The organism is Neptunomonas antarctica, from assembly GCF_001305295.1.
Taxonomy (GTDB): domain Bacteria; phylum Pseudomonadota; class Gammaproteobacteria; order Pseudomonadales; family Balneatricaceae; genus Neptunomonas; species Neptunomonas antarctica.
In genome coordinates this window covers 1-115,343 of record NZ_LJSI01000037.1, presented here as the reverse complement: position 1 = coordinate 115,343, position 115,343 = coordinate 1, and the positions used below count along the sequence as shown (strand labels likewise).

Annotated in this window: 111 protein-coding genes; 65 read left to right on the top strand and 46 right to left on the bottom strand. The window is 45.4% G+C overall.

The window, feature by feature from the left end; translation table 11 throughout:
• Positions 1–168: 168 nt before the first annotated feature.
• The 7 genes from Nant_RS09770 to Nant_RS09740 all read right to left on the bottom strand — a co-directional run bounded on the left by Nant_RS09770 (position 169) and on the right by Nant_RS09740 (position 5,364).
• Positions 169–789: a methyltransferase domain-containing protein gene (locus tag Nant_RS09770; protein WP_054341458.1), complete on the bottom strand. Its 621-nt coding sequence runs from the start codon at positions 787–789 to the stop codon at positions 169–171.
• A gap of 101 nt (positions 790–890) precedes the next feature.
• Positions 891–1,940, bottom strand: coding sequence for a DMT family transporter (locus Nant_RS09765; RefSeq protein WP_054341457.1), 1,050 nt, complete (start codon positions 1,938–1,940; stop codon positions 891–893).
• A gap of 237 nt (positions 1,941–2,177) precedes the next feature.
• Positions 2,178–2,747 carry a hypothetical protein gene (locus Nant_RS09760; RefSeq protein ID WP_054341456.1) on the bottom strand — a complete coding sequence of 190 codons (570 nt, stop codon included), beginning with the start codon at positions 2,745–2,747 and terminating at the stop codon, positions 2,178–2,180.
• 9 nt (positions 2,748–2,756) lie between these two features.
• Positions 2,757–3,455 carry a HupE/UreJ family protein gene (locus tag Nant_RS09755; protein WP_054341455.1) on the bottom strand — a complete coding sequence of 233 codons (699 nt, stop codon included), beginning with the start codon at positions 3,453–3,455 and terminating at the stop codon, positions 2,757–2,759.
• 55 nt (positions 3,456–3,510) lie between these two features.
• Positions 3,511–3,867 (bottom strand): DUF6488 family protein, encoded by a 357-nt coding sequence (locus tag Nant_RS09750; protein WP_054341454.1) that lies wholly within the window; start codon positions 3,865–3,867, stop codon positions 3,511–3,513.
• A gap of 148 nt (positions 3,868–4,015) precedes the next feature.
• Complete coding sequence (locus Nant_RS09745) at positions 4,016–4,693, bottom strand: M56 family metallopeptidase (RefSeq protein WP_162224931.1); 678 nt, start codon at positions 4,691–4,693, stop codon at positions 4,016–4,018.
• A 287-nt stretch (positions 4,694–4,980) separates the two neighbouring features.
• The gene (locus tag Nant_RS09740) at positions 4,981–5,364 is read right to left on the bottom strand and encodes a BlaI/MecI/CopY family transcriptional regulator (protein WP_054341452.1); all 384 of its coding nucleotides are present in this window, start codon (positions 5,362–5,364) and stop codon (positions 4,981–4,983) included.
• Positions 5,365–5,852: 488 nt separating this feature from the next.
• Between Nant_RS09740 and Nant_RS09735 the strand changes: the two genes are divergently transcribed.
• The 3 genes from Nant_RS09735 to Nant_RS09725 all read left to right on the top strand — a co-directional run bounded on the left by Nant_RS09735 (position 5,853) and on the right by Nant_RS09725 (position 8,626).
• Entirely contained in the window at positions 5,853–6,467 is a 615-nt protein-coding gene (locus Nant_RS09735; protein ID WP_054341451.1) for a hypothetical protein, read from the top strand.
• 714 nt (positions 6,468–7,181) lie between these two features.
• Positions 7,182–7,625, top strand: a complete 444-nt coding sequence (locus tag Nant_RS09730; protein WP_054341450.1) for a hypothetical protein — start codon at positions 7,182–7,184, stop codon at positions 7,623–7,625.
• A gap of 86 nt (positions 7,626–7,711) precedes the next feature.
• Entirely contained in the window at positions 7,712–8,626 is a 915-nt protein-coding gene (locus Nant_RS09725; RefSeq protein WP_054341478.1) for a DMT family transporter, read from the top strand.
• Between the two features lie 122 nt (positions 8,627–8,748).
• Here the strand turns inward: Nant_RS09725 and Nant_RS09720 are convergent, their stop codons facing one another.
• The gene (locus tag Nant_RS09720; protein ID WP_054341449.1) at positions 8,749–9,147 is read right to left on the bottom strand and encodes a hypothetical protein; all 399 of its coding nucleotides are present in this window, start codon (positions 9,145–9,147) and stop codon (positions 8,749–8,751) included.
• 153 nt (positions 9,148–9,300) lie between these two features.
• Between Nant_RS09720 and Nant_RS09715 the strand changes: the two genes are divergently transcribed.
• Complete coding sequence (locus tag Nant_RS09715) at positions 9,301–10,614, top strand: DUF945 family protein (protein ID WP_054341448.1); 1,314 nt, start codon at positions 9,301–9,303, stop codon at positions 10,612–10,614.
• Between the two features lie 179 nt (positions 10,615–10,793).
• Complete coding sequence (locus Nant_RS09710) at positions 10,794–11,921, top strand: GGDEF domain-containing protein (RefSeq protein WP_054341447.1); 1,128 nt, start codon at positions 10,794–10,796, stop codon at positions 11,919–11,921.
• A 253-nt stretch (positions 11,922–12,174) separates the two neighbouring features.
• Here the strand turns inward: Nant_RS09710 and Nant_RS09705 are convergent, their stop codons facing one another.
• The 9 genes from Nant_RS09705 to Nant_RS09665 form a co-directional block, all read right to left on the bottom strand.
• Positions 12,175–12,456, bottom strand: coding sequence for a hypothetical protein (locus Nant_RS09705; RefSeq protein ID WP_054341446.1), 282 nt, complete (start codon positions 12,454–12,456; stop codon positions 12,175–12,177).
• Positions 12,453–13,292 carry a putative RNA methyltransferase gene (locus tag Nant_RS09700; RefSeq protein WP_054341445.1) on the bottom strand — a complete coding sequence of 280 codons (840 nt, stop codon included), beginning with the start codon at positions 13,290–13,292 and terminating at the stop codon, positions 12,453–12,455. The genes Nant_RS09705 and Nant_RS09700 overlap by 4 nt, the downstream gene beginning before the upstream one ends.
• Before the next feature lie 12 nt (positions 13,293–13,304).
• The gene (gene dapE / locus Nant_RS09695) at positions 13,305–14,450 is read right to left on the bottom strand and encodes a succinyl-diaminopimelate desuccinylase (protein ID WP_143773604.1); all 1,146 of its coding nucleotides are present in this window, start codon (positions 14,448–14,450) and stop codon (positions 13,305–13,307) included.
• Between the two features lie 82 nt (positions 14,451–14,532).
• Positions 14,533–15,564, bottom strand: a complete 1,032-nt coding sequence (gene dapD / locus Nant_RS09690) for a 2,3,4,5-tetrahydropyridine-2,6-dicarboxylate N-succinyltransferase (RefSeq protein ID WP_054341444.1) — start codon at positions 15,562–15,564, stop codon at positions 14,533–14,535.
• Between the two features lie 12 nt (positions 15,565–15,576).
• Positions 15,577–15,951: an ArsC family reductase gene (locus Nant_RS09685; RefSeq protein WP_054341443.1), complete on the bottom strand. Its 375-nt coding sequence runs from the start codon at positions 15,949–15,951 to the stop codon at positions 15,577–15,579.
• A gap of 12 nt (positions 15,952–15,963) precedes the next feature.
• Positions 15,964–17,160 (bottom strand): succinyldiaminopimelate transaminase, encoded by a 1,197-nt coding sequence (gene dapC, locus Nant_RS09680; RefSeq protein WP_054341442.1) that lies wholly within the window; start codon positions 17,158–17,160, stop codon positions 15,964–15,966.
• 164 nt (positions 17,161–17,324) lie between these two features.
• Entirely contained in the window at positions 17,325–17,555 is a 231-nt protein-coding gene (locus Nant_RS09675) for an EF-hand domain-containing protein (protein ID WP_054341441.1), read from the bottom strand.
• Positions 17,556–17,847: 292 nt separating this feature from the next.
• Positions 17,848–21,117 (bottom strand): efflux RND transporter permease subunit, encoded by a 3,270-nt coding sequence (locus Nant_RS09670; RefSeq protein WP_082400167.1) that lies wholly within the window; start codon positions 21,115–21,117, stop codon positions 17,848–17,850.
• 3 nt (positions 21,118–21,120) lie between these two features.
• Entirely contained in the window at positions 21,121–22,371 is a 1,251-nt protein-coding gene (locus Nant_RS09665) for an efflux RND transporter periplasmic adaptor subunit (RefSeq protein WP_054341440.1), read from the bottom strand.
• A gap of 249 nt (positions 22,372–22,620) precedes the next feature.
• Between Nant_RS09665 and Nant_RS09660 the strand changes: the two genes are divergently transcribed.
• The 3 genes from Nant_RS09660 (at position 22,621) to Nant_RS09650 (ending at position 25,199) form a co-directional block, all read left to right on the top strand.
• Positions 22,621–23,460, top strand: coding sequence for an alpha/beta fold hydrolase (locus tag Nant_RS09660; protein WP_054341439.1), 840 nt, complete (start codon positions 22,621–22,623; stop codon positions 23,458–23,460).
• An 18-nt stretch (positions 23,461–23,478) separates the two neighbouring features.
• Positions 23,479–24,483: a hypothetical protein gene (locus Nant_RS09655; protein WP_054341438.1), complete on the top strand. Its 1,005-nt coding sequence runs from the start codon at positions 23,479–23,481 to the stop codon at positions 24,481–24,483.
• 74 nt (positions 24,484–24,557) lie between these two features.
• Positions 24,558–25,199 carry a DUF2959 domain-containing protein gene (locus tag Nant_RS09650; RefSeq protein WP_238377108.1) on the top strand — a complete coding sequence of 214 codons (642 nt, stop codon included), beginning with the start codon at positions 24,558–24,560 and terminating at the stop codon, positions 25,197–25,199.
• Between the two features lie 20 nt (positions 25,200–25,219).
• Here the strand turns inward: Nant_RS09650 and Nant_RS09645 are convergent, their stop codons facing one another.
• From Nant_RS09645 to Nant_RS09630, 4 genes are read right to left on the bottom strand one after another with little or no spacing between them, the layout of a single operon-like run.
• The gene (locus tag Nant_RS09645; protein ID WP_054341436.1) at positions 25,220–25,921 is read right to left on the bottom strand and encodes a hypothetical protein; all 702 of its coding nucleotides are present in this window, start codon (positions 25,919–25,921) and stop codon (positions 25,220–25,222) included.
• Between the two features lie 13 nt (positions 25,922–25,934).
• Complete coding sequence (locus tag Nant_RS09640; protein ID WP_054341435.1) at positions 25,935–28,553, bottom strand: PqiB family protein; 2,619 nt, start codon at positions 28,551–28,553, stop codon at positions 25,935–25,937.
• 58 nt (positions 28,554–28,611) lie between these two features.
• Entirely contained in the window at positions 28,612–29,250 is a 639-nt protein-coding gene (locus Nant_RS09635; protein ID WP_054341434.1) for a paraquat-inducible protein A, read from the bottom strand.
• Complete coding sequence (locus Nant_RS09630; RefSeq protein ID WP_054341433.1) at positions 29,250–29,888, bottom strand: paraquat-inducible protein A; 639 nt, start codon at positions 29,886–29,888, stop codon at positions 29,250–29,252. The genes Nant_RS09635 and Nant_RS09630 overlap by 1 nt, the downstream gene beginning before the upstream one ends.
• Before the next feature lie 140 nt (positions 29,889–30,028).
• Between Nant_RS09630 and pdxH the strand changes: the two genes are divergently transcribed.
• The 3 genes from pdxH to Nant_RS09615 are packed head-to-tail and all read left to right on the top strand — an operon-like array spanning position 30,029 to position 31,832.
• A complete protein-coding gene (gene pdxH / locus Nant_RS09625; protein ID WP_054341432.1) occupies positions 30,029–30,679 on the top strand; it encodes a pyridoxamine 5'-phosphate oxidase in 651 nt (216 codons plus the stop codon).
• Positions 30,676–31,350, top strand: coding sequence for an alpha/beta hydrolase (locus tag Nant_RS09620; RefSeq protein WP_238377107.1), 675 nt, complete (start codon positions 30,676–30,678; stop codon positions 31,348–31,350). Before pdxH ends, Nant_RS09620 begins: the two co-directional genes overlap by 4 nt.
• Before the next feature lie 11 nt (positions 31,351–31,361).
• Positions 31,362–31,832, top strand: coding sequence for an FKBP-type peptidyl-prolyl cis-trans isomerase (locus Nant_RS09615; protein ID WP_054341431.1), 471 nt, complete (start codon positions 31,362–31,364; stop codon positions 31,830–31,832).
• Positions 31,833–31,869: 37 nt separating this feature from the next.
• Here Nant_RS09615 and Nant_RS09610 read toward each other — a convergent pair whose 3' ends face one another.
• Positions 31,870–32,127, bottom strand: coding sequence for a hypothetical protein (locus tag Nant_RS09610; protein WP_054341430.1), 258 nt, complete (start codon positions 32,125–32,127; stop codon positions 31,870–31,872).
• 710 nt (positions 32,128–32,837) lie between these two features.
• Here Nant_RS09610 and Nant_RS21820 point away from each other — a divergent pair.
• Together Nant_RS21820 and Nant_RS09605 are read left to right on the top strand one after the other, a co-directional pair.
• Positions 32,838–32,972 carry a hypothetical protein gene (locus tag Nant_RS21820; RefSeq protein ID WP_274378328.1) on the top strand — a complete coding sequence of 45 codons (135 nt, stop codon included), beginning with the start codon at positions 32,838–32,840 and terminating at the stop codon, positions 32,970–32,972.
• Positions 32,973–33,168: 196 nt separating this feature from the next.
• Positions 33,169–33,600 carry a GNAT family N-acetyltransferase gene (locus tag Nant_RS09605; protein ID WP_054341429.1) on the top strand — a complete coding sequence of 144 codons (432 nt, stop codon included), beginning with the start codon at positions 33,169–33,171 and terminating at the stop codon, positions 33,598–33,600.
• Between the two features lie 87 nt (positions 33,601–33,687).
• Here the strand turns inward: Nant_RS09605 and Nant_RS09600 are convergent, their stop codons facing one another.
• Complete coding sequence (locus Nant_RS09600; protein ID WP_054341428.1) at positions 33,688–36,792, bottom strand: efflux RND transporter permease subunit; 3,105 nt, start codon at positions 36,790–36,792, stop codon at positions 33,688–33,690.
• Positions 36,789–37,907 carry an efflux RND transporter periplasmic adaptor subunit gene (locus Nant_RS09595; protein WP_054341427.1) on the bottom strand — a complete coding sequence of 373 codons (1,119 nt, stop codon included), beginning with the start codon at positions 37,905–37,907 and terminating at the stop codon, positions 36,789–36,791. The genes Nant_RS09600 and Nant_RS09595 overlap by 4 nt, the downstream gene beginning before the upstream one ends.
• A 317-nt stretch (positions 37,908–38,224) precedes the next feature.
• Here Nant_RS09595 and Nant_RS09590 point away from each other — a divergent pair, with 317 nt between their 5' ends.
• Positions 38,225–38,638: a hypothetical protein gene (locus Nant_RS09590; RefSeq protein ID WP_076496122.1), complete on the top strand. Its 414-nt coding sequence runs from the start codon at positions 38,225–38,227 to the stop codon at positions 38,636–38,638.
• An 80-nt stretch (positions 38,639–38,718) separates the two neighbouring features.
• Here Nant_RS09590 and Nant_RS09585 read toward each other — a convergent pair whose 3' ends face one another.
• A complete protein-coding gene (locus Nant_RS09585; RefSeq protein WP_054341426.1) occupies positions 38,719–39,279 on the bottom strand; it encodes a cysteine hydrolase family protein in 561 nt (186 codons plus the stop codon).
• 124 nt (positions 39,280–39,403) lie between these two features.
• Here Nant_RS09585 and Nant_RS09580 point away from each other — a divergent pair, with 124 nt between their 5' ends.
• Positions 39,404–40,318 carry a GlxA family transcriptional regulator gene (locus Nant_RS09580; RefSeq protein ID WP_054341425.1) on the top strand — a complete coding sequence of 305 codons (915 nt, stop codon included), beginning with the start codon at positions 39,404–39,406 and terminating at the stop codon, positions 40,316–40,318.
• 58 nt (positions 40,319–40,376) lie between these two features.
• Here Nant_RS09580 and Nant_RS09575 read toward each other — a convergent pair whose 3' ends face one another.
• A complete protein-coding gene (locus Nant_RS09575) occupies positions 40,377–40,916 on the bottom strand; it encodes a carboxymuconolactone decarboxylase family protein (RefSeq protein WP_054341424.1) in 540 nt (179 codons plus the stop codon).
• A gap of 100 nt (positions 40,917–41,016) precedes the next feature.
• Here Nant_RS09575 and Nant_RS09570 point away from each other — a divergent pair, with 100 nt between their 5' ends.
• The gene (locus tag Nant_RS09570; RefSeq protein ID WP_202904988.1) at positions 41,017–41,607 is read left to right on the top strand and encodes a TetR/AcrR family transcriptional regulator; all 591 of its coding nucleotides are present in this window, start codon (positions 41,017–41,019) and stop codon (positions 41,605–41,607) included.
• Between the two features lie 36 nt (positions 41,608–41,643).
• Here the strand turns inward: Nant_RS09570 and Nant_RS09565 are convergent, their stop codons facing one another.
• Complete coding sequence (locus Nant_RS09565) at positions 41,644–43,359, bottom strand: sensor domain-containing diguanylate cyclase (RefSeq protein ID WP_054341422.1); 1,716 nt, start codon at positions 43,357–43,359, stop codon at positions 41,644–41,646.
• 692 nt (positions 43,360–44,051) lie between these two features.
• Here Nant_RS09565 and Nant_RS09555 point away from each other — a divergent pair.
• From Nant_RS09555 to Nant_RS09530, 5 genes are all read left to right on the top strand, one after another.
• Positions 44,052–44,777: a hypothetical protein gene (locus tag Nant_RS09555; RefSeq protein ID WP_054341420.1), complete on the top strand. Its 726-nt coding sequence runs from the start codon at positions 44,052–44,054 to the stop codon at positions 44,775–44,777.
• Positions 44,778–45,025: 248 nt separating this feature from the next.
• A complete protein-coding gene (locus Nant_RS09545; RefSeq protein WP_054341418.1) occupies positions 45,026–45,220 on the top strand; it encodes a hypothetical protein in 195 nt (64 codons plus the stop codon).
• A 190-nt stretch (positions 45,221–45,410) separates the two neighbouring features.
• Positions 45,411–47,171, top strand: coding sequence for a DUF262 domain-containing protein (locus Nant_RS09540; protein ID WP_054341417.1), 1,761 nt, complete (start codon positions 45,411–45,413; stop codon positions 47,169–47,171).
• Complete coding sequence (locus Nant_RS09535) at positions 47,168–48,265, top strand: DUF3696 domain-containing protein (protein ID WP_054341416.1); 1,098 nt, start codon at positions 47,168–47,170, stop codon at positions 48,263–48,265. The genes Nant_RS09540 and Nant_RS09535 overlap by 4 nt, the downstream gene beginning before the upstream one ends.
• Before the next feature lie 11 nt (positions 48,266–48,276).
• Positions 48,277–49,233: a hypothetical protein gene (locus tag Nant_RS09530; protein ID WP_054341415.1), complete on the top strand. Its 957-nt coding sequence runs from the start codon at positions 48,277–48,279 to the stop codon at positions 49,231–49,233.
• Between the two features lie 3 nt (positions 49,234–49,236).
• Here Nant_RS09530 and Nant_RS09525 read toward each other — a convergent pair whose 3' ends face one another.
• From Nant_RS09525 to Nant_RS09510, 4 genes are all read right to left on the bottom strand, one after another.
• The gene (locus tag Nant_RS09525; RefSeq protein WP_054341414.1) at positions 49,237–50,229 is read right to left on the bottom strand and encodes a DNA cytosine methyltransferase; all 993 of its coding nucleotides are present in this window, start codon (positions 50,227–50,229) and stop codon (positions 49,237–49,239) included.
• 122 nt (positions 50,230–50,351) lie between these two features.
• Positions 50,352–53,222: a valine--tRNA ligase gene (locus Nant_RS09520; protein WP_054341413.1), complete on the bottom strand. Its 2,871-nt coding sequence runs from the start codon at positions 53,220–53,222 to the stop codon at positions 50,352–50,354.
• Positions 53,223–53,367: 145 nt separating this feature from the next.
• Positions 53,368–53,823: a DNA polymerase III subunit chi gene (locus Nant_RS09515; RefSeq protein WP_054341412.1), complete on the bottom strand. Its 456-nt coding sequence runs from the start codon at positions 53,821–53,823 to the stop codon at positions 53,368–53,370.
• Positions 53,823–55,343 carry a leucyl aminopeptidase gene (locus tag Nant_RS09510; RefSeq protein ID WP_054341473.1) on the bottom strand — a complete coding sequence of 507 codons (1,521 nt, stop codon included), beginning with the start codon at positions 55,341–55,343 and terminating at the stop codon, positions 53,823–53,825. Before Nant_RS09510 ends, Nant_RS09515 begins: the two co-directional genes overlap by 1 nt.
• A 136-nt stretch (positions 55,344–55,479) precedes the next feature.
• Between Nant_RS09510 and lptF the strand changes: the two genes are divergently transcribed.
• Complete coding sequence (gene lptF, locus Nant_RS09505) at positions 55,480–56,592, top strand: LPS export ABC transporter permease LptF (RefSeq protein WP_054341411.1); 1,113 nt, start codon at positions 55,480–55,482, stop codon at positions 56,590–56,592.
• The gene (gene lptG, locus Nant_RS09500; protein WP_054341410.1) at positions 56,592–57,653 is read left to right on the top strand and encodes an LPS export ABC transporter permease LptG; all 1,062 of its coding nucleotides are present in this window, start codon (positions 56,592–56,594) and stop codon (positions 57,651–57,653) included. Before lptF ends, lptG begins: the two co-directional genes overlap by 1 nt.
• Here lptG and Nant_RS09495 read toward each other — a convergent pair.
• The 4 genes from Nant_RS09495 to gloA form a co-directional block, all read right to left on the bottom strand.
• Complete coding sequence (locus Nant_RS09495; protein ID WP_054341409.1) at positions 57,650–58,108, bottom strand: RDD family protein; 459 nt, start codon at positions 58,106–58,108, stop codon at positions 57,650–57,652. The two genes, lptG and Nant_RS09495, sit on opposite strands and share 4 nt — an antisense overlap.
• Before the next feature lie 11 nt (positions 58,109–58,119).
• Complete coding sequence (locus Nant_RS09490) at positions 58,120–59,382, bottom strand: YeeE/YedE family protein (RefSeq protein ID WP_054341408.1); 1,263 nt, start codon at positions 59,380–59,382, stop codon at positions 58,120–58,122.
• Positions 59,383–59,540: 158 nt separating this feature from the next.
• Positions 59,541–60,350, bottom strand: a complete 810-nt coding sequence (locus tag Nant_RS09485) for a tetratricopeptide repeat protein (protein WP_054341407.1) — start codon at positions 60,348–60,350, stop codon at positions 59,541–59,543.
• Between the two features lie 224 nt (positions 60,351–60,574).
• Positions 60,575–60,973 carry a lactoylglutathione lyase gene (gloA, locus tag Nant_RS09480; protein WP_054341406.1) on the bottom strand — a complete coding sequence of 133 codons (399 nt, stop codon included), beginning with the start codon at positions 60,971–60,973 and terminating at the stop codon, positions 60,575–60,577.
• A gap of 126 nt (positions 60,974–61,099) precedes the next feature.
• Here gloA and Nant_RS09475 point away from each other — a divergent pair, with 126 nt between their 5' ends.
• The 3 genes from Nant_RS09475 (at position 61,100) to Nant_RS09465 (ending at position 62,615) form a co-directional block, all read left to right on the top strand.
• Complete coding sequence (locus tag Nant_RS09475) at positions 61,100–61,426, top strand: phasin family protein (RefSeq protein ID WP_054341405.1); 327 nt, start codon at positions 61,100–61,102, stop codon at positions 61,424–61,426.
• Between the two features lie 121 nt (positions 61,427–61,547).
• Positions 61,548–62,063, top strand: coding sequence for a flavodoxin (locus Nant_RS09470; protein WP_054341404.1), 516 nt, complete (start codon positions 61,548–61,550; stop codon positions 62,061–62,063).
• Positions 62,064–62,162: 99 nt separating this feature from the next.
• Entirely contained in the window at positions 62,163–62,615 is a 453-nt protein-coding gene (locus tag Nant_RS09465; protein WP_054341403.1) for a c-type cytochrome, read from the top strand.
• Between the two features lie 77 nt (positions 62,616–62,692).
• Here the strand turns inward: Nant_RS09465 and Nant_RS09460 are convergent, their stop codons facing one another.
• Together Nant_RS09460 and nhaD are read right to left on the bottom strand one after the other, a co-directional pair.
• Positions 62,693–63,370, bottom strand: a complete 678-nt coding sequence (locus Nant_RS09460; RefSeq protein ID WP_054341402.1) for a cytochrome b/b6 domain-containing protein — start codon at positions 63,368–63,370, stop codon at positions 62,693–62,695.
• A gap of 2 nt (positions 63,371–63,372) precedes the next feature.
• Positions 63,373–64,863, bottom strand: a complete 1,491-nt coding sequence (nhaD, locus tag Nant_RS09455) for a sodium:proton antiporter NhaD (RefSeq protein ID WP_202904987.1) — start codon at positions 64,861–64,863, stop codon at positions 63,373–63,375.
• Positions 64,864–65,013: 150 nt separating this feature from the next.
• Between nhaD and prfB the strand changes: the two genes are divergently transcribed.
• Positions 65,014–66,108, top strand: a complete 1,095-nt coding sequence (gene prfB / locus Nant_RS09450; protein ID WP_054341401.1) for a peptide chain release factor 2 — start codon at positions 65,014–65,016, stop codon at positions 66,106–66,108.
• 30 nt (positions 66,109–66,138) lie between these two features.
• A complete protein-coding gene (gene lysS / locus Nant_RS09445; protein ID WP_054341400.1) occupies positions 66,139–67,653 on the top strand; it encodes a lysine--tRNA ligase in 1,515 nt (504 codons plus the stop codon).
• A gap of 136 nt (positions 67,654–67,789) precedes the next feature.
• On the opposite strand, the gene Nant_RS09440 is transcribed toward lysS, so the two are convergent.
• Positions 67,790–69,592: an MFS transporter gene (locus tag Nant_RS09440; protein WP_054341399.1), complete on the bottom strand. Its 1,803-nt coding sequence runs from the start codon at positions 69,590–69,592 to the stop codon at positions 67,790–67,792.
• A 154-nt stretch (positions 69,593–69,746) separates the two neighbouring features.
• Here Nant_RS09440 and ung point away from each other — a divergent pair, with 154 nt between their 5' ends.
• The gene (gene ung, locus Nant_RS09435) at positions 69,747–70,427 is read left to right on the top strand and encodes a uracil-DNA glycosylase (RefSeq protein WP_054341398.1); all 681 of its coding nucleotides are present in this window, start codon (positions 69,747–69,749) and stop codon (positions 70,425–70,427) included.
• Positions 70,428–70,502: 75 nt separating this feature from the next.
• Here ung and ygfZ read toward each other — a convergent pair whose 3' ends face one another.
• From ygfZ to rsgA, 5 genes are all read right to left on the bottom strand, one after another.
• A complete protein-coding gene (gene ygfZ / locus Nant_RS09430) occupies positions 70,503–71,555 on the bottom strand; it encodes a CAF17-like 4Fe-4S cluster assembly/insertion protein YgfZ (RefSeq protein WP_054341397.1) in 1,053 nt (350 codons plus the stop codon).
• A 27-nt stretch (positions 71,556–71,582) separates the two neighbouring features.
• Positions 71,583–72,452, bottom strand: coding sequence for an archaetidylserine decarboxylase (gene asd, locus Nant_RS09425; protein ID WP_054341396.1), 870 nt, complete (start codon positions 72,450–72,452; stop codon positions 71,583–71,585).
• A 137-nt stretch (positions 72,453–72,589) separates the two neighbouring features.
• Positions 72,590–73,402, bottom strand: coding sequence for a sulfurtransferase (locus Nant_RS09420; RefSeq protein WP_054341395.1), 813 nt, complete (start codon positions 73,400–73,402; stop codon positions 72,590–72,592).
• Positions 73,403–73,471: 69 nt separating this feature from the next.
• Positions 73,472–75,130: an HDOD domain-containing protein gene (locus tag Nant_RS09415; protein WP_054341394.1), complete on the bottom strand. Its 1,659-nt coding sequence runs from the start codon at positions 75,128–75,130 to the stop codon at positions 73,472–73,474.
• A gap of 65 nt (positions 75,131–75,195) precedes the next feature.
• The gene (gene rsgA / locus Nant_RS09410) at positions 75,196–76,221 is read right to left on the bottom strand and encodes a small ribosomal subunit biogenesis GTPase RsgA (protein ID WP_054341393.1); all 1,026 of its coding nucleotides are present in this window, start codon (positions 76,219–76,221) and stop codon (positions 75,196–75,198) included.
• Positions 76,222–76,326: 105 nt separating this feature from the next.
• Between rsgA and orn the strand changes: the two genes are divergently transcribed.
• Genes orn through Nant_RS09395 form a run of 3 tightly spaced genes read left to right on the top strand, consistent with a single transcriptional unit; the run spans position 76,327 to position 77,737 of the window.
• Positions 76,327–76,869, top strand: a complete 543-nt coding sequence (gene orn, locus Nant_RS09405) for an oligoribonuclease (RefSeq protein ID WP_054341392.1) — start codon at positions 76,327–76,329, stop codon at positions 76,867–76,869.
• Positions 76,870–76,916: 47 nt separating this feature from the next.
• On the top strand, positions 76,917–77,498 hold the full coding sequence (locus Nant_RS09400; protein WP_202904986.1) for a cytochrome c oxidase subunit 3: 582 nt from the start codon (positions 76,917–76,919) through the stop codon (positions 77,496–77,498).
• Positions 77,498–77,737, top strand: a complete 240-nt coding sequence (locus tag Nant_RS09395; RefSeq protein WP_054341391.1) for a cytochrome C oxidase subunit IV family protein — start codon at positions 77,498–77,500, stop codon at positions 77,735–77,737. Before Nant_RS09400 ends, Nant_RS09395 begins: the two co-directional genes overlap by 1 nt.
• Here the strand turns inward: Nant_RS09395 and Nant_RS09390 are convergent.
• Positions 77,723–79,489, bottom strand: coding sequence for a sensor domain-containing diguanylate cyclase (locus Nant_RS09390; RefSeq protein WP_054341390.1), 1,767 nt, complete (start codon positions 79,487–79,489; stop codon positions 77,723–77,725). The two genes, Nant_RS09395 and Nant_RS09390, sit on opposite strands and share 15 nt — an antisense overlap.
• A gap of 341 nt (positions 79,490–79,830) precedes the next feature.
• Between Nant_RS09390 and Nant_RS09385 the strand changes: the two genes are divergently transcribed.
• The 4 genes from Nant_RS09385 (at position 79,831) to Nant_RS09370 (ending at position 84,562) form a co-directional block, all read left to right on the top strand.
• Positions 79,831–80,265, top strand: coding sequence for a c-type cytochrome (locus Nant_RS09385; RefSeq protein WP_054341389.1), 435 nt, complete (start codon positions 79,831–79,833; stop codon positions 80,263–80,265).
• Positions 80,266–80,282: 17 nt separating this feature from the next.
• Positions 80,283–81,722: a cbb3-type cytochrome c oxidase subunit I gene (locus Nant_RS09380; protein WP_054341388.1), complete on the top strand. Its 1,440-nt coding sequence runs from the start codon at positions 80,283–80,285 to the stop codon at positions 81,720–81,722.
• 80 nt (positions 81,723–81,802) lie between these two features.
• On the top strand, positions 81,803–82,615 hold the full coding sequence (locus tag Nant_RS09375; RefSeq protein ID WP_054341387.1) for a CbbQ/NirQ/NorQ/GpvN family protein: 813 nt from the start codon (positions 81,803–81,805) through the stop codon (positions 82,613–82,615).
• 105 nt (positions 82,616–82,720) lie between these two features.
• Positions 82,721–84,562: a nitric oxide reductase activation protein NorD gene (locus tag Nant_RS09370; RefSeq protein ID WP_054341386.1), complete on the top strand. Its 1,842-nt coding sequence runs from the start codon at positions 82,721–82,723 to the stop codon at positions 84,560–84,562.
• Positions 84,563–84,622: 60 nt separating this feature from the next.
• Here the strand turns inward: Nant_RS09370 and queG are convergent, their stop codons facing one another.
• Positions 84,623–85,768, bottom strand: a complete 1,146-nt coding sequence (gene queG, locus Nant_RS09365; RefSeq protein ID WP_238377106.1) for a tRNA epoxyqueuosine(34) reductase QueG — start codon at positions 85,766–85,768, stop codon at positions 84,623–84,625.
• Between the two features lie 77 nt (positions 85,769–85,845).
• Here queG and Nant_RS09360 point away from each other — a divergent pair, with 77 nt between their 5' ends.
• The 12 genes from Nant_RS09360 to Nant_RS09305 all read left to right on the top strand — a co-directional run bounded on the left by Nant_RS09360 (position 85,846) and on the right by Nant_RS09305 (position 98,713).
• Positions 85,846–87,351, top strand: a complete 1,506-nt coding sequence (locus tag Nant_RS09360) for a bifunctional ADP-dependent NAD(P)H-hydrate dehydratase/NAD(P)H-hydrate epimerase (RefSeq protein WP_054341385.1) — start codon at positions 85,846–85,848, stop codon at positions 87,349–87,351.
• 5 nt (positions 87,352–87,356) lie between these two features.
• Positions 87,357–87,836 (top strand): tRNA (adenosine(37)-N6)-threonylcarbamoyltransferase complex ATPase subunit type 1 TsaE, encoded by a 480-nt coding sequence (tsaE, locus tag Nant_RS09355; protein WP_054341384.1) that lies wholly within the window; start codon positions 87,357–87,359, stop codon positions 87,834–87,836.
• 30 nt (positions 87,837–87,866) lie between these two features.
• The gene (locus Nant_RS09350; RefSeq protein WP_082400163.1) at positions 87,867–89,213 is read left to right on the top strand and encodes an N-acetylmuramoyl-L-alanine amidase; all 1,347 of its coding nucleotides are present in this window, start codon (positions 87,867–87,869) and stop codon (positions 89,211–89,213) included.
• 92 nt (positions 89,214–89,305) lie between these two features.
• Positions 89,306–91,141, top strand: coding sequence for a DNA mismatch repair endonuclease MutL (mutL, locus tag Nant_RS09345; RefSeq protein ID WP_054341383.1), 1,836 nt, complete (start codon positions 89,306–89,308; stop codon positions 91,139–91,141).
• Complete coding sequence (gene miaA, locus Nant_RS09340; protein WP_054341382.1) at positions 91,142–92,083, top strand: tRNA (adenosine(37)-N6)-dimethylallyltransferase MiaA; 942 nt, start codon at positions 91,142–91,144, stop codon at positions 92,081–92,083.
• Positions 92,084–92,189: 106 nt separating this feature from the next.
• Positions 92,190–92,435, top strand: a complete 246-nt coding sequence (gene hfq / locus Nant_RS09335) for an RNA chaperone Hfq (RefSeq protein ID WP_054341381.1) — start codon at positions 92,190–92,192, stop codon at positions 92,433–92,435.
• Positions 92,436–92,440: 5 nt separating this feature from the next.
• On the top strand, positions 92,441–93,739 hold the full coding sequence (gene hflX / locus Nant_RS09330; RefSeq protein WP_054341380.1) for a ribosome rescue GTPase HflX: 1,299 nt from the start codon (positions 92,441–92,443) through the stop codon (positions 93,737–93,739).
• 50 nt (positions 93,740–93,789) lie between these two features.
• Positions 93,790–94,986, top strand: coding sequence for an FtsH protease activity modulator HflK (gene hflK, locus Nant_RS09325; RefSeq protein WP_054341379.1), 1,197 nt, complete (start codon positions 93,790–93,792; stop codon positions 94,984–94,986).
• Positions 94,986–95,864, top strand: a complete 879-nt coding sequence (gene hflC, locus Nant_RS09320; RefSeq protein ID WP_054341378.1) for a protease modulator HflC — start codon at positions 94,986–94,988, stop codon at positions 95,862–95,864. Before hflK ends, hflC begins: the two co-directional genes overlap by 1 nt.
• 113 nt (positions 95,865–95,977) lie before the next feature.
• Positions 95,978–96,175 carry a DUF2065 domain-containing protein gene (locus tag Nant_RS09315; RefSeq protein WP_054341377.1) on the top strand — a complete coding sequence of 66 codons (198 nt, stop codon included), beginning with the start codon at positions 95,978–95,980 and terminating at the stop codon, positions 96,173–96,175.
• Positions 96,176–96,196: 21 nt separating this feature from the next.
• Entirely contained in the window at positions 96,197–97,381 is a 1,185-nt protein-coding gene (locus Nant_RS09310) for an ATP phosphoribosyltransferase regulatory subunit (RefSeq protein ID WP_054341376.1), read from the top strand.
• Between the two features lie 36 nt (positions 97,382–97,417).
• The gene (locus Nant_RS09305) at positions 97,418–98,713 is read left to right on the top strand and encodes an adenylosuccinate synthase (RefSeq protein WP_054341375.1); all 1,296 of its coding nucleotides are present in this window, start codon (positions 97,418–97,420) and stop codon (positions 98,711–98,713) included.
• 54 nt (positions 98,714–98,767) lie between these two features.
• Here Nant_RS09305 and Nant_RS09300 read toward each other — a convergent pair whose 3' ends face one another.
• Positions 98,768–99,565, bottom strand: a complete 798-nt coding sequence (locus tag Nant_RS09300; protein WP_082400169.1) for an inositol monophosphatase family protein — start codon at positions 99,563–99,565, stop codon at positions 98,768–98,770.
• Between the two features lie 125 nt (positions 99,566–99,690).
• Between Nant_RS09300 and Nant_RS09295 the strand changes: the two genes are divergently transcribed.
• The 17 genes from Nant_RS09295 (at position 99,691) to der (ending at position 114,272) form a co-directional block, all read left to right on the top strand.
• Positions 99,691–100,443 carry an RNA methyltransferase gene (locus Nant_RS09295; RefSeq protein ID WP_054341373.1) on the top strand — a complete coding sequence of 251 codons (753 nt, stop codon included), beginning with the start codon at positions 99,691–99,693 and terminating at the stop codon, positions 100,441–100,443.
• 162 nt (positions 100,444–100,605) lie between these two features.
• Complete coding sequence (iscR, locus tag Nant_RS09290; RefSeq protein ID WP_054341372.1) at positions 100,606–101,103, top strand: Fe-S cluster assembly transcriptional regulator IscR; 498 nt, start codon at positions 100,606–100,608, stop codon at positions 101,101–101,103.
• A gap of 19 nt (positions 101,104–101,122) precedes the next feature.
• The gene (locus Nant_RS09285) at positions 101,123–102,337 is read left to right on the top strand and encodes an IscS subfamily cysteine desulfurase (RefSeq protein WP_054341371.1); all 1,215 of its coding nucleotides are present in this window, start codon (positions 101,123–101,125) and stop codon (positions 102,335–102,337) included.
• Between the two features lie 29 nt (positions 102,338–102,366).
• Positions 102,367–102,750 (top strand): Fe-S cluster assembly scaffold IscU, encoded by a 384-nt coding sequence (iscU, locus tag Nant_RS09280; protein ID WP_054341370.1) that lies wholly within the window; start codon positions 102,367–102,369, stop codon positions 102,748–102,750.
• A gap of 55 nt (positions 102,751–102,805) precedes the next feature.
• A complete protein-coding gene (gene iscA, locus Nant_RS09275) occupies positions 102,806–103,132 on the top strand; it encodes an iron-sulfur cluster assembly protein IscA (RefSeq protein ID WP_054341468.1) in 327 nt (108 codons plus the stop codon).
• 19 nt (positions 103,133–103,151) lie between these two features.
• On the top strand, positions 103,152–103,685 hold the full coding sequence (gene hscB, locus Nant_RS09270; RefSeq protein WP_054341369.1) for a Fe-S protein assembly co-chaperone HscB: 534 nt from the start codon (positions 103,152–103,154) through the stop codon (positions 103,683–103,685).
• Between the two features lie 18 nt (positions 103,686–103,703).
• The gene (gene hscA, locus Nant_RS09265; RefSeq protein WP_054341368.1) at positions 103,704–105,584 is read left to right on the top strand and encodes a Fe-S protein assembly chaperone HscA; all 1,881 of its coding nucleotides are present in this window, start codon (positions 103,704–103,706) and stop codon (positions 105,582–105,584) included.
• Complete coding sequence (gene fdx / locus Nant_RS09260; RefSeq protein WP_054341367.1) at positions 105,585–105,923, top strand: ISC system 2Fe-2S type ferredoxin; 339 nt, start codon at positions 105,585–105,587, stop codon at positions 105,921–105,923. It abuts the gene before it with no gap.
• A 46-nt stretch (positions 105,924–105,969) separates the two neighbouring features.
• Positions 105,970–106,170, top strand: coding sequence for a Fe-S cluster assembly protein IscX (gene iscX, locus Nant_RS09255; RefSeq protein ID WP_054341366.1), 201 nt, complete (start codon positions 105,970–105,972; stop codon positions 106,168–106,170).
• A 118-nt stretch (positions 106,171–106,288) separates the two neighbouring features.
• Entirely contained in the window at positions 106,289–106,696 is a 408-nt protein-coding gene (gene ndk / locus Nant_RS09250; RefSeq protein WP_054341365.1) for a nucleoside-diphosphate kinase, read from the top strand.
• Positions 106,697–106,758: 62 nt separating this feature from the next.
• Positions 106,759–107,874: a dual-specificity RNA methyltransferase RlmN gene (gene rlmN, locus Nant_RS09245; protein ID WP_054341364.1), complete on the top strand. Its 1,116-nt coding sequence runs from the start codon at positions 106,759–106,761 to the stop codon at positions 107,872–107,874.
• Between the two features lie 58 nt (positions 107,875–107,932).
• Positions 107,933–108,718 (top strand): type IV pilus biogenesis/stability protein PilW, encoded by a 786-nt coding sequence (gene pilW / locus Nant_RS09240; protein WP_238377105.1) that lies wholly within the window; start codon positions 107,933–107,935, stop codon positions 108,716–108,718.
• A 5-nt stretch (positions 108,719–108,723) separates the two neighbouring features.
• Positions 108,724–109,656, top strand: coding sequence for a RodZ domain-containing protein (locus tag Nant_RS09235; RefSeq protein WP_238377109.1), 933 nt, complete (start codon positions 108,724–108,726; stop codon positions 109,654–109,656).
• Positions 109,657–109,707: 51 nt separating this feature from the next.
• Positions 109,708–110,958 (top strand): histidine--tRNA ligase, encoded by a 1,251-nt coding sequence (gene hisS, locus Nant_RS09230; RefSeq protein ID WP_218640609.1) that lies wholly within the window; start codon positions 109,708–109,710, stop codon positions 110,956–110,958.
• Positions 110,959–110,998: 40 nt separating this feature from the next.
• Positions 110,999–111,649: a YfgM family protein gene (locus Nant_RS09225; protein ID WP_054341466.1), complete on the top strand. Its 651-nt coding sequence runs from the start codon at positions 110,999–111,001 to the stop codon at positions 111,647–111,649.
• Positions 111,650–111,652: 3 nt separating this feature from the next.
• On the top strand, positions 111,653–112,792 hold the full coding sequence (gene bamB, locus Nant_RS09220; protein WP_054341361.1) for an outer membrane protein assembly factor BamB: 1,140 nt from the start codon (positions 111,653–111,655) through the stop codon (positions 112,790–112,792).
• A gap of 70 nt (positions 112,793–112,862) precedes the next feature.
• Positions 112,863–114,272: a ribosome biogenesis GTPase Der gene (gene der / locus Nant_RS09215; RefSeq protein ID WP_054341360.1), complete on the top strand. Its 1,410-nt coding sequence runs from the start codon at positions 112,863–112,865 to the stop codon at positions 114,270–114,272.
• Positions 114,273–115,343 lie beyond the last annotated feature (1,071 nt).

Below are 115,343 nucleotides of genomic sequence, written 5' to 3'. Positions count from 1 at the left end.
GTTTTCTGAAGCGTTTAAAACTGACTATTGTTTGCACCATCAGTTTGCATAAAGTTACTTCCGACAAAGGCTTAATTGTAGTTTTGTGATTTCAGTGGATAAACGACCTAGATGGCTCAGAGTCGAGGACGTGTTTTGGCAGGTCTGTGCCAAAAGCGGTCATTAGTTTTACGTTGTCCGTTTGTATAATCCATAAATGTATGGTCTGGGATCCCCATTGGGATTGATGTATGTATGATTGAACGATGTTATTAACTTAAATGATGAACTCAATCTTTCTGATAGTTCCTCAATACTATACCGATGCACTGTTAACCCAGCACATTTGGGCGCACCTGTTTTAGAAAATTCAGCAAATATGGCGTAGCTGCCGACTTTTAATTTTGATTCAAGGTTATTGAAATATCCTTTTATATCTTCTTCACGTGTAAGAAAATGTAAAACAGCTCTATCAATCCAAATATCTACATTTGGTATAGCATCTGTAATGGGTTTGGATATATCTTGGCAGAGCCAATAAATTTTATCGCTATCAACTTGTAGCCTTCCCTTGACCTTATTTAAAGCCTCTATACTAATATCATTGAGGACTAATTTTGCACCTTTAGCAATAAGCTGTTCTATCAAAATTGAAGTTCCCGCACCTGGTAAGAATACAGTGAGATCTTTCAAGTTTGGAACTTGATTTAGCAATTCAAATGTTTTTTCCGCATCCTTTTCATACCACCCTAGTTTCGAATCTTCTGCGCCTGAAAAAATTAAATTCCAATGTTTACTGCTTGATTTCATAGCTTCTCAGTTTTAATTATTATGATATGACAGTATGTTTAGGGGGCATTAATAGCTACTTCAGAAACCGTTAATGGCGCTTCCATTTAGCCTGCTGATGGCTATTTATCATCGTCCTTATGAGAGTGGCGGTGATGAAGATCAGGCCAGTGGGGATGTTTGTGCTCTAAATCTGAATGTTCATGGTGGTGTGTATGTCGAACTGAAGAAGGCATATCTGGGTGATAGTGATTATGGTGGCCATCATCATGCCGGTGCGCGTGGTTATGACTCAATTCTTCATGTACATGAGTATGCGAGTGGGTATCGCGCAATAGGAGAGTAATAGCGACAATAAATATTACTGCGGCTAGCAGATGAGTTCCTGATATCGATTCACCTAAATACAAAACTGACAATGCGACACCGAAGAATGGCGCACTCGAAAAAATCACTTGTGCACGTGTCGCGCCCATTCCCTGTGCTGATCGTATATATAATACAATGCTGGCACCATATGACAGGGCTCCAACCAGCAAGGCACCCACGATTGTTTTTGTATCAAGACTAAGCGGATCTAGTGCAATACCTATCGATAGATTGACACTGCCTGCGATTAAACCTTTCCAAAAAGTACTTTGGCTGGGGGTTATTCCATCAATCAGTGCGGTAAGGTGATTGTCCAGTCCCCAGCAAATGCAGGCAAGAAGAACCAAGGCTCCAGCAGCAATACTCGCGCTGCCCTGTGACCAAGAGAGGAGCGATGCTGCCAGCATCGCTGCCAACACACCCATCCACCCGTTAATACTCAAATGATCACGAAAGAAAAGCACCCCGATGACCGCTGTTGCTGCAAGCTCAAGGTTGAGCCATAGAGAAACTGATCCTGCTTCTGCAAGGTTTAATCCAAACAACAATAGAACCGGACCCAAAATCCCGCCAAAAACCACTGCGCCTAGCAACCTTAATCGATTAGGTTTGTCGCTAATTGAAGGAAGGGATAACGTTCCTTTGATGAAAAAGGCAGGGGCAACGGCGAGTGCAGCCCCTAGATATAAAAAACCAGCCAATTGGAATGGCGTTAATCCAGCCAAAAGCCATTTACTGGCTGGAGTTGCGGCTCCAAATAGAGCCGCTGACAGTAGCGCTAGTATAATTGTGTGTTTTTGCATTCGACAAACTATCTAAATATTGATAATAGGGCTTAGATAGCCCATTAGTTTTGACTATGGCTATGACCATGGTCTTTCTTTTCTTCAGTACTATCTTCGTGCCCGTGGTCTCCACAAGCGACCAGTAGCCCTAAAAAGCTAGTGAGGACTAATACTTTCCCTACATTAATAAGATAATACATATAATATTCCGTGATTCATAAATGTATGCATTAGCTGCTTCAGCAAGTAATGGGTCTACTTGATACCTATAATTTCATAGTTCCCTTCGATTTTCAGTGATACCGTAATAGGTGAACTTCCTTTGTTCTCCCAATACCAGCCGTGTGACCCATCAAAGGAGGCGGTGAATGAACCTCTCGCAGTATCGGATGTACTGACCGTATAGCTTTCAAAATAACCCGTTGTATCGCCTTTGGGTTCACCGTGAAAATCAAAAAACAGCTCTTCACCTGCTGAATTCCAAGAATAACGAATGGCTTCACCTTTCAACATATTGAGCTTATATTCCACCCCCGCACCTGCTGGGACAGTAACTTCCGTACTGTGCTCTTTAAACTCGCCAGTTTGTCCCACTACTGTCTGCTTAGTCGGTTCAAGAGAGGCTGCATTCGCCAATGCGGTTAACCCTAGAGAGCCCCCTATGCCTGTAGGGTCAATATCATATTCGGCAGGTAATATCGCCACTGTTAATATAAAGGCCCCAAAAATACCGGCAAAGGCACTGGCTTTGACTAACGTTTTCGTTGATTGCACCGAATGCTCTAGCTCATGCTGAGCACGACCGGTTTGTTCTAATTGAGTCATGTTGTCACCTTAAACCGTTGTAAAAAAACCAGTGAGTTGGAAGCCAACCAGCATCACTCCGCTACTCATCAGAAGCGCATTCGTTGCCGTTGAAAAGCGTAAAAAGCTAGGGTGTCGTCGCCAAAAGCTCAGTGCTATTAGCACTAAAATTAAGGCAGAAAACTGTCCTAATTCAACGCCTACATTAAAGGCGATAAGGTTTTCAAATAAGCCCTCCTTCGGAATCTCGAATTCCTGTATTTTGGTCGCTAGACCGAAACCATGGAATAAGCCAAAAATCATCACAGCTGCTTTGGTATTCGGCTGGAAGCCGAATAGCCGCTTAAAGCCTCCCAGATTATCGAACCCTTTATAGATGATAGAAAATCCAATAATCGCATCGATTAAATAAGGATTCATCGCAATGTCATACAGGACACCGAACATCAGCGTTAAACTATGGCCGATGGTAAAGAGTGTCACATACACCATGACGTCTTTTGACCTATAAAGGAAAAAGATAACCCCTACAAGAAAGAGTAAATGATCGTAACCGGTCACCATGTGCTTAGCGCCAATATACATATAAGGGATGATTGAAACGCCTTGATTCGCCAGCAAAAATTGCTTCGTACTGTCATCAACCCCGTGGGCAAAAAGCGTGGCCGAAAAGCCGAAAGCGCAGATCAGTATAAAAAATCGAGTTAATGATAGTGATTTAGACCGCATAACGGATAGTTTCCTTGTTATGTTTGACGATAATGTCTAAAGGACAAATTCGATGCTAAAACTCTTCAAACGTCCCGTTAAAGTTCGCACCTAGGTACGTACCTTGGCTATTCAGAAGTATATAAAGTGTTTCTTTGTCTTGTGCATGTTCAAAGGAAACAATGTAGTGCCTAAGAGATTTGTTATGCACTTTTTTGTTAGTGACCTCTTTCCAGCTTTTATCTAATGTTTTCCCTTCAACGAGTTCAGACTTATCCACGATGATGACTAGTTCCTGAAACGCTTTTGATACTATCTGTTCATTGGTAGGTTGAACTGAAGGACCATGACTGTGGCCTGCGCCGCTGTAGGCCATAGTAGAGGTAAGCATGGTGAAGGCGAGTACAGCGGTTGTAATAATAGTTTTAAGCATGGCGTTAGTTTCCTCGTTAGTCTTAACGGTTGCATAAACATCAACACACCTGTGTTGATGTTTGGATTAAGCGAGGGAAGTATGCCTTTATTAAAACCGACTGTCGATAGGTTTTATATTGCGAAACATGTAAAAGGTGGGTGATACGCTATCGTGTGATTAAAGCTTCAATGGTGTTATGGAGAGGTAAAGAGCCACAAATAGAGAGGATAAGAAAGCAAATAGTGCTCAGGAGCAAGGTGTGCCTAGGTAACGAACTGCCAGGAACTTGCGCTAATAAATAATGAACGCGTTGCTCCAGCTCAGAACCCAAAAATTGGCATAGCGGCCCTTCATTCTTGATAGGGCTCATAAGCCGTTGTAGTTTGATAATAGCTTCGGCGACCGCAACATTACATTCAGTGCTAAGTGCTACTTGCTGATCGGCTCGCAGCTCCAATGAGAGAGCGTGCTCTTTTAAGACGGCCCGCTTGACGTTGGGGTAATGAAACGTACACATAAACCGCAAAATCCACTTATAGAGTCCGTCTCTATATTGTGCATGCACCTCTTCATGAGTGCACACTATATGCAATTGCTGGGATGATAGGTTATTGACGAGCCCAGTCGAAAGCACGGCATTGGGTCTGAATATTCCTAAAGAAAAGGCAAGAGGCAGTTCAGTTTCAATTAGTTGAACATTCGATGTCAGCATGGAGCCTGAAGTTACATCGAGACGCTCAAGTAGTTTGTAAGAACGCCGCCATTGCATAAAGGCGATTAGAGATGCCCAGCAGAAAAGACATAATGCCGTACCAATGACGGCTAACTCGCTTATGGTTACCATATGAGCAGCAGGAGATCCAATGCAATTACTAGAAACATGGCAATGATCTATTGGTAATGTCGAGCTATGATTAAGGGCTGGTATCGAAATCATTACCCCTATCACTAATGCACCGACTAGAGGTGTTGAGCCAAACGACCGAAGTAGAATTAGCCTAGATTGAGGGTTGAATTTTGTTACCCACTTAATGAAAAAAGGGTTAATCAGCCAACATAACCCACCTAATATAAGTACGGTAATTGAAATAATATAAAGTAAATGCAACATTAAACTGAGGCCTTCACCTATCATTTGTCCTTACCCATATTGTTTTTTCTAGTAGCGATTAAATCTTCGAGTCGTTGCAAGCTTTTTTCATCTAGCTGAGTTGAGATGTCTATAAAGGCTTCTAATATGGCATCAGAATCATTTTTTGCCAGCTCTTGAGTTATATCCGTAATCAGTGAGCCTAAAAGTTCTTTTCGTTCGACAGCGGGGGAATATGAGTATGCATATCCACACTTTGTTCGGCTTAAAAGCCCTTTTTTATACAGTCTGTCCAGAGTCGATTGAATCGTGTTGAGACTACCTCCTCGGGTTTGTTCAAAATGACTATGCACCTGCTTGGCGTCAGCGAGCTTTTCCTTCCATAGGTAATTAAGGAGTAACTTTTCTAATTCACCTAAGCGCATTTAGTGCGTACCTTTTAACAGACATTCTGATTTTTATGATGTGCTCATCATAAACATGTTTTTAGAGTCAATGATCGTATAATACTGATAAGTGATGGTTTTTACGAATATCCGTGAAATTAGGGTCAAATTAATGATTATTTTCAAGTGAATCGGCCATATATGGCAACTCTAAAGATAGGCAAGTATCGACCTTTCCATACATTTAGATAGTTTTTTCTCGGTCACTGATTAACTGTCAAATTTGACCCAAATAACGAGCAACTTTGCCCTGAATAAGGAAATAAAGTGCTAAGTGATTGATCTTTATAACTAATGAACTATGGTTCTAGTATAGGGATTGAATGTATTGAGGAGAGGAGTGGCTATTTGCAAAAATCATGTCTATAAAAATGCATTTATCCCTTTGTATTATAATAGATTAAGGCTTATGGCTTTTTACTAAAAACCCAATTAGCGCGCAGCTGTCATGCTCAAAAGGAGCTGTTGTGAGTAACGATGATCCATTTGGGAAGTTAGTAACTATTGTTAATGATCAGCTTGAATCAGGCAAGAGTCATGATGAGATAGTTGGTATGTTAATGCAGTCAGGACTAGACATGAGCAAGGCTAATCATGTCATAAATACTATTGAAAATTCTCGTAATTCCTTCTGGACCAGAATGGCAATATTTTTTTCTTCCTTAGTGCTGAGTGTGCCAATTTTATTTTACTTTAGCTTCTACTATTTCGGTGCCGAAGAATTAACAGGGTATGCAAAATCAATATTTTTAAGCTTTATTGCTTTCTCTATTTTGTTTACTGTATTCGCTAGCTTTAGTGGAAAAGTCGTCGGCATATTCAGGTTCTTTATTACGTCACTATGGTTCTTTTCATCTTTATTTTTGGCTTGTGTAATGTTTATTTATCCAGAATGGTCATCGTCATTTATACATACTGGCGGTGGCTGGCGAGCACAAATTCTTGGAGTCGCTACTAATTTACTTTATACCTTAGGCCCAAAGGGTGTTGCATATATTTTACTTGGTATTTCCAGCGTTATCTTAATGCTAACATGGGCTGAATATTACAAGCTAAAAATTAGTGAATATGGGAAAATTTAAGCATAATCGGATAGCAGAGGGTATCTAACCCTCTACCCCCACAACACCTGCACCCTCTTCGGATATGCAAGCACACCGGATCCGCACAGGGCGTTTCATTGAGAATAATGAAGCTTGATCCAACCATCACGCAATGCATAAAGCCTCTGAGACTTTAAATAAGCATTGGATAATGCTTGATTAAGCGCCGGATTTTTTGAACTGCACCATGGGGCTTCGCCTAAAAGATCCTACTGTTGGTACTAGTAATTCCGTACCCAACCGTTGTCTGACAACGAATGCCCAGTCTCATCAGGCTTGTTACTTTAGTGTGTAGCTTTCGCTACTGTTACCAGTAAGCCATCCGAATTTTACGCCTATGTTTTTTGCTATCATTTCATGTCGGGATAGGTTTAATAATTGACATGTTTTGGTCTTCGTTTGTCCGGTTAGGGTCGATACCTGCCATACTCCTCCGTTCGCTTTCAGGAATGTAGATGGCTGGGTATAGCTCTACATAGCACTGCCACCCTCTTCGTAGTCTCACTACAAAAATAGTGCTTATGCAGGCTTTTTGGGCAAATTATGCAAACTTATATGGATTTTATGCAGACTTATGCTGGAAACGACACTGACGTTATGTAAAAAGCATAAAGGATTTCAATCATGTGCCGATACACAACCTAGTTGCTGATGAGCATTCGACACAGGCATTCACAAAGAACGATACAAAACATGCAGACTGAAAAGATACAGGCGCGGATAGAGACGTATACATCGTCATTGCCCCAGGCAGTGCAGGCTCCGCATGGGGCCGACTTTGCTATGCTGCTGAGCCTTATCTCAACTAATCAGTCGAATAGCTATTCATACGTGCCACAGGTAGCTCAACGTGAAGGCGGTGAAGGCTTTAAGCTTCCGGAAGAGACTTTTCCAACCATAGACGAGTTACATACTCCTTATCTTGTGGGTCGTTTAAATCATTCGGTTAATTATGATGTGCCCAGTGATTTTGCTTATATTAACAGCCACCTTTCTGCACGGGCTGATATGCCCCGGCCGCACCGTGCTTATGCTGATGAATTTGCCAAAATGGCGCTGGTGTCATCCGGGCGTCTGTTGCTCGACCAAATTAGCCAGTCACTGACCTCTGTGCCCTCTATCTCTGCCGTAGCGTAAGCTGATAATCTAGATTTCATTTCATGATTTTTGATTTTAAGTCGCGCTCGACTAAACTGTGCTGCTTATTCTTTGGTGCTGGTATCATGGACGAAAAAAATCAATCAAAAGCGATGCTTTGCGGGTTGGGTGCGGTGTTGCTGTGGTCAACCGTGGCGACGGCATTTAAGCTGGCGTTGCAACATCTGACGCCTCTACAGTTGTTATCTATCGCCAGTGTGACGTCACTACTGGTGTTGTTAATAGCGGTATTTAGAAAGCATCGGTGGAGTGATGTTTGCCGTTATTGGAAAAAAGCCCCCTGGCGCTTCGTTTTGTTAGGGATGCTGAACCCTTTTTTATATTATGTCATCTTGTTTCAAGCCTACGATCTGCTGCCTGCACAACAGGCGCAACCGTTGAATTATACCTGGGCATTAGTGCTATCTTTATTGGCCGTGCCGTTACTCGGGCAAGCGTTGCAGCGTTCTGATATTGTCGCACTTATCCTGGGGTACTGCGGTGTGTTGGTTATTTCAACACGTGGCGACCTATTCGGTTTAGCCTTTGATAGTGGTTTGGGCGTAGCGCTGGCGCTGGCTAGTACGGTACTTTGGGCGCTTTATTGGATACTAAACGCCAAAAATGAAACACCCTCTGAAATATCATTATTGCTCTGTTTTTTAAATGGAACGCCGCTGGTGTTGTTGGCTACCTGGTGGTTCGATGGCATTCCAGACAGTACAGAAGGACTGTTAAGCGCTGTGTATGTGGGGGTTTTCGAGATGGGTATTACCTTTCTGCTGTGGATGAATGCGCTCAAATTGGCAACACATGTAAGCAGAGTCAGTAATCTGATTTTTTTATCGCCGTTTTTATCTTTGATTCTGATTCATACGATTCTGGGAGAGGAGATTGTTAGTGCGACTTATATTGGTTTAGTGCTGATTGTGTTCGCTGTCGCTTTTCAGCAATATGCTGCTCATAAAACGCAGCGCGCAGCGCGCAACACTCGTAACTGACAGATGCTTATTTATAAGAGACCGAGTTTTTTAAACATAAACTGATCTCTTACACATAAAAAAGACCGTAAAAACGGTCCCTCTTTTAACTGACTCATTAGCTTAGTTATTCAGTCAGTTGATCAGGCAGAAGTCCAGGTAATCAGTTCTTCTACCTTATCTTCAACTTTCCACCATTCATCAGGGTCATCACCCGTTGTCCAGCCAGTGGCAATACAGCGAACCTGAGCCTGTAGCGCTAAGGATGCAACGCGTGCGCAATCAAGATCTTTTTCCCAAGGGGTTTTATCCGATTGGAACCACACGCTGGTCCAGGCTTTACCGGCTGCTTTTTCGTGAACAAAAACAGGAATAGATTCGCCGTCAATGGTGAGCGTATATTCATGCGTTTTATTGCCTGAAGGCTCTGACGACACGCTGGAAACACACGCTTCCCCTAGTGTCGATAACCAGTTTTCTATTCCGGCAAGTGGGCGGGTTTTTATATAGATTTCAATATCGGGGTGGCGCTGATTGTTCATTGCAATACATCAATACAGTCGGTTTTGTTTGGCGGCCAGTATGCGTTGCTTGGCGAGGATGATCAAGAGGCTCAGGTGTTGAGAAGAGATATTCCTTTTAAGGTTAGATCATGTATCCTTGGTCCTTTGTATTTTTTAAAAACAGGATTGGGAATGAATAAGAAAATAGTCATAGGATTGACGTCGGTGTTGGGCTTTTCAGTAGTGTATCTGTCAGGGGTTTATTATTCAGGTCAAGAGGCTGATAAGTTTATAGCGCATGCGGTTGAACAGGCAAAAAACCAGACACAGGGTCAGGCTTTTATCCAGGTTAACGCTGACACTGGTTTTTATTCATCCCATTACCAGATGGTTTACACCCCGGCAGAACTCCCCAAAGGTGCTGAAGAATGGATGGGTGGACGGGATATTCCCTTTAATCTTGAAGTTAAACATGGCTTTTTGGGTGCGGCATCACGAATTACACTTGCCGATAGCGGCTTGTTAGCAAAGCTGAAGTCCATCCAGACAAATACAGAGCTTGAGCCGGTTACCTTAGAAGTTAATCAACGCTTTAATCCACTATCGCAGACGCTGTCGATGACGGGTTCGATGCAGTCAGGTCAATTTGTTGTCGTGTCTGCAAAGCAGGAAAAAGCTACGCTGGGCGCTATTCAATTGGAGTTTGAGCAAAAAGACCGCGATTTCATGTTGGACTTCGCGATGCAGGATAGCGGTGTTGAGGCTAACAATGCCACACTTTCCATTCAAGGTATTACGGGGCATGAAACCGGCCACTTAGATCACGATGATCCGTTACAGGCCGTGATGGTTGAGGCGTTGGATGGTGTGTTTAACATTGAACGTGTGGTTGTCGAGAACGATAAATTTAGTGCACAGGTAGAAGGCTTGAATCTGGAGATTCAGCAAAGGCTGGAAGCCGGTCGATTGCTCACGGATATTAATTACGCAGCAGATTCTTTTAGCGCTTCACAAGCCGGTAAGGCCGCGCAGACGATCGAGGCGCCTAATCTGCAGTTGGCATTTGATCTGGATTATTTAACTACACGCGAGCTGGCTATTATGTTGCAGCAGGTCGACCGCTCGTCTGAGGCTATGCTTCAGCAGATGGAGGGTTTGATGGTCGTGGCAGATGGAGTTACACGGCAAGGAATTGGCATGGATGTTAACGATCTGTCCGTTAGCTGGGAAGGGCATAAAGCACAAGGCAGTGCAGAGCTAGACCTGGCACCTTTTGCTGTCTCAGAAATAATGTCTCAGCCCGATAAAATCAGACAGTATGTAACATTAAATGCACAGTTCACCGTGCCTGCCGCTATGCTGGAAGCCATGCCGGATTACAACCCGCGTCAGATAAACGGTTTGGTGCAGATGGGTTTTGTTCAGAAAAAAGGTGACGAGTACCAGGTAGAACTCAAGGTTAAAGGCGGCGTAGCAACGTTAAATGGCCAGGTAATGCCGATGTAATTGGGCCGCGCACTTAACGGTGCGCGTTTTAGGCTTGAGGCTTAAGTTTCAGGACTGTATTCCCGAATAAAGTTAAAGAGTCACTAAACAGCATTGTTCTTTATCCGGGTTTCGCAATGAAACCCAGAATTCTACTTCGTAAGTACCCCTAAATTCGAGAAGTAGACTATATTAGTGGTATGAACGAATACTCCAAACAATTACAAAAGCAGGGCTTGATTGACCTTACTATCAGGGGAAAGGCCGGTATCGCAGCATATCCGGTTATCTGGCTACTAATTACTCTGCCTTATCTGCCTCATACTCAGTTTCCGGCATTCTTTTACATCAACACAGCCATCTTGGCGTGCATTTTATTGTCAAGAATCTGGCACCTTAGTGTGTTTAATCGCGACCCTGAAGCCAGTGCTTCGAAAATGTATCGCTGGCTTGTTGGCAGTATCTTGCTGGCCGGCATTCACTGGGGCGTCATGTTTGCCATTATTGTTTACCATTGGGATGACTCCAGCATGCCTTACGTCTGGACTATGGCGACTATGGCATTTGCAATTGGCGCCTCTGTAGTGCTCAGCATATCGAATGTTATTCGTGCTTTTTACCCACTTGCAATGGTCGTACCTGGTGTATGCATCTTTATTATCTACGGAGGAAGCGATCAATGGGTGTTCGCTGCGACTGCCCTCATTACTCTGGCATACATACATGTTACGACCAAAGTTACTCATGCCGATTATTGGGGTGGACTTAAAAACAGGTTTCTGGCTGAGGAACGAGCGGAAAAAATGGAGCGATTAAGCCATACTGATCAGCTTACCCAGTTGAATAATCGGATGTTTTTTGATCGAAGGTTTTGTGAAGAGTGGAAGCGAAGCTCGAGATCGAAATCGCCACTGAGCATACTTATGCTGGATCTGGACTATTTTAAAGTGGTCAACGATTCTTATGGGCATGTATTTGGTGATGAATGTTTAAAGCGGGTCGCCGAAACATTGCAAGCAACAGTACATCGCGAAACCGATAGTGTCGCACGCTACGGCGGCGAGGAATTTGTGGTATTGCTGCCTTATACGAATCAACAGGACAGCGAGGCTATTGCAACCAGGCTGTTATCGGCTATCCATGAAATAGATATGAGTGTCGGCAGTCAAAAAGTCTCACTAACCTGCTCGATCGGAATCGCGACAGGTTATGCCAAGCCAGGCCAAAACAGAGAAATGCTTTTGAAAAGTGCCGACGACGCGCTTTATCAGGCAAAAGACAAAGGCCGTAATAGAGTTCAGGTCGGCACGTCTATTAACGCTTCTTGAGTATCATCACAAGAGCGCACGTTTTTATATTGAGAACGGTTGAGGCTCGATATGTTAGCGGCCATCGCCCGAAAGGACTATGAAGACCGGTAACGGCAAGGAAGAGAAAAAAAGCAGCCGAAATGCCGCTATAAAGGAAGGCCAGACAGCACAAAATCCCACGAAAATATCCACTCGCTCCTGATCAAAAACGTATCTTATAACGAGGTAGTGGCAGCTTTGGGATGAACCCGGAACAAAATTTTTCCGGATATTATTTCTTCTTCTTTTCATCCGTCACCAAGACTCGAAAAATCCGTAGCAGGCTAAGGCTTAGATAGCCTGCGATGGCGAGTAGGCCGCCTATCGCTATCAGAGCGATACCGGCCAATGCGACGAGTTCCTGCTGCAGCGATTGGCCGAACAGATATTCAGCCATAGTGACTAACAACAAGCCCAGCAGGCAGAATCCTAATCCGCTGATTAATAAGATCAGATTTTGTTGAACATTATCGGCTTGTTTTACTAAGCGACGTTTTAATGCCAGCCAATTCATAAGCGCCGGAAGAATCCCAGGTTCACATGAAAGGTCAGCGATAAGGGTGCAGAGGCTAATAGTGTCTCTTTGGTATCTGCCGCTATGCGTTGGCTATGGGGTGTCATATCCAGCAATGCTTGTATGTCCTGGGAGGATTGCAGTGTGAACTCGAAACGCTGCGTGTCTACTTTTTCGCAGCTAAACAGCGTGGCCAGTTCTGCCGTCGGGTTGTATTCGGAAATTTTGATCTCTTTATAAATGCTCTGACGCAATTCCAGCAGATGATCTTTGGCTGGCCATGCCAGTATCAAAAGCCCTTCAGGCTTTAGCACTTTGGCAAAGGCGGCGGGCATCAGGCGGCTGAACATCACCAGCAGCAGATCCTGGCTTTGTTCGGGCACCGGCATTTGCGCACCTGAGGCGACCATCCAATGTATCGATTTACTGCGGCGACAGGCTGCTTTAATGGCATGTTTGGAGATGTCGAGGCCGATCATCTCCACATTCATTCCGCTTAGTGCCTTTTCTACCTGAGCGGTGTAGTAGCCTTCACCACATCCCATATCGAGCAGACGTGAATCAGTTTTCGTATGCAGTTCTTGTGTAATGCCCGCACAGACATTATCAGCCAGTGGCTGATAATAGTCCTGATCGAGAAAATGCGTCCGGGCCGCTACCATTACCGGGTTGTCGCCCGGGTCTTTGGAACGTTTGCGCTGTACCAGCAACAGGTTCCAGTAGCCCTGTTTCGCCTGGTCATAACTATGATGCTGTTCACAGGACAAGGTGCGTCCTGCGTGCGTTAACGCAAGAGAGCAGACGGGGCAGATCAGGTGGCCGTTATTCACATTCATTATTCAGGTCATTTATTTAAGTGAGGTCAGTAAACGTGCCAGAATGTTTTCGTAAAGATCACTGAGAATATCCAGGTCTTTGACTTTTACACGCTCATCAACTTGATGAATTGTGGCGTTAACCGGCCCTAGTTCAAGTACCTGAGCGCCGGTAGGCGCAATAAAGCGTCCATCAGAGGTACCACCTGCTGTCGATAATACGGTGTCCATGCCAGTTACCGCTTTGATCGCTTGCTGCGCGGCTTCAACCAGGTCACCTTCTGCGGTGAGGAAAGGATTACCGGATAGCACCCAGTCGATATCCCATTCCAGCTTATGTCGATCCAGGGTATTTCGAACGCTCTCTTTGAGTTCTTCAGCCGTCACTTCGGTAGAAAAGCGAAAGTTAAAATCAACTTCAAGCTCTCCGGGAACCACATTGTTGGCACCGGTGCCGGCATTAATGTTAGAGATCTGAAAGCTGGTCGGTGGGAAAAAATCATTGCCAGTATCCCAGACGGTGGCGGCTAGTTCCGTTAATGCGGGAACGGCTTCATGAATGGGGTTACGCACCAGATGAGGATAAGCCACATGGCCTTGTATACCGGTCACTTTAAGCTTTGCGCTGAGCGAGCCGCGACGACCATTTTTTATCACATCGCCGGTTTTATCGGTACTTGAAGGTTCACCCACGATGCACCAGTCGATTTTTTCATTACGCGCTTCTAAATGATCAATGACACGTGTGGTGCCGTTGATAAAAGGGCCTTCTTCGTCACTGGTGATCAATAATGCTATGGAGCCGTTGTGATCCGGATGGTGTTCAATGAAGCGCTCCAGTGCGGTAATAAAGGCGGCAATGCTGCCTTTCATATCGGCGGTGCCGCGGCCATAGAGATAGCCTTCAAGAATAGTCGGTTCAAACGGAGGGTGCGTCCAGTTTTTTTCCGGGCCCGTCGGTACTACGTCGGTATGTCCGGCAAAACAAAACAGCGGGCTTTGCGTACCGCGACGAGCCCAGAAATTACTCACATCTTCAAATTGAAGGCGCTCGATAGTAAACCCAAGTGCTTCGAGCTTTTCAATCAGCAGCTCCTGGCAGCCAGCATCTTCTGGTGTGACTGAGGGGCGCGAAATTAACGCTTTAGTGAGTTCTACTGTCGGTGACAGGATGGACATATCTGGGCTCCAAAATTCAGGATAGAAAAGCAAACGCGCTATGCTTGTCAGGCGACAGGCATAGCGCGTCTGTTAATGCATATTAGTTATGCTTGTGAAGTTCTGCATTCAGCTCGATAGCTGATTTGTTAGTTTTCACTTCAATACGGCCGTTCTGCGAGTTGCGACGGAACAATAGGTCAGATTGGCCGGCGAGTTCGCCTGCCTTGATGGTCTTCACTTCGTTGTTCTGGTCATCCAGCAGCGTCACTTTAGAGCCGCCCGTCACATACAGGCCTGCTTCAATCGTGCAACGGTCGCCCAGAGGTAAACCCAAACCGGCATTCGCGCCTAACAGACAATTTTCACCGACAGAGATGCGTACGTTGTTACCGCCAGACAAGGTGCCCATGGTAGAGCAACCACCGCCAAGATCCGAACCGTTACCAACAACCACACCTGCTGAGATGCGGCCTTCAACCATGCTGACACCCAGTGTGCCGGCATTGAAGTTGATAAAGCCTTCATGCATTACGGTAGTGCCTTCGCCAACATAAGCGCCCAGACGAACACGTGAAGTCGCCGCAATACGTATGCCTGCAGGTACCACGTAGTTAGTCATTTTAGGGAATTTGTCGACAGAATGAACATCCAGCAAACGTCCCTGAGCACGTGCAGCCAGTTGGCGGCGCGGTAGTTCGGCCAGAGCAATAGCGCCTTCGCTGGTCCAGGCCACGTTTGGCAGCAGGCCAAACATACCAGACAGGTCAATACCGTGTGGTTTAACCAGGCGATGCGACAGCAGTGCTAACTTTAAATACACTTCGGGTGTGGTTGCCGGAGAGCTATCCGTTTCCAGAATGGTGATAACCATGGATTGCTGTGTGCCTTTGAGTACTTCAACAATCTCAGCCTGGTCTTCAGCGCCAACGTTAAGAAACGCGACTTCCAGATCTTTTAACTGCGCTTCGCAGATTTCGATAGCTGCATCACCGCCTTCGTAATCCAGTATTTCAGTCACCGCTTTAATTAACGCTTCTGACGGATTCAGAACCGGTGTGTTGTAGTAGATTTCCAACCAGTCACCGTTGGAGGATTGGGTGCCGATACCCAGACCAAATGCAAAATAGCTCATGTTGTTCCCCGTCTAAGACGTCAAATTTGAAAAAAGTTTGTTGTATTCGGTTTCTATAAAACCGACACGTCGTAGTGTTTCTGATTCTGCGCAGCAGAGTTCCAATACCGGCCGTTTAATAATGGCCGGATTTTCCAGCATCACCGCGCGGGCGGAGGCTGCATCGATATTCTCTTTGACAGATTCAGGCAGTTGGCGCCATGAAGTACTGCGTTTGTTCAACAAGACTTCCCAGCCGAGCGCGCTAATCCATTGATCAAGCAATGCCTCTGATAAGCCATCTACACGAAAATCATGGAAACGGTATTCAACCTGATGTGCTTCGAGCCACTTACGTGCTTTTTTAATAGTGTCGCAGTTCTTAATGCCGAAAAGCGTAATGCTCATATTAATTTGCTCCTATAACCCTTCCACAAAGCGTCGGATTCGCTGAGCACCTTCAATACATTCTTCCAGTGTTGCTACTAAGGCCATACGCACATAGCCAGCACCGGGAACACAACCATCCACTTCGCGGGACAGATAACTGCCAGGTAAAACGGTCATGTTTTGTTCTGCGAATAGCTTTTGTGCGAATAAGTCATCAGCGATAGGTGTTTTTGCCCAGAGATAAAAACTGGCTTCTGGCTGCTGTACATCCATTACCGGCGCGAGAATTTCAATCACGCGGGCAAATTTTTCGCGATACTGGTCACGGTTGTCTTTAACGTGTGCTTCATCCTGCCAGGCGGCAACAGAAGCAATCTGATGTTGTACCGGCATCGAACAGCCGTGGTAGGTGCGGTACTCAAGGAAAGGTCCGATTAATTTGGCATCGCCCGCAATAAAGCCCGAACGTAAACCCGGCAGATTAGAGCGTTTGGATAAACTGTGCATCACCACGCATTTATCGTAATCATGACGGCCCAGGCGCGCACAGGCTTCTAATAAGCCCACCGGTGGATGAGCTTCGTCGAGATATATTTCTGAATAACACTCATCCGAGGCAATGATGAAATCATATTTGTCGGCCAGTGCGATCAGTTTTTTCAGAGTATCGAAATCAGTGACGGCACCGGTCGGGTTGCTTGGAGAACACAGAAACAAAATCTGGCAGTGTTCCCACACTTTCGCAGGAACGGCGTCGTAGTCGGGAATAAAACCGTGTTCGCTCAAGCAGCTAAGATAATAAGGCTCTGCACCTGAGAGGTAAGCGGCCCCTTCATATATCTGATAAAAAGGATTAGGAGAGATAACCAGCGCACCTTCTTTACGCTCAACAGCGGCTTGAGTAAAAGCGAAAATAGCTTCGCGGGTACCGTTCACAGGTAAGACGTGGCTATCGGCTGTCAGGGTGTTGGCTGCTAAATGAAAACGCGCGGTACACCAGTGGGCAATTGCTTCACGGATTTCCGGAATGCCTTTAGTCGTGGGGTAATTAGAAAGCGCATTGAGGTTATCTGTTAGCGTTTTCACGACAAAAGCCGGGGATGTGTGTTTAGGCTCACCAATTGAAAAGGCGATATGTGGCATGTTTGCAGGAGGTGTTACCTGCGCTTTGAGCTCTGCCAGCTTTTCAAAAGGATAGGGTTGAAGACGCGCTAAATCCCGGTTCATAAACACTTCCTGCTCTGCCGTGAGGCGATTATCAAAAATAAGCTGGAAATTATACCGGATGCGGCGGAGTCTATTAAGTGTTTCCTCTGTAAATAAAAAAACGCTCCGGCGTTAATAAGGGAACAAGCCGGAGCGCTAAGCGCAGGATTAGTGAAAAGGGAGGATCAGCCTTTTGCTAGCATGTCGAACTCATCCGTACTGAGCTGTCCGTCTTTATTCACATCCAGTGCTTGAAACTGTGCTAATACCGGCTCATGTATTGACGCTTCTTCTTCGCTGATCATGTGATTAGCGTCGACGTCAAGCAGTGCGAAAAGATCCGTGCCACCGATTGGTTGTGCACTAGCTGTGGCTGAGATGAGTGTACATGCGGCAATAATTATTAATTTTTTCATGGGTTATATCTCTCTATACTGTGATTGGATACACGGTACATAGCTTAAACTGTGCCATTATTATTTTAGTTATAGTAAACAAAGGGTTATGAAATTATTTTTGGGCTTTTTATTAACGATTGTTATAGATTAGTGAGGAATAGAGATAATCTGTTACTTAGTAGCGACGATTACGCTTTTAATATATTTTTTATTATAAAAATCAATTAGTTATAGAGTTGTAAAATGGCGACTGAGCATAGGGGCTCAGTCGCTGGATGAATTTTAATGAATGAGCAAAACGAGGTGAGCGTCAGGCTACTGTGGATAATTCGCCGTGATGTACTCTCAGGCCTAAGCGGGCTTTGGTGTGTTCCAATACCGTAAGAATAGCTGGAATAAACAGCAAAATAAGTAAGGTGCCGTAGGCCAGTCCAAACACAATAGAGGTTGCCATCGGAATCAGAAATTGTGCCTGTAGCGATGTTTCAAACAGAATCGGTGTTAAGCCTGCAATGGTAGTCAGTGACGTTAGCAGTACGGCGCGCAGGCGTTGACAGGCGGCTTCCTCAATGGCGGCCTCAACGGCCATGCCCGCTGCTCTGAGCTTTTTGTAGAAGCTGATCAGCACAATCGAGTCGTTAATAACAATGCCGGAGAGCCCGAAAAATCCGAACAGTGACAGTATAGTCAGATCGAGGCCAGTGATAAAATGCCCAAGAATGGCGCCGGTTAATCCGAGAGGAATGGCGAGCATGACGGTAATTGGCCAGCTATAAGAGGCAAAAACCCAGGCGAGAATAATATAAATCAGGCTCAACGCCAGAATAAGACCGAATTTCATATCGGCCAGTGTTTCACGTTGGTTTTTGTTTTTCCCCTCGAAGCTCGCTTCGATGCCATATTGACTGATGATGTTGTCCAGTTTACCTGATTCAAGATCGGCAATAATATCGTTGGCGTTGGCTGACGATTCATCAAGGTCGGCCGTGACATTAATGGCCAACTGACCATTAATTCGTTGCAACGAGTCCAGGCCTCGTTGCGGTGCAAACGTCACAATGTTTGATAACGGCGCCGTTGAACCATCGGGCAGTATGATAGGCAGATATTCAAGTGCGCTGAGTCGGTTTCGCTCTGCGTCGGGAAGCATAACGCGCACCGCTACTTCATCCTGACCCTTATAGAAGTTCTGAACTTCAAGCCCATCGAAAGCCGCACGTAATTGCCGGCCTACCTGCTGTAATTTCAGACCTGAGGCTGTACCGGCGGGCGTTAACTCATAGATCAGTTGCGATTTCCCGAAGGGTAAATCGTCATCAATGTTGGACAAGCCTCCATACTGCTTAAGCAGGTTCTGGACCTCCATTGATGCTTGTTTAAGTGTGCTGACTTGTGTGCCCGATAATTTTATCTCGATAGGTTTTCCGCCCGGGCCACTGGCTGACTGGTCGATAGAGAACTTTTCTACGCCCGGAGGCACAATGATATGAGTCCTCCAGGCTTTGATAAATTCTCGATTAGTAATGACCCGGCTGTCGATAGGTGTCATTTCAACATAGAGGGAGCCAAATTCGTCGCCACTGGTCGGGGCTGCACTGGTACGCGGAAAGTTGGCGATGCCGTATTCGCGAAACGCCACTTTGATTAGACTGCCTTCGACTAAATTCCCTTCGCTCAAACTATCTTTGCTTAGAGTCGCGCTGAATTCGCGATCGGTTTGTTGAATAGTGTCATCTAAATGCGCTAGAAAATTTTTGACGAAGGTATTATCTGTGCCCGCCGTAAACTGCACATTAGCAGTGAACACCTCTCGGTCGACCGACGGGAAAAAGGTGAATTTCACACGTCCGCCCATGATCAAACCTATGGCAATAATAAAAATACCTAACGCACTGGCCAATGTCGCCCAACGGAATTTAATCGCTATTCTGACAATACGACGGAAGATGTTTTCCCGAAAATAATTAATACGGGATTCAATCGCCAGACGCGCTTTAGATGAATGCAAATCCGCCTGACTACGTAAGCTGTGATGTAAATGGCCCGGCAAAATCAAAAAGCATTCAACCAGCGAGGCAAGGATGACGCAGATAACCACAATCGGAATGTCCACCAGAATATTGCCAATGGTGCCGCCAATGATTAACAAAGGTATAAAGGCCGCAATGGTGGTCAGCGATGAGGCAATAACAGGGGAGAGCATGCGGTGGGCACCGCCGATGGATGCTTTCAGGCCGCTTTCGCCCATCTGAATATGGGTAAGTGTATCTTCGCCAACCACAATGGCATCGTCAACAATGATACCCAGCGCCATGATCAGACCGAATAAACTGATCATGTTAATAGAGCCGCCAATCATATAGAGCACGGCGAGTGTCGCCATAAAAGACACGGGAATGCCGACCGTCACCCAAAAAGCGACACGGGCATTCAGAAACAGAAACAAAATAGCGATGATAAGTACCAAGCCGCCTAATCCATTTCTAAGCAGCAGATCGATACGGGCTTGCACTTGCATCCAGCGTTCGTCGTAGGTGACTAGTTCAACGCCTTGGGGTAGTTGCTCCCTGGCCTGGCTGAGCCATTTTTCCATAATGCTGGCGGATTGCAGCGTATCTTCACTCTCGGTGCGCTTGAGTACCAGCAAAATGGCAGGCTTTCCTCTATAGCTGAGTTCAACCTGATTATCTTTACTGCGCCAGTCAATATCGGCAATATCGCCGAGGCGTACCAGCCGTCCTGCGCTATCTGAAATTAAGGGAAGTTGTTTGAAGCCTTCCACATCACGCTGCTGACTCAAGCTTCGGATCTGTCTGGCGCCATCGCTTTTAGCGGCCGTACCGGCGGGCAGGTCGACGCTACGCTGGCTTATATTGGTGGCGATATCATTCAGTGACAGGCCAAGTGAATGCAGTTGTGCCGCCGGTATCTGAATCGCAATCTCTTCATCCGGCATACCGGTAAAGTCGATTTTACGAATACCCTGATCCAGTAATTCCCTTTCAAAGCGACGTGCCAGAATACGCAGCTCGCTGATGGCCGCATTGTCTGACGTAATCAGCATGGAGGCGATGTTGTCATAACGAATGATGCGCTGAACAATCGGGGCTTCCGCATCGGAGGGTAACGAGCTGCGAATACTGTCTATTTTCTGCTTAACTTCGTCTAAGGTGTATTGCACATCAGTATTTTCAACCAGCTCAAGCCGGATCGACGCACGTCCCTGACTGCTCGTTGAATAAAGTGTGTCGATGCCGTTAATGGAGCGGATTGCTTCTTCAATGGGTAATACGATCGACCTTTCTATATCTTCAGCGGCCGCGCCACTCCAGATAACATTAACGATCACGATATCCAGCTCAAACGAGGGAAAGAACTGAGTGTTGATCTTTTTAATGCCCCATACACCGGCCAGTAGCAGCAGAATCATCAATAGATTGGCGGCGACCCGGTGCTGGGTAAACAGGGTGATCAGATTTTGCCGAGGACTATTCTCGACCGGTTTATCTGACAGCAGCTTATTTTCAGGTGCGGGGTTTTTAGAGACTTGATTTTGCTGGTCTTCATCATGAGAGCGCATCAATTACTCCGTGACCTTTACAGGCAGGCCCGTAATAGCATTGGGTAATTGGGTAATAATGAGCAATTCGCCTTGTTTAAGTTCGTTTGATTGGATAAGTACCTGAGGTTGTCCATCGGTATTATGAGTATCGCCCACTTTGTTAACAATAATGGACTCCAGTTTTCCTGCGGTAATGCGATAGACGCGATCGGTACCATAGAGAGCAAGAGGGGGGATCGCGATCAAATTATCGATAAAAGGCAAAGACAGCGTCAGGGAAAGTGTGCGGCCTGGCTCAGGCGTAAATTGATCGGATGCAAACTCAAATAGTGCATCTACACCTGTTTTACCATTGGTCACTGTGCTGGCTAAACGTGACAAATGCAGAGCTACGTTCTTTTTATCGATTAAGGCGGTGGCATTGAGTCCGGTCTTTTCGTTGAGTCCCTGGCGAATTAAGGGCAGCACTTTAGAGGGCACTTGTGATCGGACTTGTAATAGTGAAGGATCGTAGAGTGTGATCAGAGTGTCACCTGTTTTAATTCGATCGCCCACCGCGGCCGATACGCTGGCTATGCGTGCAGTAAAAGGTGCGGTGATGGTGGTTCTTTGCAGTTCCAGTAACGCACTGTCGCGAAGTGCGGTTGCCTTTTCCTGCTCCGCTTCCAGCTGTGCTAGTTGAGCGGGGAAAGTGCTTATCGCTTGCTCTCGGTTATTAAGCGAAAGTGCCTGTTGTTGAAAGTTCTTGCGAGCCGTATCCAGCTGATCTTCTGAGCCTACTTTTCGTGCACTCAGATCTTTATAGCGGGCGACTGACTTACTGGCCAGTGCGTAGAGTTGCTTCTCGATATTCAATGCATTCTGGTTAGCTTCATGCTGAATTCTGGCTGCATTGATCTTCGCTGCGCTATTTTTAAGATCCGAGTCGCGCTGACGAAGTATCAGTTGGGCATCGCGCGGGTCTAGTTGAATCAGCAGTTGATCTTTACTGACATGCTGCCCTTCTCTGGCGACCACCTGCTCAACATAAGCGGTGACAGACGATGAAAGTAGCGCCATTTGAGGAGATTCTATCTGTCCATAAAGAATGATTTCAGGGCGAAAGTTAGAAAAATTCACAGCTTTAGCTTGTACGCTCCAGACTTTTTCGATGACGGGACGGGAGGGTGCCTGAGGTTTGCTGGCTTTAAGCGCCATAAAAATGCTAACTGCTGCAAGCAGGGCCAGTAGCGGAAAAATCCATGTAAGATGACGAGTGACCGCTTTTGACATATAAATTTTCAACCTGAAAGCATAGACTGACCATGACAGCCCGTATGAAGAATGTGTTTTATATTAGCGCTTTATGATGAACTAGTTTATCTGCTTTTGACCGTGATGTGTCGTTTACACAAGGTAGTTTACGCATCTTTACAATTCTCTTGCGTGCGACTGAATAAGTTATGATAGTGGGCGCCATGACAGAACCGAAGCATTCATCATCAGACTGTCTGATATTTCAACAGAAAAGGAATAACACTAATGCGTACAGAGTCAGTCATGGGGTTAAGTGCCAATGGGTTTCACCGGGTTGTTTATCATGAGTGGGGTAGCCCGGATAATGAGCGAGTACTGGTTTGTGTGCATGGCTTGGCGAGAAACAGCCGCGACTTTGATGACATAGCTAAAGCGTTATCGCGAGAATATCGCGTGATTTGTCCGGATATGGTAGGCAGGGGTGAGAGTGACTGGTTGGCTAATCCTGCTGGCTATGGTATGCCACAGTATTTGGCTGATATGACGGTATTACTGGCACGCCTGAATGTGGATAAGGTGGATTGGCTAGGTACGTCGATGGGCGGTATTATTGGTATGTTACTCGCCGCTATGCCCAAGTCCCCGATCCGTAAACTGATATTAAACGATATCGGAGCCTTCGTTGCTGAGTCGGCTTTGCAGCGGATAGGTGATTATTTAATACCTAAATATTTTGAAAGCCCGGAAGCGACGCAAGCTTTTATGAAGGCTACGTATCCTGGATTAGGTAATCTGAGTGAGGCCCAATGGCAGCATTTAGCAGAGCATGGATTTAAGAAGGAACCACAAGGCTGGACGCAACACTATGATCCGGCGATTGGTGATATAACACGCGCTACTGCCAATCAGGATGTTGATCTCTGGCCTGTTTGGCGCGCTATTCAGTGCCCGCAAATGCTGATTTGGGGTGAAACATCAGATGTTCTGAATCAGGCCACTGTTGAACAGATGCAACAGGAAAAGCCGGCGATGACGCTTTATCGTCTTCCTGGTGTTCCTCATGTGCCTTCGTTGATGGAAGACGCACATATTCAAACCATCACTGAATGGCTACGTAGTCATTAATCGAGTAAAGGATTATCAATGAGCTCGTTGTCCTCTTGGCCTACTGAGCAGCTTTGTCTGACTCATAAAGAACGTAAAGAAGCCGTTAACGCGGTTGAACTGGCGTTTGCTTCGGCAGTAGCCTCCTTAAAAGTCGATATTGGCCTCAAGGAAATGTTCGAGGCACTTTATGTGCCACTCGGGGCCTGGTTGCTGTGCCGCAAACGTCAACAGGTTGGCCCGTTGGTAGTCGGTATTAATGGTGCTCAGGGGGCGGGCAAGTCGACACTGTTTAATTTGATAGAAGTGATACTCAGTGAAGGCTTTGGGCAAAAAGTGGTCGGTTTTTCATTGGATGATCTTTATAAAACCCGCCATGAACGTGAGCGTTTGGCAGAGATTGTACATCCGTTGCTGATGACCCGGGGTGTGCCTGGCACGCATGATGTGCAACTGGGCATTGATATTATCAAGTCGTTAAAGGCGGGAGATCCGGATCATCCGACTAAAATTCCGGTTTTTGATAAATCAATAGATGATCGTTGTCCTTCCTCTGTTTGGCAGGAGTGGGTAGGTCCGGCAGATGTTATTGTTTTCGAAGGCTGGTGCGTCGGAGCTTTACCGCAAACTAATGAGCAGTTAAATACGCCGGTGAATTCACTGGAAAGGGTTGAGGATGCCAACGGCGATTGGCGTTGCTATGTGAATAGACAACTGGAAGAAAAGTACCAGGAGCTGTTCAGTATGATTGATTCGTTGGTGATGCTGAAAGTGCCTAATATGGAAGCGGTATATTCCTGGCGTTCATTACAGGAAAAAAAGCTCGCAGAGCGAGTAAAATATGTTTTTGAGACCCAGATGCCAACGGATCATCTACGTATTATGAATGAAGAAGAGATAGTGCGCTTTATTCAGCATTATGAACGCCTGACACGCAGGATGTTAGAGGAAATGCCAAACCGTGCCGATGTCACTCTGATGCTTAATGAAAACCATAAAATAAGCAAAGTTCAGATAAACCGTCCGCTGTCTTTATGCCGCTAGTGCTCTTATACAGATAGTGCCTTATCTCAATAGAGGCACGTAATTATGTTAATGACTGAATGAGGAAATATCACGTGCTGAAAAAAATACTATTTATATCCTTTGTGGTTTTACTGACAGGTTGCCAGAGCACCTATTATTCAGCCATGGAGAAGGTGGGAGTGCATAAAAGGGATATTCTGGTAGACCGGGTTGAAGAGGCACGTGATGCGCAGGATGAAGCTCAGCAACAGTTTAAGGATGCGTTGGAGCAGTATCGGGCCGTGGTGCAGTTTAATGGTGGCGAACTGGAGACGCTTTATGATCGGATGAGCGCCGAATACGACGACAGTGTTGATGCGGCAGAAAATGTTTCTGATCGTATTCAGAGTGTTGAGCGGGTCGCTCAGGCGCTGTTCGATGAATGGAAAGAAGAGTTGCCTCAATACCAGAACACGGGTCTGCGTGATCAGAGCGCTAAACAGTTAAAAGAGACTGAAAAACGTTATGCGGCGTTAATGCGGGTCATGACGCGTGCTGAAAAAAGAATGCAGCCAGTACTCAGTGCTCTCAAAGATAACGTTCTGTATTTAAAACATAATTTGAATGCCCGGGCGGTCGGTGCATTAAAAGGAGAGCTGGCACGTTTTCAGCGAGACATCGATAAACTGGTCAGTGAGATGCAACGTTCGATTAAAGAATCAGATGCTTTTATTCGTTCAATGGATGCTACATAGGCCGCACTGTTTAGGTAGCACTATATAGGCAATAAGGTGGTGGATGCGACGCCGTGTAGCACCTTGTTAAGGGTGCGATTGTTTTGATCAGAAATAATACGCGCCATCATATCCTGCAAAGAAATCATCTTTCCAAACAGACGTTCAGTACTTAGGTTCGTTTCACCCGTTGACTCGTCAATAGTATTGCTGACAAATAGCAACTCGCCTCGACTGCCCCTGCCTTGGCTGAGTTGCCAGGCAATAGACTCTAAATTGCGTGCGCAGTGATAGATTTTTTGCTGATCAATCTCATCCAGCATGAAAAATTCATCTTGATAATTATACGACCCGTGAATCATACCCGCGATCCCGGCCATCAATGCAAACACTCGGTCACCTTTGAACTCGGGATCAAATGCTACAGGTATAGCTGTCGTTCCATAAGGGTCGCCAAGCTCAGCAAAGCGCACGGTTCTGGGCATACTGAAAAGTTGTACCAGGCGTGTTTTCACGGTCATTCCCTGTGGCGCTTTGGATAGCTCGGCCGGGTTAAGTTTGTAGAGTTTGATCAGTAACCGACGCGCAAGTTTGTTGAGTTCCTGAATATGCGCATCCGTTACCATATCAATATCTGATTTAGCGATATTCTTGACATCAAAAGGTCTGACTTTACCTTGCTGGCAACCGGTTAGGCTGCTGATGAGCAGGCAGGCAATAATAATTCGCAGACCTATATACATGCTTTTTAACTCCTTACATCTCATCTATGATAAAAACATCACCTGATTCGGCAGGTTTACTATCGGCTGGCGAGGTAAAGCTTATTCCTCCACCAATCATTGTTTCTAAACTATCAGCCTGAAAATTGATTCCTCCGAACAGTGAAAAGTCTATTTTCACTCCGCTCACATTTTTAAATTCACTGTTATGTCTAACTAGCAGCGCATATTCCGGTTTTATATTGATAAATATATTTACGTGTTCACCCTTGTCGTTCAAATCAAAACCAGTGACTGAGCCTACAGGCACCTGACGATAAAATAGGGGACTGCCTTTATATAATGAACCTAAAGCGGGGGAGTGAATCGTTAAGTTTAGTCCACTTTTATTCTGAAATGCGGGCGGTTTAGGTAAACCGCTGAAAGAGAATGTTGCCTGACCTTCTCCTGGCAGTGCTTCAATATAGTTACCCGTCAAAATACCGGCAGGATTATCAATGCCGCTCAGCCGGATGGCCGGTTCAACGATCCAGAAAAGGCTGTTCTGACGTGCCAGAAAGTGTCCGTCACGAAAAAGATCAATATTAACTCTTAGCGCTTTACCCTCATTGGTTACATCCACGGTCGCCACTTTACCGATAATTTGTCCTTTAAAACGAACATCTGCATGGGGTTGGATATTCTTGCCAGCGGCAAAGGTGACCTGCACACCTAAAGGTTGTTGAATGCTGGTGGTACGGTCTGAATAGAGTGTAAACAGGTGGTTTGGTTTAACAGGATCTGCCGCGTAATCGGTATCAAAAGCAATCCCACCAGATACCAACGTCTCTAATGACTCTGTACGCACGCTAAGGTGCCTCAGTGAGAAATCAGCTTTAATACCGCTGGCATTCCAGAAGCGGCTGCTCTCATTGATAAGATGGCTATAGGTGGGGTCGATTGAGCCGTATAGGGTGACACCTTTACCATCTTTATTGAGCGTTGCCTGTACGATTTTTCCTACACGAATCTGTTTATACAAAATAGGATCGCCCGCTTTGAGTGAGCCTGTTTCTAAGGCCCTAAGACGTATTTTAAAGGCATTTTGTAAATGCTGATCTGTCAGGGCTCCCTGCTCAGAGGCTTGATGATAATCGGCATACAGCGGGTAGGTGTTTTTTGTACTTGTTGTACTGTTGGATTTTCTATTTCCGGCCGGGTTAAAAAAAGCAATGCCGCCGCGCAACAGTGCAGCAGCAGATTCTGTACGCAGAGCCAGGCCATCAAAATTAGCCGTGAAGTTGATGCCGCTGGCGTTCCAGAAGCGGCTGTTAGTCTGGATCAGGTAACTGTATCGCTGTTCGATAGCAGCGTGAATGATCACCTCTTTTCCTGTCTTATCCAGCTCATAGCTGAGTACTTCACCTACCGGTAGTTGGCGATAAAGAATAGGTGAACCCTTTGATACGGAACCGAGTTGTCCGGTACGTAATTGGATCGCTTTTCCCATACTTAACTGACGTTTAGCCGGTGCGATATCAAGCGCTGTAAATGATAGCTTTTCGGCGCCTTGTCCGGGTTCGAGCTCAATATAACTACCGCGAAGCAGTTCACTCAGTTGGTCCAGATGCTCAAGCGACAGTTCAGGCTTTTGTAACCAGAAACGTGATCCCTCTTTGAGTAGATCCTGAGCGCGTGGGTCGATCAGTAAAACGGTATCCATAGACTTAAAATCATCAGTCAGGGTTACCTGTTTGACGCGTCCAATCTTAATCCCCCGGCTTTGTACAGAGGCTCCCTCCGTTAGTTCGGTGGCACCGGGAAAACGTAGCAGGACCTCAATGCCATCTTGTGCGGCTTCGTAATCGTCATAAAGCGGCAGTATTTGGCTATTGCTGGCGGGATCTGCGGTTTCATCCGGTGCTGAAAAATGAATACCACCCGCAATAATAGAGGCCAGTGAACCAATCTGGATATCTACCTTGGACAAGTCTGCTTTAATCCTGATACCGCTGGCGTTCCAAAAGCGCGTATTCGATTTAATCAGATAGGTGAAGCGGGGCTCTATATAGGTCTCAATCAGTACTTTTTTTCCGTCTGGACTGAGCGCATGACTGAGCACTTCACCTACTTCGATATCACGAAAATAGACTTTAGCCCCCTGATACACGGAGCGGGCACTATCTGATGTTAAGGTGAGGTAGAGACCGTCTGAGTTTTTGATCGGCGGGGGTGGTTGATCAAGGGCCTCAAATGAACGTTTAAATTCACCGCTGAGGTCGCCTGGTTGAAAGCTAATGTAACTGCCCGATAGCAGGGTTTCTAAACCACGTACCCCGGAGAGTGATACCTGAGGTTTGACCAGCCAGAATTGTGCATTTTTGGTCAGGGAGTCTGCTGTTTGTGGAACCATCTCAATCAGCGCTTTGATGCGCCGCAGATCTTTATCAATCTTAAGTTCTTTAACCACGCCAGTGGGCAAGCCCCGGTAAAATACCTTGGTTTTATTAGCCTCTAATCCAGACGCGGAATCAAAAACGACCTCAACCAATACGCCTTTGCCGTCATAATTTTTGTAAACCAGCCAGCCGGCAATAATGGCCGCTAATAAAGGCAAGAACCAGATCGCCGACGGTAAATGACGGCGGGTAATAATAGGGTCATGATCACTCATGGAAAGACCTCAAATTTGATCCAGGTGTTTATCCCAGAGTAAGCAAGTATCAAAACAGTTATCTGCCAACATGGTCAGCATAACCAATTTTTTCCAGGTGTTTATCCCAGATTAAGCGGGTATCAAAACAGTTAGCTGCCAACATCGTCAGAATAACCGATACGGCAAAGGCGGTCGCGCCGGTGTTACCTGTAACGCTCGCCAGGCTTCCCAGTTGTACAATCGCGCCGAGAATGGCAACCACAAAAATATCAAGCATTGACCAGCGTCCAATCCACTCCACAAAATGATACATCAGCATTTTTTGGCGCATATTAGTGGTCCAGCCCAACTGCACGGTTAATAGTAAAATAATCAAGCCGATTATTTTTAGCAAAGGAATAATAATAGAAGCCGTCAGTACGACCAGTGCAATGCCGAGAAGGCCATGGTCAACGAGTTGAAGCACTCCTTGCATAATAGTAGCCGGGTCGCCTTTGCCGAGTGCTTTAAATGTCATGATAGGCAGTATGTTGGCTGGAATAAGCATTATCATTGAGGCGAGTAAAAGCGCCCAGGTATAGGCAACTGAATGTAATTTACGACGATGCAGACGGGTTCCGCAGCGTGGACAAGTCTCTCCATCCTGTTGAATGCCTGCCGTTTTTGCGCAGCGATGGCAAATGATAATGCCTTGTGTCAGCGCTGAGTGTTGCATTAACGCTTCTCCAGTTGTTCTATACGTCGCCAAAAACGATGCGGATCTAACTGCGTGGATGAGAGTAGCGTTGCAATAATGAGCCCTGTCAAACTATACAAGCCAACCCCCGGTGTGACATCAGCCACATCAATGAGCTTAACAATAGAAACCAGAATACCCAGCATATAGATTTCGAGCATTCCCCAGCTATCCAGTTGTTGGTAGCTGCGCATAGCCCACGCTAGCATGGGGGCTGGTTTGTGTAAGAGTAAGCAGGTACTCAGATATAGCATCAGTAAAATTTTCATCAGAGGAATGATAATCGCCGCCATTAATACCAGTGCAGCTACCATCAACAGGTTGCTATCATAGAGCGCTTTAACAGAGCTGAAGATAGTTTCTGATTGGGAAAGCCCGAGTGTTTTCAGGGTCAGAATAGGAAACAGATTTGCCGGGAAAAATAGAATCAAACCAGCAATAGCTAACGCCAGCGTCCATTCAATTGAATGATGTTTGCTGGAGATTAGCGTAGACCCACAACGTGAGCAATGCGCCTCATGCTTGTCGGGTATGGCGCAGCGATTCAATAACAGGTCGCATTCCGGACAAACCCAGAATTTGTCCGGTTGTATTGATGTTATTTCCTTGTTGCTCATAAGTTATTATAGGTACCTATTGTCAGGGCGCAGTATGCCAGATATTAGGTTGCCGTGGCTATTGGCACAAACATCGATCAGGACAGATGTGAGCCGAGTTGATTTTCGCTATAGTAGGCCGCCTACACAGGAGATTGAAAATGTCAGAAAATGCGGGTGATTTTACCCATCTACGGCGTGAATATGTATCCCAGGGGATCACGCGCGATACTATCGACGCCGACCCGTTTAAACAATTTACCGAATGGTTTGATGTGGCCTGTCAGGTACGTCCCGATGATGCTAGTTCGATGACGCTGGCAACGGCGGACAAACAGGGCAAGCCCTCGGCGCGGATTGTCTTACTCAAGCATTTTGATCTCAATGGTTTTGCCTGGTATACGGATTATCAAAGCCAGAAAGGGCACGATCTTGAGGAAAACCCACAGGCTGAAATTTTATTCTATTGGTATGGCCTGGAAAGACAAATACGGATTCAGGGACGTGTAGAAAAATTATCCGCTGAGCAGGCTGATCTTTATTTTCATAAACGGCCTGTCGGCAGTCAGTTAAGTGCGGCCGCTTCAGAGCAAAGTCAGCCAATTGCATCGCGGCAAGCGCTTGAAGAACGTGTTAATGCATTGCAGGTAGAATACGCCGGGCAGGAAATTCCTTGTCCTGAGCGTTGGGGCGGATACCGTTTGATTCCGGAAAAATTTGAATTTTGGCAAGGTCGGGAAAGTCGTTTGCATGACCGTTTTAATTACAATCTGACAGCAACTAACTGGATAATCGAGAGGCTACAGCCGTGATAGATAATGACATGATAGTGGTTGAAACTAAGCCCGCCTGTGATGCAGCCATTATTTGGATGCATGGATTGGGAGTCGATGGATCGGATTTTCCACCCACCATCCCTTATCTGAAATTACCCAAAGAATTGGCCGCACGTTTCTTGTTTCCTAATGCACCGGAGCAAGCCGTGACGGTTAACGGCGGTATGGTGATGCGCTCCTGGTACGATATTTTGAGTATGGGTATTGGACGAGAAATTAATGACGCACAGCTGCAAAGTTCAGTAAGCCAGATTTCTGACATTGTGACTCAGCAGATCGATGCCGGCATTGCTCCGGAACGTATTTTGCTGGTGGGCTTTTCTCAGGGCGGAGCGGTGGCATACGAAACAGGATTAAGTTACCCGGGGAATTTGGGTGGTATTGCAGCGATGTCAACGTATCTGCCACGTCCTATTGAGCAGATCAGTATTGGAAACAACAGTGTAGCGGCGTTATCAATGCCTATATTGTCGTTGCATGGAGAGCATGATGATGTTGTACCTTTGACATTAGGGGAAAGCGCAGTCGAGCAGTTAAAACAGAAAGGTTATCAGCCTGAGTGGCACACCTTTAAGATGGCGCATGAAGTGTCGGTAGAATCACTTGCGGTACTTGGCCGCTGGATAACTCAGCAACTAAGCAAATAGAGGAAATATTGATGCAAATTACTGATAGTGCGGTGGTTTATTTCCATTACGCATTGATTAATGATCAGGGTGAAGTGCTGGATGGAACCAAGGGTGGCGATCCTATTCCGTACTTGCACGGGTGTCACAACATTGTACCGGGCCTTGAAAAAGCAATGGACGGCCGCTCTGCCGATGATCATTTCCGGATCACATTAACGCCGCTCGAAGCTTACGGCGAAAGAGACGAAGACAAAGTTTACGATGTTGAGCGTCAGCTTTTTGCCAATATGCCTGAACTGTCAGAAGGCTTGATGTTCCATATGACAAATGAATCCGGTGAAGACGAACTCGTGTCAGTGGTTGAGATTCATGACGATCTCGTCACAGTTGATGCCAATCATCCGTATGCAGGTGAAAGCCTCACCTTCGATGTGGAAATCGTATCGATACGCAATGCTACTCCAGCAGAGATGGAGGCAGGTCAAGCCATCGCTGTATAGCCCCGCTCTCCAAAGGCGTTTGTCTTTACAAGCGCCTTTACACTTTTTCCTTCCATTCTAATTCTCCGATATGAACACTTAACCATTCAAAGCCAATTTTCCGAGCTACTGCTGCGGCACCATCCAGGCTCTTAAATTCTCGTTCTTTTTTGCTGCGTTGCAAATCCAGCGTGATCACATTGCTGTCTTTGACGATAAATTTCAGTGTCCATCCTCGTGACATGGCAATTGGCGTTGCCTGACAAGATTCAAAAACACCCGCGTTAAAAAGAAGTCTTATTTCTTTCTCTTGCATTGTCTTAATCTCATTGTGGTTATTCATTATTTATTTAAGACAAGTATAAAATAAATATCAATTAATCACAAATAAATACCGATGATATAAATATCATAACCTATTGATTTATAAGGACTAATTTATTAATTGTCGAGATAATTGCCGTAATAAATGTGCTGTTTTAAGTCATTGTTTAATAAAGGTTTTTTAGGAGTTTTCTTTACATTTTTTTGTTATAAGTAATTAAAAATAATGAATCAAAAAGTAATAACGACTTATTAAATAATGATATTGATTGATTTTTTTTAAATATTGAAATTTATGTTAATAGACTGAGTTGCAATACGACTTTTTTGAAACGTGTTTGATAAAAGGGTGTTACAAAGAGTTGGTAAAAAGATCGAGTAAAAAGACCTGGTAAAATCTGTAGGCCATAATAAGAACAATGTCTTATCCGGAGATGTACTGAGCAAGTTGTGGTATTTGGTACGAACGGTGCAAAACGAGGGGGAGGGTAGTAGTGAATAGAAATAAATAAACAGACGTTGATCCAGATCAATAGATAGCCTGTCGATATGATAGCGGAACTATATATTATTCATATATATCAATTAGTTATTTGTTGGCTTTGTATTGTGTAATCAAAGATTGAGCCATATCAATTTTTTCTAATGTTTACCCGTGTAACCTTATCTCAACGATTAAGAATTCTCTAAGAGGTGTTGGTTATGTTTGGTATTGATCCCTATGTATTAGAAACACTGCTGCCTAGTTTAGTAGGCGTTGCAGCAATGGCCGCAGCGATGGTGTGGGGCTTTATTAAAGTTCGTCATCTGATGAACGAAGACAAGCCACAAAAGTAATTTCCAGCCTACTAGCTTTCATTTAAATACCCGCCATAGCGGGTATTTTTGTTTCTGATACATTTGAAATCTCCAGGCAAATACCTGTGCTTTGACGTTGATCCCCTTGCGAAAAAATTGGTTATAATGACATTGCAGCACCATCAAAAAGAGCATCATCAAAAGAGCATTATCAAAAAGAGTAACGTCAGAAAATATGTCATCAGATGTTGATTATCATATACAACCGATTTTACCTGAGCAGCGACCGCAGTTGGCACAGTTTTATAAGCGGAATCAGTATAAAGGTAAGGTCAAGGCAACCGACCGCAGCTGGATTATGACCGACATCAATGGCCAGATTGTCGGGGCCGCGAGACTGTGCCAGCAGGCAGGGTTTACGTTGTTGCGGGGTGTTTGGATTGACAAAACATTGCGTGGGCAGGGCAGGGGAAGCCAGTTGCTCAGATATCTGAATGCAACGGGAGTATTAACTAATAGTTACTGTTTTCCTTATTTGCATCTGGAATCGTTTTACCGTCGACAGGGCTTTGTGCAAGTGTCGCTGGTACCCGCGTCTTTGCAGCCAGTATTGGCGCGTTATAACCGCTGCGACGAACAGGTGTTACTGATGAGTCTGGTGTCTTAAATGATGTGGTGAAACGAGATATCTTGAAGCAAGAGATGATGGGGCGCGATATAAGCCAGGCAATGTCTAGTGCCTGGCTTATTGCAATTAGTGCGCGCTCTTACGTAACGAATGCAGTAAATGATACATAATCGGCACCAGTAGCAAGCTAACCAGCATCGAGAAACTTAACCCCCAGACCACAGCGATGGCTAAGGGTTGCAGCATCTCGGCTCCATCCCCCCAGCCGACCGCCAGTGGCAGCATACCGACGACGGTACTCAGCGTGGTCATTAAAATAGGGCGTAACCGCAGGCGTGCCGCTTCAACGATCGCCTTGGCCATATCCGCATACTGACGGCGTTCAATTTCGATATATTCCACCAGCAGAATGGCGTTGTTGACCACAATCCCGACCAGCATGATCATACCCAGCCATACGGGCATGGATAATGGCAGACCTAATGTATTAATACCTAACGCCACACCAATCGCGGCAAACGGCACGCTGAGAATAATGATCAGTGGGTTGAGTAACGACTCATACTGAATCGCCATCACGACGAATACTAAAAACATCGCTAATAGCATCAGAATATCAGTGAGTTGTTGCTGCTCTTCCAGGGCTTTTTGTGAGCCCCCATCGTAAAGTGTGTATCCCTCCGGCAATCTGACCTGCTCACGTAATGCTGCGAGTGATACCAAGGCTTCGCCGAGCGTGGTTCCTTCTTGCAGTGTTGCACTGAGTTCGATAATGCGCATCTGATTATCGCGTTTGATGACGGCGGGTGTTTCCAATAATTCAATACTGGCGACCGTACCCAGATAGACCGGCGGAGAACTACCCGTTGCAGGGAAAAGAATAATTGATTCCAGATCCTGCGGGCTGGTAATGGTCGCTTGTGATAAACGTAAGCGAATATCGTACGACTTATCGCCCTCCAGATAATCACTGATCACCTGACCCTGTAATGCTATCTGAGCTGCCCGGGTCAAATCCTGTAGATTCAGCCCCAGCAGTGCTGCACGTTTGCGATCCAGTTTAATTGAAATCTCAAATTGCTCATCTTCCCCTGAGTGCGTGACATTGGTCAGACCCGGAATGGTACGCATTTTATCGGCGATATTATCAGCTTGTAACTTCAGCTCGGTTAAATCATTTCCCTGTAAACGCAGACTGATATCATCATCACCGCGGTTAGTACGAATCCCCCGAATACCGCGTTGGGACATGCGTACATTAAAGCCCGCCAATTGTTGCTGTACTATCAGCTTATTCATCCGTCCTATCCATTCACCACTACTGACAAATCTTTCGGAGAGCGGCTTCAGCTGCACTACAATGGTGGAACGGCTCGGCGTTTCCCGCTGAGATCTACCAAAAACTGAACCACCTACTAAGGTGAAAACTGTTTCTGTTTCCGCTTGTTGCGCAAATAATGACTCGATGCGCTGTGTTTTTTTGTCCATCTCATTCAGTGAAATGCCTACATCGGCAGAAACCACCACACGCACGCGGCCATCATCCAACGGTGGTAAAAAAATCTGTTTACCGCTCATAAATACCGGCAGGCTAAGGACTAAACCCGTGACAAACAGCCCAACAACAATCCAGCGGAACTTCAGTAAAAAGCCAATGAAGGTCGCATAAAAGTTCTGTAAATGATTAATACCGCCATCTACCCAACCGCGTAAGCGTGTTGTACTCACGCTGGTTACTCTGGAGGCGTAAGCAGGGACCAGTGTCAGGGCGATAATCATTGAAGCAAAAATCGCAGCAGAGATGGTGACTATCAGCTCACGGAACAATAATCCCGTTAAGCCGCCAATAAACAGAAACGGCAACACAGCAGACAAATTAGTAGACGTTGCCGCGATAATCGCGCCATTCACTTCGGTAGCCGCCTGAGTGGCGGAAAGAGTTGCTGCGTCTTCCGGTTTTTCATGGTTACACTGATGCCTATAGATGTTTTCTAACATCACAATGGTGTTATCCACCAACATCCCAATCCCCAGCGCTAAACCACCTAAGGTCATAATATTCAGCGTTAGCCCGCCAAGGCCCATCAAAACACAGGTAAACATGATGGCGATAGGAATCGCGCTGCCGATAATTAACGTACGGCGTAAATTACCTAAAAACAGATACACCACCGCCATGGCTAACAGCGCACCACTGATTGCGGCCAGTGATGCATTCTGGAGAGATTGTAAAATATAGATCGACTGATCAGCGACTAATACAACCGAGACATCGGCCGGCAAAATATGTTGTGAATCCAGCCATGCAAGCCGTTCCTTAACGACGGCGACCACTGCAGTGGTATTGGCGGTGGGTTGTTTCTGAATTGACAGCTTAATACCGCTCACACCATCGGCGCGGACTAAAATGCGTTCATCCTCGCTGCTATCGATGACTTGTGCTACATCACTCAAATACACCGTATTGCCGGCGTTTTGTGCAATTGGTAACTGTTTGATCTCCTCTATTGAGGTAAAGCGTCCGCTGATTCGCCCGGTGATTTCGTGGGATGACATCTGCAACCGACCAATCGGTTCGTCGCTGTTAGAGGTTTGCAGCGCTTTAATCACGTCTTGATAATCAAGCCCAATCCCGGCAAGACGCTGTTGATCAGGGATGATCTGGATTTCGCGCAGAACACCGCCACCGACCTCAGCGGCGGCTACGCCTGGCAGGTTTAAAAACCATTTGCTGAAAGAGTCATCAACCCAGCGTCTTAACTCAGTGCTGGTACGTAACGGCGAACTGATAACAAATTCCATGACCGGAATCTGTGCAGGATCAAGTTTATAAATGGTGGGGGGGGAGATGCTATCCGGTAAAAAACGTTTGGCGCGATCCAGCCGGGAACTGGCATCGCGTAGTGCGATATCAATATCTTTACCATAATTAAACGCCAGATCTACCGATGAAGACCCCCGGCTGGTATTGGACTGTACACTGATGGCATCCTCGGTAATCGCCAGTTGCTCTTCCAACTGGCGGGTGATTTTATCTTCCATTACTGACGTTGGAACACCAGAATCCACCACGCGTACGCGGATTTCCGGATAGATAATATGCGGTAATAAATCAATCGCCAGTCGGCTAAGCGTAAACATCCCCAGCACTATAACGGCCAGAGCAATCATAGAAACGCCGACCGGATGGCGAATAGACCACGCCGCTAATCCTCCTGTTTTAGCGTTCATTGCGCGGTACTCTTAATAGTCATATTATCAGTGCTTTTATCGTTATTATTGATCTTCTCGGTATCGGCAGCGTTTACCACTGAAACAGGCATATTAGGCCGCAAATTAGTAAAGCCGCGAACGACCACCTGAGCACCTGAATCTATTCCACTCAGAATTTCGATGGCATCATCAATACGCAGACCAGTGACCACTGCAGACGCTTGTGCCTGTTGTTGTTTATCGACGGTGAAAACATATTCGCCTTCAGTGGAGCGACGTAGCGCCATAAAGGGAATTAACAAACGCTCTGCTTCTTGTGTACGTAATGTGACGCGCGCTAACTGGCCCGGCCTGGCACCAACGGGTGCTGGATTAAGTTCGATCTCAACAGTACCGGTACGTGTGACGGGATCAAGATTAGGATAAATACGGGTTATTTTTCCTTGCTGCGTTTGGTTGCCAGGCATTTGTGTGTCGTTTAACGCATCAATAGAGACCGCGACAGGATCACCTAATTTCAACTTATTGAGTAACAGTTCAGAGACTGGCACTTGTGTAATCAAGGAACGCTGATCTGAGATCGTCAATAAATGCGTATAGCGTTCAGCAATGTTTCCCTGTTCGGTTAAGCGCGCACTAATAATGCCGCTAATGGGTGCATGCAGCGTGGTGTAATCTAACTGTGTTTGCAGTACTTTTTCATCCGCCTGAGCCACGGCTAATTCAGTTTCTACGCGAGTGAATTCGGTTTGTGATGTTAAGCGCCTATCGACTAATCCACTGATGCGTTTCACATCTTTCTCAGCTTTAAGGCGCAGAGCGCTAGCGCGTGATAACTGAGCCTCTAATAAACGACCATCCAGACGGGCAACTATCTCGTTTTTATTAACCCGATCGCCCTCATAAAATGGTAAAGCAATAATACGACCTTCCTGCTGGTTGAAAATCTGAATTTCCTGAATGGCTTTTAGCGTGCCGGTGCGCTCCCGCTTAACCGCGACGACTTGTTGTTGCGCTGTTATGACCTCAACTAAATGCGCTTTAGGTGATTTTTTAGTGACAGGTTGCTCTGATTTTCCGCATCCAGACATAAACACAAGCATCGATAAAAACAGCATCGTAAAAACACGCATAATTCGCTTACTCAATAGTTATTAAAATCAATGGTATAGCTGAAAACATTCCTGCTGTGATGCGGCAAGTAGCCGTTCGCAGTAGCACAATAGTCTGATTCTAGGGAGTTAGATAAATAAGATCTAGTGGATAAATATAGTGGATGGAATAAATAGGAAGCATCCGATTTTGGTAAAGACAGTCTCAAAAGAGGGATATGTACTGAAATGATTTTGAGTTTTATTCGATTTTTTTTATTGCGCTGAATCAATAAAAAATAACGGCCTTTTATATACTCTTACATTAGAAAAAATACATGTATCAGGAGTGATAAAGAATGAAACAATTATTAATTGTCTCTGCATTGGCAAGTGCTTTATTAGTTTCAAGTGGTATGACGCTTGCTGCAGATCAAAAGCGTGATCAGGATAGAGATCAATCACAGCTTCAGGAAGATCAGGAAAGAGACAGAGATCAGGATAGGGATCGTGATCAGGACAGAGACCAGGATCAACTCTATGGTAGCCAGCTTATGACTCAGGAAGAGCGTGCTCAACAGAGGGAGAAAATGCGCAGTGCAGCTACGGCTGAAGAGCGTGAACAACTACGCTATGAGCATCATGAGCGGATGCAAGAGCGTGCTAAAGAACGAGGTATTACGATTCCTGACAACATGCCCGCCAAAGGAATGGGCACAGGCGGAATGGGTTCTGGGTCCGGTTCAGGCTCTGGTTCAGGCTCTGGTAATTAATAAAATCAGCCTTCACGTTACACATACAATACAGGCACCGCTAAAGCGGTTGCCTGTATTTCTGCTGAGAGAGTCTTTAATTAAGACCGTTTAAGACCGTTTAAGAGCTCTGCAGTACTGCTTACCGTAGCGTAAGAGGGAGTGAGTGCTGCCATAAAAGCAGCATGTACCTGAGCAGCAGGTACTGTCATGCCGTTAAATTCCAGATCACGCGTAGCACAGGCATCATGTGCAACAGAGACACCATAACCCAAATCAACGGCGGCACGTACGCCTGCATCAATACACATATGACTCATCGCTCCGACAATAATCAGATTCTGTATGTCCAGTTGAGTCAGCACCGCCTGAAGCTCAGTATCACGAAAACTATTGGGTTTATGCTTGAGGATAACCGGCTCTCCTTCAAGCGCTGCCACCGAAGGATGAATCTTAGCGCCCTCTGACCCTGCCAAAAAGAAGGGCGCGTCATCGGTTAAAAACTCATGCCGCACATGCACGACAGGCAAACCTTTACTACGAAATTCCGCCAGTAACTTCGCACCTTGCCCGGCCGCTTGTTCTGCGCCGTTAAGCGGCCATTTACCTTCTGAAAAATAGTCATTTTGAAAGTCGATCAATAGTAATGCTGTGTGAGTCATAAATACTCTCCTGCTTATCGGTTGAGTCAGTATTGGGTCAATGTTGAATCGTTATGACTATTATCGAAAAAAGGACAGCGATATACTGCAGTCATAACTGGCATAAAAAAGGCTAAAACTGACAATGAATCAGATCCGTATAGGTATTGTTAATTATCCGGAGGCGCTGCAATCTGCCGTTCAAGGTCTTAAAGAGATGTTCTTTGCTGCGAATCGAATCTGCGTTCAGCAGAACGTAGGTACTGTTTTTGAGGTTGATATCTATGATGTTGAGCACATCGCTGATGATCCATTGCAGGTCGTGATTCTCCCTCCTTGTCTGGAAGGGGACTATCACTTCAATCCGGATCTCGTGCTAAAACAATGGTTGCTACAACAGCATACTCAAGGAGCAATACTCTGCTCAGTGTGTGCCGGCGCTTTTATTCTGGCGTCTTGTGGATTGTTGAATCAGCGACCCGCTACGACACATTGGGGTTTGGCTGAACGTTTTATCCACACTTATCCGGACGTACAGCTAAACAGTAATAAAATATTGGTCAACGATGGTGATCTCATTACAACGGGAGGGCTCATGGCCTGGCTGGATTTAGGGCTGGAACTGGTGGCTCAGTTCACCCAGCCGCGCATCATGCGATTGTTGGGTAAATATCTGATTGTTGATACGGGTTCACGGGAGCAGCGCTATTATCGTAGCTTTATCCCGGCGCTTGATCATGGCGATAAAGCGGTACTGAACGTGCAGCATTATTTGCAGGTCAACTTTGATAAAAGCATCTCGATAAGTGACTTAGCAGGCATGAGTTACTTAGGTGAGCGTACTTTTTTACGGCGTTTTGTTAAAGCAACTGGCATAAAACCCAACCAATACTTACAGCAGCTGCGTATCCAAAAAGCCTGTGATTGGATTGAAAGCAGCCATGACAGCGTAGAGCTGATTGCCGCAAAAGTGGGTTATGAAGATGTTAGTGCATTTCGTAAAATTTTTATCAAAACGATGGGTTTAACACCCCGTGAATTCAGAAGCCGTTTTGGTTAAATTACACCCAATAAAAAACCGGCATTTGCCGGTTTTTTTATTTCACGCTAATTTCTGATTACAGAAAAGCAGCAAAGCGCTCATCTAACGGTGTATCTGCCAAGTGGTTGATATAATTGCTCATTATTTTTTGGGCTACTCCCAAGACAATTTCTAACAACTGTTTCTGAGTGTAACCAGCATCATAGAAGCTCTGCACTTCTGCTTCAGAGATAAGTCCACGGTTACGCACGATCAACAATGTAGTGTCGTGCAATGCCTGTAGTTTAGAGGTGGGCATCGCACTACGGCTACGTAGCGCAGCAGTAAGAGCGTCGTCTACCTTCATCATTTTAGCAATAGCGGCATGGGCAGGTACGCAGTAGTGGCAACCATGTTCAACGTTAATAGTTTGCCATACCACAGTGAGTTCTTCGGCATCCAAAGAAGTTGCCTGAAAAAGTTTGTGCAGTAACTGGTAGGCTTCAAGTGCCTCAGGTGATTCGGCCATCACGCCGTGTAGGCTAGGAACAGAACCGAATGCCTTAATTGAATTATCTAACAGAGGTTTGCTTTGCTCAGGTGCGCTTTCACGTGTATGGACGGTCAGGTTGTTCATTAGAGTTTCCTATTTTGAGCGATTGTTCAATGGTTCTAGGCTAGTTGATTTTGAGCAGTTGTTCAAGTTAAAATTGAACAACTGCTCAAATATGGAATGAATGATGGCAAACGTAGCAAAGTATGATCGTGCCGATGTAATAACGCGGGCTATGATGTTGTTCTGGGAAAAGGGATTTAATGGAACATCCACCCGGGATCTTCAGCATGCCGTGGATATGCGTCCTGGTAGTATCTATAGCGCATTCGGTAGCAAAGAAGGGCTGTTTAAAGAAGCGCTGAGGTGTTATTCATCCGCTATGTCTGCTTTGTTGCAAGAAAAAATACAGCAGCAGGGCACGCCGCTATCGGGATTGCAGGAGTTTATTCACTGTGTGGTGATAGACAACCGCAAAAGTGCGCCCAGTGAAATGTGTATGCTGGTAAAGACGGTGGCAGAAATCACCGACAGTAATCCAGCGTTATTGCGAGAAAGTCAGGCGCTGTTGAAGAAGGCCGAACTGGGTTTTGCCCGCCTGCTGGAACAGGCTCAAGCGCAAGGTGAGTTACCCGCGAGTGCCGATCCAAAAGCATTAGCAAAATACATGCAAGTACAGATGATCGGTCTACGAACTTATCTGCGCACCAGTAATGATGAGCCTGCAGTAGAAAAACTTATCGAAGATACCTTTCAAATGCTGAAAGCTGCTTAGATATATTTCGAGTGGTTCACATACTGGATGCGTCCGTTATCGGTCATTTTTAGCCTCATACATCTTCATATCAGCGGCTTTAATAAGCGACTTTAAATCGCGTCCATCGGTAGGGTAAATAGCAACGCCCACTGATGCGGTCAAATGATGCTCCTCGTCTGGGAGCAAACAATGTAATGGCTTTTTAAGAGAGGCTTCAAAACGCTGCTTAATATGTGCCGCTGATGTAATGCTGATGTTATCGGTCAGTACTACAACAAATTCATCCCCGCCAATCCGTGCCAGTAAGTCATTCGGCCTCATCAGTGCTTCAAATCGCTGTGCAACCTCAATCAGAGCATCATCACCTTTATTGTGTCCGTATTGATCGTTCAACTGCTTAAAGTTATCCAGATCAATGAATAGTAATGCGAAAGAGGGAGACAAAGAGTGTCCGTCCGATTGAAGCAGGTTAGCAGTGAACAGTTCCAGTGCGGCCCTGTTGGCTGTTCCGGTGAGCATATCGGTAAACAGATCGCGCCGCATGGCCATCATCGAGCGGGCCAGCACACCAATTTCATCAGTCCGCTGCAATGTTATGTTCGACAACTCTGGCTGCCCTTGCTCTAGTACGGCATGTGACAGTGCAGTGATATCGCGTGTAAATCGAATCAAAATCACCAAGCCCAGAAGCACGGCAATAATAACGGCTATCACCCCAAGCACCACTACCATATACACCTGCTGCGTTACGCCTATTAGCATGTCGCTATTGGGCACAGCAATGACAGCAATCCAGTCTAATCCAGCATCATCTGTAATATGCTTATAAGCGACATTAATTTTTTCACCAAAATTATCCGTAAAGGTTAGCGTGCCTGCGGTCGAATGATGGTTATTTGTGATTTCGGGCAAGACCACCTGATAAGTGGATTTAATCAAATCATCACCAGAATTATCAGCAGTCATCCGTTGTATGGAGCCATCAGCGACTGTTTGTACGCTAGGTACACGGGAAGCAGCCAACAACTCACCGTTACTCTCAACCAGAAAGGCTACTCCATTTTCACTAACGTACAGCTCAGAAATAAACTGGTTCAGTTTTAATAATGAAACATCGGTTGCCACCACGCCTGTAAAGTTACCAGAGGGAGAAAAAACCTGGCGGGCTCGTGTGACGACTAAATCTTTATCTGAAAAATCGACATAGACTGATGTCCACATATGTCGATTCGATTTGGGTTCTTTAGCGCTAAACCAGGGACGCGTACGCGGATCAAAAATTTTATTTTCAGTTGATTTATAAATCTCTTCACCTCTAATACCTTCCAGATAAAAGTAGCGTCGAGGCTCTAAAGGATCAGTTTTAATCCGGATTTCAGCTAATGCGGGCGTTAAGCGCTTAAGGCCGTAAGACTGGCCAGCAAGATTGCCATAATAAACATAGTCATTAGGATCGGTGTGTAGCGTGGTTGCAGTCCAAAAGCGGGTGCGTATCGTGTCTAATTCGGAACTGATGTCATCTGCCGCTGCCAGCCCTAAAGGAAAGGCTGACTCTAGTGCGGCACTGGAGCCATACATGTGGTGGTCGACTGCCTGGCCAATGCGTTCAACCATTTCCAGCGACAAACGCGCTGACAGCTTGGATACAGTATTGCTACCGGCCCAATAAGAGAGCAAACCAATGGTCGTAGTGAGTACAACTATCAAAAAAACGTAGGGAAAAATCAACGTGATTTTTAGCGATCTAAACCGTGTTTTCGTTGCAGCCATGTATTATTTACCAATAAACCAATATAAATTAAGATCCGTTTAAGCATTCGATGTTATTGAAAACAGTGCATAAACCTGATGTTTGATACCACTAAAATTTCGATGCATACATCATACCGGATAAGAGAATAATGCATAGGTCTAACGCAGTAGAGCGCGTAAAAACACGCGTCAGCTTTATTATATTTCATCCGAGTTTGAGTTTATGCAGTCTTTATATTGATAGAAGAATGAAGGAAACTTGAAAAAATATAAATATTTTTACTATTCTATGTTTTTAAGCTGTTGTTTTTTGTATTAAATATAAATAATTTATGTTTTTTTATATTAATTTGAGAGTGATAAACAGAAAATATTTATTAACTTTTTATGGCCACTGGTCCGGTGCCTGGGAAAGCTAGCAAGTACCGGTGTCCGCATCCTAAACCGCCCCTTATAGGGCGTTTAGAAGGTATCGGGCTGGAATTAAAACGCATCTCCGCGCTGCTTGCTCAACAGCCAGATCCCAACCTGGTTACAGATATTGATGCATCTCTGAACAAACGTATTCAAAAGGCCCGCCTATTTTCAGGAATAATTAACAGCAAAGTCAGACCGTCCTAGTTGTAGCCATAGTATTAGCCATAGCCATAGCCATAGCCATAGCCATAGTCTTTGTGAGCAGCGAATTTAAAGCGAGGGAGAGCACGCACATGGACAATAATAAGGATAAAAAATGGATTGGATGGAATAAACCGGCAACGATGTTAAGTATGATGGTTATTGTCTTAGTGGGGATCTGGGCTTATATATGGATGACGGGCCAAGGGCCAAAATCTGTCTTTGAGTTTGATGATGGAACTACTCAATTATGGACCGCCAATGGTATTTTTGATGATACCGGGAAAAAATATGATGCTGGCCTCTATAAAGTGGCGCACGCCGAGCAGCATCAATACCCCGATAAATTCCCCTGCACCGCCGCTAATATCTTAAAATGCGATCCCTTAAACGATAAAAACGGCAGCCTATTGCTCTCCATTGCCGACCTTTCAGTGGCATTACCCACGTTTAATTTCCCTGTCGATAGTAACTACTGGCATATAGAGCTGATTTCGCCAACGCTCAGTAAATTGTTCCAGAACAAAAGTGAATTTGAAGCCTATGTGGGCGATATGTTTGGTGTAGATGAAGGCCATATTACGGCTGAACTGCTTTTGTATATAGAAGACCACGGCACCATCAATTTACTCCCACCCATCGGCGGAGTAACAGAGCAGATTATCGCAAAAAACGGTTGGACAAAGCTCTCTGCAAAATTTTCGATACCGCAAGGAACTTATATCAGGAATGCTGTGATTCGTATAAAAGGTGACTGGAAAATCTATAAATTATACGAAGGCGGTATTTTTGTAGATCATGTGGCGGGTGTGAAATAGTTCAGCAGATAATGACCTCACTTGTTATCGAAATCCCGGCTGCTGCCGGGATTTTTGTATCTATGGGTTCTGAATCAATATTAAGGGATTGTATCTCTGTAGCTGCAGGTGCATCATCAACTGCAGCTTTGTGCGAGTGAGCACTATTCAGATAGTGTATACAAAGCGATAAGTGGTCATGAAGACCTAAGGACAGAGGTAGGTTGGTATGCATCAACGGCCTCGCATTTTAAATGGATTAACTTTGTATGGATAACACAACGGACATGTTTCTTATACCGCTGCTCTTGTTAGTAGCGGTTATCATCGTTTTTCAAACCCTTAAAATTAAATTGTCGAGTTTGGCTAAGCCGGATACTGAGTCAGTATTGGCGAAATTTGTGGAGTTGGCCTGTTCGCGCATCAGGCTAATGAAAATCGAAGTCAATGGAAAAAAGGATTGAATGCTATTGTTAAATGCTTTTATTTTTACCCTGAGTGAATCTGACGACCTTACACCATTACGACTATAAAATTTGATGATAAAAGTCAGAACGCCAAAAAAGGTAGCAAGGTGAGGTAATCCCCCCTAAAATTAACATTGCTCAAAAGTAGAATTGAATTAATGATGCGTTTTTTGAGAGGGTGGTAAGAATGACAATAGAAAAACGTGAGTTGAATTATCAACTTAAAAAATTGATCGGTTGTACTTTGTCTCCTATTAACGGGAGTGCTGTTATTATTTTCGATGGTTTTGATAATGACTCAGATTCTGTTTTTTTTAGAAATAGTAAAAATATAAAAATAAAAAAGAAATGGAATTTTCTTCGTATACTAATAGAGAGTTTATTTGATTTTCCAGCTATTAATCCTGCTCAAGTATTAGATGTCGGGCCTAATTTAATTAAAGAATTGGTTGTGCTCTTAGCGAATACATGTGGTGTTGGATATTTTAAAATTCAGGGTGTTATATATTTAACTCTTGAAAGTGATGAGCACTGTTTATGCTCAGTCAGTGAGCTGCTTCCAGGTCAAGCTTCACAGCTTATAAGCAGAGTTAATAAGTTTGAGTCTTTAGACAGAAAATATTTATTAAAAGAGCTAGTGGATGTCTATAATACTTTAAATATTATAAATAAAAATTTAAGCGATGATGATAATAATAGTAGTAGTATAAAAACGCTATTAAACCAGATGAAATATTTTAAAGAGCAGTCAGATGCTGTCTTTGACGGTTCGTCTTTAGATGTTATTGATGAAAATAATTTTGATGATAATTACAAAAATACAGAATTAGATGAAGAGGGAGAAGAACTAAATGATGAGAAATTTGACCCATCTAAACTAAATATAAAAACTAGCACGCCAACAATTGATCTTATGATGTCTAGGATTAGGTTTAAGGAAATAATTCTTAATCCCGATTTTCAAAGGAACGATCGTATTTGGAAAGATTCAGATAAAAGTGCTTTGATTGAATCAATTCTTCTAAAAATACCTATACCAGTATTTTATATGTCGGCAAGGAAGGAGTCTGAGTGGCTCGTTGTTGATGGGCTTCAGCGTTTGACAACAATGTATGATTATATTAATGATAAGTTCTCATTGAAGGGGTTGAAAATATTAGATAATTATAATGGATTGAAATTTTCGGAGTTCCCAAGGAGTTTGACTCGAAGAATAACTGAAACTGAATTAGTTGTTCATGTTATACAGTCAGGATCACCAGCTACAGCGACTACTCAGATATTTCAGAGGATTAATACAAGAGGAGAAAAATTAAGTCAGCAAGAAATACGTTGCTCTATTAATGTTGGCTATTCCACTCAGTTATTAAGAGAATTAGCTGAAGGTGACGATTTTATAAATGCCACAAATGGGAGTATTAACCCTAAACGGATGAATGATCTTGAGTATGTTTTGAGGTTTTGCGCGTTTTATTTAGAAAATAATTATTCTAATGTTAAAATTAAAAACATGGATTCATTTTTGATAGATACAATGATTTTCCTGAACAATGAAGGCAATGGATCAAATGTTGTTGCAAAGATGAAATGTGACTTTAGTAAAGCAATGAAAGCGGCAAGACTGCTGTTTGGTTCATTTGCTTTTAGAAAAAAACATACTCAATCTATAGGTAATGGTATTAATAAAGCCTTGTTTGAAACTTGGTCAGTTTGTTTGGCAAGATTATCTGAGAATGATATAAATGTATTATTATCGAAAAATAAAAAACTTTTAAATAACTTTGATAAAATCATGACCAACCAACTTACTCTTTCTAGTTGGTCTAGTCATGAAAATTCAGATAAAGATTTTGAATTTTCAATATCACAGTCAACTTCTAAAGTTGAGATGATTAAATATAGATATGAATCTATTGATGAGTTAATAAAGATGACTATTTTATCATGATTAAAGAAATTAAACTGAAGAATTTTAAATGTTTCAAGGAAAAGTCTATAGCACTTAAGCCGTTAACTTTTCTCTCTGGAATAAATGGAATGGGGAAAAGTACAATAATACAAAGTTTACTGCTTCTACGTCAGTCCTATGGGAAAAATAATTTTGATCTCAATGGTGATTTATTCGAATTTGGCTATTATGAAGATTTGCATTCTGAGTTTGCAGATGATGAAGATTTTTATGTCAAACTTATAGATGATAATGAACAACAGTTTTCTTGGTCTGCGCTTGTAAAGAAAAATAATGAAGGTGATTTGTTTTCGGAGGTTATAGAGTGGGATGATAGTACTTCGATTTCGAGTGGTATTTTTGGCGTGAACTTTCAATTTCTATCTGCTGAAAGATGGGGGCCTAGAGTTTTGATGCCACTCAATAAAGATGATGTTTCATCAACATTTTTGGGAAAGTACGGTCAGTTTTTAGTTAGTGTATTAGATAAATTTGAACTTAAGAAGCTACCAAATGATCTGTTAGCTGTTCATCCCAGTACTGAATCTAGAAATGTGCATGAGCAGATATCCGCTTGGTTGAATGAGATTTCTCCTGGATCTGATTTTGATTTTAAATCGATCAAAGAAGCTGATAGTGGACTATATACTTTTACGTATAAGTCATCCCTTGGGAAAACTAGATCATTTAGGCCAGCAAATGTTGGATTTGGTTTGAGTTACACATTGCCCATATTGACTGCGTTATTGACAGCAAGCAAGGGATCACTTGTCATTATAGAAAATCCTGAAGCTCATCTTCACCCAAAAGCACAGGTTGTAATTGGAAAACTTTTGGCCATCTGTGCTCAAGCGGGCGTTCAGCTTGTTATCGAAAGTCATAGTGATCATGTACTGAATGGCATCAGAATAGCAGTTAAAGAAGGGTGTATATCTAGGGATAATGTTGTTCTTAATTTTGTAAATAGAAAGGATTATAATGATATAAAGAGCACAGATATCATAACTCCAGAAATTTTGGAGAATGGGAAATTAAGCTTCTGGCCTGAAGGGTTCTTTGATGAATGGGATAATGCTTTAGATACATTAATTTAGGATAATTTTTTATGGAGCTGTTTTTTAATAAGGACTTTTTAGGTTGCCTCTTTCTAAATTCATTTGATGCTGCAGTTAGTTTTTCTGAAACGGTAAGAGCTTTCAAGCAGGCAACTGTATATGGTGTAGAGGATTATTTAGTATCCTCTAACTCTACTGCAGAAACGCTGTTGTCTGCTGATTATACTATAAGAAATTGGATAGCAGATCATCGCACGGAAGATGGTGTTGCGCTCGTTGATAAAGAGTTACAACGTTTTTTCGCACGGAAAATGGATAAATCTCCATTTGTTGAGGAAGATTTATATACAAATGATTCTGACTATCTTGAAAATGAAGTATTAATAAAAGGTGCTGTTGATTTAAATATAAATATGTCTGCTACTTTGGCGTATATAAGATCTGGAATTTTATTAAGTCCAAGTTTATCTGTGTTCAGTAATTCAAAAGTAGATGCTGTTTTAGTTAATGCTGAAGATGAAGACTTACCAGTGAAAGTTAGGTGTATTAGTACTTGTGGCATGGTGAGTGAACATGCTGAATATATAAGAGAATTGTCAGAAAAAAAAGTTACAGCATCAAATCAAATATGGGATTTAAGGGGGGAGCTTTTTCCTGATTTATTGTTTTGTGCGAGTGTCAAAAATCAGCTTTTTGGTCTACCTAAATGGAATGTAATTTTTGAAAGGCTTCTTGAACTACAAACTTATTCTTTGAACTGGAATGATGGTCCATTTGATGCGGAGTATATACCGTCAAAAGCATCGGGAGAAGGAGGAAGAGTTCGAGCAAATAGAAGAGCTATAAATGAAAGAACTTTTTTGTGTCCGGATTCTAATTCTAGAGTGTTTTACTGGCACTTGAGAGCTACACCTGGAGCTATAAGAATATATTTTTTTCCAATAGAGGATGACGCAGAAAAAAAAATTATCGTTGGCTATATCGGAGTGAAGCCATATTATCCATAGGAATTATATGTTGCACGATTCTTTTATTTTTAGTGCAATTGCTCTTCCTAATGGAGGAGGAACCGCCTCGCTGACTTGAGAAAACTGGGCCGACATTGTACCTTTAAACTCAAAGCTATGAGGAAACCCTTGTAAGAGCATTGCTTCATATACACTGAGTCTTCTTTTGCAGGAGGGATGAATGTGAACTTCACGATTTCCGTAAGCTACCGTTGGGCTTGGTTTATCCCAGTGTAGAGTTCTGAAACTCCTACCAATAGCACTACCTGGTACTAGTGCTCCAGTGGTTGTGAATTTTTTTGATTTTGGTGTCATACACCAATGGTTCGGATGGTAAGGTATTACTTCACCCTTATTCCATTTTGAATAATATATAGGCTCTGGGAATCCTGCGATCGTTGTTTTCACAGTGCCGACTTTTTTAGATGTTTTTATTGGGGCTTCTATTTTTTTATTTTGATAAATTTCTTTATTTAGACCTATTATAAATAGACGTTCTCTATTTTGAGGGACATCATAATTTATGGAATTTACCAATATTTCACTAATTGTAAACCCGGCATTTTCAAATGATCTTTTAAATTCATTATATTTTTCAATATGCCTTTTACTTTTTAAACCTGGTACATTTTCGAAAACAAAAAAATGTATTGGATTCCTATTATTTAATTTTTTTAGGAGTGCTGCATATTTAAGAGGAAGACTATGTCTTTTATCGTCTTCTGAATATGTAGTGTTTGAGATACTAAAGCTTTGGCATGGAGGCCCGCCTATTATCCCGATAGGGTTAAATTCTCCGCCATAAAATAAATCAATTTCGTCTATAGTTAAGGTGCTAATATCCTTTACAAATGCATTTTTTGAATGGACTATTCTATTGTGATTGTATGTTTCTACAGCCGGTTTTCGAATATCAAAAGCTAATTTTATCTCAAATCCTGCTTGCTCAAAGCCAAGATCTAACCCACCAGCACCGCAAAATAAACTTAATATCAAAATATTTACCTATACTGGCAGTATCTAGTATAGAAGATACCAAGAATTAAAACTCTAGTTTGTAATAGGCCCAGAATATTCTCTGGGCCTGTCTCACTAGCTATCAGCGAAAGTTAGGCGTTTTACAACGCTTCGATCTTCCCATACTGCTCGGTCAGCTGTTTCTGGGCTGATTTTGCAGTGTCGAGTTTCTCTTTCTCTTTCACGATGACGTCTGCGGGTGCGTTGGAGACGAATTTCTCGTTGCTCAACTTGCCTTCAACACGCCCGATCTCTTTCTCTAGCTTGTCCATCTCTTTCTTCAAACGCGCTAGTTCAGCGCCTTTGTCGATCAGGCCTGCCATCGGCACTAATACCTGCATGTTGCCTACCAACTGCGTAGCAGACATCGGTGCTTCGTCGCCCGGGTTGAGCCAGGTGATGGAGGCGAGTGAGGCGAGTTTCGATAAGAAGGTTCTGTTGGCGTCTAAACGCGCTTTGTCTTCTGCGCTGCCGTTTTGTAGTAACAGATCCAGCCCTTTAGCAGGGGAGATACCCATTTCTCCACGGATGTTACGCACACCGGCGATAACGCCCTTGAGCCATTCGATATCGGCTTCGGCGGAGTGATCAATCCGGGTCGTATTGGCGATGGGGTAGCTCTGCAGCATGATGGTATCGCCTGCAACGCCTGCTTCATCTTTAATCGACTGCCAGATCTCTTCTGTGATGTACGGCATGATCGGGTGAGTCAGGCGCATCAGTACTTCGAGTGCGCGAACCAGTGTGCGGCGTGTGCCACGTTTGGCTTCTGCTGAGGCGTTTTCGTCCCACAATACCGGTTTAGATAGCTCCAGGTACCAGCCGCAGTATTCGTTCCAGATAAAGTCGTACAGCGCCTGAGAGGCGAGGTCGAAACGGTATTCATCAAAGTAGCGGGTGACGTCGGCTTCTAATGTTTGCAGACGGCTGGCGATCCAACGGTCGGCTAATGACAATTCAACAGTGGCGTATTGACCATCAACGGCAAGCTGGCCGCAATCTTCGCCTTCAGTGTTCATCTGTACGTAGCGCGCAGCGTTCCAGATTTTGTTGCAGAAGTTACGGTAGCCTTCGAGTCGCTTCACATCCCAGTTGATGTCGCGTCCGGTAGAGGCCAGTGATGCCAGTGTAAAACGCAGCGCATCGGTGCCGTGTGCGGAGATACCTTCCGGGAATTGCTTCTCGGTACGTTTGGCAATTTTTTCAGCCAGTTGTGGCTGCATCATATTGCCGGTACGTTTCTCCAGCAGGGTATTCAGGTCGATACCGTCGATCATATCCAGTGGATCAAGGACGTTACCCTTAGACTTAGACATTTTATCGCCGTTTTCGTCACGGATTAGTCCGGTTACGTAAACGGTTTTGAACGGGATCTGTGGTTTGCCGTGTTCATCTTTGACCAGATGCATGGTCATCATCATCATGCGGGCAACCCAGAAAAAGATGATGTCGAAACCGGTGACCAGTACGTCGGTCGGGTGGAATGTTTTCAGGCGTTCGGTGTTTTCCGGCCAGCCAAGTGTGCCGAATGTCCACAGACCAGAGCTGAACCAGGTATCCAGTACGTCGTCGTCCTGGCGCAGTTCTGTTTCCAGATCTAAACCATATTTTGCACGTGCTTCATCAGCATCTTTGGCTACGTAGACGTTACCTTCGTTGTCGTAGAACGCCGGGATACGGTGGCCCCACCAAAGCTGACGGGAGATACACCAATCCTGAATGTTATTCATCCAGGCGAAGTACATGTTCTCGTACTGTTTAGGGACAAATTTGATATCGCCATTTTCTACGGCTTCAATCGCAGGTTTAGCTAATGTTTTAGCATCGGCAAACCATTGGTCGGTCAGCATCGGCTCAATGACTACACCACCACGGTCTCCGTAGGGGATGGTCATGGCGTTTTCTTCAACTTTTACCAGCAACTCAAGCGCTTCGAAGTCGGCCACAATCGCTTTACGCGCAGCAAAGCGTTCCATGCCACGGTATTGCGCGGGCAGGGTTTTGTCGAGATCGTGGATTTCGCGGCCATCGGAGCTGAAGGTTTGAGCTTCATCGCGGATGTCGCCATTAAGCGTGAAGATGTTGATCATGGCTAGTTTGCAGCGCTTGCCGACTTCATAGTCATTGAAGTCGTGGGCAGGGGTTATTTTCACACAACCCGTGCCTTTTTCCATATCGGCATAGTCATCGCTGATAATCGGAATACGGCGACCGACCAGCGGCAGTTCGATAAATTTTCCGACCAGATCCTGATAACGGGTATCTTCAGGATTAATGGCAACGGCGGTATCGCCCAACATGGTTTCCGGACGTGTCGTACCGACGACTAAATAGTTTTTACCGTCTTGAGTCATCACTCCATCAGCCAGCGGATAGCGCAGGTACCACATTTTGCCTTGTACTTCGCGGTTCTCTACTTCCAGATCTGAGATGGCGGTGTGTAGTTTAGGGTCCCAGTTGACCAGACGCTTGCCGCGATAGATCAGCTTATCGTCGTACATGCTGATAAACGCTTCCTGTACGGCGCTGTAAAAACCGGAGTCCATGGTGAAGCGTTCGCTTGGCCAATCGACCGAGTCGCCTAAACGGCGCATCTGGCGCGTAATCGTATCGCCGGATTCTTCTTTCCATTCCCAGATTTTTTCGATAAAGGCGTCGCGGCCTAAATCGTGACGGGTTTTTTGTTCTTCTGCGGCCAGTTTACGCTCAACCACCATCTGGGTTGCGATACCTGCGTGGTCGGTGCCGACTTGCCATAGGGTATTTTTGCCCTGCATACGCTTATAGCGTGTGAGTGCATCCATGATGGTGTGCTGGAATGCGTGGCCCATGTGCAGGCTGCCGGTAACATTCGGCGGTGGAATCATAATGCAATATGATTCACCTTCGCCAGAAGGGGCGAAGTAACCGTTGTCTTCCCAGGTTTTGTACCAGGACTTTTCAATCTCGTTTGGCTGGTAAGTTTTTTCCATCGTGGTCTACGTCTCTTGGCACTGTCTGTTAGGGGACTGGCTGCTTACCTGCAAGCCTGTTTAACAGACTGCTAGTGCAAATGGGTAGTATTGTGGCCAGTAAAACGGGTAATTATACCCGTTGATACAGTATCAATGAAGGCGTTTAGGCGGATCGTTTACGCATATCGTGCATGCGGGGTTCGATTCCGGCCGCTTGATATTGTTTGAAACGTCCACGGGTGAGCGTGAGTACGGCATCTGCCTGAATAACAATTTCGGCTATGCGACTGAATTGCTGGGTTTGGAGCGGAAAATCGAGCGACAGATTCACCAACATATCGGGTGTATCCGGCATGTGCCCGGCTTGCCAGCCGATCAGTATGGGGGCATGTGAAGAAACTGGAGGGTGCAGACTATCTGTCGGCAGTTCGTTAGGCAGAAAGCTTATTGACGTAGCTTGCCAGAGGCGTTCGCTGATACGTTCTGCCAGAGATTCGGAGTCGGTATGAATATACAGCCGGTGACCCGCGCTGATCGCACGGGTCGCCAGTTTACTCAGAAACTGGTAGCGGCTGTCTTCATCTGCACCGGGCAGAATATAAAAATCGGCTTGGGACATTACTCGTCGTCAGTCATCTCGTCAGCCGCCTGGTTGAGCAGGTATTGGCTGAGAAGTGGGACACAGCGGCCAGTAGCGCCTTTTTCTTTGCCGCCACTCAACCATGCCGTACCGGCAATATCCAAATGTGCCCAACGATACGCTTTAGTAAAGCGGGACAGGAAGCACGCTGCTGTAATAGCGCCACCTGTTGGCCCGCCAATGTTGGCGATGTCAGCAAAATTACTGTCGAGCAGTTCCTGATATTCGTCTAATAATGGCAAACGCCATGCGCAGTCATTAGCGTAATCGCCAGCACTTGAGAGTTCACTAGCCAGTTCTTCATCGTTAGTCAGCAGGCCACAAACACTGTTGCCCAATGCACCGATAACGGCGCCCGTTAAGGTGGCAATATCAACCACGGTTTTCGGATTAAAACGTTCAACGTAGGTTAGCGCATCGCATAATACCAGGCGACCTTCGGCATCGGTATTCAGAACCTCAATGGTTTGGCCAGACATGCTGGTAACAATGTCACCCGGTTTGGTTGCTTTGCTGCCGGGCATATTTTCAGCGGCAGCAATAACACCAATCACGTTGATCGGCAGATCCATTTCAGCGATGGCATGCATGGTACCCATCACAGAAGCGGAACCACACATATCGTATTTCATCTCGTCCATTTTCGCGCCGGGCTTGAGTGAAATACCGCCGGTATCGAACGTGACACCTTTACCCACGATAACGTATGGCTGGGCGTCTGCTTCGCCACCGTTGTGTTTGATTATGATCAGGCGAGATGGCTCCGCGCTGCCACGGCCTACCGATAAAAGGGAACCCATGCCGAGATTTTCCATGGCATCTTCATCAAGAATTTCGCAGGTGATCGAGACATATTCGTTTGCCAGCTCTTTGGCCTGTTCTGCCAGAAAGATAGGTGTGCAGATATTGCCCGGAAGATTACCAAGATCACGCGCGACATTCATGCCGTTGGCGATAGCTGAACCATCAACCAATGCGCCTTCGCCTTCTTCTGTTACATCATCTGCCAGATGGATAGCCACTTTTTCTATGACATAGATATCGGCTTTTTTGCTTTTTGTCTGGTCGTACTGATAAAGCTCAGCGGTCGTCCATTCTGCCAGTAGACGTACCTGGCGGTACGTATCTGGCTGCTTAGAGGCCAGGCCATCTAATGCAATCACAACGTCTTTTAAACTCAGCGCTTTAACATTGCCGAGAATCGCTTTCACAACTTTCTTATAGTTGCGTTCATGGCGCTCATCAGCTTTGCCTAACCCGACCAGCAGGATGCGTTTTGCAGATACACCACTGATTTTTTGCAGCAACAGGGATTCTGCTGTTTTACCTTTGATATCACCATTTTTAATCAGATCACTAAGGTAGCCTTGTGATGCCTGATCAAGTGCCTGTGCAGAGGGGCTAAGTGTAGCGCCACCTTCAAGACCCATTTCTACGCCAATAACAAGGCATTCGGTTTCCAGAGATGCGACTGCACCGTTTACAATTTCAAAATCCATGATGACTCCAAACAAGACATTAATGCTGGTTTGATAGATAATGCCGAACGAAGTTTCCGGCATCTATAATTGTCTGGCACTATAAACCATTTCCCATTGATATACATAAACCCTTTAGCTTGCAGGTTGGTTTACTTTGATTATTTTTCGCTACCTGTCCCGTCAGATCATGATGAGCACCATCGCCGTTAGCACTGTGCTGACGATGCTAATTGTGAGTGGCCGTTTTATTAAGTATTTATCCTATGCCGCCGCCGGTGAGCTTTCTCCTGAATTTGTTTTTCAGTCAGTGGCTTACCGGATACCGGGAATGTTGGTGCTGATTCTACCGTTGGGTTTATTTTTGGGTGTGCTGCTGGCTTACGGACGCATGTATCTGGAAAGTGAAATGGTAGTACTCAATGCCAGCGGTGTGAGTGGCCGGCGCCTATCTATGTATGCGTTGGGGCCGGCGGTGGGGATTGCATTTATGGTGGGATTGCTAGGGATGTATATATCGCCCTTATGCTGGAAGCAGGTTGAGGTTATTTATGCCAAACAGAGCGAGAAAAGTGAACTGGATAGCCTTTCGCCGGGACGTTTTCAAAGCTTGTCAGGTGGCAGCCGTACCAGTTATATCAGTGGCATAAAAGAGGGCGGTAAAGAGCTGGAGCTTATTTTTGTTTCAGAGCGTGATGCACAAAGCGGCCAGTTGCGCGTGGTGCTGGCTGAATCAGGTAAACAGGTCGTTATCAATCCTGATACGGGTGATCGTTTTGTGGTGTTGAAAAATGGTTATCGTTACGAAGGTGTGCCGGGTCAGGCCGATTATCATGAAATCAAATATGCAGAATATGGTTTTCTGATGCCGCGTTCGAACGGGAATTTACGCCCGTCAGGTATTGAATCGATGACGTTTAGTGAATTGCTAAGCAAGCCGCAACCGAGGTATCAGGCAGAGCTTCACTGGCGATTATCAATGCCGTTATTGGCGTTGATCATCACTTTAATTGCTGTGCCCATGAGTAAAACTAATCCGCGCCAGGGGCGCTATGCCAAGTTGATTCCTTCGATTTTGCTCTACATGCTTTATCTGACTTTGCTGACCAGTGCGAAGGGTGTTATCGATGAAGGGGAAGCGTCTGTGAGCCTGTTATGGTTGATCCACGGCGCATTTTTCCTGTTGGCGATGAGTTTGATGTTTGCGGGAAGTGCTTGGGAGCGCTTGCTTAATCTTCTACCCTCCATTCCTCAGCGAGGTAAGGCTTGATGAAACGTCTGGATCGTTATATTGGCGCTCAGGTCCTTGGTGCTGTTTTTGTGATTTTGTTGATTGTGATCGGGCTTGATCTGATTTTTGAATTTGTTGAGCAAGCGGGCGAAATAACTAAGAGCTATGGTTTTACTGATGTACTGATTTATTTGATCTTAAGGGTGCCCAGCCGGATTTATGAATTTTTGCCTCTGGCGAGTTTGGTTGGCTCTTTGGTGGGCTTGGGGATGTTAGCCAGCAACAGTGAATTGACTGTGATGCGAGCGGCAGGTATCTCAATCCAGCGCATTGTGATGGCCGTACTGAAACCGGCGATGCTGCTGGCGGCGCTAGCGCTGATTTTGGGTGAATATGTGGTGCCGCAAACCGAGCAGTTAGCGCAAAGTTCGCGTGCGTTGGCGCAATCGGCAGGCAAGGCATTGGGTTCTCAGCATGGTGTCTGGCATCGGGAAGGTAACCAGTTTATCCATATTAATGTGGTGCAGCCGAACGGTAAGATCAGGGGTATAACCCGTTATACCTTTAATGATGAGCGCCAGATGCAAGCATCGAGCTTTGCCAAAAGCGGACTTTACACAAAAGAGGGCTGGGTATTGGATAGTGTCGTGAGCACGCTTTTTTACGATGATCATACCGCCGTAGAACAGCGGGATCAGGAAGTCTGGCCATCCGGCTTAACGCCGACTCTGCTGTCTGTAATTGTGGTAGACCCGATGGATTTATCGATTACCGGTTTATGGTCTTACTCGCAATATCTGAATCAGCAGGGGCTGGATTCTAATCAATACCGGTTAGCCTTCTGGAGTAAAATATTACAACCGGCAGGCATTTTAGCGCTGGTGTTGATTGCTATTTCGTTTATCTTTGGGCCGCTCAGAAGTGTGACAGTCGGACAGCGTGTTATTGCGGGTATCATTGTTGGCCTGATTTTTAAGTTTTCTCAGGACTTGTTGGGGCCGGCCAGTACGGTGATTGGTTTCACTCCCTTACTGGCAACAGCCATCCCTATTATTATTTGTTTACTACTCGGTTTGTTTTTACTGCGTAAAGCGGGCTAAGTATTTTTCTTTTTGGGTGCTAACCGTACAACGCGGGTGTTGGAAATCTGATCATGCCAGGTCAGGTGTTGGTCTGAAAACAGCATCCATAGATAGCCCAATCCTAAACAAGCAATGGAAGCGCCGGCCGTAAAGAAACGGATTAACGCGTGCTTCCAGCTCAGGCTATAGCCTTCCAGTGTTTGTACGCGTATGTGCCAGGCCATCATGCCGATAGTCTGTCCTGAACGTGTCCAGAAATACCCATAGAACAGAAAAACCGACAAAAACAGAACCGACTGATGAAGCGATCGATAAAGTGGCTCGGGTATCATTTCGTTGTGGTTGATAAGCAGACCAATGCCGCTGACCACAAATAAAATTGCAATAACAATTAATAAGTCATAGGTAAGTGCTGCTATTCTGCGGATAAGTGACGCCTGCTTTATATCAGTTTGATCGTAAACTTTTGTCATGGTGATCCTTGTTAACAGCGGTTATGTGCTTCTGTGATATTACTGAGTTTAAATAACGGGCGAAGCCAGGTCCCGAGAATACTGCCCATAAAGGCCGCGATCAGCCATAACCAACCATGCAGGCTGCCTGAGGCGATACCGCCGAAATAAGCGCCTATGTTGCATCCAAAAGCGATAGTCGCACCATAGCCGAGCATTAAACCGCCGAGGGCGGCGGCAATCCAGTTTTGCCAGGGCATACGCCATTGAATCGCAAGTTTTCCAGCAAGCGCCGCTGCCAGTAGTGCGCCTATCAAAATACCGACATTCATGAGTGTGCCTGCATCGGATGTTAATGGTTCCAGCAATGCAGATTCCCGGCCAGGTTGCATCCAATAGGTCCAGAAGTCTAATTCAAGGTCAATGTTGAGCCATTCGGCCGCTTTAGCGCCCCACAAAGGGTAGGCGACAGCGACGGCCCAGGGGCGGCCGATCATCGCGAGTGTAATAAAATTAAGTAATGCCAGAGCAATAGCCCCCCAGAAAAACGGCCAGGGTCCGGTGATGAGCCGGCGATACAGTGGTTGAGAACTGTGATTCGTATCACTATCGATGGTGCCATGCCGACGCTTCTCTATTACCCACGTGATGCCTGCAATCGTAGCAAACAGAGCAAGATTTAACAGGATAGCAAGGATGAGTCCGAATTGGTCAATAAAAGAAAAGGGCGCGTACTGGGGTAATGTGGTCCACCATTCATAATCTTTTGTGGCCCAGAGCGCGCCAATAGTAAATCCAATAATGCTGGGGACAGCGCGTAACTTACCACCGCCTGCATGATAGAGGTTACCTGACGCACAGCCGTTACCTAGCTGCATCCCGACCCCAAAAATAAACGCACCGACAATCACGGACCACCCTAGCGGGCGGACAAAGCCGATAACGTCGGAGCCAAACAGATCTCCAGCCGCCAGCGCAGGGAAAAACAGACAAACGGCAACGGCCAACATTAGCATCTGTGCTCGCAGACCTTTGCCGCGACCATTGATAATAAAATTGCGCCAGGCTGTAGTGAAACCAAAGGCGGCGTGATAGAGCGCCAGACCTAGTGCTGTGCCTAAAATTAGCAGGCTGGCTTCATGCCAGGACTCTCTAGCGGCAAGCCAGAATGTTGCTCCGACAGATAATAAGGCAGCACAAAGTAGTGGAAGCCAATAACCGATTTTGAACGTAGAGACGGTTGTGCTGCTATCGATTGTTGCTAAGGGGATAACGGATGTTTGATTAGAAGACATAATGCTAAGCCGAATGAATACAGGTGTATTAAAAAGCTGGCTAATATATCACCAGTCGATGATGGCGTTAAGCATTAACTGTCGGGAGTCTGAATGATGAGGAAAGAGTTTATGATCTGGCTACGCGTAGCCAGATCATAAATATCAACCCGGCCAGATCAGTTCTGGAAGGGTTTGACGTAGTCGTTTGCGTAAGCAGCGGCTAAGGTTTTTGCTTCATCCATTTGATTGTCTTGCAGTTTCATCAGTAGGCGGGTTTCGATAGAAGCCGCTGTGCCATTGCCCAGTGCTGCTGCGTTGTGCATCCACGCATAAGCGATAACATCACCGGGATGACTGCTGTCTTTACCGTAACCGTTTGAATACAGAGTGCCAAGGAAAAACATCGAATTGGTGTAACCTTGTTTAGCTGCTTTCAGGTACCAGCGTTCTGCCTCTTCAAAGTTTTGCTCGACTCCGGTACCAAAATTATAACTACGGCCGAGGTTGTGTTGTGCGGCAACGAACCCCTGCTCAGCAGCCAGTTGATACAGTTTGAAAGCCATAGCACTATCACGGTCGGTACCGTATCCAAACTCATACATTTCACCCGCACTGTTCTGCGCGGATGCTTTGCCAGCGTTTACTTCAGGTAGCAGGGCGTCTAGCACTACTTTATATTCTATATTCTTCAGTTTTCGAAGGCTGTTTACACTACTGATGTTGCCTTGGCGCGCACCCCGATCGTAAAGAGATTTTGCTTTGATAACATCTTTTTCAACGCCCCAGCCATTTTCATAGAGCTGGCCCATTAAATTCGTGGCATCAGCGTTGCCCTCATCGATTAGCACCTTTAAGTCTTCCAATGCAGACGTATAATTCTGCTTTTCGATCGCTTCTTTAGCAGAGGTAATACTCACTGCCAGCACACTGATAGATTGCAGTCCTAGGATCAGTCCTGCCGCAGCTAATAACATTTTCTTGCTCATATCTGGTCATGCCCCAATGGTTTTATGGGATTGAAGTTACATCATTATACAGATGTGCTGCCGGTATATGAAATTACAAACCCGTTAGCTCTAGGAATAAGGCTGGATTAGAATCCCCTAATGTTCGATATTTTAACGGATGAAATGCTGTAGTGCAGCACTAAACTGTCCGAATCTTGATATCGATTAACTTTTAACCCGTGATTAATGATGATATAGCGCTTTTAATCTGATCGTTTTGGGCTAAGAAGTTCAATTAAATAGCCGTCCGGGTCTTTAACAAATGCCAGTATGGTACCTGATGCACTGTTTTTCATCGGGCCGGCTGCGCGCACTACTTCACCACCCATGGTGCTTATTGCATCACACGCCTGATAAACATCGTCGACTTCAATCGCAATGTGTCCATAAGCATTGCCAAGATCATAGTGATTGGTATCCCAATTATGAGTCAGTTCAAGAGCCGTGTGTGCGGACTCATCACCATAACCAAGAAATGCTAACGTAAAGCGGCCTTCGGGATAATCTTGTTGGCGCAGCAATGTCATGCTTAGAATGTCGGTGTAAAAACGGATTGATTTTTCTAAATCAGTGACACGCAGCATGGTGTGTAGAAGGCGCATGAATTTCTCCTTAATAGTTTAAAATGAATAGTCTTAATCGAGTGAAGGTTGCTGAAAATCCATTGGCGTGTAAGTATATCCTATGCAGAGTAATTATTGTCGTGCGGTATACGGAAGGACATACCAATGTTTCAAGATATGACTAAAAAAATGAGTGAATCCATTGAGCCATTTAAAGAGCTGGTGAATATCCAAACACGCATGCTTGAAGAGCTAACCCGACAGCAAATGGAATGCACAAAATCTTGTATCAGCGCCACCATTGAGCAGACAAAGCAGCTGCAAAACTGCCAGACATCAAATGATTTGTTATTGTTGCAGCAATCCTATGCGCAAGAACTGGAACAGACTCTTAAATCGGCCAGTGATGAGAATCTTAAATCTCTTCACGAAGCGCGTGATGAGATTGAGCTGATTACTAAAAGTGCGTTTAATGCATTTGCTTCTGAATAAAACACCTCATTTTAGAGCGACTCTTTAATGATATAAAAAGCAGCCCAGCGCTGCTTTTTTAATGCCTTACAAAATTTTGTTGCCGGTATAATGCACCGTATCTGTTGAATTTGGAGTTGTTATGGGTAAACAGATCGGCATCATCTATGGATCGACAACCGGTAATACGGAAAGGGCGGCCGAGCTAATAGCCGAGCGTTTGGGATCGCGCGCAGTATTACATAATATTGCCGATCAGGGATTGGACGGCATCGCTGATTACTGCGTGTGTATTTTTGGTATTCCCACCTGGGATTATGGTGAGCTACAAGAAGATTGGGAAGAATTCTGGGAAGAACTCAAATGCCAGAATCTTAAAGGCACCCCCTGTGCTTTGTTCGGCCTGGGTGATCAGATAGGTTATGGAGAGTGGTTTCTGGATGCGATGGGTTTGCTACACGACGTCCTGCGGGATGGCGGTGCTAAAATCTATGGCCAATGGCCGGTAGATGGTTATGTGTTCGAGGCGTCTAAAGCATTAACGGATGATGGATGTTTTTTTGTGGGTCTGGCGTTAGATGATGATGTTCAACAGGGTGAAACACAAGAGCGAGTCGACCGCTGGCTGTTGCAGTTGCAACCGTTGTTTGAATTGTAAAGTTACAATGTTAATATGCATAAGTTTTATCTAATATAAGTTGTGCTCTTTAATCAGGCTGGTTAATCAGACTGTTAGTCATATAAAAGGAAGATTGTGATGAAAAAATTGTTGATAGTGGGAATGGCGACGGCTGTTTTGATGGGAAGCACGTTGGCGGCTGCGGCGACGGATGCTGAAAAAGCGATTGAATATCGTCAGGGCGTGTTTAACACCATCAAATGGAACTTCGGCCCTATGGCTGGCATGGTCAAAGGTAAAATTGATTTCGATGCGGCTGAATTTGCACGCCGTGCTGATGCGGTTGCTGCTTTGGCAACCATGCCAGGGGAAGGTTTTATTGAGGGTTCCGGTGTAGGTGATACCGGCGCTAAACCGGCTATCTGGGAAAATAAGGAAAAATTTGACGAGGGAATGGATGCGTTAGCTAAAAATGCAGCAGCATTGGCCGTCGCTGCTAAATCCGGTGATATGGATATTATCAAGCCGGCGTTCGGTCAGTTGGGCAAAACCTGTAAAGGTTGCCATGACGATTTCCGCGAAAAAGACTAAGTCTTTTTTTGTTAAAAAACGGAGCTAAATAGCTCCGTTTTTTCATGCGTTTATTGGAACGCTGATTTGAGTACTTTCTAAAAGATGTTCACCAGCATGTAAACACATAAAGCTACCAGTCCTGCGGATATCAGCATTAATAAATAGTTTGTTTTTATACTGGATGTGTTGGCTTGATTACTTATTTTTTTACCGGTGAGCATGCTTTTTATTAAAGATTCTTTTTTGATCAGACGATGGTAAATGACGGCAATAATATGCAGGCCTGCGAATATAAGTATCAGGTTGAAGTTGATCTCATGGATGTCAGTCAGTGTGTAGGCGATAGACTCGCTAACCAGCGAGAAGAGAGGCCCTTCTGTCATGATGTCATCGCTGGAAAACAGCCCGGTCGAGGCTTGAATAAACACTAATAGCATTAATGTCACCGCCATCCAGCCACCGAGTGGATTGTGCCCAAGGTAGTGAGTTTTTTCGCCTTTCAAAAACTTTTTGGCATAGCTGATGGTGTATTTAGGCCCTTTCAAAAAGTCGGAAAAACGCGCATAGGTACTGCCAATGAAGCCCCATACAAAACGATATAAGATTAATCCCAGCAAGCTATAACCGATATACATATGCCAGAGCATAATGTTGCCGCCTTCTTCGCCGGAGTACCACTGAAAACCGATACCGGCCACCAGTGACCAGTGAAACAGCCGAATAGATATATCCCACACCTGCACAGCCTGTTTGTCGGTTGAAAGGTCGTTCATGCTTAAACTCCATTTATCCATAAGTGGGTAAGAATACTCAGTACATAGCCCAGTGCTATGGCCCAACTCCATTTGAGATGGCTTAAAAACGTATAGGTTCCCTGTGCTTGTCCCATTAATGCGATGCCTGCTGCTGAACCTACTGAGAGTAACGAACCACCTACTCCAGTGGTCAATGTTACCATCAGCCATTCATTGGTATTCATGGCCGGATTCATGGTCAAAACAGCGAACATTACCGGAATATTATCGATAACGGCAGATAGTACGCCAATCAGGATATTAGCCCAGAGAGTGCCGAGAGAGCCGTAGAGTGTGTCAGATAGCAGCGCGAGATATCCTAATGTTGATAATCCCCCGACGCATAAAACGACCCCATAAAAGAACATCAGCGTATCCCACGAGGCGCGTTCTACGACCTTGAAAATATCGAAGCGACGCACCACATCGGTATGATCGCCATGTATCTCGCTCATGTCTCGTATGTTGTCTTTATGGTGATGGTGTATATGTCCATGGTCGATTACCACAGGCTCATGTTGAGAGAGGTAATAGCCATAGACTTTTAGTACTCCAAGACCTGTCATCATTCCTAGTACCGGAGGGAGGTTGAGTATGCTGTGCGTAGTTACTGAGACCGCAATCGTCATTAAAAACAGCAGAATAATTGTGACACCGCCGGTCTTCATCTGTTGTTGATGTTCTTTATGAAATGCTGGTGGTGCTTTTTCAACGACCAATGACATCATCACCGCAGGTACTAGCCAGTTTACCAGTGCCGGCGTAAACAGGCTGAAAAACTCTTTAAATTGGAGTACGCCTTGTTGCCACACCATCAGGGTAGTGATATCGCCAAAAGGGCTAAACGCACCGCCTGCATTGGCGGCCACGACGATATTGATACAGCCGACAGTGACAAATTTTATGTGGCTATTGCCCACGGCGAGGACTACCGCGCCCATTAGCAGAGCGGTCGATAAATTATCCGCGATGGGTGATATGAAGAAGGCGAGAGTACCGGTGATCCAGTAAATTTGCCGCAGGGAGAAATTTTTAAGTACTAACCATGTGCGCAATGCGGCAAAGACATTACGTTCTTCCATCATATTAATGAAGGTCATCGCGGCCAGTAAAAACAGGAATAGCTCTGCATAATCAAGAATATTGTGGCGTACCGCAATGCCTGCCGTTTCGGTATCGCCATGCACCGCATAACCAACCCCTACAATCAGCCAGATCAGACCCGCTGCAATAATAATGGGTTTGGATTTGCGCAGGCGTGTAAATTCCTCAGCTAATACAAATATATAGCCAATAACAAAGATAATTAACGACAAATATCCAAAGATGGTATTCGTTAAATTGATCTCTTGTTGGGTTTTATCAAGCGTATAAGCCCATGCTGGCGTGAACAGTACCAGTGAGAATAAGGCGAGCATCAAGGCCACAGCCGTAACAGAAATATAGGTATGCTGAGTGATTAGTCTTTTCATTCAATGATTCTGGTATATATCATAGGTAAAGTCGAATGTTGCGCTGCAAAAAAAATACAATTAGCAGTTTCCTGTTACAAAGATTTAAAGCCGGACGCGTATCGGTTAAAATAATGTCCCTTTTGAATTTGCGAGTGTTGAGCATTAACGATGGAAGTCAATCCGATCATAAATGACTTGAAGGATATCGGCGAGCGAACTGCATCGCTTTATAGCTATCTTGATTATCCTGGCGCGAAAGAACGTCTGGAAGAAGTAGAACGTGAACTTGAAGATCCTGCGGTCTGGAATGATCCCGAAAATGCTCAGAAGTTAGGTAAAGAGCGTGCCGCGTTAGAAACGATTGTTAAAACCCTGGAAGAGCTTAAATTCGGAGCAACAGACACGCGTGAACTGCTGGATATGGCGGTTGATGAGGACGATGAAGACACGGTTGAAGAAGTGATCGCTGAAGTCAAAACATTGATGAGTAAGCTGGATGCACTTGAATTCCGGCGTATGTTCTCCGGTGAAGTCGATCCGAATAATGCCTTTTTGGATATCCAATCAGGCTCCGGCGGTACTGAAGCGCAGGATTGGGCCGATATGGTACTGCGCATGTATTTGCGCTGGGGAGAGGATAAAGGCTTTAAAACTGAGCTGATTGAACTGTCTTCTGGTGAGGTTGCGGGGATTAAATCGGCGACGATTCGCTTTGAAGGCGAATACGCCTTTGGCTGGCTGCGCACCGAAACCGGTGTGCATCGTTTAGTGCGTAAGTCACCATTCGATTCTGGCGGACGTCGTCATACCTCTTTCTGCTCAGTGTTCGTGTCACCTGAAATTGACGATAACGTGGTAGTCGAGATCAATCCGGCTGATCTGCGTGTCGATGTCTATCGTGCCTCGGGTGCCGGCGGTCAGCATGTTAACCGGACGGAGTCGGCGGTACGTATTACTCATGGGCCTTCCGGTATCGTGGTGCAGAGTCAGAGCCAGCGTTCACAGCATCAGAACAAAGATACCTGTATGAAACAGCTGCGTGCCAAACTGTACGAAATGGAAATGCTGAAACGCAGTACGGCGGCTCAGGAGCTGGAAGACTCCAAAGCGGATATCGGCTGGGGAAGCCAGATTCGTTCGTACGTACTGGATGATCAGCGTATTAAAGATTTACGTACCAATGTGCAATCGTCCAACTGTGTCAAAGTGCTGGACGGCGATCTGGACATGTTTATTGAAGCCAGCCTGAAAGCTGGTTTGTAACAATTATTAACTTAAAGGTTCACCACACCCATGTCTGACAACTCTCAGAAGCAAGATCAGAAACAAGATGAAAACCGACTGATTGCCGAGCGTCGGGAAAAACTGAATGTGCTGCGTGAAGCGGGTAATGCTTTCCCTAATGGCTTCCGTCGTGACAGTTATGCGCAGGATTTGCAGGAACAACACGGCGAGCAAACGAAGGAAGAACTGGAAAATACCGGTCTTACCGTCAGTATTGCCGGACGTGTGGTGTTAAACCGTGGTGCTTTCGGCGTTATTCAGGATATGAGCGGACGCATCCAGTTTTATGTTAATAAAGAAGCGCGTCCTTTTGCTAAAAGCCTCGATCTGGGTGACATCATTGGTGTGACCGGTGTGCTGCACAAGTCAGGTAAGGGTGATCTTTATGTGGATTTGGGTGAGTATGTATTACTGACTAAAAGTTTGCGTCCGTTGCCTGATAAACACAAAGGCTTGCAGGACACTGAGATCCGTTATCGCCAGCGCTATGTGGACCTGATCACTAATGAGCAGTCTCGCAAAGTATTTGAAGCGCGTTCTAAAATTGTTTCCGGTATCCGTAACTACCTGACAGAACGTCGCTTTATGGAAGTAGAAACACCGATGCTGCAGGTTATTCCGGGTGGTGCAGCGGCGCGTCCGTTTATTACACACCATAATGCGCTGGATCGTGATATGTATCTGCGTATCGCGCCAGAACTTTATCTGAAGCGCTTAGTAGTCGGTGGTTTTGAGCGTGTATTCGAAATCAACCGTAGCTTCCGTAATGAAGGTCTTTCGACACGTCATAACCCTGAGTTCACAATGATTGAGTTTTATCAGGCGTATGCTGATTATCATGATTTGATGAATCTGACCGAAGACATGCTGCGTACGGTTGCTCAGGATGTGATGGGTACTACTACGATTATTAATACCGTACGTAATGAAGATGGCGAAGTACTGGAAAGTTTCGAATATGATCTGTCTCAGCCGTTTGCACGCTTGAGCGTTTTTGATTCGGTACTGCAGTACAATGCAGATATTACCGCTGAGGCACTGGCTGATGATCATGCCGCACGTCAGATTGCTGAACGTCTGGATATTGATGTTAAGGATAGCTGGGGTCTGGGTCGGGTACAGATCGAGATTTTCGAGAAAACCGTTGAACATCGCTTACAGCAGCCAACCTTTATTACCGAGTACCCAACCGAAGTTTCTCCACTGGCGCGGCGCAGCGATAACAATCCGTTTGTGACGGATCGTTTTGAGTTCTTCGTAGCTGGGCGTGAATTAGCGAATGGTTTTTCGGAGTTAAATGACTCTGAAGATCAGGCGGAACGTTTCCGTGCACAGGTTGCCGAAATGGAAGCAGGTGACGATGAAGCGATGCATTACGATGCCGATTACATCGATGCGCTGGAGTATGGTTTGCCGCCAACAGCGGGTGAAGGTATTGGTATCGACCGCTTGGTCATGTTGTTTACCGATTCAGCATCTATCCGTGATGTTATTTTGTTCCCTGCTATGCGTCCACGCGCATAGGTTCATAGTGAGCTGGCATGTCTAATATAAAGCGTGTCCTGCTGAACTAGCTGGGCCGTAATATTAAAAAAAACCTGCTTCGGCAGGTTTTTTTGTGGGTGATGTTTAACCGCTGTCCCTTAAATCCGGCAGGCTGCTAAGATTGCGGTTTGTCCTCAATGTCTGAATATAGCTCATCTTCGAGACCGTCTGCATCATGAAGAATGTCGACGACTTCTGAGGCCATTTCAGGCAGGGTTTCCACTATCGCGGCAGCGACTTCCAAGGCTTGATCTGGCTGGAATTCAGCAAAGTATGCTACCAGTTCGGTGGCTGACTCGTGGTAAGCGTCGGCATCGGCCGGGCGCAGTTGCTCGGACTCTTCTGGCTCATAGGTTGGCAGCTGACTAGCGAGCTCAGCCACAATGTTAGCAAGCTTCTCGGGTTGATGCTCGACCAACCATGTCACCAGCTCTGATGTGTGGTCCGGTGCGTTACTAGAGAGAGCTTCAGCAATCTCCAGACTAAGGTCGGGTGCCACGCGCGTAATAGCAGTGAAGAGTCGGGCAACATCAATATCATCAACTTGTGCCAGCGCAGCACACAGCGCGGCTGCTTTTTCAGGCGATGTTTTCGCAATTTGAATGACCATATTAACGGCAGCGGCAGGGCTGCTTTCTGCAATAGTAATCGCTACTTTTGCTTCCAGATTCAGCGGTGTTTCTAACTCATGTTGAATGTATGGATGGAGCTCTACCAACGGGGTCCCTGTCACCAAGGGCTGCATAACATAGCTTTCTTGTTCTTCCACCGGTAGCGGTGGGCTGACCCGCATACGGTAAACCACAAATATTAATAGCAGGGTTTCTGCGACAGCTAAAAACCCGAAGAGCGCATCATCGCCGAAATGTTTCATGGCTATAGACGACGTTGCCGGACCGAGGATACTGCCTAACGCATAAATGCTGAGTAAGCCGCCCATCGCTGCTGCCATTTCGGAGCTTTGAATTTTGTCGAATGTCTCGGCAATACTCATGGGGTACAGGCAGGAAAAAATACCGGTGCTGATCGCTGTGGTTAGCATCATCATGTATATCAGATCGCTACGTGCGCTGAACGGGGTTACCAGTGTGGCTGCAATATTGATCAGTAACAGATAAAAAAGTACGGTACGTCGATCAAAACGGTCTGATAGCATTCCGACCGGAAATTGCAACAGAAAAGCCCCGAGTATAGCTGTCGCCATATAGAGGGTCAGTTCAAACCCGCTAATGTCATAACTGTTGGCAAATAATGGCAGCATGTTCACCATTGCACCAAAGAGCAGTCCGCCAAAGAAACAACTTACGACACCCAGAGGAGAGCGCTGAATGAGCTGTAAAAATGACATGCTCTTCATCTCATGCATAACCGGGCCTGAGCGGCGGCTCATAATTAATGGTATCAAGGCCAGGCAGAATAATATGCCGGCAGTAATGAACAGGGTTTGGGAAGTGGGAGCGGCCAGATTTAACAGAAACTGTCCACAAAAAAGTGCCGCCGTGACGACGACCTGGCTGGTTGCCAGAATCCGTCCGCGTGTAGTAGGGCTGGCAATATCGCTTAACCAGCCGTCGATCACGGCTAAGGAACAGGCAATACAAAACCCCATTATCATGCGCATGCTGCCCCATACCCACTCATTCATTGTCAGGCTGCAGGCGAGAATACTGGCGGCAGCTAAGGCGGCGCTGGCTGAAAAAATCCTGATATGGCCAACCCGGACAATCAGACGTCGAAAATACAGCCCCCCCAGCAACATGCCGACGGCATACATCGATAAAATCAGACCAATCGTATCGGTGCTCATTCCTTCCATACCCATTCTGACGGGCAGAAGAAGGCCGACCAGGCCGAAGCCCAGCATTAGGATAAAGCAGCTTATAAATAGTGTAATCAAGGGTAAAAGTGTAATAATCACCAGACGTCCTGCTAGTAGAGGTTAGCAGAGATGGCTAGTGCCGGCTGCTTAAAATTTGACTGTAAAAGTCGGCAGGGTAACATCTATCGTTAGGCGTAAGATATGGGGTTTGATCGATTTACTTTGAAGAGAATATAATGTGGAGGCTTATAAGATGTTAACGCGTGTAAAAAGCTGGCGACCCTATTTAACAGATGAATTTGAAGCCGCCTACATGCAATCGCTACTGGCGTTTCTGGCGCAGCAGCAACAGCAGGAAAAAATCATTTATCCGCAGGCCGACCACTGGTTTGATGCGTTGCAACTGACGCCGCTTGAGCAGGTAAAAGTGGTGATTATCGGGCAGGATCCTTATCATCAGGCAGGGCAGGCCCACGGGCTTTGTTTTTCTGTGTACCCTGGGGTTAAAATCCCACCTTCGTTGGTGAATATTTATAAAGAGCTGGCCACCGATCTGGGTATCCAACCAGCCAAGCACGGTTACCTCGAAAGTTGGGCGAAGCAGGGCGTGTTGTTGTTAAATGCGGTACTGACGGTAGAAGACTCGCAGGCAGCATCCCATCAGGGAAAAGGCTGGGAGCAATTTACGGACAAGATTATAGATGTGGTCAACCGCGAATGTGACAACGTGGTATTTATGCTTTGGGGAAGTTATGCGCAAAAAAAAGGCGCGGCTATTGATGAATCACGCCATTTGGTATTAAAAGCACCGCATCCTTCACCGCTGGCCGCCTATCGTGGCTTCTTTGGTTGTCGACATTTTAGCCAGGCTAATCACTATCTTGAGCAACACGCTAAGCAGCCGATTAACTGGCAGTTGCCAGCAACAGTGTAATGTTGGATTCGGAGTTAGAGATCAATAGAGACAAAGCCGCCGCTTTGTCTCTATGTAGCTATGTCGGCATATATACTATCGTTTACTGACAAACAGTTCCGGATCAAGCTCATAGGGTAGCTCTAAAATCTGTAATGCCGGTCCTTCTTCACCTTCCGCTTTTTCTGTAGAGTCCAGATGAATGCTTTGTCCTTCATCTACCTGCTTTTTATTGATCACCGCCAGCAGTGTTACCTCGTTATCACCGGAGCGGCTTGCCAGTACTATTTGACCCACATTTTGTTTCTCTGCGGTGTGCAGTTTGTCACCGGCTTGAGGCAGGGTGTCGGTATTGATCTGTGCCAGATACATAGGTTTGTTTAATTTGCCGCGATGCTGCAGGCGGGCGACGATCTCTTGTCCCGTATAGCAGCCTTTATTGAAACTGACGCCTTTCAGTGCCTGTAGATTTGTCATTTGCGGGATAAATGTTTCCAGCGTGGCGAGACGCACGTCTGGGATGCCGGCTTTAATTTCTTCCAAAATCCAGTCTTGTGTCGTGCCTAACGGTGCGAGTCGGGTCAGTTGTTGTAGTACTGCTTCTGCTTCCTGTACGGGCAGCCATATTTCGTAACGGTCGCCGGGCACTTTAACGGCAATCATCTGGCCGGCACGGATCGCTTTATCTGTTTCAGACGGTACGGTATCAAATAGCTTTTCTACCAGCGTGCTGGCACCGGGGCCCATCAGGCCCAAACCCACAATATGTTCACTTTGGTCTTCGGCTTCGGCTTTAGAAAACATGATGTACTTTTTGATATTTTTTAAGCCACCGTCAAGAATATCCTGATGCATACGTAGCCAAAAACCGCCCTCAACCGCAATCACACGATAAAGCGCCAGCATGCCACCTTTGATGTTGCAGTGGGCACCTAAACGGCTGCCTAGTTGGCTTGTGTCGCGCATGTCACAGCTGAGCTGGCCCTGAAGAAATTTTTCTGCTTCCGGGCCGATGATGCTGATAACTCTGTTGTGTAGCAGAGGGATGATGCGTGTCTGGCTATCATGCTCAGGTACCGAGATGATCTCGTCTTCCTGTTCGGAAAGTGTAACCTGATAGGTCTGTAATAGTGTGTTCCATTGGCTCATCGTTCGTGTCCTGTTTAATAGGGTTCGCTATCGCTGTGTAGCCAGTTTGTCGCCCATTTTTTTACCGAGAGCTACAGGCGATTCTGCCTTTAATGTTTCTATCCACTCAATTGCATCAGGGCCAAATAATAAAATTACGGTTGAACCCAATTTGAAACGTCCCATCTCTTCGCCTTTTTCGAGCGTGACAGGTGCCATCGTTTTAGGGGTAAATGGCGTACGTACCGGTCGTTTTATAACGGGCGATACCTGCCCATCCCAGACGGTTTCAATACCGGCAACAATCATCGCACCTACTAATACCATCGCCATGGGGCCTGCCTCTGTATCAAAAATGGCCACTAGACGCTCGTTACGGGCAAACAGCTGATCAACATTTTTAGCGGTGGTCTGGTTAACCGAAAACAGATCACCAGGTACATAGACTGTTTCGCGTAATGTGCCTTTTATTGGCATATGTACACGGTGGTAGTCTTTAGGTGATAAATAGATGGTGGCAAAGAATCCATTTTTAAAGGGGGTGGCAAGTTCATCAAAACCACCGAGTAACGTCGTTAGGCCATAGCCGCGTCCTTTAGCCTGAAAAATCCTGCCATGCTCTATGGCTCCTATCTGACTGATAGCACCGTCTGCGGGTGAAACGATAGCGTCACTGTTTTGATTAATCTCTCTGATGCCGGGTTTTAACTCACGGGTAAAAAATGCATTAAACGATGCATAGGCGGTCGGTTCTTCTATGAGTGCTTCTGACATATTGACTTGGTATTGCTTGGCAAACCAGCTGATGAAACGATTTTTTACCCAAGGGTTTGTGCAGTCGGCGAGCCGGCCTACGAGTCTGGACAGCAGATGTTGGGGAACCAAATGCTGAAAAAGGATGAATAATTTTTGTTTCACTAAAAACTCCTGGCGCGAAAAAAAGGGTGAAAAAAAATGTTTGCAACGACCAATGCTGGCTGATCAGGATTCAATGGGCGTGTCATTTTTCTGGGTGCCCATTCAAACCAGAAACCGTCATAGCATCTTACATCGCCTCAGGATTCAATGGGCGTGTCATTCTGGTTACCCCATTCAAACCAGGAACCGTCATAGCATCTTACGTCGCTTAGGCCTGCATGCAGCGCGGCAATGTAAGTTAAACCGGAGCGGCGGTGGGTTTGGCAGTGCGTAACAACCGTTTTATGAGGTTCGATCCCGGCTTTAATAATCATGGCCAGCAGTACGTCTGGCGATGCCAGAGTCGGCGGGTTTTGTTGTGTTAGCGTGTCTGTCCATTCTAGCCAGTGTGCGCCTGGAATGTGTCCGCCTTTGATGGCGTTAACGACTTTTTCGCCGTTGTATTCTGCGTGGGAACGTGCATCCCAGATAGAGATGTCTGCTGAATCAATATGCGCCAGAAGATAGTTTTTATTGGCCAGCAGGTTTGGCTGGGCTGAGACATTAATTGAGCTAGGTTGCGCCGTATTAGCGGATTGTTCCAGCGGTAAATTTGATGCAATCCATGCCGGTAAGTGACCGTTGAGGAAGGAAACGTTTCTTAGTCCTACACAATGCATAGTCCAGATGAATCGTCCGGCCAGTGCGCCATTCTGGTCATCATAGACGACGACATGGCTATTTTCAGAGATGCCTCCGTCTGAAAATAGCTGTGAAAGCTGCTCATTGTCGGGCAGTTTATTAGGTACGGGAGCTATGCCTCTGAGTAATCGGCTGGCGTTGAGCCAAATGGCACCGGGAATATGTCCTTGTAAATAACGCTCTTGCGCAGAGAGGTCAATAATAATCAGATCAGAATGTTTTAAAACAGTGAATAATTGCGCTGGATCGATAACCAGGGGGAGAAGCATGTTTATCTCTCGTATTAATACTGAAAATCGATCATAACGATTTGTGGGTGACTGCTCAATCTGAAAAGTTTAATTTCCCATTCGCTTTAGCGCTAATGTGGCTGCTGAACAGAGATAGCGAAAGCGCTTGTGATGAAAAGCCGTCAGCGGAAGCCCGTTTTCACCTGCGTCAGCATAAATAATAGCGATAGCTCCGCTATCACGAAACAGTGACATTAATAGGCAGTCGTGTTTAGGCAGTTGTTCACTGTAAGCGTCGGGCATTAGCTTGGTATATTGTTGCCGGTTTGCGGCGGTTATCCAAAGACATGCTGGTTTATCGCACAGTTTTTTGAAAATGCTGGGAATCTGCAAGTCAATTTCGTAACTAGCGAAGGGGTGATCTTTTTCCATGCCCACCACCTGCGCCGCTTTCATTTTGTGGCTTTTGCTGTTCACCAGATTTAATACAATGCGCTGCAGACCTAGTCCTTTGCCCAGCCCTTGCATGAGTCCCTGTATAATATGAGAGTGCTTGGTGTATAGGTGATAGTCTTTTAGTAAGCGTTCGGCCACCTGAGTATAGATCATCTGCTCACGGAATATTTCAGGCATGTGGGTGAGAGTCGTTGCTTGGGGGATGAGCTTTTTCGGAAGCTTTTTCGACTTCGGTTTAGGTTTCTCGGGTATCGGATAGGTGCGCGTTAGTACTGCAAGTTCGCGGTCACCCAGCTTATAGTTGCTAGGGTAAGACGACGCTATCATCAGCATTTCGGCGGCAGGCGCCAGTGTGCCGGGTGCGTGATACTCTCGGGAAGCATCCGCACATAGCTTATGTAGGAGTGCCAGTGTTTGATCGGTTTCAAGACCCAGGTAATCACCGATAATATCGGTTGTTTTGATATTACGGGTAGTACGCCAGCCGCGACTGACAATGAGTGATAGCCAGTTGGCGAGTTTGATAGGGAAGTGGCGCTCTTGTGTCAGGTGATTGAGATCACGTATCTCTTGTTCGTTCAAGCGTGGGTCACCTAAAGCGCGTTGATGCAATTTAGTAAGCATTCCTTTCGAGGGTGACGTATCAGGATCCTGAGCTTGTATCGTTAATGGCGAAAACCCCCATTTCTCAGAGAGTCCCATCGAAATTTGTTGCATTGTGCAGCCAAGAATATCGTGCTCTGCCAGCGTTGGGTCAATCTCTTCTTCCCAAATTTTGATACGCACCTGATGCATATGTAAAGGTGCATTCAGCCACAAAGCCCACAAACCGATGCTGTAAAATAGAGAAGCAATAAATACTTCCTCTACAAAAGGCAGGCGCTTCATCTGTTGCCAGGTACGCGCCTGAATAGCGGCATGATGACTATTGGCGAGCATGCGCAGGTATTGTTTTTGCTGCACACTGGAGGATTTGAGCTTTATCGGCTGCAAGGTCTGGGATAAGTGTACCAGCGAGTCGATCCCCAGTGATGATACTGCATGCTCAACGCTGGTGACGTGGGAACCCTTGGCCGCATGTTTTGTTTCAGCGGCCCTGACAACATGCAGGCACAATATAGGGTCCGATCTTACCAGCGTGGTCAGATGGCTGATCATGGTGGAGTCTTTGCTGAGTAACGTTTTTAAGCGCTTCAGGCTGCTGGCACGTACCGGAAACGGTTTGTCTTGCAGAAAATCAATCCACGCCTGCGCACCATAAAGGATACTGATCTCTTCTTCGGTTTCCTGGATGTGCGTTGGTTCTGTCATTACTGCTCTCTTTATCTACTGCTATTTATCTCTGCTCCAGCAGAAATCCTAAAATGCGTTGGTTATTATCCCTGCTCCAGCAGAGATCCTAAAATGCGTTGGTAACTATCCATGCGGCTTGCACTGACTTTGCCGCTCTCAATAGCACCCAGTATAGCGCAACCAGGTTCCTTATCATGTTTACAGTCTCTGAATTTGCAGTGACCGATAAAAGGCCTGAACTCGACAAAACCATCCAGCAGTTTTTCAGGTTTAATATGCCATAATGCGAATTCCCGGATACCCGGTGAGTCGATTAAGTCTCCACCTTTAGGGAAATGGAACAAGCGTGCGGTCGTAGTCGTATGCTTACCTTTACGCGATTGCTCAGAAAGCTCGCCTACCTTTATGTCGACACCTGGCAGCAATACATTAATTAAAGATGACTTGCCGACACCTGATTGGCCAACGAATACACTGATTTTTCCATCCAGTTCGGCTAAAAGTGGGTCAAGGCCTTGTTCTTCCGTCGTTGACGCCATTAAAACCCGATAGCCGATTTTTCGGTATCGATTTAATAGTTCATCCATTTCTTCGCGGTTGTCATCAGTGATTAAATCGGATTTATTCAGTAATAAAACCGGTTCTATCTCACTGAGCTCGGCGGCCACCAGATAGCGATCGATCAGGTTGGCAAAAGGGGTTGGTTCAACGGCAAAAGTGATGATGAGCCTATCAATATTGGCGGCCACCGGTTTGAGTTCGCCATGGTTGGTCGGGCGGATTAGCTCACTGGTACGCGGAAGAGCTGCGACCACGACACCATGCTCGACCCCCGCACGCCAGACAACCCGGTCTCCGGTGACCAATTGGCCTAAGTGAGTACGCAGATGGCAGCGGAATATCTGGCCCGCTTTTTTTCCATCCATTGCCTCAACGTCAACCTGTTTTCCAAAGTGAGAAATGATCAGGCCTTGTTCTTCCTGGCCCAGATCGCCACCTTCTAACTGTTGCTCTACTTTGGTGTCTTTGCGCGATGCGCGGTCGGCACGTTCCTGCTGAACTTTTTCTATACGCCATGCCTGACGGCGATTAACTTTACGTTTTGACATTAAAAATAACTACCTGATCATCTCACCGGAATATCGTGCTTCGTGGTAAGGTATTCTGAATTGTTGGCCATTATAGTGCTATCTCGTCAGTTAAGAGGAATATATATGTCACGTAAAGATAATCTCATCTGGATCGACCTGGAAATGACCGGTCTTGACCCTGATAATGATTATATTATCGAAATTGCTACGATTGTCACGGATGCAAATCTGAACATTCTGGCCGAAGGTCCTTCTCTGGTTATTCATCAACCTGATGCCGTCATGGAAAGTATGAATGAGTGGTGTGTACGCCAGCATGGTCAATCCGGTTTGACGCAGCGGGTACATGAAAGCATGGTAATGGAGCGTGAAGCCGAGCAGCAAACCATCGCCTTTATTGCTGATCATGTGGATAAGGGTGCCTCGCCGATTTGTGGTAATAGTATTGGCCAGGACAGACGTTTTTTATACCGCTATATGCCAGAGTTGGAAGGTTATTTTCACTATCGTAATCTGGACGTCAGTACGATAAAAGAATTAGCACGTCGCTGGAAGCCTGAACTCTTAACCAGCTTTACTAAGAAAGGCTCGCACTTGGCTATGGATGATATTCGTGATTCCATCGCGGAACTCCAGCATTATCGCGCTACTTTTTTCAAAGACTAATAATGTCAGAGTCTTCCACTGTAATAGAATCTCCAGGTGTCATTTTAGTGGAAGATCCATTATTGCCGGCTAAGCAACGCTCAATAATGCCTGGCGACCTTGCGATGTGGATTTTCATCATCGCAGAGCTGTCGGTCTTCGCGCTGCTGTTTCTGCTGTTCAGTTATCTGCGCAGCAGTCATCCGAATGTTTTTCTGGCAGGGCAGCAAACACTGCATCCTCTGGCTGGTTTAATTAACACGCTGGCATTGCTGAGTTCAAGCGCCTTGGCCGCTCAGGCTGTGTATGCGGTTCGGCATCGCCTATCAGCAGGCACTGGCTGGTTGTTGCTGAGCATTCCGGTGGGCGCTATCTATATTGTTGTAAAACTCTGGGAATACCAGCAATTAGTACGGGCAGGTTATGATCTCGATACCAATCATTTTTATACAGGGTATTTTTTACTGACGGGTTTTCATCTGCTACATGTTGTTTTAGGTATGGTGATTTTGACCTTTATGTCGGTACGTTTATGGCGTGGAGCCTACCAACCAGAATCAATGAGCGGCTTGGAAAGTGGCGTTTGCTACTGGCATATGGTTGACCTTGTTTGGGTGATTCTTTTTCCACTGATTTATGTGATTCATTAATGAAACATCCTTTCACGATTTGGCTCGTGTTAATTATTCTGACGCTAACGATGTTTATGTTAGGGGAAGTACAGCCAAGCCCGGAAATTATCATGCTGGTGTTGGCTATATCAGCAGTAAAGGGATTGTTGATCGTACTCGGTTTTATGGAGTTGGCGGGTGTGAAGCATTTGGTACAACGTGCTTTGCTACTTTATTCGCCTATTGTTGTGTTGCTGATTGCCTTATTGTTGCTTTGACAAGTTAGCTATATCAGCATAGAACTGAAATGTGGCTTTGCCGATTGATTTGGATTCATAGAGAGCCAGATCTGCGTTGCACATTAATGTGTCTATATCGATACCATCGGTTGGAATCATAGCGACACCAATACTGGCAGTAATGTTTACTTCATTGTTGGAAAGCATCATAGGCTTTCCTAAAGAGGTGAGGATTTTCTGCAATATGATATTGATATCGGTCCGGTGACTCAGGTTTTTTAACAGAATCGCGAACTCATCGCCTCCGATACGTGCCACAATATCTGCTTCTCGGGTGCTGTCGTGCAAGCGGGCAGCCACTTCGACTAATAACTCATCTCCCGTAATATGCCCCAGGCTATCATTCACTTTTTTGAAGCCATCTAAGTCGATATAAAGTAGCGCAGAGGACTCATTATCTCTTTTTGATGAGTAGATAGCTTGCTGTAGAAATTCATTAAATAAGCGTCGATTAATGAGATCTGTCAACACATCGTGTGTTGCCAGATGGGTCATCTTATCAAATGCATTTTTCATCGTTGAAATGTCTTCAAGTACGCAGATAGTGTGGACAGGTGAGTCTTTCTCTATCACTGGTGAAAGACTGGCATGCATCCAGACGCTATGCTTGTCTGTTGCTTTAAATTCGAACTCACCGCTCCAGCGGCCGGTGTTTTTTATATGAGTATTCAATATATAGTGGAATTTTTCATTAAGGGTTGTTGGAAAAATATCCGTTATATTTTTTCCATCAAGAGATGCGCTGAAAAAATGCAGTGCCTGTGAATTGGCGTATTTCAGCTCGCCTGTATTATTAAAGATAAGTACGATACTTTTGCTCTGATCAATGGCTGACGAGAGTAAATAAACGCGCTCTTTAGCATCGGTTAGCCGCTTTGTAATCGTACGACTCGCTCGTATAATCAGCAGCAGTGTGATGCCGCAGCCTATCAATAGAAAAAGCACAGGGGTCTTTATTTTCATCAGAACCTGATCACCGGGTTTCGCCGCTTCCCAGGAAAGTTCGCCTAGTATGTTGTTGTTAATATCTTTTAATTTTATAAACGACAGGGCGTTATTCAGGGAATGGCGGCTGTTTGTATTAAACAACAGTGAATTGACATGGAGTAGTTTTGCTAGTGCTAGCAGGTAGTCATGATTGAGCCGTGTCCCTATGATTAAAACCGGCGCAGGGGAGGGTAGCAAGATGCCGCTTTCGGAAGCAAGAATGGCTGCACTCAGCAGCACGGGTGTTCCATTGATGAGTGATATAGATGATACCCCTGCAGATACGGGTGCAGATTCACGTGCTTTGGCAGATAAGTATTTCAGGTCGTCAGCAAGCTTACTGTAAAATAGAGGATCAACAATAAATCCATCATTGATCGACAGCACGGGATTGTTTTGGCTGCCGAGGATAATGAGATCGTTAATGCCGAATGCGCCAGTTAAATATTGTCCCAGATTTGCATCAATCCACTCTCTGTCCTGAGAGTGGTAAGCGTGTTTGATGGTTTCATCCCAGAACGCATAATCTGCTGCGGTGGTTTCCAGTTGATTGAGCTTATCTCTAACAACGGATTCTGTGAAGACTTCAGAGCTAGAGCGCGCCTCATCATTAACTTGATCGACGCCATAGTCAATAACAGCCATCATCGACAGTAAGGTAGCTGTCAGGAGTATAACCAAAGACAGCACGATGATGTGCACCGGATTTATTGGCCTGCGTTCCTGTCCTTTTTTAACTGTCATCTATCCATCCCTATGATCAGATCCTACTTCCTCCAGATTATAGTTTATGTATTGGTATATATAGTTTTCTTCGATCTATTAAGTCGTACTTAAGTCATTTTTAAGTGTGGATTTTTTAAAATATGTGATTCCTGCTTGCTTTACATTCTTATGTTGTTCAAGACCTGTTTCTCCTGGTTGTATTATTGCCAGCAACAGATTTCTCAATAAGATGTATTTTTAATATATTTTTTATCTTTATTGATATCCATCAAGTTTTTCCCGCACACAACTTTTCATAATAGCCGCACCTGAATTTTAACTGTGCTATCTGGTCCCTTGGCTGGGTTACGGAGCTTTTTATGAATGAAACCTTCACCAAAGCGATGGCAAGAAATATTTTCTATGGAGGGAGTTTGTTCTTCATTCTGGTATTTCTTGGCCTGACGTATCATACCGAAAAGGTGCTTCCCGAACGGGATCACCGCGAAAATATCACCGAACAGGTTGTTCATGGCAAGAAAGTCTGGGAAGAAAATAACTGTATCGGTTGCCACACTTTACTCGGTGAAGGTGCTTATTTTGCGCCGGAACTGGGTAATGTTTATAAGCGTTTTGGCAACAGCAAAGCAGCTATTATGGCGTTTATTAAATACCGTCCAGTGGATGGCATTAAAGGACGCCGCAGTATGCCGCAGTTCAATCTTTCAGATGAAGAGCTGGAAGCGGTGGCTGAATTCCTGAAATGGACTTCAGAAATAGATACCAGTAACTGGCCACCTAACATTCAGGGTTGAGGCAAAGGAACATCACTATGAAATATGAATCTCAAAAAATTGCGCGCCTGTATTTTATCGCGGCACTAGGGCTCTTTGCCGGCCAGATCCTGTTTGGTTTAATTATGGGTTTGCAGTACGTTATCGGAGACTTCCTGTTTCCGGCGATTCCGTTCAACGTTGCACGTATGGTACATACCAACTTGCTTATAATTTGGTTGTTGTTTGGCTTTATGGGCGCCGCCTATTTCATGATTCCTGAAGAGTCTGAAACCGAACTTTTTAGTCCTAAATTAGCCATCGTACTCTTCTGGGTCTTTTTGGCTGCCGGTGTATTGACGGTTCTTGGCTATCTGCTGGTGCCTTATGCACGTTTGGCGGAGATGACGGGTAATGATCTGTTGCCCACCATGGGAAGAGAGTTTCTTGAGCAACCACTGATTACTAAAGTTGGTATCGTGATTGTAGCGCTGGGCTTTGTCTTTAACGTGGGCATGACAGTACTGCGCGGTCGTAAAACGGTGATCAGCAGCATTCTGATGATCGGCCTGATTGGTCTGGCTGTGATGTTTCTGTTTTCTTTCTACAATCCGGAAAATCTGGTACGTGACAAGTTCTACTGGTGGTGGGTTGTACACCTGTGGGTAGAAGGTGTTTGGGAGCTGATTCTGGGTTCTTTGCTGGCATTCGTATTGATTAAAGTGACCGGTGTTGACCGCGAAGTGATTGAAAAATGGTTGTATATGATCGTTGCTATGGCACTGATTACCGGTATTCTCGGTACAGGTCATCACTACTTCTGGATTGGGGCACCTGAATACTGGCAGTGGCTGGGTTCTGTGTTCTCTGCTATGGAACCTATACCGTTCTTTATGATGACCCTGTTTGCTTTCAATATGGTCAATAAGCGTCGCCGTGATCATCCTAATAAAGCCGCGGTTCTATGGGCAATGGGTACGGGTGTCATGGCCTTTCTGGGCGCGGGTGTATGGGGGTTTTTGCACACATTAGCACCTGTTAATTACTATACTCATGGTACCCAATTGACGGCAGCACATGGTCATATGGCGTTCTACGGCGCTTATGCGATGGTTGTGATGTGTATTATCTCTTATGCAATGCCGCTGATGCGTGGCCGTATAGCTAACAGTAATCGTTCTCAGGTTACTGAAATGTGGGGCTTCTGGTTGATGACGGTATCCATGGTGTTTATCACCTTGTTCTTGACGGCTGCCGGTGTAGTTCAGGTATGGCTGCAGCGCTACACGGATACGCCGCTGCCCTTTATGATAGTGCAGGATAAAATGGCAATTTTCTTCTGGATGCGTGAAGTAGCCGGGGTGTTCTTCCTCGGTGGTTTATGTGTTTATCTGTGGAGTTTCTTTATTGGAACGGATGCAGAAGCCGCTCGTGATTCCGCAAAAGTGTTAGTGAAATCAAGCACAAAAGAATATAGCAAAGAAACTGCTATAGCGTAACGCTCGCGTGGCGCTCTGTCTCTGGCGAGCCGGAGCGTCTTTCTTTTATTAACTTATTCTGAAAAAAAATCGGAGCTTTTATGCACGCTTCCAACTCAGTTAAGCTGGATCTCTCTGCCAGTGCTGCGCCTTTTTACCTTCCCCAGCATAATGAAGTAGCACTGTTTAAACACGCCTATGAAAATCAATTGCCGGTATTAATTAAAGGGCCAACAGGGTGTGGTAAAACACGATTTATCAGCCATATGGCCCAGAAACTAGGGTTACCGTTGCATACGGTTTCTTGTCATGATGATTTGACCGCTTCTGATTTAGTGGGACGTTACCTGATTGGTGATGGAATGACCCAGTGGCATGATGGCCCGTTAACGCGAGCGGTCAGAGAAGGCGGGATCTGTTATCTGGATGAAGTCGTTGAAGCGCGTAAAGATACGACGGTAGTGATTCACCCTCTGACTGATGATCGAAGAATTTTACCGATTGATCGAACCAATGAACTTTTACATGCGCCGAAGAATTTTATGCTGGTGGTTTCATACAATCCTGGTTATCAGAACCTAATGAAAGGTCTTAAGCCGAGTACGCGTCAGCGTTTTATTTCAATGAGCTTTACATATTTAAAACCAGAAGAAGAAAAACGTGTGATAGAAGCGGAAACCGGTTTGGATTCTGCTAATGCGCAACGCCTGATTCATTTGGCAATTGGGTTACGGGGTCTAAAAGATATGGATTTGGAAGAGGGGGCCAGTACTCGTCTTCTGGTGTATACAGCCACCCTGATGAAAGCGGGCTTTGATCCTGTAGAAGCGTGTCGGGCGGGTTTGGTCGAGTCGTTAACAGATGATGAAGATACGATTACGGCGTTGATGGAAGTGGTTAAAGCTAATTTTTAACAAATTGTCAAACGGCTGTATTGCCTGATAGCACTGAATAAGAGTTCTGATACAAAAGCATCTGTATAAAAGCACTGAGTAAACGTCATCAATTGAGGTCGACCGATGGAAGAGCAGGTAGGTAAATACTGGGACCGGTTGATTAGCCGCATGGCTGATCCTGCCTGGGAGCATGAAGCTGTCACGCTGGAAAGTGTGCGCAAGCCTCTGTCTGTCTTTTTTCGTACGCTGGGTGGTGACGGTGGGCTTAGTATTCGTGCTTCGGTTCAGACGGAGTCATCATTGCGGCGGCATTGGTTGCAGCGTATGGCGGGTAGTGGAAAACGCATTTCACTGGCGTGGCGCAGTGCCGAAACATTGCATCTGCCCGAGCGTATTAATTTATTTCCTGATGCGGGGTTAAACCGCGAACTTTACTATTGGTTGGCGGCGATGGCGACCGCGCCCGCCTATGAGGATCTGAATTGGATTGCGCGTAGTCAGCAGCAAGTACTGTATATCTTACAGCGCTATCCGGGGCTGGTAGATCGCTATCATCGTTTAGTCACTGCCGCGATTACCTTTCGTCCGGATTCAGATAAATTGAATGCTCAGGAAAGTGCTCAAGAGCGTGATATTAAGAATGCTTTATGTGCTCCGGGTTCTATCGAGCAGTTAAGTGAGTGCCATCGCGATCCCCTTCCTGTGCTGTTGTGGTTACATCCGATGCCGCCGCAGAGTGCTGTTGCGAGTGAGGTGTGCCAGTCTGCCAGTCATCAAACGCCCTCATCTCAGAGTGAGCCTAAGGTCTCGGAGCAACAAAAAAAGCGTAAAGCAAAACGTAAAAAAGCAGAAAATAACAAAGGCGGCTTATTAACCTTACGTCACGAAACCAGTTTATTCAGTGTGGCGGAGATGGCAAATCTGGATCGTGCTGAGGATGAAGATGAGGATCTGCAAGACGCCGAAAATAATGCCAATGAGATGGATGAACTTACCATCACGCGCGATAACAATACGACCGCAAAACGCGTCAGGTTTGACCTGGATTTACCCTCTGCTGAAGAGGAAGAGGTGATTCTGAGTGTCGGACATTTGCTGCCGGAATGGGATTTTAGAAAACAGCTGCTAGTCAAAGATCATTGTAGCCTGCTGACGATTAAAGCCGCCGTAACGGATTCAGGTGAGCTTCCCGAGAGGCTTCGCCCTGCCGCACGTCGTTTGCGGCGCCAGTTTCTGGCGCTTCGGCCGCAGTCTAGCTGGGTTAAGCATAAGGAGGAGGGTAGTGAGCTGGATCTGGAAGCCTATATTAGATTTCGCGGGCAGCGTGCAGCAGGACAGCAAGTAGAAGAGCCGCGTTTGTATGCGGCACTGGAGAGAAAAGAGAGAGATCTGGCCTGTTTGTTACTGGCCGATCTGTCTTTATCCACTGACGCCTGGGTCGGTGACCAGGCAAGGGTTATCGATATTATCCGTGATAGCCTGTATCTGTTCAGTGAAGCGTTACAGCAAACCGGCGATCAATTTTCAATTTGTGGTTTCTCTTCCCGCTATCGCAATCATGTGCGTTTTCATCTGCTAAAAAGTTTTAATCAGCCCTATAATCGTCAGGTCAGGCAGCAGATTGAAGCAATCAAGCCCGGTTATTATACCCGTATGGGTGCCGCCATTAGGCGTTCCACCGAGTTACTTAACCTGCAACCACAAAAGCAAAAACTCCTGCTGATTCTGACCGATGGTAAACCTAATGACCTGGATTATTATGAAGGGCGCTACGGGATTGAAGATACGCGCATGGCCATTATTGAAGCGCGTAAAGCGGGCCTGATTCCGTTCTGTATTACTATTGATGAAGAAGCTGAAGACTATCTGCCGTATTTATTCGGGCGGGGTCATTACACCTTGATCCGACGCGCCGCCGAATTACCTGTAAAGTTGCCACAGCTGTATGCTCGTATAACAGCTTAACTCAGTATCCAGATTAAACATTTCGCTTGAGAGCCGAGGTTAAGTGCTTAGGTAACCAGGCTATTTAAATTGTATAGGCGAAAGCCGTGTCTGGCCTGCTTTAAGCTGGTTGATAGCCCAATCGATGTGTTCAATTACCATTTCAGAACAGATAGGGCGCTTGGCTTCTAAGGTTGTAATGATATCGTTACCGCCACCACTGTTTCCCAAAGCTATCGCTATGTTGCGCAACCAGCCTTCATAGCCTGTACGGCGAATAGCAGAGCCCTCGGTACGTTTCAAAAATGTGGCTTCATCCCAATTAAAAAGATCGACTAACGAAATATCATCAAGTTGATGGCGTGGGTGAAAGTCTGTCTCTGCCGTATGCTTTGCAAAACGATTCCAGGGGCAGACCAGTTGGCAGTCATCGCATCCAAAAATCCGGTTACCCATGAGCGATCGAAGCTCTTCGGGAATACTGCCTTTTTTCTCAATAGTGAGGTAGGAGATACAGCGTGTGGCGTCCAGTTCATAAGGGCCGGTAAAAGCATTGGTGGGACAGATGTCCAGGCAGGCAGTACAGGAGCCGCAGTGTGTTTTTTTCTCTGGCAGATCTGTCGGTAATGGCAGATCAATAAATAGTTCGCCGAGGAAGAACCAGGAGCCTGCATGTCGGTTCAGAATAAGGGTGTGTTTGCCTGTCCAGCCTAAACCGGCCTGCTGTGCAATCGGTCGCTCCATGACAGGAGCGCTGTCGACAAAGGCGCGGTAGCCCATTTCGCCTGCGGCTTCCTCTATGCGCTTTCCTAGCTGTGTCAGACGTTTACGCATCATTTTGTGATAATCACGCCCTAACGTATAACGCGCAATATAGGCTTTTTCGGGGGAGTTCAGTATTTTTAACGATGAAAAAGCCGGTGGTGTGTAGTCCATCCGTACGCTGATAATGCGGCAGCTGCCGGGGACCAGTGAGTAAGGGTCACGGCGTTTGTCTGCATTAGCGGCAAGGTAGTTCATCTCTCCGTGATACTGCTTTTCCAGCCAGGCTTGCAAGCGTGCAGCATCTTCTTTCAGATCGGGGTCAACGATGCCGCATTGTTGGAAACCATATTCGGATGCCCATATATGGATCTGTTTTGCCAGTTCTGCCAGCTTCTCTGGTGAGAGTTGGGGTGAGGGCTGAGGTGAAGTCAGGTGCTGGGTCGATACGTCAGAATCAGTCACGATCAATACTTGCCTGTTAAGCTTGTGCTTCTGTTATATAATTAAATAAATAACGTAGCGTTTGGAAGCATAAGGTTATGAAAGAGCTACCCGGCACATTATACACAGCTGAGCAAATTCGTTTACTGGATAAAGCAGCGATTAAAGACGCGGGCATTCCCGGTTTTACTTTGATGAAGCGGGCAGGGCGGGCGGTGTTCGTCGAAATACAGAAACGCTGGCCAGATATAAAAACGCTCAGCGTGTTATGTGGCGGTGGTAATAATGGCGGTGATGGCTTTGTAGTAGCGGCACTTGCGCGTCAAAAAGGCTATGCAGTGCAAGCCTTGTATGTGGGAGCAGATGACTTTGCTGCTCAGTTACGGGGTGAAGCAAGGGAAGCGTGGTTATGGGCCAGCAGCGAGGGTGTCAGATTTCAATCATTTAACGCAGATGAGCCGCTGGTGGGTGATGTGATTGTTGATGCCTTGTTAGGAACAGGTTTAACAGGTGATGTGCGGGGCGTGTTTCAGCAAGCTATTAGAGCAATAAACCGACGAGTCCGTCCGGTTATTGCCATCGATATACCGTCAGGGCTTTGTTCTGATACCGGAAAAGTTTTAGGGGTCGCGGTTAAGTCTGATGTGACTGTTACCTTTATCGGTTTGAAGCAGGGGTTATTTATGCATCAGGCCGTGGAACACGTGGGAGAACTGGTGTTTGATGCTCTGCATATTCCTGAATCAGTTTATGAACAGGTTTCCATCAGTGCTTTTCGTGTCGGTGCTGATGATGTTTTGGAGTGTTTGCCTGCACGTTCCAGGGCCTCCCATAAAGGATCGTTCGGCCATTTGCTGGTGATTGGTGGCGATCATGGCATGGGTGGTGCCGCCATTATGGCAGCAGAAGCAGCGCTGTTCTGTGGTGCCGGAAAAGTAACACTGGCAACGCGCTCTGAGCATATCACGGCATCGCTATGCCGATGCCCGGAAGTGATGGTGCGCGGTGTTGAGTACGGAAGTGATTTGTTGTCCTTGATTGCACAAGCTGATGTGATCGTGTTTGGTCCAGGCTTAGGGCAGAATGCCTGGGCGGATCAATTATTACAGGGCATCTGGAACGCTGATCTGCCCACGGTTGTGGATGCTGATGGGCTTAATATTTTATTGAAAAAAGGCCGTTTTCAGCACTTGTCACGTAAAGACTGGATTTTGACGCCTCATCCGGGTGAAGCCGCGCGGTTGTTGGAGGTCGATATTACGATGCTACAACAGGATCGAATCAGCAGTGCCAGAGCATTACAGGCAGCATCGGGTGGTACGGTTGTGTTAAAAGGGCCGGGTACATTAATCACTGATGGTGATGTGATGCATTTATGCAGTGCGGGTAATCCGGGTATGGCTTCTGGCGGTATGGGTGATGTGCTCTCTGGGCTGATAGGTGCTTTGCTTGCGCAGAAGTTGAGTCCGGTTGATGCTGCACGCATTGGTGTATATGCTCATTCTTTTGCGGCAGATCTTTGTGCGGCCAATACAGGTGAGCGAGGCTTAAAAGCGACAGACCTTATCTCTTATGTTAGATTGATTTTAAATGGAAAAGTGTAAGTTCAATGCAACAACATTATTTTGCAAAAGATGAAACCGCTATGGAATTATTTGGAGCGGCGCTGTTATCTGCGATGCAGCATCAGGGTGTGGTGTATCTTGTCGGCGATCTCGGTACGGGTAAAACGACGTTAAGCCGTGGAGTTATTCGTGCAGCGGGCCATCAGGGAACGGTTAAAAGCCCGACCTATACACTGGTAGAGCCTTATGAGCTGGATTCAGGTACGATTTATCATTTTGATCTGTATCGTTTAATAGACCCCGAGGAACTGGAATTTTTGGGTATCCGTGATTATTTCACGGAAGATTCTTTGTGTTTGGTTGAATGGCCAGATAAAGGTGAAGGGCTATTGCCGGGTGCTGATATGGACGTGTATTTGGACGTGCAGGGAGAGGGACGTTCTATTCGCTGGGGCGCGAATACTCAAAAAGGGCATCAAGCGGCCGATATCTTATATCAACAGCTTATTTCAGCCGCTATTTAATGAATATAAAAGGTATCCGACTGGCCTGATATGATTTCTTATACAATAAAATTTACAGGGCGCATTCTTTTGCTTGCCGGCATGTTATTTGCTGCGGGCTCTGTCTCGGCTGCTGATATTAATAATGTCCGTATGTGGCTGGCGCCGGACAATACTCGCCTTGTTTTTGATCTGACAGGTCCTGTCTCACATAAAATATTCTCCTTGAATAATCCTGATCGATTGGTGTTGGATATTAATGATACGACACTAAGAACCCGATTATCTAAGCTGGATTTAAAAGGCAGCCCTGTTGATAAAATTCGCACCAGTGTTAAGGGCAGTGATTTACGGGTTGTGCTGGATTTAAATCAAGGCATTCGGCCGCGGAGTTTTGATTTAAAACCCAATGCTCAATACGGACATCGTTTGGTGCTGGATCTCTTTAATGTCGAAAAAGAGACGGTGGTGAAAACCGCCATTCCTGATCCGAAGGGTGACAAGTTACGTAATATTGTTATTGCGATTGATGCCGGTCACGGTGGTGAAGATCCCGGTGCTATTGGTGTAGGGCGTGTGCGAGAGAAAGATGTTGTTCTTGAAATTGCAAAAGAAGTGAAGCGCCTCATCGATAAAGAAAAAGGTTTTACGGCAGAGTTGGTGCGCTCGGGTGATTATTACATCAGTCTCAGAGGCAGAACCAAAGCAGCGAGAAAGAAAAGCGCCGATTTATTTATCTCGATTCATGCCGATGCGTTTAAAGATTCACGCGCAAGAGGCGCTTCTGTTTGGGTGCTCTCAAACCGTGGTGCAACCAGTGAAGTGGGTCGCTGGCTGGCACAAAAAGAAAACAGTGCTGATTGGATTGGTGGTGTAGGAAGTGTCAGTCTTGAAGATAAAGACGATATTTTAGCGGGCGTGCTACTTGATATGTCAATGACGGCGAGCCGTTCTGATAGTCTGCAAATTGCTAGTAAAATACATAGTAATGTAGGAAAGTTCGCCAAAATGCATAAATCTAGGGTGGAAAGTGCGGGTTTTATTGTGTTGAAATCACCCGATATGCCGTCTATTCTGGTGGAAACCGGCTTTATTTCTAATCCTCATGAAGCGAGACAGCTTAAAACAGTGGCTTATCAGCAAAAAATGGCACGGGCTATTTCTGAAGGTATTAAATCCCACTTCTGGAATAAACCGCCAGCGTATACTTTCGTTGCTTACGAAAAAAATGGCGGATACAAACAAGCAGGTCAGCGTGAATATCAGGTGGTGAGTGGTGATACTCTTTCTGTTATTGCGTCACGGCATGGCGTCGCTTTACAGGTATTGCGCAAAACAAATGATATCAAGGGTGATACCATTCGTATTGGTCAGGTTTTGCGTATTCCCACCAGTTAATCCTCCAGCGATTTTTGTAAACAGTTTCAACGCCGCTTTACAAAAGACTTATTAAAAAGAATCAGCAAAAAGCATTATTAGAAAGAGTCCTCATGTCACAAATACATCTTTTGTCGCCACGCCTTGCTAACCAGATTGCTGCAGGCGAGGTGGTTGAACGTCCTGCTTCAGTGGTTAAGGAATTATTGGAAAATAGTCTGGATGCCGGTGCTACGCGCCTTGAGGTAGATATTGAACAAGCGGGTATTAAGCTTATTCGTATCAGAGACGACGGAGATGGCATCGAGAAAGATGATTTGCCACTCGCATTGAGCCGTCATGCGACCTCAAAAATCTATGCGCTTGAAGATCTGGAAGCGGTCGCGAGTCTTGGTTTTAGGGGGGAAGCGTTGGCGAGTATTAGTTCGGTGTCACGTTTAACACTCACGTCTCGACGTATAGCCAGTGAGCATGCCTGGCAGGTGCAGACAGAAGGACGGGATATGGAAGCTGCGCTCTCTCCGGCAGCGCACCCGCAGGGTACCACCGTTGAGATGCGTGATCTTTTTTTCAATACACCAGCGCGCCGTAAGTTCCTCAAAACGGAGAATACCGAGTTTAAGCATCTTGACGAAGTCGTTAAAAGACTGGCGTTGAGCCGTTTTGATGTGGCTTTTCAGCTGAAACATAACAGCCGTATCATTCATCAATTAAAGCCAGCGATGTTGCAGGCCGACCAGGAACGACGTGTTGCGGCCGTGTGTGGGCCTGCTTTTGTCGAGCAGTCCTTACGTGTCGATATGAATGCAGAAGCGTCTGGTTTAACGCTGAAGGGCTGGATTGGTTTGCCTACGTTTTCCCGAAGTCAGGCAGATCTTCAGTATTTTTTTGTTAATGGACGCATGATCCGCGACAAGCTAGTGACGCATGCGGTGCGTCAGGCCTATGCGGATGTGCTGTTTCATGGTCGACATCCGGCGTATGTGCTTTACCTTGAACTTGACCCCGCGCTGGTGGATGTAAATGTGCACCCTACTAAACATGAAGTGCGGTTCCGGGAAGGGCGTTTGGTCCATGATTTTATCTTTCGTTCAATACATCGGGTGATTGGTGATGTGCGTCCGGACGCCTCCAGTGTGCCTGCTTTACAAGAATTAACTTCGGTTGCGGAGCCAGCGGAGCAGCGATTTGATCAGCAATATATGCCGTTGCATCAGGCGCGTGAAGCCACAGGAGTTACTGAGCAGATAGCTTCTTATGGGCAGCTACACCAGAACAGGTCTTTTCCGTCCGCATCGTCTGGCGGTTTTGCCGGGCGTGGTATTGCCTCTCAAGGGATAGCGGTAGCTGAAGAGACCGGTGAGATTCTTCCGTTGGGCTATGCTGTGGCACAGTTGCATGGTGTTTATATATTGGCGCAGAATCGAGAAGGGTTGGTGTTGGTAGATATGCATGCTGCCCATGAACGTATTGTCTATGAACGACTTAAATTAGCGTGCCAGGCTGAGGGTGTGCGCAGTCAGCCGTTGTTGGTGCCCGTTAGTGTGGCGTTAAGCGTTCGGGAGGCTGATGCCGCAGAGGAATTTGATGCGGTATTTAAAAAATTGGGATTTGAGCTGGCCCGCATGGGTGAGGAAACTATTGTTATTCGTCAGATCCCGGTCACGTTAGCTAAAGCCAATGTTGAGCAGCTGTTACGTGATGTGTTATCCGATATGCTGATGTTTGGCAGTAGTCGTCGTTTGGAGGAGCATATGAACGAGTTACTGGGGACCATGGCTTGTCATGGCGCGGTCAGAGCGAATCGTCAATTGACGCTACCTGAAATGAATGGGCTGTTGCGGGATATGGAAGCGACAGAACGCAGTGGACAATGCAATCATGGTCGACCAACGTGGACGCAGCTGAGTATGGCTGAATTGGATAAATTATTTATGAGAGGCCAATAAATGGCGCAGACTCATATGCCGCCTGCTATTTTTTTGATGGGCCCTACGGCTGCAGGAAAAACGGATTTGGCGTTGCGCCTTACCGAAGTGTTGCCTTGCGATATTATCAGTGTGGACTCGGCGTTGATTTATAAAGGTATGGATATTGGTACGGCTAAACCTGATGTGGATACGCTGGCTAAATATCCGCACCGACTAGTCAATATTATGGATCCCTCTGAGAGTTATTCAGCGGCACAGTTCAGGCATGACGCGTTAAAAGAGATGGCCGCGATTACCGCCGCCGGGCGTATTCCATTGCTGGTCGGCGGTACTATGATGTATTACAACGCCTTAGTTAAGGGGTTGGCTAATTTGCCTGAGGCGAATGCTGAGGTGCGGCAGCAGTTGTTTGAATGGGCGGAAAAGGAAGGATGGCCAGCGTTGCATGCTCGCTTGGCAGAGGTGGATCCAGCGTCGGCACAGCGCTTGGCGCCGAATGACTCGCAGCGCTTGCAACGCGCGCTAGAGGTCCATCAACTCACTGGGCGCACATTAACAGATTTGTGGGCTGAGCAGAAAAACCAGAGTTTGCCTTATAATGTCGTTAATCTGGCGATTATGCCTGCCGAGCGTAGAACGTTGCATGAGCGTATTGCGTTGCGCTATCGTATGATGTTGGATGAAGGATTGGTTGATGAGGTTCGCCATCTTTATGAAAGAGGGGATCTCAATCCGCAGATGCCTTCTGTGAGATGTGTCGGCTATCGTCAGGTGTGGTCTTATCTTGACGGTGATTGGGATTATCCGACAATGATTGATAAAGGCATTATAGCAACCCGGCAGCTCGCAAAAAGGCAGGTAACCTGGCTGCGAAGTTGGGAAAATTTACACTGGCTGATGAGCGAAGATAAAGATATTCTTAAACACAGCTTGAAATTGTTAGATTCAGCCATTATATAATGCGATAGTTATACAGTTTTGGTGCTGTGCACAAATATGGTCATAATTTCTTAAAGAATTAATGGTCTAACATAATAATGAGATATTCATCAGGAAGGAGTTTCCAATGTCAAAAGGGCAGTCTTTACAAGACCCTTATCTAAACGTTCTACGTAAAGAACGTGTTCCCGTTTCGATTTTTTTGGTAAACGGTATTAAGCTGCAAGGCCAAATTGAGTCTTTTGATCAGTTTGTCATTCTGCTGAAAAACACTGTAAGCCAGATGGTTTATAAACACGCGATTTCTACCGTTGTACCGTCACGCCCGGTTAAGCTACCGCAGCCTGATGAAGTACAACCTGAAGAGGTATAAACGGATTGTTTTTTGAACGTCCAGAGTCTGGTGAAAAAGCTATTCTCGTCCATATGGATATGTCGGCGAAGGCTATCCAGGAATCCCCGCGCGAGCTCGAAGAGCTCGCTTTATCTGCCGGAGCTGACCCTGTTGAAATATTAACGGGAAGCCGTCATAAGCCTACCGCCAAATTTTTTATAGGTACTGGGAAACTTGAAGAATTAAGGCAGCTTATTCAGCTGCATGAAGCTGAACTGGTTATTTTCAATCATTCTTTGACGCCGGCTCAGGAAAGAAACATTGAACGTGTTATTCAATGTCGGGTGCTGGATCGCACGGGTCTGATATTGGATATCTTTGCACAGCGCGCGCGGACTCATGAAGGTAAGTTGCAGGTTGAACTGGCGCAATTAGAGCATTCTTCCACGCGTTTGATCCGTGGTTGGACACATCTGGAGCGTCAGAAAGGCGGCATAGGTCTACGTGGTCCTGGTGAAACTCAGCTTGAGAGTGATCGACGCTTGTTAAGAGCGCGGGTTAAAACTATTCTTGCTCGTTTGGCAAAAGTTCAGATGCAGCGAGAGCAGGGCAGGCGTTCAAGGCAGCGTGCTGCAGTACCCACCATCGCATTGGTTGGCTACACTAATGCCGGTAAATCCTCATTATTTAATAAAATGACAGATGCTGATGTGTTCGTGGCAAACCAATTATTTGCCACGCTTGATCCTACTTTGCGTAAGATTGAGCTAGATGACGTGGGCCCGGCGATATTAGCTGATACGGTTGGATTTATTCGTCATTTACCACATAAGTTGGTGCAGTCTTTTCGAGCCACTTTGTTGGAAACGACGGAGGCCACACTGTTATTGCATGTTATTGATGCCTGTGATGATGAGCGACAGGGGCATATCGAAGAAGTTGAACGCGTACTGAAAGAGATTGGTGCTGATAAAGTGCCGTTGTTGCAAGTCTATAATAAAATAGATTTGATGCCGGGGCAGAAAGCGAGAATTGATCGTAATAGCGACGGCGAGCCAGTACGTATCTGGTTATCAGCGGTGTCCGAAGAAGGTGTCGATTTGTTATTGGCGGCGGTAAATGAGCGGCTGTCTGATGATGTTTTTCACGATACAATTCATTTGAAACCGAAGGACGGGCAGTTACGAGCGCATCTTTATGCTCAGAACGCGGTATTGAATGAAAGTATCGATGAGCATGGAGATATGCAGTTGGAAGTGCGTATGCAGCGTAAAGATTTACTGCAAACGTTAAGCAGACTGGGTATGGCAACTGAACAATATCGTGTGGAAGAGGTCTATTAGAGGCTTTCACACAGATTTTCTTGAATTTTAGATTTACAACGGAGAACTATATGGCTTGGAATGAGCCTGGCGGCAATGGTGATAATCAGGATCCTTGGGGTGGCGGTGATAATCGCAACAACAAAGGTAATCGTGGTAAAGATCAGGGGCCACCAGATCTAGATGAGGCACTGCGTAAATTACAGGACCGACTAAACGATCTGTTTGGTGGCTCTGGTAAGAAACGTGGCGGCGGCGATGGTGGAGGTTCTTCTACGGGTAGTGGCGGTCCTTTTATCCTGGTTGTGCTTGCCGTTGCTATGCTTGCATGGGGTGGTATGGGTTTCTATACCGTTGATCAGCAAGAGCGGGGAGTGGTGCTGCGTTTGGGTAAATTTCTCGAAACGGTTGGGCCTGGTTTGCAGTGGAATCCGCCTATGATTGATGATGTCATGGTGGTAAACACTACGCGAGTACGTAGCCATGAGCATCAGGCGTTGATGCTAACTGAAGATGAAAATATTGTTGATGTCGCGATGGCTGCTCAATATGTTGTCGCTGATCCAAAAGGCTATAAGTTAAGTGTCCGTGATCCAGATGGTAGCTTGTCAAATGCTGCAGAGTCAGCATTGCGTCATGTGGTGGGCTCATCTGAAATGCACTCGATCCTTACTGAAGGTCGTGAGGCGTTAGCGATTCAGGTCCAGGAGCGTTTGCAGCGCTACATGCTTGATTACAATACCGGCATCTCTATAACGCAGGTGAATATTAAAAATGCACAGGCGCCTAGTCAGGTTCAGGATGCATTTGATGATGTCATCAAGGCGCGAGAAGATGAGCAGCGGGTGAAAAACGAAGCTCAGACATATGCAAACGGTATTGTTCCTGAAGCGCGTGGTAAAGCGCAGCGTATGCTTGAAGAAGCGAGTGCTTATCGTCAGCAGGTTGTTTCCAAGGCAGAGGGTGAGTCTAGTCGTTTTTCTGCATTGCAGGCTGAATATGCAAAAGCCCCCAAGGTTACCCGCGAGCGTCTGTATTTAGATAGTATGCAGGAAGTCTTGGCAAGTAATCCCAAGGTGTTGATTGATGTCGAAGGCGGTAATAACATGATGTATCTGCCGGTTGATAAATTAATTCAGAACAGTCAATCAGCAACAGTTAATCAGCGTAACCTGCGTTTAGATGAGCAGTCATTGAGAGATGTTACCAATCAGGTCGTTGATCAGATCAAGCAAAATCAGACAACAACCCGCAGGGAGGGCAGATAATGGGTAGTAAATCACTATTTTCACTCATTCTGGCAGGTATAGTTGTACTTGTTGCATCTAAATCTGTTTACATCGTCAAGGAAACTGAGCGCGCTGTTAAATTACAGTTCGGTGAAATCGTTGAGCCTGATGTAAAGCCTGGTTTAAGTTTTAAAATTCCGTTTGTTAATACCGTACGTATTTTTGACGGACGTATCCTTACGTTAGATACTCGTCCACAGTCTTATCTGACCATTGAAAAAAAGCGTCTTATTGTTGATTCTTTTTTAAAGTGGAAAATTAATAGTGTTGAAACCTACTATACGGCAACATCTGGCGATGAATTCAGAGCGGCAGACCTGCTTTCAGCCCGTGTAGAAAATGAGCTGCGAAATCAGTTTGGTGCGCGTACCTTAAATGAAGTTGTTTCAGGTGAGCGTGATGAAGTAATGGCAGAGGTTATCAGACGTCTGAATGAAGTTGCTTCAAAAGAACTGGGTATCAGTATCATTGATGTGCGCGTTAAGCGAGTTGAACTTCCACCAGAAGTATCGAGCTCGGTATATCAGAGGATGCGTACGGAGCGTGAACGCGAAGCGCGTGAATTACGCTCGCGAGGTTTTGAGCTGGCTGAGGGTATAAGAGCAGACGCGGATCGCCAAAAAACTGTGTTAGTAGCAGAAGCGTACCGTGAATCAGAAGAACAGCGAGGTACAGGTGACGCCTTGGCTGCTTCTATCTATGCTAAAGCTTATAATCAGGATGCTGAGTTCTATTCATTCACGCGTAGTCTCAAAGCTTATAAAGAAGCCTTTTCAGGTAACGGTGATATTATGTTGCTGAAACCGGATAGTGAGTTCTTTAAATACTTATCGAACCCTATGGGTACCGCGAAATAGTATAAAGTTGCAGTATAAAATTGGATTGACTGCACTTTGTCAGTGATTCCATGTTAAAATCTTAAAAACCGAGCCTAGTCTCGGTTTTTTTATGTGAAGTGTAGTTGGTGTTGATGTCATCAGAGTTTTGGTATGAAATTGCAATAGCTTTCTGTTTGGTGATGGTTCTGGAAGGAGTGTTACCCTTTCTCTATCCTGGTCGATGGCGAGGTATGGTAGAGCAACTTGCTAATATTGATGACCGCACATTACGAATTATCGGTTTGCTCAGTATGCTAACAGGCATATTGGGTCTCTATTTGATTCATTGATAACAGGTACTGGAGTTTTACATGGCATTGGCTGATCGCTGGTTGCTTCCTGATGGCGTTAAAGAAATGTTGCCGTCGAGCGCGCGTCAGGTTGAGGCGTTACGCCGTAAGCTATTGGATTTATACGATAGCTGGGGCTATGACTTGGTGATGCCGCCCTTGATGGAGCATTTCGAATCGCTTCTCACAGGGGGGGGGAAAGATCTGGAGCTAAATACATTTAAGTTGGTAGATCAGTTAACTGGACGTACCTTGGGAATTCGTGCTGATATAACACCTCAGGTTGCAAGAATAGATGCTCACCGGATGCATGTCGAAGGGGCGAACAGGCTTTGTTATTGTGGTTCTGTTTTGCATACCCGCTCTGCAAATATGCTGGCGTCCCGTAATCCGTTACAAGTTGGCGCTGAGCTTTATGGTCATGCTGGGATTGAAAGTGATATTGAAGTCATCTCGCTGATGCTGGAAACGCTTTATGCATCAGGTTTGCAGGATGAATTAACCCTGGACCTGGGACACGTGGGTATTTTTCAGGGGTTGATTGCTGAAGCGGGTCTTGATTCTGCTGTGGCTGGGCAATATATGGAATTATTGCAGCGTAAGGCGCTACCTGAGTTAGCTGAGTTCTTAAGCGTGCTGGAGGCAGATGAACATCTTATAGGCCTCCTTGCCGCCTTGCCGAAATTAAACGGCGGCCTTGAAGTTCTGGCGAAAGCCAGGGATGTTTTCGCAGGGAGCAGTGATAGCATATTAGATGCAGTCGCTTATCTTGAGCAGTTGGCAAGTATGATTAAGCAGCGTTACCCTGCAGTAGATTTGTATTTTGATTTGGGTGAGTTGCGTGGTTATAACTACCACACAGGCGTTGTTTTTTCCGCGTTAACGCCGGTGTTTGGTCAGGCTATTGCGAAAGGTGGCCGTTATGATGCCATAGGTAAAGATTTTGGTCGTGCGCGTCCGGCAACGGGCTTTAGTGCAGACCTGAAAACATTGGCGTATCTTATTGCTAATGTGAACGGAAGTACAAGAAGAGGTGTTCTTGCTCCAGAGAGTGATGATGCTCAGCTGATGCGGAAAATTGCCGATTTGCGATCTCATGGAATGAGGGTTGTGCAGCAGTTGCCCGGTGATACGGTTGCTGATGTGTCGACTTATAGCCAGAAGCTGGTTAAGCAGGGTGAAGAGTGGGTCATAACGGCTCTGTAATCACATACGATTAACGTTAATAAACTAGAGACAGCAATGGGCAAGAACGTAGTTGTTTTAGGCACTCAGTGGGGCGATGAAGGCAAGGGTAAAATTGTCGATTTGCTGACTGAGCAGGTATCAGCAGTTGTGCGTTTTCAAGGCGGACACAATGCTGGGCATGCATTAGTCATTGACGGCAAGAAAACCGTTCTACACTTAATACCTTCCGGTGTTCTGCGTGAAAAAGTTTTGTGCCTGATTGGTAACGGCGTAGTGCTGTCTCCTGAGGCTTTATTGAAAGAAATTCGTGGCCTTGAAGAGGCTGGCGTACCTGTACGCGAGCGCTTGAGGCTGAGTCCTGCATGTCCGTTGATTCTGCCATGTCATGTTGCGCTGGATCAGGCTCGTGAGGCAGCGCGCGGCGATGCGAAAATTGGTACTACAGGGCGCGGTATCGGACCTGCTTATGAAGATAAGGTGGCGCGTCGCAGTTTGCGCCTCGCTGATCTGATGAATGCCGAGCGTTTTGAAACAAAACTTCGTGAAGTAATGAAATATCATAATTTCGTCCTGAAGAATTATTATCAGGCGGAAGAAGTTGATATTGACAAGATGCTGGCAGAAGCGCTTGAGCAGGCAGAGCAGCTACGTCCTTTAGTCGCTGATGTTACTGCTATTCTTCACAGGATGCGTAAAAACGGCGAAAGCATCATGTTTGAAGGTGCTCAGGGTTCGTTGCTGGATATTGATCACGGTACATATCCTTATGTAACCTCGTCTAATACTACGGCGGGCGGTGTGTCGACAGGTTCTGGTTTTGGTCCTCTTTATCTGGATTATATTCTGGGTATTACCAAAGCATATACGACACGTGTTGGTGGTGGTCCATTCCCGACAGAACTGGGCTGTGAAATCGGTCAGCGTTTGGCTGAGCGCGGTCATGAATTTGGTTCGACAACGGGTCGTTCGCGTCGTTGCGGATGGTTTGATGCGGTCGCTTTGCAGCATGCGATTCAGATTAACTCTATTTCGGGTATCTGTCTGACTAAGCTTGATGTTCTTGATGGGCTTGATGTTATCAAAGTGTGTATCGGTTATCGCGATGCTGCTGGGGATATTGTTGAGACTCTGACGGGTAGTGAAGACTATGAAGCGATTCAGCCTGTCTACGAAGAGCTTCCTGGTTGGACGCAGTCGACTATCGGTGTGCAGGCGTTAGCTGAATTGCCGGTTGAAGCGCGGAATTACATTAAGCGTCTGGAAGAGCTGTTGGATACGCCGGTCGATATCGTCTCTACGGGTCCTGATCGTATCGAGACTATTGTGTTGAGAGATCCTTTTACTGTGTAATAACTCAGTAAATGTAAAAAAACCGGCTTACGCCGGTTTTTTTATTGCCAAAAATCAGGCGTCTTCAAGCGCCGGTTGGATGGCTTTTAATAGTGCTTTAAATAGTTTGGCGTTTCCGGCGACGGTATTGCCGGTTTTACGGAAATCGTTGCCGCCCCGGAAATCGCCGAGCAGACCGCCGGACTCCTGGATAAGCAGAGCGCCAGCATTCAGGATGTCTGGTCGAATGCCGATTTGTAAAAAACCATCCATACGTCCAGCTGCCGTATATGCCATGTTAAGAGCAACGGATCCGTTGTTATGTAAGATGCCGTCGGCGCTTTGTATTTGGGACATAATAAGTTTGAATGTTTCAAACTGGGCTTTTTCGGTACGACTGTTCAAAAAGCTCGAGCAAATGACAGCCTGTTCAAGCGTGCGTTTATTGCTGACGCGCAGGCGCTTGCCGTTCAGGTGCGCGCCGTTACCGCGGCTAGCCGTAAACTCTTCGCCAGTAATGGGGTTAAGAATAAGTGCGTGCTCAAGTCGGCCTTTTATTTCGGCGGACAGGCAAATAGCAAACACAGGTAATCCATTGGAGAAATTGGAAATGCTGTCAATGGGATTGACGTGCCATGTAACATCCGATTTTTCCTCTAGCGATTTGTATTCGCCAGAGAACTCGCCTATCAGCGAATGAGCTGGATAAGCTTTTTGGATAGAATAAGCAATCGTCTGTTCCGCTTTAGTTGCTGTTTCATTTAGGAAGTCGCTGATGCTGGATTGTTCTGATTTTATCAGGTCAATTCGTTCAGCAGAGCGTGCAATCTGTTCGCCAGCGATGCGCGCAGCACGAAGGGCTATATTTAACATGGGTTGCATTAGTATTTGGGCTCAGTCTGGATAGCAAAGCACAATTATACAAAAGCTAGCCCTCTGACAGAACACTTAAGTGTCATTCTGTTAAACTATTAGTCGATTTATATGTGAAGTTGGTTATGAAATTAGAAAATATTCGTATTGTTCTCGTAAATACATCACATCCTGGCAATATTGGCGGTGTGGCTCGTGCTATGAAAAATATGGGTCTGAGTGATCTTTCTCTTGTGGTACCCCGAATTTTCCCCTCTGGAGAGGCGGATGCGCGTGCCGCTGGTGCCGCTGATATTCTTCAGTCGGCAGTCGTAGTAAGTTCTCTTGAGGAGGCAATTGCTGATGTACATTTAGTTGTTGGTGCGAGTGCAAGAGAGAGAAATATTCCCTGGCCTATTATGGATCCTCATGAGTTGGCTGGTGTGGCTGCATCAGTGGCTGTCGATCAAAAAATAGCGATTGTTTTTGGACGGGAAGATCGGGGTTTGACTAATGATGAGTTACAGTTATGTCATCATCATGTCCATATTCCTTCGGTTGAAGGTTTTAGTTCATTGAATCTTGCCGCTGCTGTACAGGTTATTGCTTATGAGTTACGTATGGCTCAGCTAAAGCAGGCTGACAGTCAGGCACAAGCGCCACAATGGGGTACTGATTGGGATATTGAGCTTGCTGAGCATAGGGAGCTTGAATTGATGTTTGAGCATCTTGAGAAAATGTTGGTAGATATTGATTTTCTCGACCCTGAGAACCCGCGGCAGTTGATGCCCAGGTTGAGGCGTTTATTTCAGCGCGCCGTTCCCGATAAGGTTGAGGTGAATGTCTTGCGTGGAATATTAAGTCATATTCAGAAAAAGAATGATCTCAATCAGAATTGAAGTAAACCGGCTGTTTATGATTACGGACTTTGCTTTATAAAAGTGATAAATTGCAGCGCCTGAGTTGTCTATACCCTACTTAAATGCTCGGATAAATACTTGACTAATTTTGTAGGTTAAAACATACTATATTCCAAGATTCAGAATGAATGGCGGGAGTCTATGCGACTGACAACTAAAGGGCGTTACGCTGTAACAGCCATGCTTGATCTGGCGCTACATGAGGGCCAAGGCCCTATTAGCTTGGCGGATATTTCTGAGCGACAGGGTATTTCATTATCCTATTTAGAGCAGTTGTTTGCGAAACTGCGTAGGAATACTTTGGTTAAAAGCGTCAGGGGGCCTGGTGGTGGTTATCAGCTTAATCACGATAAGCAGGCTATTAGTGTTGCTCAGGTTGTTGATGCCGTAAATGAATCGGTGGAAGCGACTGGATGCGCTCGTCAGGGTGATTGTCAAAGTGGTGAGACTTGTCTGACTCATCATTTGTGGTGTGATTTAAGTGATCAGATACACTCTTTCTTGCATGGCATTTCGCTGGCAGACCTGGTGTTAAGAAAAGATGTAAAAGATGTGGCGAATAGACAAGATCGTCGTCACGGTAGTCAGGTATTCTTGACTACAGCAGACTCTTTGCTGGCTGATAAAGCCGCTGTATAAAATGTGTTGGAGCTAAAGAATGAAATTACCTATCTATTTTGATTACTCAGCAACTACTCCTGTTGATCCGCGTGTGGCGGAAAAAATGGTGGCGTGCCTCACGTTGGACGGTAATTTTGGTAATCCTGCTTCCCGTTCACATGTGTTTGGTTGGAAGGCAGAAGACGCAGTAGAAACGGCTCGTAAGCAGGTTGCTGATCTTTTGAATGCAGACCCTCGTGAGATTGTCTGGACATCGGGAGCTACTGAGTCCGATAACCTTGCTATTAAGGGTGTTGCACACTTTTACCATAAGAAGGGTAAGCATATTATCACCTCCAAAATCGAGCATAAGGCTGTACTGGATTCGTGCCGTCAGTTGGAGCGTGAAGGTTTTGAAGTGACTTACCTTGAGCCTGATACTGAAGGTTTAATTCATCCCGAAGCTGTTGCTGATGCTATCCGGGAAGATACAATATTAGTTTCTTTGATGCATGTGAACAACGAGATCGGTACGATTACTGATATCGCTGCCATTGGCGAAATCACACGTGCTAAAGGCGTAATTTTTCATGTCGACGCGGCGCAAAGCGCTGGTAAAGTTGAAATTGATATGGAAAAAGAGAAAGTAGATCTTATGTCGGTTTGTGCGCATAAAATCTACGGACCTAAAGGCGTTGGCGCGCTTTATGTACGACGTAAGCCGCGTATTCGTCTTGAAGCAATGATACATGGTGGTGGTCATGAGCGTGGTATGCGTTCGGGTACGCTACCAACACATCAGATTGTCGGCATGGGTGAATCCTTTCGTTTAGCGAAAGAAGAGTTAGCAGTTGATAATACTCACATGTTGGCTTTGCGTAACCGTTTGTGGGAAGGCCTGAAGGATATGGAAGAAGTTCATATTAATGGCTCATTTGTACAGCGTGTTCCTGCCAATCTGAATATTAGTTTTGCCTTTGTTGAAGGTGAGTCTTTATTGATGTCGCTGAAAGACTTAGCGGTATCTTCAGGCTCTGCGTGTACTTCAGCCAGTCTTGAGCCTTCTTACGTGTTACGCGCATTGGGCTTGAGTGATGAATTGGCGCATAGTTCTATTCGCTTCTCGTTTGGTCGTTTTTCGACTGAAGAAGAAATAGATCACGCGATCGGACAGCTTAAAACTGCAGTGAATAAGCTTCGAGAGTTATCACCATTGTGGGATATGTATAAAGACGGTGTGGATTTAAGCAAAGTTGAGTGGGCTCACCACTAAAATATTGCTGGCACTAATTGGAGAACGACATGGCTTATAGTGAAGAAGTACTCGAACATTACGAAAACCCACGTAATGTGGGTAAAATGGATGACAGCGATATTCATATTGGCACCGGTATGGTGGGCGCGCCCGCTTGTGGCGATGTGATGCGTCTGCAGATTAAGGTTAATGATGATGGTATTATCGAAGATGCTAAATTTAAGACCTATGGTTGCGGATCAGCTATCGCATCTAGCTCGCTTGTAACTGAGTGGGTAAAAGGCATGACGCTTGATCAAGCTGCTGCATTGAAAAATACACAGATTGCTGAGCAATTAGCACTGCCTCCTGTGAAAATTCATTGTTCAGTTTTGGCAGAAGATGCCATTAAAGCGGCCGTTGAGGATTATAAGAAAAAGCAGTCTGTTTAAAGGTCTGCTGTTGAATTAACTGGTTATACATATGTATAACCAGTGGGAAGAGATTATGGCAATTACAATGACACCTGCGGCCATCAAACATGTGGCTGGTTACATTCAAAAACGTGGCAGTGGCTTCGGTATTCGTGTCGCTGTGAGGACGTCTGGTTGCTCAGGTATGGCTTATGTGCTTGAATTTGTTGACCAGAAAGAGCCAGAAGATGAGACTTTTGAGATGGATGGTGGCGTGAAAATTGTCATTGATCCAAAAAGCCTGGCTTATCTGGATGGTACAGAGCTAGATTTTGTGAAAGAAGGCTTGAACGAAGGATTTGCATTTAATAATCCTAATGTGCGCAGCGAGTGTGGCTGTGGTGAAAGCTTTAACGTTTAGCTGTTAGTATTGAAATAACATGGATATTCAACAAGATTACTTTTCTTTTCTGGGTTTGCCGGAAAGTTATAATATTGATTTAGCGGCGCTTTCCAGTCGTTACAGAGAGTTGCAAAAAACACTCCACCCCGATCGTTTTGCTCATCTTTCTGAGCGAGAAAAAAGGTTGTCGGTTCAATATACAGCGTACCTTAATGAGGCTGTGACAGCGCTCAAATCTCCATTGAAGCGAGCGCAATATCTGCTTTTTTTACGCGGTATCGATACCGTTAGTGAAACCTCAGTTCATTTGGAGCCTGCTTTTCTCTATGAGCAAATGGAGCTTAGGGAAGACCTTGAAGATATTAAAAAGTCGGTCTCTCCTGAGAGTGCACTTGATAGCTTTGCGGACAAAGTAGCTCAGCAATTATCCGAATTCCAAAAAATATTTTCTGATTGTTATGCCGCGCGTGATGATGAGTCGCTTCAGTTAGCCGCGACTATCGTGCGTAAAATGCAGTTTATGGTCAAACTTCAGAAAGAGATTGAGCTGTTCGAATATGAGCTCGATTAACAGGTGAAGAAATAAATTATGGCGTTATTACAAATAGCCGAACCCGGTCAGAGCTCTTTACCGCATCAGCATCGTTTAGCTGTTGGTATTGATCTTGGGACGACTAATTCATTGGTTGCCAGTGTGCTCAGTGGAGAGTCGGTAACACTTCCAGATCATGATGGTAACCATCTTTTGCCTTCTGTTGTGCGTTATCTTGATACAGGCGATGTTGTTGTAGGTGCTGTGGCGCGCAGCTTTGCATCTGCAGATGCTCATAATACGATTGTTTCTGTAAAGCGTCTGATGGGGCGTGGTATTAAAGATGTAGCGGCTTTTGGTGAAATACTTCCCTATCAGTTTGAAGAAGACCAGGGTGGTATGCCTTTCATCAAAACGGTTGCAGGCTCTAAAAGTCCGGTAGAAGTTTCCGCTGATATTTTGAAAGTGCTTGTTCAGCGTGCTGAAGAAACCTTGCAAGGTGAACTCGTGGGTGCCGTTATTACAGTACCTGCTTATTTTGATGATGCGCAGCGTCAGGCAACTAAAGATGCTGCAACACTCGCTAATATTAAAGTGTTGAGATTGCTGAGTGAGCCAACAGCGGCGGCAGTTGCTTATGGGTTAGACCAGAAAGAAGACGGTGTTATTCTGGTTTATGACTTAGGCGGTGGAACCTTTGATGTGTCTGTTCTACATCTCAATAAAGGTGTTTTTGAAGTGCTGGCTACCGGCGGTGATAGTGCGCTCGGTGGCGATGATTTTGACAGGCTTGTGGCCGAGTGGTTGGCTGAGCAGGCTAATGTGATTACTGCAATGACGGCAGGTTTATCAAGACAATTGATGGAGCTGGCGCGTTCCGCAAAAGAGCAGTTAACGACAGCCGATCAGGCCTGGGTTAATCTGGATATTGCCGGTAAAGAAGTGCCTGTTACTATATCAAAAGCGCAATTTAATTCCCTGATAGAGGCGCTTGTTGATAAAACAGTACGCGCTTGTAAGCGTGTTGTCAGAGATGCTGGCTTATCGCTGGATGAGGTTCAGGATATTGTTATGGTGGGCGGCTCTACTCGTGTTCCTCTGGTGAGAGAGTGTGTAGAAAAATTATTCAAACGACCACTGCATGCAGATATTGATCCTGATCGTGTTGTCGCTATTGGTGCTGCTATTCAAGCTGATGTGCTGGCCGGCAATAAGCCTGATTCAGAAATGCTGTTACTTGATGTTTTGCCACTTTCTCTAGGGTTAGAAACCATGGGGGGGTTGGTTGAAAAAGTAATTCACAGGAATACATCGATTCCTGTAGCAAGAGCTCAGGAATTTACAACTTATCAGGACGGCCAAACAGCGATGGCTGTTCATATTCTGCAAGGTGAGCGTGAGTTAGTCGAAGATTGTCGCTCGCTTGCGCGCTTCGTTTTGCAGGGTATTCCACCTATGGTGGCCGGTGCTGCTAAAATTCGAGTGACTTTTCAGGTTGATGCTGATGGTCTTTTGAATGTTGAAGCGAAAGAATTGTCCACAGGTGTTGAAAGTAGTATTCAGGTTAAGCCCTCATACGGGCTCAGCGATACGCAAATTGCTGATATGCTGAAAGCTTCATACTCGTTTGCTGACGGTGATAAAGAGAAGCGTTTATTACGTGAGCAAATAGTGGATGCTGATCGTTTGGTAGCCGCGCTTGAGCAGGCGATTGTAGTTGATGGTCAGGCGCTATTGTCTGATGATGAGCGTGCATTGTTTGAGTCGGAAATGGCTTTACTCAAGACGGTTTGTGATACGTCGGATGCGCGCGCAATTGAATTAGGTGTCGAGCGTTTGGCTAAGGTGAGTGATGATTTTGCTTCGCGTCGAATGGATTTAAACATCCAGCGTGCGCTGCAGGGGCATAGCATTAAAGAAATTGAGGAGATTAGCTAAGTGCCACAGATTATATTTCTGCCCCATGAAGACTTATGCCCTGAAGGTAAAGTGATTGATGTTGAGCCAGGCGTGACGGTTTGTGATGCTGCGTTGGCGAATGGTATAGAGATAGAGCATGCGTGTGAGAAATCCTGTGCTTGTACTACTTGCCATGTATTGATTAGAGAGGGTTTTGATTCGCTTGATGATTCTGATGAGCTTGAGGACGATATGCTTGATAAGGCGTGGGGGCTTGAGCCTGATTCGCGTCTGAGTTGTCAGGCGTGTGTTGGAGATGCGGATTTAGTGGTCGAGATTCCTCGTTATACTATTAATCAGGTTTCTGAGCGTCATTAATAGGTATTAGGCGTAGTTTAAAGACGTAACTTGGAGGAGTAGCATCATGAGTCTTAGATGGGTTGATGTGCTTGATATTGCGATTGAATTGATTGAAAAGTATCCGGATGTTGATCCTTTAACGATCAGTTTTCCGGACTTGTATCAGAAAGTGATGGACCTGGATGAGTTTGATGATGACCCGGGTCGTTGCGGAGAAAAAATTCTGGAAGCGATTCAGATGGCCTGGATCGAAGAACAGGATTAATAAAAAGAAACAGCCCGGTTATACCGGGCTTTTTCTTTTTATAGTATGTGTCGCTTGTTGTTGGCTTCGCGTATAATGTCGCGTTTTTCAGAAATATCCTTTTTAGGGGAATGTATAGATGGCTATCGAACGTACACTATCAATTATCAAGCCTGATGCAGTGGCTAAGAACGTAATTGGTGAAATTGTATCCCGTTTTGAAAAATCGGGTTTGAAAGTTGTAGAAATGCAGCTAAAGCAGCTTACTAAAGAAGAAGCTGAGGGTTTTTATGCCGAGCATAAAGAGCGTCCTTTCTTTGCTGATTTGGTTGGTTTTATGATTTCTGGTCCTGTTGTTGTACAGGCATTAGAAGGCGAAAACGCAATTTTGACCAACCGTGAACTGATGGGCGCTACTAACCCTAAAGAAGCGGCTGCAGGAACTATTCGTGCTGATTTCGCTGAGTCTATTGACGCGAACGCTGTACATGGTTCAGATTCTGCTGAGTCAGCAGCGCGTGAAATTGCTTACTTCTTTAGTAAGTAATTCAAGTTTGTATGCAGGAGAGGTTGTCTCTTCTGCGTGCTTTAAAAATGATAGGTGTAATAATGACTGAATCCATCCACAAAACTAATCTGTTAGGGATGTGTCCTGATAAGCTGGAAGCTTTCTTCGCTGAACTGGGTGAAAAACGTTTTCGTGCAACTCAGGTATTGAAATGGATGCATCAGCTAGGCGCTGAAAATTTTGATGATATGACAAATATTAGTAAAGTTTTACGTGAAAAGCTAAAGCAGGTTGCTGAAATTCGTGAACCTGAAGTTGTTACGAGCGACGTTTCTAAAGATGGTACCCGCAAGTGGGTGATCCGTGTTGAGGGTGGCTCTTGTGTTGAAACTGTCTTGATTCCTGAAGGCGACAGAGCAACGCTGTGTATTTCATCTCAGGTGGGTTGTGCTCTGGATTGTAGTTTTTGTTCAACAGGAAAGCAGGGGTTCAATCGAAACCTGACAGCAGCAGAAATTATAGGGCAAGTACGTATTGCTATTAAATCGTTTGGGCCAATGGACCCGTCTAAGCCCCGGCGTGTGACAAACGTTGTTTTTATGGGTATGGGAGAGCCGTTGATGAACTTTGATAATGTTGTCAGCGGAATAAAATTAATGATGGAGGACAACGCCTACGGTCTTTCCAAGCGGCGTGTCACCTTGAGTACGGCTGGGGTTGTGCCCGGTATTGATAAGCTGATAGAAGAGACGGATGTATCACTAGCGATCTCTTTGCATGCGCCGAATGATGAGCTAAGAAGTCAGTTGGTGCCTATTAATAAAAAATATCCCATTGATGAATTGATTGCTGCTTGTAATCGTTATCTGGAAAAGCTTAATGATAAACGCGTTATTACAATAGAGTATGCGCTGATGGCAGGTATCAATGATCAGGTGTCTCAGGCGAGAGAGTTAGGACGGTTATTGAAGCGCGTGCCTTGTAAATTAAATTTAATACCGTTTAATCCTTTTCCTAACTCAGGATATGAAAGGCCTTCCGATGAGGCTATTCTTGCATTCAAACAAATTATGCTGAAAGCAGGTATCATGACGACGGTGCGCCGTACCCGTGGTGCTGAAATAGATGCTGCATGCGGTCAGTTGGTAGGTCAGGTTGAGGACCGAACCCGTCGCAGCCAGAAATATATACCTATTGTTCAAGAAAGCACGGTGTAGCGTATTAGTTTTGGCGAGTGCATAAATTTGTAGAGTGTATAATGAGGAGAGGTTGTAGGTGATTATAGCTCGTGTGTTGATAGGAGGCCTGATTGGGCTGCTTTTATCTGGATGTACCGGGCTGCAAACGGAATCCGAAGCTGTTAACAAAAATACAGTCTCTACTGAAGGTGCGTTACAGGCCTATACAACATTAGGCTTGCAATACCTTCAATCGGGCGATACAGCAAATGCAAAGTCTGCGGTACAGAAAGCATTAGATATCGACACTGATTATGCTCCTTCGTATAACGCATTGGCTTTGATTTTTCAGGTCGAAGATGAAGTTGTGCTTGCAGAGAAATACTATAAAAAAGCCATTGATTTAGCGCCAGACCTGGCCATGTTCCATAATAATTACGGCGCTTTTTTATTTACGCAGGAGCGTTATCAGGAAGCTTGTGTTGAACTAGCAAAAGCAACGGAAGATCCTTTTTATAATAATAGAGCGCAAACATTTGAGAATTTAGGACGTTGCTATGAGCAGATAGGTCGTAGTGATGTTGCTATCCATGCATTTGAACGATCATTAAAAACAGGCGGTATGCGCCCTCTCGCATTAGTGGAATTGGCAGATCTCTATTTGTCGCTTGGTAATATCCCAAAGGCTGAGGAGTACTTTACGCAGTTTACTGAGCTTGCTAATAGTAAGCAGGTTAATCATTCTGCAAAAAGCTTATGGGTTGGGATTCGGCTTGCGAGAGAGAATAATAAAGTGTCCTTGGCAATAACTTATACTTTACTGTTAAAAAATCTTTATCCTGAATCTGATGAATATAAGCAATATAAGGAGTCAGCTAGGTGAGTAGTATGCCCGATGATAGTCTTGTTCAAAACGAAAACCAATCTATCGGAGAGCGCCTGAGGATTTCACGTGAATCGCAAGCGTTCAGTCAGCAAGCGATTGCTGATGAATTACATCTGCCTGTCCGCTACATTCAGTGGCTAGAGGAAGGTGCTTTCGAAAAACTGCCAAGTTTAGTTTTTGCCAGAGGTTATATACGTTCTTACGCAAAAATTGTCGGAATTGATGGTGCCTTATTAATTGATATATTTAATCAACAATATGGCATGTCAGATAAAAGAGAATCGATTAGGTCGGTTTCAAAGATGCAGCAGCAAGTGAAATTGGGCGACCCCGTTATGCGGTGGGCAAGTTGGATTTTTCTGATAGCTATTATCGCTATTGTCGGATGGTGGTGGAAAACTCAATATAGCTTAGCTCCGATCGATGAAATTAAATCGATCGTTTCAAGCGTTGAAGTAGAAACCGCTAATGATAATAGTCTGGCGTTGCCAATATTGGATGACTCGTCTGCTGATGCCACTTCAGACGCTGCAATTGAGCCTGCAGCAACTGATGAGCCTCAAGATCTATCTGATGCTGAAATAGCTAGACTGCAGAGCGCGTTGGACTCTGCTCCCGAAACAGAAGTTGCGCTTCAGAGCCCTGTCGAATCATCAGCTGGTGAAGATGATGCTACTCAGAGTTCTTTGATCGAGCGGCTAACCATCACGTTTAACGATGACTGCTGGCTCACCGTAAAGGATGCCGATGGTCAGACGTTATTCAAAAATATACGTAAAAGCGGTGAGTCGTTGAAACTTTCGGGTAAAGAGCCGTTAAGTTTATTGATTGGCCGTGTTTCTGCCATCGATGAGCTTTCGTATAATGGCAATACGGTTGATTTGGCGCCCTATAATATTAAAAATGTAGCGAAATTAACCCTCCCTCTGAATTGAAATTATTAGAAGAGAGTACAAAGTTTGGCAAAAGTTAAAGCCATCCGTGGGATGAATGATATCCTGCCTGATGTTACGCCTGTTTGGCAGTATCTCGAACGTGAAGTCAGAGCTGTGCTATCTAGTTATGGATATAGCGAAATCCGTATGCCAATTGTTGAGCAAACGGAGCTTTTCAAGAGATCGATCGGTGAAGTGACCGATATTGTCGAAAAAGAAATGTACACTTTCGAAGATCGTAATGGAGAGAGCCTGACACTGCGTCCTGAAGGTACCGCTGGTTGCGTGCGAGCCGGCGAAGAGCATGGTCTGTTATTTAATCAGACTCAGCGTTTCTGGTATCAGGGGCCGATGTTTCGGTATGAAAAACCACAAAAAGGTCGCTATCGTCAATTTCATCAAATCGGTGTAGAGACTTTCGGCATGTCGGCGTCAGATATTGATGCAGAAGTCATTATGTTGAGTGCTCGTTTGTGGAAGAACCTGGGTATACTTGATGCTGTTACGCTGCAGTTGAATTCTCTGGGTAGTAACGAAAGTAGGCTTAAATATAAAGAAGATTTGGTGGCCTATCTTACGCAGTATTTTGACCAACTGGATGAAGATAGTCGTAAACGTCTGGATAGCAATCCATTACGTATACTGGATAGTAAGAGTGAAGCTACTCAGGCCATTTTAATCGATGCGCCGGTATTATCAGATTATCTGGATGCTGAATCTGAAGAACACTTTACGAGACTGACAGGTTTATTGGATCATGCAGGTATCAAGTATGAGATCAATCCTCGCTTGGTTCGTGGCTTAGATTATTATTGTAAAACAGTATTCGAGTGGGTGACCGATAAGTTGGGTGCTCAGGGGACTGTGTGCGCCGGTGGCCGATATGATGGGTTGGTTCAACAGCTAGGCGGGAAAGCGACGCCTGCTGTTGGTTTCGCTATGGGGGTTGAGCGTCTGGTGTTGTTGTTGGAAACGCTGAATGTTATCCCTGAGACTGAAAAAATATCGTTTGATTTGTATGTTGCTGCTGAAACAAAAGAGTCACAGGCTAGCGTTATGCAATGTAGTGAGATGTTACGTGATAGTGTTCCTGGACTACGTGTAAGAAGTCATTGTTCCGGTTTGAAAAACATCAATGCTAAAGCCCGTCAGACAGGTGCCCGACTTATTTTGTTGTTGCAAAGCAACGAAGCAGGTGTGGTTGGGACCTTATGGAATGAAGCGGAGTCATTCACGCAAATTCCGTTGAATGAATTATCATCGGTAGTTGCTGAACAATGGCAAATAGTTAAGCAGAGTTAACCGGCCTTAGTTATGGATTTGGAGAAGTATTGTGTCTGAGATGCGAACAGAAGAAGAACAGGTTGAAGCGTTAAAGGGCTGGTGGAAAGAGAATGGTAAGTCTCTGGTCATTATGATTGCTATTGCATTAAGCGCTGTGTTTGGTTGGAAGACCTGGCAGCAGAAGCAATTGACTGATGCAGAAACTGCATCAATAACCTACCAGAATTTGCTGGATGCTGTTTCTGCAACCGTCGGAAAAGATAGTGCGGATCAAGTGGCAACAAGTCAGCATCTTGGATCGTTACTTAAAGCGGAACATGAGTCAACTGAATATGCTCGGTTTGCAGCCTTATTAATGGCTCGTATAGATGTTGATCAAGAAAAATATTCTGAGGCGCTTCAAGAGCTTGATTGGGTATTGGCTCATAAACCTTCAGCTGAGATGCAGAATATAGTGCTGCTCCGTAAAGCACGTATTTATCAGGCAATGGGAGAGTTTGAAAAAGGCTTGAGCGTTGTAGTGGAGCTTAAGGGAAAAGAATTTAGTGCTAGCGCCTCTGAGTTAAAAGGCGATCTATTGCTTGCCTCAGGGAAGAATGTTGAAGCACGACGTGCGTATCAGCAGGCTATAGAGTTGTCTGGTAATGCAGAGAAAAATCCTTTGCTAACAATGAAGTTAGAAGACTTAGCTACTTCTGAAGAGGGATAGAACATGTTACGTCAGATTACGTCTGTTGCCTTATTTTCAATTTTTTTATCCGGTTGTGGTCTTTGGAGTGGTTCTGATGAAGTCGAACCTAACGCGTTAGTCGAGTTTGTACCGGATAAGCAGGTGGTTGTTAAATGGTCTGCTGATGTCGGTAGTGGCTTAGGCAAAAAATTCCATCAGATGGTGCCTGCTATTAGTGGTGAGCATATTTTTGCGCCCTCTGTTGATGGTACCGTTTCTTCCTTTTATCTTGCTGACGGATCGAAGGTTTGGTCGGTGGATTTAGACGTTGCGTTACTAGCGGGTGTCGGTTCGGGTGATAATAAGCTTGTTGTTACTACCGAAAATGGTGTTGTGATTTGTCTTGACGCTAAAACAGGTGCTGAGCTTTGGCGCAAGCAATTATCTTCAGAGGTGGTTGCTGAGCCGCAATTGAATAATAAGCTAGTCGTTGTGCAATTGATCAATGGAAAAATTGTAGCTCTTGACTCGTCTAATGGAAATCAGCGTTGGGTTTTCGACAGTATTGCTCCTCGGTTGACATTACGTGGTACCAGTTCTCCTTTAGTTGCAGCGGATGTTACGCTTGCGGGGTTGGATAACGGCAAATTTGTTGCATTAGATAATGAAACAGGTGCTTTGTTGTGGGAGCAGACCGTATCGTTGGCTGAAGGGCGCTCAGAGCTTGAGCGAATGACGGATGTAGATGGTCGGCCGCTACTGTTTGAAAACGTTATTTATATTCCTGGCTTTCAGGGAAATATCGTTGCCATTAATCCATTTAATGCACAAACTCTCTGGGCTAAGAAAATTTCAAGCTATCATAGTTTGGCCGCAGGTTTTGGCAATATCTACGTAAGCGAAGTGAATGATCATATTCAGGCATTAGATACGCGTAGTGCAGCTAGTGTGTGGAAGCAAGATCAGTTAGAGAATCGTCAAATTACAGCACCTGCTGTGATTGGTAATGCGGTCGCGGTAGGCGATAGCGAAGGATATATTCATTTTCTATCACAAATAGACGGTCATTTTGTAGCACGATTCAATTCGGGCTCCCGTCTTTTGGGTGATATGAAAGTTAAGGATAATATTCTGTATGTATTGACAGACGCGGGTCGTCTTTTTGCGCTGACATTGAACTGATCAGCCGTTTTAATTCAAGCAGCTTCCTATATATTGTGGGCGGCTGCTCTTCTATTTTTGGTAATTCGTAATGCTACCCGTTATTGCACTGGTTGGTCGTCCCAACGTTGGAAAATCTACATTATTTAATCGCATGACAAACACCCGCGATGCGCTGGTTGCTGATATGCCGGGTGTGACACGTGATCGAAAATATGGAGAGGGTAAAGTTGGCGAGCAATCTTATATTGTTATCGATACTGGCGGCATCAGCGGTGATGAGAAAGGCATTGATCATGAAATGGCTAGTCAATCTCTCCAGGCCATAGAAGATGCTGATGTCGTTTTCTTTATGGTGGATGGGCGCGCGGGTCTGATGCCTGCTGATGCGCTTATAGCGGACTATCTGAGACGTACCGAAAAAACGATTTATTTGGTTGTGAACAAGACAGATGGGATTGATCCTGATGTTGCTATGTCTGACTTTCATACCTTGGGTCTTGGTGAGCCTATTCCGGTTGCAGCCGCACATAACCGCGGGGTTACCGTGCTTACTGAGTACTGCTTATCTGGATTTGAAGAGGATGAAGAGCCAGGCGATGAGGAAGAGCGTAGAGTTCGTATCGCAATCGTAGGTCGTCCGAATGTGGGTAAGTCGACGCTTGTGAACCGTTTGTTAGGTGAAGAGCGTGTTATCGTTTTTGATGAAGCGGGAACGACCCGTGACAGCATATATATACCTTATGAGCGAGATGGTAAGCCTTATACGCTTATCGATACGGCAGGCGTAAGACGTAGAAAGAATATTACAGAAGTAGTGGAAAAATTCTCGATCATTAAAACACTGCAATCTATTAAAGATGCGAATGTCGTCGTTCTTGTTATCGATGCAAGGCAGGGGCTGACTGATCAGGATCTTCATATGCTCGGTTTCATTATGGAGACTGGCCGTGCTTTGGTTATTGCTCTCAATAAATGGGATGGAATGACCGAGGAGGAGAAGAAAGAGATTAAGGAGCAGATTCGTCGCCGTTTGGATTTTGCCGGCTTTGCGCGTTTTCATTTCATCTCCGCGTTATATGGTAGTGGTGTAGGTGAAATGTATGGTTCAGTTAATGAAGCTTACGAAAGTGCTATGGCTAAATGGCCAACTAATCGTTTAACGCTTTTACTTGAAGATATTGTAGCGGACCATCAGCCGCCTCAAGTTGGCGGGCATCGTATTAAGTTGCGTTATGCGCATCAGGGGGGGTCAAATCCTCCGATTATCGTTGTCCATGGTAATAGGACAGATCACTTACCAGAATCGTATAAACGTTATTTGAAAAATAAATTTATTAAAATACTTAAAATTCACGGAACGCCTGTTAGATTTGAGTTCAAAACCGGCGAGAATCCTTTTGCTGGAAAACATAACTCGTTAACGCCAAGGCAGCAAAGGAAAAAGGTACGTTTTCAAACACATGTTAAAACTTTAAAAAAGAAAGCCCGTAAAAAATAACACGGGTATTAAATACAGATGATCGATGGGGAAAGCTTTAGTATCAGGCTGATACTGCTTCCCTATCGATAGTTATGTTTGTATAAGGCGGTCTCGACCTCGTTTGTCTCGTTGTATAAAGTAAGCTGGGCAGCAATATCTGGTCTATTGAGGTTGATGTTTGTTGTTCTTGTAGGGCTGTACTTATATTTTTAGACTAAATCAAAATAGACTATCAAGTATTGCTTTCATTTTTTCTCTACAGCAGTCTGTGTTCCGAGCAAATTGACTTTTCTCTATATATTCGTTTATTTGTACTTAATCCGCCTGTTCAGGTTTTATTGTTACGCATTTGATCCCAGTAATTCTTTAGAAAATCATCTGATAATACGATTTAGAATCGTGTTATTACGGTATCCACGTATATCAGTATGAAAGCAGACTTCAGGGGTGTCTCCTTGGTGTCATCTGCAGTGAAGTCTCCATGTCTTGATTCCCTCCGATTGAACGAAAAAAACACATCCAGATATTAATCAAGTTACGTTGTCTTTATTGGCCACGATGAGTGCTTACTAGGCACCGTTGTATTAACGAATAACGCGATGGCGTAAGGCGGAGATTTTAAGCAGGTCAGTTCTGCTCTTCGTAAATGCCAAGATGAGGCGACTCCAGGTGAAATGAAAATTTACAAAGCTTATGTATGTATCCGGTTGGTTCTTCAGCGACTGCTGTTGTGGTTGTAGCGTCATGAGCTGTGTATGTGCTTGAGGGATGTGTTGCTGAGATTGTCTGTGTGATTGCTAATGATGCGTCATTATCGTAAAACTGAGTAATGTAGGCGTCGAAAATTGAATCAGCTTATCTTTGTCCGTTTGTGTATGGCTTACATATAAGCGTGGTGTTCAGTGTGTTTACGATATTATGAGGGCTAACTGTGAAAATGCTTAGCTTAGGCTGTTTTGCTTTTACTTCCGGTAAGTAAGATGGTTTTATTCTTCGCACAAAGATTCCCCCGCTAGTGTTGGTTTTCCTGTCAGCTTAGAAGTCAAAATAGGGCAAAGTGAATTGTTTTCATAAAAATATGACTTTTAT

Excerpts from the sequence above, each read along its gene's own strand:
- Nant_RS09770 (WP_054341458.1), bottom strand. The coding sequence starts at position 789 with ATGAAATCAAGCAGTAAACATTGGAATTTAATTTTTTCAGGCGCAGAA.
- Nant_RS09765 (WP_054341457.1), bottom strand. The coding sequence starts at position 1,940 with ATGCAAAAACACACAATTATACTAGCGCTACTGTCAGCGGCTCTATTT.
- Nant_RS09760 (WP_054341456.1), bottom strand. The coding sequence starts at position 2,747 with ATGACTCAATTAGAACAAACCGGTCGTGCTCAGCATGAGCTAGAGCAT.
- Nant_RS09755 (WP_054341455.1), bottom strand. The coding sequence starts at position 3,455 with ATGCGGTCTAAATCACTATCATTAACTCGATTTTTTATACTGATCTGC.
- Nant_RS09750 (WP_054341454.1), bottom strand. The coding sequence starts at position 3,867 with ATGCTTAAAACTATTATTACAACCGCTGTACTCGCCTTCACCATGCTT.
- Nant_RS09745 (WP_162224931.1), bottom strand. The coding sequence starts at position 4,693 with ATGGTAACCATAAGCGAGTTAGCCGTCATTGGTACGGCATTATGTCTT.
- Nant_RS09740 (WP_054341452.1), bottom strand. The coding sequence starts at position 5,364 with ATGCGCTTAGGTGAATTAGAAAAGTTACTCCTTAATTACCTATGGAAG.
- Nant_RS09730 (WP_054341450.1), top strand. The coding sequence starts at position 7,182 with ATGCAGACTGAAAAGATACAGGCGCGGATAGAGACGTATACATCGTCA.
- Nant_RS09725 (WP_054341478.1), top strand. The coding sequence starts at position 7,712 with ATGGACGAAAAAAATCAATCAAAAGCGATGCTTTGCGGGTTGGGTGCG.
- Nant_RS09720 (WP_054341449.1), bottom strand. The coding sequence starts at position 9,147 with ATGAACAATCAGCGCCACCCCGATATTGAAATCTATATAAAAACCCGC.
- Nant_RS09715 (WP_054341448.1), top strand. The coding sequence starts at position 9,301 with ATGAATAAGAAAATAGTCATAGGATTGACGTCGGTGTTGGGCTTTTCA.
- Nant_RS09710 (WP_054341447.1), top strand. The coding sequence starts at position 10,794 with ATGAACGAATACTCCAAACAATTACAAAAGCAGGGCTTGATTGACCTT.
- Nant_RS09705 (WP_054341446.1), bottom strand. The coding sequence starts at position 12,456 with ATGAATTGGCTGGCATTAAAACGTCGCTTAGTAAAACAAGCCGATAAT.
- Nant_RS09700 (WP_054341445.1), bottom strand. The coding sequence starts at position 13,292 with ATGAATGTGAATAACGGCCACCTGATCTGCCCCGTCTGCTCTCTTGCG.
- dapE (WP_143773604.1), bottom strand. The coding sequence starts at position 14,450 with ATGTCCATCCTGTCACCGACAGTAGAACTCACTAAAGCGTTAATTTCG.
- dapD (WP_054341444.1), bottom strand. The coding sequence starts at position 15,564 with ATGAGCTATTTTGCATTTGGTCTGGGTATCGGCACCCAATCCTCCAAC.
- Nant_RS09685 (WP_054341443.1), bottom strand. The coding sequence starts at position 15,951 with ATGAGCATTACGCTTTTCGGCATTAAGAACTGCGACACTATTAAAAAA.
- dapC (WP_054341442.1), bottom strand. The coding sequence starts at position 17,160 with ATGAACCGGGATTTAGCGCGTCTTCAACCCTATCCTTTTGAAAAGCTG.
- Nant_RS09675 (WP_054341441.1), bottom strand. The coding sequence starts at position 17,555 with ATGAAAAAATTAATAATTATTGCCGCATGTACACTCATCTCAGCCACA.
- Nant_RS09670 (WP_082400167.1), bottom strand. The coding sequence starts at position 21,117 with ATGCGCTCTCATGATGAAGACCAGCAAAATCAAGTCTCTAAAAACCCC.
- Nant_RS09665 (WP_054341440.1), bottom strand. The coding sequence starts at position 22,371 with ATGTCAAAAGCGGTCACTCGTCATCTTACATGGATTTTTCCGCTACTG.
- Nant_RS09660 (WP_054341439.1), top strand. The coding sequence starts at position 22,621 with ATGCGTACAGAGTCAGTCATGGGGTTAAGTGCCAATGGGTTTCACCGG.
- Nant_RS09655 (WP_054341438.1), top strand. The coding sequence starts at position 23,479 with ATGAGCTCGTTGTCCTCTTGGCCTACTGAGCAGCTTTGTCTGACTCAT.
- Nant_RS09645 (WP_054341436.1), bottom strand. The coding sequence starts at position 25,921 with ATGTATATAGGTCTGCGAATTATTATTGCCTGCCTGCTCATCAGCAGC.
- Nant_RS09640 (WP_054341435.1), bottom strand. The coding sequence starts at position 28,553 with ATGAGTGATCATGACCCTATTATTACCCGCCGTCATTTACCGTCGGCG.
- Nant_RS09635 (WP_054341434.1), bottom strand. The coding sequence starts at position 29,250 with ATGCAACACTCAGCGCTGACACAAGGCATTATCATTTGCCATCGCTGC.
- Nant_RS09630 (WP_054341433.1), bottom strand. The coding sequence starts at position 29,888 with ATGAGCAACAAGGAAATAACATCAATACAACCGGACAAATTCTGGGTT.
- pdxH (WP_054341432.1), top strand. The coding sequence starts at position 30,029 with ATGTCAGAAAATGCGGGTGATTTTACCCATCTACGGCGTGAATATGTA.
- Nant_RS09615 (WP_054341431.1), top strand. The coding sequence starts at position 31,362 with ATGCAAATTACTGATAGTGCGGTGGTTTATTTCCATTACGCATTGATT.
- Nant_RS09610 (WP_054341430.1), bottom strand. The coding sequence starts at position 32,127 with ATGCAAGAGAAAGAAATAAGACTTCTTTTTAACGCGGGTGTTTTTGAA.
- Nant_RS21820 (WP_274378328.1), top strand. The coding sequence starts at position 32,838 with ATGTTTGGTATTGATCCCTATGTATTAGAAACACTGCTGCCTAGTTTA.
- Nant_RS09605 (WP_054341429.1), top strand. The coding sequence starts at position 33,169 with ATGTCATCAGATGTTGATTATCATATACAACCGATTTTACCTGAGCAG.
- Nant_RS09600 (WP_054341428.1), bottom strand. The coding sequence starts at position 36,792 with ATGAACGCTAAAACAGGAGGATTAGCGGCGTGGTCTATTCGCCATCCG.
- Nant_RS09595 (WP_054341427.1), bottom strand. The coding sequence starts at position 37,907 with ATGCGTGTTTTTACGATGCTGTTTTTATCGATGCTTGTGTTTATGTCT.
- Nant_RS09590 (WP_076496122.1), top strand. The coding sequence starts at position 38,225 with ATGAAACAATTATTAATTGTCTCTGCATTGGCAAGTGCTTTATTAGTT.
- Nant_RS09585 (WP_054341426.1), bottom strand. The coding sequence starts at position 39,279 with ATGACTCACACAGCATTACTATTGATCGACTTTCAAAATGACTATTTT.
- Nant_RS09580 (WP_054341425.1), top strand. The coding sequence starts at position 39,404 with ATGAATCAGATCCGTATAGGTATTGTTAATTATCCGGAGGCGCTGCAA.
- Nant_RS09575 (WP_054341424.1), bottom strand. The coding sequence starts at position 40,916 with ATGAACAACCTGACCGTCCATACACGTGAAAGCGCACCTGAGCAAAGC.
- Nant_RS09570 (WP_202904988.1), top strand. The coding sequence starts at position 41,017 with ATGATGGCAAACGTAGCAAAGTATGATCGTGCCGATGTAATAACGCGG.
- Nant_RS09565 (WP_054341422.1), bottom strand. The coding sequence starts at position 43,359 with ATGGCTGCAACGAAAACACGGTTTAGATCGCTAAAAATCACGTTGATT.
- Nant_RS09555 (WP_054341420.1), top strand. The coding sequence starts at position 44,052 with ATGGACAATAATAAGGATAAAAAATGGATTGGATGGAATAAACCGGCA.
- Nant_RS09545 (WP_054341418.1), top strand. The coding sequence starts at position 45,026 with ATGGATAACACAACGGACATGTTTCTTATACCGCTGCTCTTGTTAGTA.
- Nant_RS09540 (WP_054341417.1), top strand. The coding sequence starts at position 45,411 with ATGACAATAGAAAAACGTGAGTTGAATTATCAACTTAAAAAATTGATC.
- Nant_RS09535 (WP_054341416.1), top strand. The coding sequence starts at position 47,168 with ATGATTAAAGAAATTAAACTGAAGAATTTTAAATGTTTCAAGGAAAAG.
- Nant_RS09530 (WP_054341415.1), top strand. The coding sequence starts at position 48,277 with ATGGAGCTGTTTTTTAATAAGGACTTTTTAGGTTGCCTCTTTCTAAAT.
- Nant_RS09520 (WP_054341413.1), bottom strand. The coding sequence starts at position 53,222 with ATGGAAAAAACTTACCAGCCAAACGAGATTGAAAAGTCCTGGTACAAA.
- Nant_RS09515 (WP_054341412.1), bottom strand. The coding sequence starts at position 53,823 with ATGTCCCAAGCCGATTTTTATATTCTGCCCGGTGCAGATGAAGACAGC.
- Nant_RS09510 (WP_054341473.1), bottom strand. The coding sequence starts at position 55,343 with ATGGATTTTGAAATTGTAAACGGTGCAGTCGCATCTCTGGAAACCGAA.
- lptG (WP_054341410.1), top strand. The coding sequence starts at position 56,592 with ATGAAACGTCTGGATCGTTATATTGGCGCTCAGGTCCTTGGTGCTGTT.
- Nant_RS09495 (WP_054341409.1), bottom strand. The coding sequence starts at position 58,108 with ATGACAAAAGTTTACGATCAAACTGATATAAAGCAGGCGTCACTTATC.
- Nant_RS09490 (WP_054341408.1), bottom strand. The coding sequence starts at position 59,382 with ATGTCTTCTAATCAAACATCCGTTATCCCCTTAGCAACAATCGATAGC.
- Nant_RS09485 (WP_054341407.1), bottom strand. The coding sequence starts at position 60,350 with ATGAGCAAGAAAATGTTATTAGCTGCGGCAGGACTGATCCTAGGACTG.
- gloA (WP_054341406.1), bottom strand. The coding sequence starts at position 60,973 with ATGCGCCTTCTACACACCATGCTGCGTGTCACTGATTTAGAAAAATCA.
- Nant_RS09475 (WP_054341405.1), top strand. The coding sequence starts at position 61,100 with ATGTTTCAAGATATGACTAAAAAAATGAGTGAATCCATTGAGCCATTT.
- Nant_RS09470 (WP_054341404.1), top strand. The coding sequence starts at position 61,548 with ATGGGTAAACAGATCGGCATCATCTATGGATCGACAACCGGTAATACG.
- Nant_RS09465 (WP_054341403.1), top strand. The coding sequence starts at position 62,163 with ATGAAAAAATTGTTGATAGTGGGAATGGCGACGGCTGTTTTGATGGGA.
- Nant_RS09460 (WP_054341402.1), bottom strand. The coding sequence starts at position 63,370 with ATGAACGACCTTTCAACCGACAAACAGGCTGTGCAGGTGTGGGATATA.
- nhaD (WP_202904987.1), bottom strand. The coding sequence starts at position 64,863 with ATGAAAAGACTAATCACTCAGCATACCTATATTTCTGTTACGGCTGTG.
- prfB (WP_054341401.1), top strand. The coding sequence starts at position 65,014 with ATGGAAGTCAATCCGATCATAAATGACTTGAAGGATATCGGCGAGCGA.
- lysS (WP_054341400.1), top strand. The coding sequence starts at position 66,139 with ATGTCTGACAACTCTCAGAAGCAAGATCAGAAACAAGATGAAAACCGA.
- ung (WP_054341398.1), top strand. The coding sequence starts at position 69,747 with ATGTTAACGCGTGTAAAAAGCTGGCGACCCTATTTAACAGATGAATTT.
- ygfZ (WP_054341397.1), bottom strand. The coding sequence starts at position 71,555 with ATGAGCCAATGGAACACACTATTACAGACCTATCAGGTTACACTTTCC.
- Nant_RS09420 (WP_054341395.1), bottom strand. The coding sequence starts at position 73,402 with ATGCTTCTCCCCCTGGTTATCGATCCAGCGCAATTATTCACTGTTTTA.
- Nant_RS09415 (WP_054341394.1), bottom strand. The coding sequence starts at position 75,130 with ATGACAGAACCAACGCACATCCAGGAAACCGAAGAAGAGATCAGTATC.
- rsgA (WP_054341393.1), bottom strand. The coding sequence starts at position 76,221 with ATGTCAAAACGTAAAGTTAATCGCCGTCAGGCATGGCGTATAGAAAAA.
- orn (WP_054341392.1), top strand. The coding sequence starts at position 76,327 with ATGTCACGTAAAGATAATCTCATCTGGATCGACCTGGAAATGACCGGT.
- Nant_RS09395 (WP_054341391.1), top strand. The coding sequence starts at position 77,498 with ATGAAACATCCTTTCACGATTTGGCTCGTGTTAATTATTCTGACGCTA.
- Nant_RS09390 (WP_054341390.1), bottom strand. The coding sequence starts at position 79,489 with ATGACAGTTAAAAAAGGACAGGAACGCAGGCCAATAAATCCGGTGCAC.
- Nant_RS09385 (WP_054341389.1), top strand. The coding sequence starts at position 79,831 with ATGAATGAAACCTTCACCAAAGCGATGGCAAGAAATATTTTCTATGGA.
- Nant_RS09380 (WP_054341388.1), top strand. The coding sequence starts at position 80,283 with ATGAAATATGAATCTCAAAAAATTGCGCGCCTGTATTTTATCGCGGCA.
- Nant_RS09375 (WP_054341387.1), top strand. The coding sequence starts at position 81,803 with ATGCACGCTTCCAACTCAGTTAAGCTGGATCTCTCTGCCAGTGCTGCG.
- Nant_RS09370 (WP_054341386.1), top strand. The coding sequence starts at position 82,721 with ATGGAAGAGCAGGTAGGTAAATACTGGGACCGGTTGATTAGCCGCATG.
- Nant_RS09360 (WP_054341385.1), top strand. The coding sequence starts at position 85,846 with ATGAAAGAGCTACCCGGCACATTATACACAGCTGAGCAAATTCGTTTA.
- tsaE (WP_054341384.1), top strand. The coding sequence starts at position 87,357 with ATGCAACAACATTATTTTGCAAAAGATGAAACCGCTATGGAATTATTT.
- Nant_RS09350 (WP_082400163.1), top strand. The coding sequence starts at position 87,867 with ATGATTTCTTATACAATAAAATTTACAGGGCGCATTCTTTTGCTTGCC.
- mutL (WP_054341383.1), top strand. The coding sequence starts at position 89,306 with ATGTCACAAATACATCTTTTGTCGCCACGCCTTGCTAACCAGATTGCT.
- miaA (WP_054341382.1), top strand. The coding sequence starts at position 91,142 with ATGGCGCAGACTCATATGCCGCCTGCTATTTTTTTGATGGGCCCTACG.
- hfq (WP_054341381.1), top strand. The coding sequence starts at position 92,190 with ATGTCAAAAGGGCAGTCTTTACAAGACCCTTATCTAAACGTTCTACGT.
- hflK (WP_054341379.1), top strand. The coding sequence starts at position 93,790 with ATGGCTTGGAATGAGCCTGGCGGCAATGGTGATAATCAGGATCCTTGG.
- hflC (WP_054341378.1), top strand. The coding sequence starts at position 94,986 with ATGGGTAGTAAATCACTATTTTCACTCATTCTGGCAGGTATAGTTGTA.
- Nant_RS09315 (WP_054341377.1), top strand. The coding sequence starts at position 95,978 with ATGTCATCAGAGTTTTGGTATGAAATTGCAATAGCTTTCTGTTTGGTG.
- Nant_RS09310 (WP_054341376.1), top strand. The coding sequence starts at position 96,197 with ATGGCATTGGCTGATCGCTGGTTGCTTCCTGATGGCGTTAAAGAAATG.
- Nant_RS09305 (WP_054341375.1), top strand. The coding sequence starts at position 97,418 with ATGGGCAAGAACGTAGTTGTTTTAGGCACTCAGTGGGGCGATGAAGGC.
- Nant_RS09300 (WP_082400169.1), bottom strand. The coding sequence starts at position 99,565 with ATGTTAAATATAGCCCTTCGTGCTGCGCGCATCGCTGGCGAACAGATT.
- Nant_RS09295 (WP_054341373.1), top strand. The coding sequence starts at position 99,691 with ATGAAATTAGAAAATATTCGTATTGTTCTCGTAAATACATCACATCCT.
- iscR (WP_054341372.1), top strand. The coding sequence starts at position 100,606 with ATGCGACTGACAACTAAAGGGCGTTACGCTGTAACAGCCATGCTTGAT.
- Nant_RS09285 (WP_054341371.1), top strand. The coding sequence starts at position 101,123 with ATGAAATTACCTATCTATTTTGATTACTCAGCAACTACTCCTGTTGAT.
- iscU (WP_054341370.1), top strand. The coding sequence starts at position 102,367 with ATGGCTTATAGTGAAGAAGTACTCGAACATTACGAAAACCCACGTAAT.
- iscA (WP_054341468.1), top strand. The coding sequence starts at position 102,806 with ATGGCAATTACAATGACACCTGCGGCCATCAAACATGTGGCTGGTTAC.
- hscB (WP_054341369.1), top strand. The coding sequence starts at position 103,152 with ATGGATATTCAACAAGATTACTTTTCTTTTCTGGGTTTGCCGGAAAGT.
- hscA (WP_054341368.1), top strand. The coding sequence starts at position 103,704 with ATGGCGTTATTACAAATAGCCGAACCCGGTCAGAGCTCTTTACCGCAT.
- iscX (WP_054341366.1), top strand. The coding sequence starts at position 105,970 with ATGAGTCTTAGATGGGTTGATGTGCTTGATATTGCGATTGAATTGATT.
- ndk (WP_054341365.1), top strand. The coding sequence starts at position 106,289 with ATGGCTATCGAACGTACACTATCAATTATCAAGCCTGATGCAGTGGCT.
- rlmN (WP_054341364.1), top strand. The coding sequence starts at position 106,759 with ATGACTGAATCCATCCACAAAACTAATCTGTTAGGGATGTGTCCTGAT.
- Nant_RS09235 (WP_238377109.1), top strand. The coding sequence starts at position 108,724 with ATGCCCGATGATAGTCTTGTTCAAAACGAAAACCAATCTATCGGAGAG.
- hisS (WP_218640609.1), top strand. The coding sequence starts at position 109,708 with ATGAATGATATCCTGCCTGATGTTACGCCTGTTTGGCAGTATCTCGAA.
- Nant_RS09225 (WP_054341466.1), top strand. The coding sequence starts at position 110,999 with ATGCGAACAGAAGAAGAACAGGTTGAAGCGTTAAAGGGCTGGTGGAAA.
- bamB (WP_054341361.1), top strand. The coding sequence starts at position 111,653 with ATGTTACGTCAGATTACGTCTGTTGCCTTATTTTCAATTTTTTTATCC.
- der (WP_054341360.1), top strand. The coding sequence starts at position 112,863 with ATGCTACCCGTTATTGCACTGGTTGGTCGTCCCAACGTTGGAAAATCT.